123 protein-coding genes and 1 pseudogene (1 of these 124 only partly in view) are annotated in these 111469 nt (G+C 55.1%); 43 read left to right on the forward strand and 81 right to left on the reverse strand.

Annotated elements, in window-relative coordinates; all coding sequences use genetic code 11:
* Positions 1 to 27: 27 nt before the first annotated feature.
* The 28 genes from rplQ to rpsJ form a co-directional block, all read right to left on the reverse strand.
* Positions 28 to 411: a 50S ribosomal protein L17 gene (gene rplQ, locus N2K86_RS20345; RefSeq protein WP_001216368.1), complete on the reverse strand. Its 384-nt coding sequence runs from the start codon at positions 409 to 411 to the stop codon at positions 28 to 30.
* Positions 412 to 451: 40 nt separating this feature from the next.
* Positions 452 to 1441, reverse strand: coding sequence for a DNA-directed RNA polymerase subunit alpha (locus N2K86_RS20350; RefSeq protein WP_002919219.1), 990 nt, complete (start codon positions 1439 to 1441; stop codon positions 452 to 454).
* Positions 1442 to 1466: 25 nt separating this feature from the next.
* On the reverse strand, positions 1467 to 2087 hold the full coding sequence (gene rpsD / locus N2K86_RS20355) for a 30S ribosomal protein S4 (protein WP_042717062.1): 621 nt from the start codon (positions 2085 to 2087) through the stop codon (positions 1467 to 1469).
* A gap of 33 nt (positions 2088 to 2120) precedes the next feature.
* A complete protein-coding gene (gene rpsK, locus N2K86_RS20360; RefSeq protein ID WP_003863312.1) occupies positions 2121 to 2510 on the reverse strand; it encodes a 30S ribosomal protein S11 in 390 nt (129 codons plus the stop codon).
* A gap of 16 nt (positions 2511 to 2526) precedes the next feature.
* Complete coding sequence (gene rpsM / locus N2K86_RS20365; protein WP_003863308.1) at positions 2527 to 2883, reverse strand: 30S ribosomal protein S13; 357 nt, start codon at positions 2881 to 2883, stop codon at positions 2527 to 2529.
* Between the two features lie 146 nt (positions 2884 to 3029).
* Entirely contained in the window at positions 3030 to 3146 is a 117-nt protein-coding gene (rpmJ, locus tag N2K86_RS20370) for a 50S ribosomal protein L36 (RefSeq protein WP_000868187.1), read from the reverse strand.
* A gap of 31 nt (positions 3147 to 3177) precedes the next feature.
* The gene (secY, locus tag N2K86_RS20375) at positions 3178 to 4509 is read right to left on the reverse strand and encodes a preprotein translocase subunit SecY (protein WP_003863305.1); all 1332 of its coding nucleotides are present in this window, start codon (positions 4507 to 4509) and stop codon (positions 3178 to 3180) included.
* A 7-nt stretch (positions 4510 to 4516) separates the two neighbouring features.
* Positions 4517 to 4951, reverse strand: coding sequence for a 50S ribosomal protein L15 (gene rplO, locus N2K86_RS20380; protein WP_003863304.1), 435 nt, complete (start codon positions 4949 to 4951; stop codon positions 4517 to 4519).
* A gap of 3 nt (positions 4952 to 4954) precedes the next feature.
* Positions 4955 to 5134, reverse strand: a complete 180-nt coding sequence (rpmD, locus tag N2K86_RS20385) for a 50S ribosomal protein L30 (RefSeq protein WP_003863301.1) — start codon at positions 5132 to 5134, stop codon at positions 4955 to 4957.
* 6 nt (positions 5135 to 5140) lie between these two features.
* Positions 5141 to 5641, reverse strand: coding sequence for a 30S ribosomal protein S5 (rpsE, locus tag N2K86_RS20390; RefSeq protein ID WP_003863299.1), 501 nt, complete (start codon positions 5639 to 5641; stop codon positions 5141 to 5143).
* Positions 5642 to 5655: 14 nt separating this feature from the next.
* A complete protein-coding gene (rplR, locus tag N2K86_RS20395; protein WP_003863297.1) occupies positions 5656 to 6009 on the reverse strand; it encodes a 50S ribosomal protein L18 in 354 nt (117 codons plus the stop codon).
* A 9-nt stretch (positions 6010 to 6018) separates the two neighbouring features.
* Positions 6019 to 6552: a 50S ribosomal protein L6 gene (gene rplF / locus N2K86_RS20400; RefSeq protein ID WP_003863296.1), complete on the reverse strand. Its 534-nt coding sequence runs from the start codon at positions 6550 to 6552 to the stop codon at positions 6019 to 6021.
* Between the two features lie 12 nt (positions 6553 to 6564).
* Positions 6565 to 6957 carry a 30S ribosomal protein S8 gene (rpsH, locus tag N2K86_RS20405; protein ID WP_006178918.1) on the reverse strand — a complete coding sequence of 131 codons (393 nt, stop codon included), beginning with the start codon at positions 6955 to 6957 and terminating at the stop codon, positions 6565 to 6567.
* Positions 6958 to 6987: 30 nt separating this feature from the next.
* Positions 6988 to 7293, reverse strand: coding sequence for a 30S ribosomal protein S14 (gene rpsN / locus N2K86_RS20410; protein ID WP_003863291.1), 306 nt, complete (start codon positions 7291 to 7293; stop codon positions 6988 to 6990).
* 14 nt (positions 7294 to 7307) lie between these two features.
* Positions 7308 to 7847 carry a 50S ribosomal protein L5 gene (rplE, locus tag N2K86_RS20415; RefSeq protein WP_103780723.1) on the reverse strand — a complete coding sequence of 180 codons (540 nt, stop codon included), beginning with the start codon at positions 7845 to 7847 and terminating at the stop codon, positions 7308 to 7310.
* A 14-nt stretch (positions 7848 to 7861) separates the two neighbouring features.
* Positions 7862 to 8176, reverse strand: a complete 315-nt coding sequence (gene rplX, locus N2K86_RS20420; RefSeq protein WP_003863287.1) for a 50S ribosomal protein L24 — start codon at positions 8174 to 8176, stop codon at positions 7862 to 7864.
* Positions 8177 to 8186: 10 nt separating this feature from the next.
* On the reverse strand, positions 8187 to 8558 hold the full coding sequence (rplN, locus tag N2K86_RS20425; protein WP_004160583.1) for a 50S ribosomal protein L14: 372 nt from the start codon (positions 8556 to 8558) through the stop codon (positions 8187 to 8189).
* Between the two features lie 166 nt (positions 8559 to 8724).
* Positions 8725 to 8979 (reverse strand): 30S ribosomal protein S17, encoded by a 255-nt coding sequence (gene rpsQ, locus N2K86_RS20430; protein WP_008503489.1) that lies wholly within the window; start codon positions 8977 to 8979, stop codon positions 8725 to 8727.
* Complete coding sequence (gene rpmC, locus N2K86_RS20435) at positions 8979 to 9170, reverse strand: 50S ribosomal protein L29 (RefSeq protein ID WP_003863282.1); 192 nt, start codon at positions 9168 to 9170, stop codon at positions 8979 to 8981. The genes rpsQ and rpmC overlap by 1 nt, the downstream gene beginning before the upstream one ends.
* Positions 9170 to 9580 carry a 50S ribosomal protein L16 gene (rplP, locus tag N2K86_RS20440; RefSeq protein ID WP_002919759.1) on the reverse strand — a complete coding sequence of 137 codons (411 nt, stop codon included), beginning with the start codon at positions 9578 to 9580 and terminating at the stop codon, positions 9170 to 9172. Before rplP ends, rpmC begins: the two co-directional genes overlap by 1 nt.
* A 12-nt stretch (positions 9581 to 9592) precedes the next feature.
* The gene (gene rpsC / locus N2K86_RS20445; protein ID WP_000529945.1) at positions 9593 to 10294 is read right to left on the reverse strand and encodes a 30S ribosomal protein S3; all 702 of its coding nucleotides are present in this window, start codon (positions 10292 to 10294) and stop codon (positions 9593 to 9595) included.
* A gap of 17 nt (positions 10295 to 10311) precedes the next feature.
* A complete protein-coding gene (rplV, locus tag N2K86_RS20450; RefSeq protein WP_002919773.1) occupies positions 10312 to 10644 on the reverse strand; it encodes a 50S ribosomal protein L22 in 333 nt (110 codons plus the stop codon).
* A gap of 14 nt (positions 10645 to 10658) precedes the next feature.
* Positions 10659 to 10937, reverse strand: a complete 279-nt coding sequence (rpsS, locus tag N2K86_RS20455; protein ID WP_001138117.1) for a 30S ribosomal protein S19 — start codon at positions 10935 to 10937, stop codon at positions 10659 to 10661.
* Between the two features lie 16 nt (positions 10938 to 10953).
* Entirely contained in the window at positions 10954 to 11775 is an 822-nt protein-coding gene (rplB, locus tag N2K86_RS20460; protein WP_008457150.1) for a 50S ribosomal protein L2, read from the reverse strand.
* A gap of 17 nt (positions 11776 to 11792) precedes the next feature.
* Positions 11793 to 12095, reverse strand: a complete 303-nt coding sequence (gene rplW / locus N2K86_RS20465; RefSeq protein ID WP_000617546.1) for a 50S ribosomal protein L23 — start codon at positions 12093 to 12095, stop codon at positions 11793 to 11795.
* Positions 12092 to 12697, reverse strand: a complete 606-nt coding sequence (gene rplD / locus N2K86_RS20470) for a 50S ribosomal protein L4 (RefSeq protein WP_003031119.1) — start codon at positions 12695 to 12697, stop codon at positions 12092 to 12094. Before rplD ends, rplW begins: the two co-directional genes overlap by 4 nt.
* 10 nt (positions 12698 to 12707) lie before the next feature.
* On the reverse strand, positions 12708 to 13337 hold the full coding sequence (gene rplC / locus N2K86_RS20475) for a 50S ribosomal protein L3 (RefSeq protein ID WP_042714858.1): 630 nt from the start codon (positions 13335 to 13337) through the stop codon (positions 12708 to 12710).
* A gap of 32 nt (positions 13338 to 13369) precedes the next feature.
* Complete coding sequence (rpsJ, locus tag N2K86_RS20480) at positions 13370 to 13681, reverse strand: 30S ribosomal protein S10 (protein ID WP_001181005.1); 312 nt, start codon at positions 13679 to 13681, stop codon at positions 13370 to 13372.
* A 380-nt stretch (positions 13682 to 14061) separates the two neighbouring features.
* Between rpsJ and N2K86_RS20485 the strand changes: the two genes are divergently transcribed.
* A complete protein-coding gene (locus tag N2K86_RS20485) occupies positions 14062 to 14535 on the forward strand; it encodes a prepilin peptidase (RefSeq protein ID WP_260659773.1) in 474 nt (157 codons plus the stop codon).
* Here N2K86_RS20485 and bfr read toward each other — a convergent pair.
* From bfr to fkpA, 11 genes are all read right to left on the reverse strand, one after another.
* Positions 14519 to 14995, reverse strand: a complete 477-nt coding sequence (bfr, locus tag N2K86_RS20490) for a bacterioferritin (RefSeq protein WP_260659774.1) — start codon at positions 14993 to 14995, stop codon at positions 14519 to 14521. The two genes, N2K86_RS20485 and bfr, sit on opposite strands and share 17 nt — an antisense overlap.
* A gap of 72 nt (positions 14996 to 15067) precedes the next feature.
* Positions 15068 to 15262, reverse strand: coding sequence for a bacterioferritin-associated ferredoxin (gene bfd, locus N2K86_RS20495; protein ID WP_003863268.1), 195 nt, complete (start codon positions 15260 to 15262; stop codon positions 15068 to 15070).
* A gap of 178 nt (positions 15263 to 15440) precedes the next feature.
* Entirely contained in the window at positions 15441 to 16625 is a 1185-nt protein-coding gene (tuf, locus tag N2K86_RS20500) for an elongation factor Tu (RefSeq protein ID WP_039274549.1), read from the reverse strand.
* A gap of 69 nt (positions 16626 to 16694) precedes the next feature.
* Entirely contained in the window at positions 16695 to 18809 is a 2115-nt protein-coding gene (gene fusA, locus N2K86_RS20505) for an elongation factor G (protein ID WP_260659775.1), read from the reverse strand.
* Between the two features lie 96 nt (positions 18810 to 18905).
* Entirely contained in the window at positions 18906 to 19376 is a 471-nt protein-coding gene (gene rpsG / locus N2K86_RS20510; protein WP_003861706.1) for a 30S ribosomal protein S7, read from the reverse strand.
* 96 nt (positions 19377 to 19472) lie between these two features.
* A complete protein-coding gene (rpsL, locus tag N2K86_RS20515; RefSeq protein WP_000246815.1) occupies positions 19473 to 19847 on the reverse strand; it encodes a 30S ribosomal protein S12 in 375 nt (124 codons plus the stop codon).
* A 124-nt stretch (positions 19848 to 19971) separates the two neighbouring features.
* Positions 19972 to 20259: a sulfurtransferase complex subunit TusB gene (gene tusB / locus N2K86_RS20520; protein ID WP_260659776.1), complete on the reverse strand. Its 288-nt coding sequence runs from the start codon at positions 20257 to 20259 to the stop codon at positions 19972 to 19974.
* 7 nt (positions 20260 to 20266) lie between these two features.
* Positions 20267 to 20626, reverse strand: coding sequence for a sulfurtransferase complex subunit TusC (gene tusC, locus N2K86_RS20525; protein WP_260659777.1), 360 nt, complete (start codon positions 20624 to 20626; stop codon positions 20267 to 20269).
* Positions 20626 to 21012, reverse strand: coding sequence for a sulfurtransferase complex subunit TusD (tusD, locus tag N2K86_RS20530; RefSeq protein WP_260659778.1), 387 nt, complete (start codon positions 21010 to 21012; stop codon positions 20626 to 20628). The genes tusC and tusD overlap by 1 nt, the downstream gene beginning before the upstream one ends.
* A complete protein-coding gene (locus N2K86_RS20535; protein ID WP_023333674.1) occupies positions 21012 to 21734 on the reverse strand; it encodes a helix-turn-helix transcriptional regulator in 723 nt (240 codons plus the stop codon). Before N2K86_RS20535 ends, tusD begins: the two co-directional genes overlap by 1 nt.
* Positions 21735 to 21901: 167 nt before the next feature.
* Complete coding sequence (fkpA, locus tag N2K86_RS20540) at positions 21902 to 22720, reverse strand: FKBP-type peptidyl-prolyl cis-trans isomerase (protein ID WP_010436293.1); 819 nt, start codon at positions 22718 to 22720, stop codon at positions 21902 to 21904.
* A gap of 238 nt (positions 22721 to 22958) precedes the next feature.
* Here fkpA and N2K86_RS20545 point away from each other — a divergent pair, with 238 nt between their 5' ends.
* Positions 22959 to 23177, forward strand: a complete 219-nt coding sequence (locus tag N2K86_RS20545) for a protein SlyX (protein ID WP_126545816.1) — start codon at positions 22959 to 22961, stop codon at positions 23175 to 23177.
* A gap of 51 nt (positions 23178 to 23228) precedes the next feature.
* Here N2K86_RS20545 and slyD read toward each other — a convergent pair whose 3' ends face one another.
* From slyD to kefG, 4 genes are all read right to left on the reverse strand, one after another.
* On the reverse strand, positions 23229 to 23819 hold the full coding sequence (gene slyD / locus N2K86_RS20550; protein ID WP_089598586.1) for a peptidylprolyl isomerase: 591 nt from the start codon (positions 23817 to 23819) through the stop codon (positions 23229 to 23231).
* 94 nt (positions 23820 to 23913) lie between these two features.
* A complete protein-coding gene (locus N2K86_RS20555; protein ID WP_010436300.1) occupies positions 23914 to 24114 on the reverse strand; it encodes a YheV family putative zinc ribbon protein in 201 nt (66 codons plus the stop codon).
* Between the two features lie 13 nt (positions 24115 to 24127).
* The gene (kefB, locus tag N2K86_RS20560; RefSeq protein WP_100167375.1) at positions 24128 to 25933 is read right to left on the reverse strand and encodes a glutathione-regulated potassium-efflux system protein KefB; all 1806 of its coding nucleotides are present in this window, start codon (positions 25931 to 25933) and stop codon (positions 24128 to 24130) included.
* On the reverse strand, positions 25933 to 26484 hold the full coding sequence (kefG, locus tag N2K86_RS20565) for a glutathione-regulated potassium-efflux system ancillary protein KefG (RefSeq protein WP_010436306.1): 552 nt from the start codon (positions 26482 to 26484) through the stop codon (positions 25933 to 25935). Before kefG ends, kefB begins: the two co-directional genes overlap by 1 nt.
* A 132-nt stretch (positions 26485 to 26616) precedes the next feature.
* On the opposite strand from kefG, the gene N2K86_RS20570 reads away from it, so the two are divergent.
* Together N2K86_RS20570 and N2K86_RS20575 are read left to right on the forward strand one after the other, a co-directional pair.
* Complete coding sequence (locus N2K86_RS20570) at positions 26617 to 28521, forward strand: ABC transporter ATP-binding protein (protein WP_260659779.1); 1905 nt, start codon at positions 26617 to 26619, stop codon at positions 28519 to 28521.
* Between the two features lie 15 nt (positions 28522 to 28536).
* Complete coding sequence (locus N2K86_RS20575) at positions 28537 to 29469, forward strand: LysR family transcriptional regulator (RefSeq protein WP_260659780.1); 933 nt, start codon at positions 28537 to 28539, stop codon at positions 29467 to 29469.
* 93 nt (positions 29470 to 29562) lie between these two features.
* Here the strand turns inward: N2K86_RS20575 and mdcH are convergent, their stop codons facing one another.
* The 8 genes from mdcH to mdcA form a co-directional block, all read right to left on the reverse strand.
* On the reverse strand, positions 29563 to 30459 hold the full coding sequence (gene mdcH, locus N2K86_RS20580) for a malonate decarboxylase subunit epsilon (protein WP_260659781.1): 897 nt from the start codon (positions 30457 to 30459) through the stop codon (positions 29563 to 29565).
* Complete coding sequence (locus N2K86_RS20585; RefSeq protein WP_260659782.1) at positions 30459 to 31076, reverse strand: malonate decarboxylase holo-ACP synthase; 618 nt, start codon at positions 31074 to 31076, stop codon at positions 30459 to 30461. Before N2K86_RS20585 ends, mdcH begins: the two co-directional genes overlap by 1 nt.
* Before the next feature lie 2 nt (positions 31077 to 31078).
* On the reverse strand, positions 31079 to 32038 hold the full coding sequence (locus tag N2K86_RS20590; RefSeq protein WP_260659783.1) for an AEC family transporter: 960 nt from the start codon (positions 32036 to 32038) through the stop codon (positions 31079 to 31081).
* Between the two features lie 127 nt (positions 32039 to 32165).
* A complete protein-coding gene (gene mdcE, locus N2K86_RS20595; RefSeq protein ID WP_260661738.1) occupies positions 32166 to 32966 on the reverse strand; it encodes a biotin-independent malonate decarboxylase subunit gamma in 801 nt (266 codons plus the stop codon).
* Complete coding sequence (locus N2K86_RS20600) at positions 32966 to 33799, reverse strand: biotin-independent malonate decarboxylase subunit beta (protein ID WP_260659784.1); 834 nt, start codon at positions 33797 to 33799, stop codon at positions 32966 to 32968. The genes mdcE and N2K86_RS20600 overlap by 1 nt, the downstream gene beginning before the upstream one ends.
* Positions 33792 to 34091, reverse strand: coding sequence for a malonate decarboxylase acyl carrier protein (gene mdcC, locus N2K86_RS20605; protein WP_260659785.1), 300 nt, complete (start codon positions 34089 to 34091; stop codon positions 33792 to 33794). Before mdcC ends, N2K86_RS20600 begins: the two co-directional genes overlap by 8 nt.
* A 9-nt stretch (positions 34092 to 34100) precedes the next feature.
* Entirely contained in the window at positions 34101 to 34958 is an 858-nt protein-coding gene (locus tag N2K86_RS20610) for a triphosphoribosyl-dephospho-CoA synthase (RefSeq protein ID WP_260659786.1), read from the reverse strand.
* Positions 34958 to 36613, reverse strand: coding sequence for a malonate decarboxylase subunit alpha (gene mdcA, locus N2K86_RS20615; protein ID WP_260659787.1), 1656 nt, complete (start codon positions 36611 to 36613; stop codon positions 34958 to 34960). Before mdcA ends, N2K86_RS20610 begins: the two co-directional genes overlap by 1 nt.
* A 228-nt stretch (positions 36614 to 36841) precedes the next feature.
* On the opposite strand from mdcA, the gene N2K86_RS20620 reads away from it, so the two are divergent.
* The 3 genes from N2K86_RS20620 to N2K86_RS20630 are packed head-to-tail and all read left to right on the forward strand — an operon-like array spanning position 36842 to position 38979.
* Complete coding sequence (locus N2K86_RS20620; protein WP_260659788.1) at positions 36842 to 37864, forward strand: hydrolase; 1023 nt, start codon at positions 36842 to 36844, stop codon at positions 37862 to 37864.
* The gene (locus tag N2K86_RS20625) at positions 37861 to 38079 is read left to right on the forward strand and encodes a YheU family protein (RefSeq protein WP_126545829.1); all 219 of its coding nucleotides are present in this window, start codon (positions 37861 to 37863) and stop codon (positions 38077 to 38079) included. Before N2K86_RS20620 ends, N2K86_RS20625 begins: the two co-directional genes overlap by 4 nt.
* 30 nt (positions 38080 to 38109) lie before the next feature.
* Entirely contained in the window at positions 38110 to 38979 is an 870-nt protein-coding gene (locus N2K86_RS20630) for a phosphoribulokinase (protein ID WP_260659789.1), read from the forward strand.
* Between the two features lie 86 nt (positions 38980 to 39065).
* Here N2K86_RS20630 and N2K86_RS20635 read toward each other — a convergent pair whose 3' ends face one another.
* Positions 39066 to 39470 (reverse strand): OsmC family protein, encoded by a 405-nt coding sequence (locus tag N2K86_RS20635; protein ID WP_010436331.1) that lies wholly within the window; start codon positions 39468 to 39470, stop codon positions 39066 to 39068.
* 311 nt (positions 39471 to 39781) lie between these two features.
* Here N2K86_RS20635 and crp point away from each other — a divergent pair, with 311 nt between their 5' ends.
* Positions 39782 to 40414, forward strand: a complete 633-nt coding sequence (gene crp, locus N2K86_RS20640; protein ID WP_000242758.1) for a cAMP-activated global transcriptional regulator CRP — start codon at positions 39782 to 39784, stop codon at positions 40412 to 40414.
* Positions 40415 to 40471: 57 nt separating this feature from the next.
* A complete protein-coding gene (locus N2K86_RS20645; RefSeq protein WP_260661739.1) occupies positions 40472 to 42559 on the forward strand; it encodes a YccS/YhfK family putative transporter in 2088 nt (695 codons plus the stop codon).
* Positions 42560 to 42637: 78 nt separating this feature from the next.
* Here the strand turns inward: N2K86_RS20645 and argD are convergent, their stop codons facing one another.
* From argD to ppiA, 4 genes are all read right to left on the reverse strand, one after another.
* On the reverse strand, positions 42638 to 43858 hold the full coding sequence (gene argD, locus N2K86_RS20650) for a bifunctional acetylornithine/succinyldiaminopimelate transaminase (protein ID WP_260659790.1): 1221 nt from the start codon (positions 43856 to 43858) through the stop codon (positions 42638 to 42640).
* A gap of 87 nt (positions 43859 to 43945) precedes the next feature.
* A complete protein-coding gene (gene pabA, locus N2K86_RS20655; protein ID WP_260659791.1) occupies positions 43946 to 44509 on the reverse strand; it encodes an aminodeoxychorismate synthase component 2 in 564 nt (187 codons plus the stop codon).
* Between the two features lie 30 nt (positions 44510 to 44539).
* On the reverse strand, positions 44540 to 45124 hold the full coding sequence (locus N2K86_RS20660; protein ID WP_260659792.1) for a putative adenosine monophosphate-protein transferase Fic: 585 nt from the start codon (positions 45122 to 45124) through the stop codon (positions 44540 to 44542).
* 106 nt (positions 45125 to 45230) lie between these two features.
* Complete coding sequence (gene ppiA / locus N2K86_RS20665) at positions 45231 to 45803, reverse strand: peptidylprolyl isomerase A (protein ID WP_023309471.1); 573 nt, start codon at positions 45801 to 45803, stop codon at positions 45231 to 45233.
* A 278-nt stretch (positions 45804 to 46081) separates the two neighbouring features.
* Between ppiA and tsgA the strand changes: the two genes are divergently transcribed.
* Complete coding sequence (tsgA, locus tag N2K86_RS20670) at positions 46082 to 47266, forward strand: MFS transporter TsgA (RefSeq protein WP_260659793.1); 1185 nt, start codon at positions 46082 to 46084, stop codon at positions 47264 to 47266.
* A 3-nt stretch (positions 47267 to 47269) separates the two neighbouring features.
* Here the strand turns inward: tsgA and N2K86_RS20675 are convergent, their stop codons facing one another.
* Complete coding sequence (locus N2K86_RS20675; RefSeq protein ID WP_260659794.1) at positions 47270 to 48586, reverse strand: cytosine deaminase; 1317 nt, start codon at positions 48584 to 48586, stop codon at positions 47270 to 47272.
* A 239-nt stretch (positions 48587 to 48825) separates the two neighbouring features.
* On the opposite strand from N2K86_RS20675, the gene nirB reads away from it, so the two are divergent.
* From nirB to N2K86_RS20695, 4 genes are all read left to right on the forward strand, one after another.
* A complete protein-coding gene (nirB, locus tag N2K86_RS20680) occupies positions 48826 to 51369 on the forward strand; it encodes a nitrite reductase large subunit NirB (RefSeq protein ID WP_260659795.1) in 2544 nt (847 codons plus the stop codon).
* Positions 51366 to 51692 carry a nitrite reductase small subunit NirD gene (gene nirD, locus N2K86_RS20685; RefSeq protein WP_260659796.1) on the forward strand — a complete coding sequence of 109 codons (327 nt, stop codon included), beginning with the start codon at positions 51366 to 51368 and terminating at the stop codon, positions 51690 to 51692. Before nirB ends, nirD begins: the two co-directional genes overlap by 4 nt.
* Before the next feature lie 135 nt (positions 51693 to 51827).
* Entirely contained in the window at positions 51828 to 53201 is a 1374-nt protein-coding gene (gene cysG / locus N2K86_RS20690) for a siroheme synthase CysG (RefSeq protein WP_260659797.1), read from the forward strand.
* Positions 53202 to 53344: 143 nt separating this feature from the next.
* Positions 53345 to 53515 carry a YhfL family protein gene (locus tag N2K86_RS20695; RefSeq protein ID WP_008503029.1) on the forward strand — a complete coding sequence of 57 codons (171 nt, stop codon included), beginning with the start codon at positions 53345 to 53347 and terminating at the stop codon, positions 53513 to 53515.
* A gap of 143 nt (positions 53516 to 53658) precedes the next feature.
* Here N2K86_RS20695 and trpS read toward each other — a convergent pair whose 3' ends face one another.
* The 12 genes from trpS to N2K86_RS20755 all read right to left on the reverse strand — a co-directional run bounded on the left by trpS (position 53659) and on the right by N2K86_RS20755 (position 63608).
* Positions 53659 to 54663 carry a tryptophan--tRNA ligase gene (gene trpS / locus N2K86_RS20700; RefSeq protein ID WP_047345753.1) on the reverse strand — a complete coding sequence of 335 codons (1005 nt, stop codon included), beginning with the start codon at positions 54661 to 54663 and terminating at the stop codon, positions 53659 to 53661.
* A complete protein-coding gene (gene gph, locus N2K86_RS20705; RefSeq protein ID WP_260659798.1) occupies positions 54656 to 55417 on the reverse strand; it encodes a phosphoglycolate phosphatase in 762 nt (253 codons plus the stop codon). Before gph ends, trpS begins: the two co-directional genes overlap by 8 nt.
* Positions 55410 to 56087 (reverse strand): ribulose-phosphate 3-epimerase, encoded by a 678-nt coding sequence (gene rpe, locus N2K86_RS20710; RefSeq protein WP_010436362.1) that lies wholly within the window; start codon positions 56085 to 56087, stop codon positions 55410 to 55412. The genes gph and rpe overlap by 8 nt, the downstream gene beginning before the upstream one ends.
* A 41-nt stretch (positions 56088 to 56128) precedes the next feature.
* Positions 56129 to 56941: an adenine-specific DNA-methyltransferase gene (gene dam / locus N2K86_RS20715; protein WP_260659799.1), complete on the reverse strand. Its 813-nt coding sequence runs from the start codon at positions 56939 to 56941 to the stop codon at positions 56129 to 56131.
* 67 nt (positions 56942 to 57008) lie between these two features.
* On the reverse strand, positions 57009 to 58307 hold the full coding sequence (damX, locus tag N2K86_RS20720) for a cell division protein DamX (RefSeq protein WP_260659800.1): 1299 nt from the start codon (positions 58305 to 58307) through the stop codon (positions 57009 to 57011).
* A gap of 91 nt (positions 58308 to 58398) precedes the next feature.
* Positions 58399 to 59487 carry a 3-dehydroquinate synthase gene (gene aroB, locus N2K86_RS20725; RefSeq protein ID WP_260659801.1) on the reverse strand — a complete coding sequence of 363 codons (1089 nt, stop codon included), beginning with the start codon at positions 59485 to 59487 and terminating at the stop codon, positions 58399 to 58401.
* Between the two features lie 57 nt (positions 59488 to 59544).
* Positions 59545 to 60066 (reverse strand): shikimate kinase AroK, encoded by a 522-nt coding sequence (gene aroK, locus N2K86_RS20730; RefSeq protein ID WP_010436374.1) that lies wholly within the window; start codon positions 60064 to 60066, stop codon positions 59545 to 59547.
* 286 nt (positions 60067 to 60352) lie between these two features.
* Positions 60353 to 61570 carry a DNA uptake porin HofQ gene (hofQ, locus tag N2K86_RS20735; RefSeq protein WP_260659802.1) on the reverse strand — a complete coding sequence of 406 codons (1218 nt, stop codon included), beginning with the start codon at positions 61568 to 61570 and terminating at the stop codon, positions 60353 to 60355.
* On the reverse strand, positions 61482 to 61886 hold the full coding sequence (locus tag N2K86_RS20740; RefSeq protein WP_260659803.1) for a DUF2531 family protein: 405 nt from the start codon (positions 61884 to 61886) through the stop codon (positions 61482 to 61484). The genes hofQ and N2K86_RS20740 overlap by 89 nt, the downstream gene beginning before the upstream one ends.
* Positions 61876 to 62337, reverse strand: coding sequence for a HofO family protein (locus tag N2K86_RS20745; RefSeq protein ID WP_260659804.1), 462 nt, complete (start codon positions 62335 to 62337; stop codon positions 61876 to 61878). The genes N2K86_RS20740 and N2K86_RS20745 overlap by 11 nt, the downstream gene beginning before the upstream one ends.
* A gap of 3 nt (positions 62338 to 62340) precedes the next feature.
* On the reverse strand, positions 62341 to 62835 hold the full coding sequence (locus tag N2K86_RS20750) for a PilN domain-containing protein (protein WP_260659805.1): 495 nt from the start codon (positions 62833 to 62835) through the stop codon (positions 62341 to 62343).
* Positions 62832 to 63608, reverse strand: a complete 777-nt coding sequence (locus N2K86_RS20755; protein ID WP_260659806.1) for a DNA utilization protein HofM — start codon at positions 63606 to 63608, stop codon at positions 62832 to 62834. Before N2K86_RS20755 ends, N2K86_RS20750 begins: the two co-directional genes overlap by 4 nt.
* A gap of 120 nt (positions 63609 to 63728) precedes the next feature.
* Here N2K86_RS20755 and mrcA point away from each other — a divergent pair, with 120 nt between their 5' ends.
* Positions 63729 to 66281 carry a peptidoglycan glycosyltransferase/peptidoglycan DD-transpeptidase MrcA gene (mrcA, locus tag N2K86_RS20760; protein WP_260659807.1) on the forward strand — a complete coding sequence of 851 codons (2553 nt, stop codon included), beginning with the start codon at positions 63729 to 63731 and terminating at the stop codon, positions 66279 to 66281.
* A 78-nt stretch (positions 66282 to 66359) separates the two neighbouring features.
* On the opposite strand, the gene nudE is transcribed toward mrcA, so the two are convergent.
* Positions 66360 to 66920, reverse strand: coding sequence for an ADP compounds hydrolase NudE (gene nudE, locus N2K86_RS20765; RefSeq protein ID WP_010436390.1), 561 nt, complete (start codon positions 66918 to 66920; stop codon positions 66360 to 66362).
* 321 nt (positions 66921 to 67241) lie between these two features.
* Between nudE and N2K86_RS20770 the strand changes: the two genes are divergently transcribed.
* The 5 genes from N2K86_RS20770 to pckA all read left to right on the forward strand — a co-directional run bounded on the left by N2K86_RS20770 (position 67242) and on the right by pckA (position 73436).
* Entirely contained in the window at positions 67242 to 69380 is a 2139-nt protein-coding gene (locus tag N2K86_RS20770) for an intracellular growth attenuator family protein (protein ID WP_260659808.1), read from the forward strand.
* A 64-nt stretch (positions 69381 to 69444) separates the two neighbouring features.
* Entirely contained in the window at positions 69445 to 70128 is a 684-nt protein-coding gene (yrfG, locus tag N2K86_RS20775; protein ID WP_260659809.1) for a GMP/IMP nucleotidase, read from the forward strand.
* Positions 70125 to 70526 (forward strand): ribosome-associated heat shock protein Hsp15, encoded by a 402-nt coding sequence (gene hslR / locus N2K86_RS20780; protein WP_260659810.1) that lies wholly within the window; start codon positions 70125 to 70127, stop codon positions 70524 to 70526. The genes yrfG and hslR overlap by 4 nt, the downstream gene beginning before the upstream one ends.
* 24 nt (positions 70527 to 70550) lie before the next feature.
* Positions 70551 to 71429 carry an Hsp33 family molecular chaperone HslO gene (hslO, locus tag N2K86_RS20785; RefSeq protein ID WP_010436401.1) on the forward strand — a complete coding sequence of 293 codons (879 nt, stop codon included), beginning with the start codon at positions 70551 to 70553 and terminating at the stop codon, positions 71427 to 71429.
* A gap of 390 nt (positions 71430 to 71819) precedes the next feature.
* Positions 71820 to 73436 (forward strand): phosphoenolpyruvate carboxykinase (ATP), encoded by a 1617-nt coding sequence (gene pckA, locus N2K86_RS20790; RefSeq protein WP_260659811.1) that lies wholly within the window; start codon positions 71820 to 71822, stop codon positions 73434 to 73436.
* 161 nt (positions 73437 to 73597) lie between these two features.
* Here pckA and envZ read toward each other — a convergent pair whose 3' ends face one another.
* Both envZ and ompR read right to left on the reverse strand, forming a co-directional pair.
* The gene (envZ, locus tag N2K86_RS20795) at positions 73598 to 74944 is read right to left on the reverse strand and encodes a two-component system sensor histidine kinase EnvZ (protein ID WP_047360493.1); all 1347 of its coding nucleotides are present in this window, start codon (positions 74942 to 74944) and stop codon (positions 73598 to 73600) included.
* Complete coding sequence (gene ompR / locus N2K86_RS20800) at positions 74941 to 75660, reverse strand: osmolarity response regulator transcription factor OmpR (protein WP_001157751.1); 720 nt, start codon at positions 75658 to 75660, stop codon at positions 74941 to 74943. The genes envZ and ompR overlap by 4 nt, the downstream gene beginning before the upstream one ends.
* A gap of 228 nt (positions 75661 to 75888) precedes the next feature.
* On the opposite strand from ompR, the gene greB reads away from it, so the two are divergent.
* The 5 genes from greB to feoC all read left to right on the forward strand — a co-directional run bounded on the left by greB (position 75889) and on the right by feoC (position 81951).
* Entirely contained in the window at positions 75889 to 76362 is a 474-nt protein-coding gene (gene greB / locus N2K86_RS20805) for a transcription elongation factor GreB (RefSeq protein ID WP_010436410.1), read from the forward strand.
* 87 nt (positions 76363 to 76449) lie between these two features.
* Positions 76450 to 78780 (forward strand): Tex family protein, encoded by a 2331-nt coding sequence (locus N2K86_RS20810; protein WP_260659812.1) that lies wholly within the window; start codon positions 76450 to 76452, stop codon positions 78778 to 78780.
* A gap of 344 nt (positions 78781 to 79124) precedes the next feature.
* Positions 79125 to 79352, forward strand: a complete 228-nt coding sequence (gene feoA, locus N2K86_RS20815) for a ferrous iron transporter A (protein ID WP_010436417.1) — start codon at positions 79125 to 79127, stop codon at positions 79350 to 79352.
* Between the two features lie 29 nt (positions 79353 to 79381).
* Positions 79382 to 81700 (forward strand): Fe(2+) transporter permease subunit FeoB, encoded by a 2319-nt coding sequence (feoB, locus tag N2K86_RS20820; protein WP_260659813.1) that lies wholly within the window; start codon positions 79382 to 79384, stop codon positions 81698 to 81700.
* A gap of 11 nt (positions 81701 to 81711) precedes the next feature.
* Positions 81712 to 81951 carry a [Fe-S]-dependent transcriptional repressor FeoC gene (gene feoC / locus N2K86_RS20825; protein ID WP_260659814.1) on the forward strand — a complete coding sequence of 80 codons (240 nt, stop codon included), beginning with the start codon at positions 81712 to 81714 and terminating at the stop codon, positions 81949 to 81951.
* Here feoC and bioH read toward each other — a convergent pair.
* Entirely contained in the window at positions 81923 to 82705 is a 783-nt protein-coding gene (gene bioH, locus N2K86_RS20830; protein WP_260659815.1) for a pimeloyl-ACP methyl ester esterase BioH, read from the reverse strand. The two genes, feoC and bioH, sit on opposite strands and share 29 nt — an antisense overlap.
* Before the next feature lie 36 nt (positions 82706 to 82741).
* On the opposite strand from bioH, the gene gntX reads away from it, so the two are divergent.
* From gntX to gntT, 3 genes are all read left to right on the forward strand, one after another.
* Positions 82742 to 83425, forward strand: coding sequence for a DNA utilization protein GntX (gene gntX / locus N2K86_RS20835; protein ID WP_260659816.1), 684 nt, complete (start codon positions 82742 to 82744; stop codon positions 83423 to 83425).
* Between the two features lie 61 nt (positions 83426 to 83486).
* Positions 83487 to 84062 (forward strand): Fe-S biogenesis protein NfuA, encoded by a 576-nt coding sequence (gene nfuA, locus N2K86_RS20840; protein WP_010436427.1) that lies wholly within the window; start codon positions 83487 to 83489, stop codon positions 84060 to 84062.
* Positions 84063 to 84454: 392 nt separating this feature from the next.
* Positions 84455 to 85771, forward strand: coding sequence for a gluconate transporter (gntT, locus tag N2K86_RS20845; protein ID WP_260659817.1), 1317 nt, complete (start codon positions 84455 to 84457; stop codon positions 85769 to 85771).
* Between the two features lie 86 nt (positions 85772 to 85857).
* Here gntT and malQ read toward each other — a convergent pair whose 3' ends face one another.
* Complete coding sequence (gene malQ / locus N2K86_RS20850; RefSeq protein WP_260659818.1) at positions 85858 to 87939, reverse strand: 4-alpha-glucanotransferase; 2082 nt, start codon at positions 87937 to 87939, stop codon at positions 85858 to 85860.
* Positions 87940 to 87948: 9 nt separating this feature from the next.
* On the reverse strand, positions 87949 to 90342 hold the full coding sequence (gene malP, locus N2K86_RS20855) for a maltodextrin phosphorylase (RefSeq protein ID WP_260659819.1): 2394 nt from the start codon (positions 90340 to 90342) through the stop codon (positions 87949 to 87951).
* Between the two features lie 574 nt (positions 90343 to 90916).
* Between malP and malT the strand changes: the two genes are divergently transcribed.
* From malT to N2K86_RS20890, 7 genes are all read left to right on the forward strand, one after another.
* The gene (gene malT, locus N2K86_RS20860) at positions 90917 to 93622 is read left to right on the forward strand and encodes an HTH-type transcriptional regulator MalT (protein WP_260659820.1); all 2706 of its coding nucleotides are present in this window, start codon (positions 90917 to 90919) and stop codon (positions 93620 to 93622) included.
* A gap of 200 nt (positions 93623 to 93822) precedes the next feature.
* Complete coding sequence (locus N2K86_RS20865) at positions 93823 to 94584, forward strand: DUF4123 domain-containing protein (protein ID WP_260659821.1); 762 nt, start codon at positions 93823 to 93825, stop codon at positions 94582 to 94584.
* A gap of 2 nt (positions 94585 to 94586) precedes the next feature.
* Positions 94587 to 95738 carry a hypothetical protein gene (locus tag N2K86_RS20870; protein WP_260659822.1) on the forward strand — a complete coding sequence of 384 codons (1152 nt, stop codon included), beginning with the start codon at positions 94587 to 94589 and terminating at the stop codon, positions 95736 to 95738.
* 99 nt (positions 95739 to 95837) lie between these two features.
* The gene (locus N2K86_RS20875; RefSeq protein WP_260659823.1) at positions 95838 to 99440 is read left to right on the forward strand and encodes an RHS repeat-associated core domain-containing protein; all 3603 of its coding nucleotides are present in this window, start codon (positions 95838 to 95840) and stop codon (positions 99438 to 99440) included.
* A gap of 91 nt (positions 99441 to 99531) precedes the next feature.
* On the forward strand, positions 99532 to 99939 hold the full coding sequence (locus tag N2K86_RS20880; RefSeq protein ID WP_260659824.1) for a hypothetical protein: 408 nt from the start codon (positions 99532 to 99534) through the stop codon (positions 99937 to 99939).
* 166 nt (positions 99940 to 100105) lie between these two features.
* Positions 100106 to 100570: a hypothetical protein gene (locus N2K86_RS20885; RefSeq protein WP_260661754.1), complete on the forward strand. Its 465-nt coding sequence runs from the start codon at positions 100106 to 100108 to the stop codon at positions 100568 to 100570.
* The gene (locus N2K86_RS20890) at positions 100567 to 100950 is read left to right on the forward strand and encodes a hypothetical protein (protein ID WP_260659825.1); all 384 of its coding nucleotides are present in this window, start codon (positions 100567 to 100569) and stop codon (positions 100948 to 100950) included. The genes N2K86_RS20885 and N2K86_RS20890 overlap by 4 nt, the downstream gene beginning before the upstream one ends.
* Positions 100951 to 100986: 36 nt before the next feature.
* Here the strand turns inward: N2K86_RS20890 and N2K86_RS20895 are convergent, their stop codons facing one another.
* Positions 100987 to 101226, reverse strand: coding sequence for a hypothetical protein (locus N2K86_RS20895; RefSeq protein WP_260659826.1), 240 nt, complete (start codon positions 101224 to 101226; stop codon positions 100987 to 100989).
* A gap of 27 nt (positions 101227 to 101253) precedes the next feature.
* On the opposite strand from N2K86_RS20895, the gene N2K86_RS20900 reads away from it, so the two are divergent.
* From N2K86_RS20900 to N2K86_RS20930, 7 genes and pseudogenes are all read left to right on the forward strand, one after another.
* On the forward strand, positions 101254 to 101463 hold the full coding sequence (locus N2K86_RS20900; protein ID WP_260659827.1) for a hypothetical protein: 210 nt from the start codon (positions 101254 to 101256) through the stop codon (positions 101461 to 101463).
* A gap of 97 nt (positions 101464 to 101560) precedes the next feature.
* The gene (locus tag N2K86_RS22610) at positions 101561 to 101947 is read left to right on the forward strand and encodes an RHS repeat-associated core domain-containing protein (RefSeq protein WP_313771636.1); all 387 of its coding nucleotides are present in this window, start codon (positions 101561 to 101563) and stop codon (positions 101945 to 101947) included.
* Positions 101917 to 102282 (forward strand): hypothetical protein, encoded by a 366-nt coding sequence (locus N2K86_RS20910; RefSeq protein ID WP_260659828.1) that lies wholly within the window; start codon positions 101917 to 101919, stop codon positions 102280 to 102282. The genes N2K86_RS22610 and N2K86_RS20910 overlap by 31 nt, the downstream gene beginning before the upstream one ends.
* Before the next feature lie 2 nt (positions 102283 to 102284).
* Positions 102285 to 102458 (forward strand): hypothetical protein, encoded by a 174-nt coding sequence (locus tag N2K86_RS20915; protein WP_260659829.1) that lies wholly within the window; start codon positions 102285 to 102287, stop codon positions 102456 to 102458.
* A gap of 216 nt (positions 102459 to 102674) precedes the next feature.
* Positions 102675 to 102806 (forward strand): annotated as a pseudogene (locus tag N2K86_RS20920) (RHS repeat-associated core domain-containing protein); the annotation flags it as partial.
* Between the two features lie 9 nt (positions 102807 to 102815).
* Entirely contained in the window at positions 102816 to 103214 is a 399-nt protein-coding gene (locus N2K86_RS20925; protein WP_260659830.1) for a hypothetical protein, read from the forward strand.
* 2 nt (positions 103215 to 103216) lie between these two features.
* Positions 103217 to 103654, forward strand: a complete 438-nt coding sequence (locus tag N2K86_RS20930) for a hypothetical protein (RefSeq protein ID WP_260659831.1) — start codon at positions 103217 to 103219, stop codon at positions 103652 to 103654.
* Positions 103655 to 103990: 336 nt separating this feature from the next.
* Here the strand turns inward: N2K86_RS20930 and N2K86_RS20935 are convergent, their stop codons facing one another.
* Genes N2K86_RS20935 through glpE form a run of 3 tightly spaced genes read right to left on the reverse strand, consistent with a single transcriptional unit; the run spans position 103991 to position 105975 of the window.
* Positions 103991 to 104749: a DeoR/GlpR family transcriptional regulator gene (locus tag N2K86_RS20935; protein ID WP_008503060.1), complete on the reverse strand. Its 759-nt coding sequence runs from the start codon at positions 104747 to 104749 to the stop codon at positions 103991 to 103993.
* A gap of 16 nt (positions 104750 to 104765) precedes the next feature.
* The gene (gene glpG, locus N2K86_RS20940; protein ID WP_260659832.1) at positions 104766 to 105596 is read right to left on the reverse strand and encodes a rhomboid family intramembrane serine protease GlpG; all 831 of its coding nucleotides are present in this window, start codon (positions 105594 to 105596) and stop codon (positions 104766 to 104768) included.
* Between the two features lie 46 nt (positions 105597 to 105642).
* A complete protein-coding gene (glpE, locus tag N2K86_RS20945; protein ID WP_006177908.1) occupies positions 105643 to 105975 on the reverse strand; it encodes a thiosulfate sulfurtransferase GlpE in 333 nt (110 codons plus the stop codon).
* Between the two features lie 239 nt (positions 105976 to 106214).
* On the opposite strand from glpE, the gene glpD reads away from it, so the two are divergent.
* Complete coding sequence (gene glpD / locus N2K86_RS20950) at positions 106215 to 107723, forward strand: glycerol-3-phosphate dehydrogenase (protein WP_260659833.1); 1509 nt, start codon at positions 106215 to 106217, stop codon at positions 107721 to 107723.
* A gap of 86 nt (positions 107724 to 107809) precedes the next feature.
* Here glpD and glgP read toward each other — a convergent pair whose 3' ends face one another.
* Positions 107810 to 110257, reverse strand: coding sequence for a glycogen phosphorylase (gene glgP, locus N2K86_RS20955; protein ID WP_260659834.1), 2448 nt, complete (start codon positions 110255 to 110257; stop codon positions 107810 to 107812).
* 18 nt (positions 110258 to 110275) lie between these two features.
* On the reverse strand, positions 110276 to 111469 hold the 3' portion of the coding sequence (gene glgA, locus N2K86_RS20960) for a glycogen synthase GlgA (RefSeq protein ID WP_260661740.1). It continues 240 nt past the right edge of the window; the window shows 1194 of its 1434 coding nt (coding positions 241–1434); its start codon lies beyond the right edge, outside the window — the gene reads right to left on this strand; its stop codon occupies positions 110276 to 110278.

A 111469-nucleotide genomic window follows, 5' to 3' on the forward strand; every position in this document is an offset into this window, starting at 1 on the left:
GAGCGGGTTTTTTTACGTTACTACAGATTACTCTGCAGCAGCTTCTGCTTTCTCTGAACGATCAACCAGCTCGATGTAAGCCATCGGCGCGTTGTCGCCTGCACGGAAGCCACACTTCAGAATACGAGTGTAACCACCGGCACGGCTCGCGAAACGCGGGCCCAGTTCGTTAAACAGTTTTGCCACGATCTCGTTATCACGAGTACGGGCGAATGCCAGACGACGATTAGCAACGCTGTCAGTCTTGGCAAGAGTAATCAGCGGCTCAACTACGCGACGCAGCTCTTTCGCTTTAGGCAGGGTCGTCTTGATGATCTCATGACGAACCAGTGAACCTGCCATGTTGCGGAACATAGCCTGGCGATGGCTGCTGTTGCGGTTCAGTTGACGACCACTCTTACGATGGCGCATGACCTTATCCTTCTCAGTAAAACCTTAACCTGTGATCCGGTTACTCGTCAGCAATGCTTGCCGGTGGCCAGTTTTCCAGGCGCATGCCCAGAGACAGACCACGTGAAGCCAGCACGTCTTTAATCTCGGTAAGAGATTTTTTACCCAGGTTCGGCGTTTTCAGCAACTCAACCTCGGTACGCTGTACCAGATCACCGATATAGTGGATAGCTTCTGCCTTGAGGCAGTTAGCAGAGCGGACAGTCAATTCCAGATCGTCAACAGGGCGCAGCAGGATCGGATCGAATTCTGGTTTCTCTTCTTTCACTTCCGGCTGACGTACATCACGTAAGTCAACGAAAGCTTCCAGTTGTTCTGCCAGGATGGTTGCCGCACGACGAATCGCCTCTTCAGGATCGATTGTGCCGTTGGTTTCCATTTCGATGACCAGCTTGTCCAGGTCGGTACGCTGTTCTACACGCGCTGCTTCAACATTGTAGGCAATACGCTCTACAGGGCTGTAGCATGCGTCGACCAGCAGACGGCCGATTGGGCGCTCATCTTCTTCCGAATGAATTCGGGCAGAAGCCGGCACATAACCACGACCGCGCTGAACTTTGATACGCATGCTAATAGCTGCGTTCTCATCGGTCAGGTGGCAGATCACGTGCTGCGGCTTGACGATTTCAACATCACCGTCGTGGGTGATGTCGGCTGCAGTCACAGGGCCAATGCCAGATTTATTCAGAGTAAGAATAACTTCATCTTTACCCTGAACTCTCACCGCCAGCCCTTTCAGGTTGAGCAGGATTTCAAGGATATCTTCCTGAACGCCTTCTTTGGTGCTGTACTCATGAAGTACACCATCAATCTCAACCTCGGTCACCGCGCAACCCGGCATCGATGAGAGCAGAATACGGCGCAGTGCGTTACCCAGAGTATGGCCAAAGCCACGCTCTAAAGGCTCAAGGGTCACCTTGGCGTGCGTCGAACTCACTTGCTCGATATCTACCAGGCGCGGTTTTAGAAACTCTGTCACAGAACCCTGCATTGTGTCCTCTCTTTGGTACTAAGCTTTACTTGGAGTAAAGCTCGACGATCAGGTGTTCGTTAATGTCCGCAGACAGATCAGAACGTTCTGGCTGACGCTTGAACGTACCTTCCATCTTGCCAGCATCAACTTCCAGCCAGGTTGGCTTTTCACGCTGCTCAGCCAGCTCCAGAGCGGCCTTCACGCGAGATTGCTTTTTCGCTTTCTCACGAATGCTAACAACGTCATTCGCTTTAACCTGATAAGAAGCGATGTTAACAACACGACCGTTTACCATGATTGCTTTGTGGCTAACCAGCTGACGTGATTCAGCACGAGTAGCGCCGAAGCCCATACGGTATACAACGTTGTCCAGACGACCTTCCAGCAGAGCCAGCAGGTTTTCACCTGTGTTGCCTTTCAGACGTGCTGCTTCTTTATAGTAGTTACGGAACTGACGCTCCAGCACACCGTAGGTACGGCGAACTTTTTGCTTTTCACGCAACTGCACACCATAGTCAGACAGACGCGGTTTACGCGCACCGTGCTGGCCAGGAGCTTGTTCAATTTTACACTTGGTATCGATCGCGCGAACGCCAGACTTAAGGAATAAGTCGGTGCCCTCACGACGGCTCAGCTTGAGCTTAGGACCCAAATATCTTGCCATTTTCTATCTCCAACTAACCTAAAAAACGGAGCGTTATACGCGACGTTTTTTCGGCGGACGACAACCGTTATGAGGGATCGGAGTCACATCAGTAATATTAGTGATGCGGAAACCAGCGGCGTTCAGAGCGCGAACAGTAGATTCACGACCCGGACCCGGACCTTTAACCATAACTTCCAGATTCTTGATGCCGTATTCTTTTACGGCTTCAGCGCAACGCTCTGCTGCAACCTGAGCTGCGAACGGAGTGGATTTGCGAGAACCACGGAAACCGGAACCACCGGCTGTTGCCCAACCCAATGCGTTACCCTGACGATCAGTAATAGTAACGATGGTGTTGTTGAAAGAAGCATGGATATGAGCCACGCCGTCAGAGACTTGTTTTCTTACACGTTTACGTGCACGAACTGGTGCCTTTGCCATTATTCAATCACCCCGATTATTTCTTGATCGGTTTGCGCGGACCCTTACGGGTACGTGCGTTGGTCTTAGTACGCTGACCGCGCACTGGCAGACCACGACGATGACGCAAACCGCGATAGCAACCAAGATCCATCAGGCGCTTGATGCTCATGCTGATTTCACGGCGCAGATCACCTTCAACGACAAATTTGGCAACTTCGTCACGCAGCGTGTCGATTTGTTCTTCAGACAGCTCACTGATCTTAACATCTTCAGCGATACCCGCTGCAGCCAGAATGGCTTTAGAACGGGTCTTGCCGACGCCGTAGATCGAAGTTAATGCGATCACAGCATGTTTCTGATCAGGAATGTTAATGCCTGCTATACGGGCCACTATGCACTCCTACTATTTAATATGTACGCACCATGCTGAAAAGCCCGTTTTCAGGATACTCAAATGGAAACGTACAGACATACAAAAGATTGGCTGGCTAATCTAGCCAGCTCAACCCAACTTTGCAAGAAAAATATGCGAAATAATCAGCCTTGGCGCTGTTTATGCTTCGGCTCGGCACTGCAAATCACACGGATGACACCATCACGCTTAACGATTTTGCAGTTACGGCATAATTTCTTGACGGAAGCACGAACTTTCATTTTTACTCTCCGTAACTTCTCAGGCGACCATTTAGCGGCCGTAGCCTTTCAGGTTCGCCTTCTTCAATGCAGACTCATACTGACTAGACATCATCAGAGTTTGCACTTGAGCCATAAAGTCCATAATCACGACAACAACGATAAGCAGTGAGGTCCCACCGAAGTAGAACGGTACTTTCATTGCATCACGCATGAACTCCGGGATCAGGCAGATAAAAGTAATATAAAGCGCACCAACCAAAGTCAGGCGAGTCATTACTTTATCGATATACTTCGCCGTTTGCTCTCCCGGACGAATTCCTGGTACAAATGCACCGGACTTCTTCAGGTTATCTGCTGTTTCACGCGGGTTGAAGACCAACGCCGTGTAGAAGAAACAGAAGAAGATGATCGCAGACGCATAGAGTAACACATAAAGTGGTTGCCCAGGCTGCAAATACAGCGAAATTGTTGTCAGCCAGTTCCAACCAGTACCGCCCCCGAACCATGACGCGATGGTTGCCGGGAACAGAATAATACTGGAAGCGAAGATAGCCGGGATAACCCCCGCCATATTCACTTTCAGCGGTAAATGTGTGCTCTGTGCAGCATAGACACGACGACCCTGCTGACGTTTAGCGTAGTTCACCACAATGCGGCGTTGACCACGTTCAACGAAGACAACAAAGAACGTCACTGCAAATACTAATACTGCAACCAACAGCAACAGGAGGAAGTGCAGGTCGCCTTGACGCGCTTGCTCGATAGTATGGGCGATGGCTGGCGGGAGACCCGCAACAATACCGGCGAAGATAATGATTGAGATACCGTTACCGATACCACGCTCAGTAATCTGTTCGCCGAGCCACATCAGGAACATCGTCCCTGTGACCAGACTTACAACAGCGGTGAAATAGAATGCAAAGCCCGGGTTTAACACCAGGCCCTGCATACCAGGCATATTCGGAAGACCGGTAGCAATACCGATCGACTGGAATATTGCCAGCACCAGAGTGCCGTAACGGGTGTACTGGCTAATCTTACGACGTCCAGACTCCCCTTCTTTCTTCAGCTCTGCCAGGGCCGGATGAACGACCGTCAGCAGTTGGATAATAATTGATGCCGAAATGTACGGCATAATACCCAGTGCAAAGATAGAAGCACGGCTGAGAGCACCACCAGAGAACATGTTGAACATTTCAATGATGGTGCCTCGCTGTTGCTCAAGCAGTTTGGCAAGTACAGCGGCATCGATACCAGGGATCGGAATAAAAGAGCCAATACGGAACACAATCAGCGCGCCGATAACAAACAGCAGTCTGCGTTTCAGCTCGCCAAATCCACCTTTGGCACTTTGAAAATCTAATCCCGGTTGCTTAGCCATCTGCTACTTATTCCTCAATTTTACCGCCAGCAGCTTCGATAGCAGCACGAGCACCTTTAGTAACACGCAGGCCACGAACAGTTACCGGAGTAGAAACTTCACCAGCCAGGATCACTTTCGCGAACTCGATCTGGATACCGATAATGTTTGCTGCTTTCAGCGTGTTCAGGTCTACAACGCCGCCTTCAACTTTCGCCAGGTCAGACAGACGGATTTCCGCTGTGATCGCTGCTTTGCGAGAGGTGAAGCCGAACTTCGGCAGACGACGGTACAGTGGCATCTGGCCACCCTCGAAACCGCGACGTACGCCACCGCCAGAACGAGAGTTCTGACCTTTGTGACCACGACCACCGGTTTTGCCGAGGCCAGAACCGATACCACGACCCAGGCGTTTACCCGCCTTTTTAGAGCCTTCGGCCGGAGACAGAGTATTTAAACGCATCTCTTACTCCTCAACTTTAACCATGAAGTAAACCGCGTTGACCATACCACGAACAGCAGGAGTATCCTCGCGCTCAACGGTATGACCAATACGACGCAGACCCAGGCCAAGCAGCGTTGCCTTGTGTTTCGGCAGACGACCGATTGCACTGCGGGTTTGAGTGATTTTAATAGTCTTTGCCATGGTCAATTACCCCAGAATTTCTTCAACGGATTTACCACGCTTGGCAGCGACCATTTCTGGAGAATTCATATTTTCCAGGCCATCAATAGTTGCACGAACCACGTTGATCGGGTTGGTGGAACCATATGCTTTAGCCAGAACGTTATGAACTCCAGCAACTTCCAGAACGGCGCGCATTGCACCACCGGCGATGATACCGGTACCTTCTGAAGCTGGCTGCATGAATACACGAGAACCCGTGTGAACACCTTTAACTGGGTGTTGCAGGGTGCCGTTGTTCAGCGCGACGTTAATCATATTGCGACGGGCTTTTTCCATCGCTTTCTGGATCGCTGCTGGAACTTCACGCGCTTTACCGTAACCAAAACCAACGCGACCGTTACCATCACCAACTACAGTCAGAGCTGTGAAGGAGAAAATACGACCACCTTTTACGGTTTTAGATACGCGGTTAACCGCGATCAGCTTTTCCTGCAGTTCGCCAGCCTGTTTTTCGATGTGAGCCATCTTACACCTCTACCTTAGAACTGAAGGCCAGCTTCACGGGCAGCATCTGCCAGTGCCTGGACACGACCATGATATTGGAACCCGGAACGGTCAAAGGAAACATTGCTGATGCCTTTTTCCAGAGCGCGTTCAGCAACAGCTTTACCTACAGCTGCAGCGGCGTCTTTGTTACCGGTGTACTTCAATTGTTCTGAGATAGCTTTTTCTACAGTAGAAGCAGCTACCAGAACTTCAGAACCGTTCGGTGCAATTACCTGTGCGTAAATATGACGCGGGGTACGATGTACCACCAGGCGAGTTGCACCCAGCTCTTTGAGCTTGCGGCGTGCGCGGGTCGCACGACGGATACGAGCAGATTTCTTATCCATAGTGTTACCTTACTTCTTCTTAGCCTCTTTGGTACGCACGACTTCGTCGGCGTAACGAACACCCTTGCCTTTGTAAGGCTCAGGACGACGGTAGGCGCGCAGATCTGCTGCAACCTGACCGATCAGCTGTTTATCAGCGCCTTTCAGCACGATTTCAGTTTGAGTCGGACATTCTGCAGTGATACCGGCCGGCAGCGGATGCTCAACAGGGTGTGAGAAGCCCAGAGACAGGCCTACTGCATTCCCTTTGATAGCTGCACGATAACCTACACCAACCAGCTGAAGCTTTTTAGTGAAGCCTTCGGTAACACCAACAACCATTGAGTTCAGCAGGGCACGCGCGGTACCAGCCTGAGCCCATCCATCCACGAAACCATCACGTGGACCGAAGGTCAGAGCGTTATCTGCATGTTTAACTTCAACAGCTTTGTTGAGGGTACGAGTCAGCTCGCCGTTTTTACCTTTGATCGTAATAACCTGACCGTCGATTTTTACATCAACGCCGGCAGGAATAACGACCGGTGCTTTAGCAACACGAGACATTCTTTCCTCCGATTAGGCTACGTAGCAGATAATTTCGCCACCAAGACCAGCCTGGCGCGCTGCACGATCAGTCATAACACCTTTAGAGGTAGAAACAACTGCGATACCAAGACCAGCCATAACTTTTGGCAGCTCATCTTTTTTCTTATAGATGCGCAGGCCTGGGCGGCTGACACGCTGAATGCTTTCTACAACAGCTTTACCCTGGAAATACTTGAGAGTAAGTTCCAGTTCCGGCTTGGTGTCGCCTTCAACTTTAAAATCTTCGATAAAACCTTCTTCCTTCAGCACGTTGGCAATTGCCACTTTCAGCTTGGCGGAAGGCATGGTGACCGCAACTTTGTTCGCGGCCTGACCGTTACGGATACGGGTCAGCATATCCGCGATCGGATCTTGCATGCTCATCTGTCTTTACTCCCGTGATTCAATTGGTAATTACCAGCTAGCCTTTTTCAAGCCTGGCACTTCACCGCGCATGGCGGCTTCACGCAGTTTGATACGGCTCAACCCAAACTTGCCCACATAACCATGTGGACGACCTGTTTGACGACAGCGGTTACGCTGACGAGACGGGCTGGAATCACGCGGCAGAGACTGCAGCTTGAGAACCGCATTCCAACGATCTTCGTCGGAAGCGTTCACATCAGAAATGATCGCTTTCAGTTCAGCGCGTTTAGCGAAGAATTTATCAGCTAAAGCTACGCGCTTTACTTCGCGTGCTTTCATTGATTGCTTAGCCATTCAGTAACCCTACCTTACTTGCGGAACGGGAAGTCAAAGGCAGCCAGCAGAGCACGGCCTTCTTCGTCAGATTTCGCAGTAGTGGTAATGGTAATATCCAAACCACGCACGCGGTCGACTTTATCGTAGTCGATTTCTGGGAAGATGATCTGCTCACGGACACCCATGCTGTAGTTACCACGACCGTCGAAAGACTTCGCGGACAGGCCACGGAAGTCACGGATACGTGGAACAGCAATAGTGATCAGGCGCTCAAAGAACTCCCACATGCGTTCGCCACGCAGAGTTACTTTACAGCCGATCGGATAGCCCTGACGGATTTTGAAGCCTGCAACAGATTTGCGTGCTTTGGTGATCAGCGGTTTTTGACCGGAGATTGCTGTCAGGTCAGCTGCTGCGTTATCCAGCAGTTTCTTGTCAGCGATCGCTTCACCAACACCCATGTTCAGGGTGATCTTCTCGACCCGAGGGACTTGCATGACAGAATTGTAGTTAAACTCAGTCATGAGTTTGCTAACTACTTCGTCTTTGTAGTAATCATGCAGTTTCGCCATCGTACTACTCCAAATTACTTGATAGTTTCGCTGTTAGACTTGAAGAAACGGACTTTTTTGCCGTCTTCGAATCTAAAGCCTACACGGTCAGCCTTGCCGGTAGCCGCATTGAAGATTGCAACGTTAGAAACCTGAATAGCAGCTTCTTTTTCAACGATGCCGCCTGGTTGGTTCAGGGCCGGAACCGGCTTCTGATGTTTCTTAACCAGGTTGATACCTTCAACGACAAGTTTGCCGGAAGACAGAACATTTTTTACTTTACCGCGTTTACCTTTATCTTTACCGGTTAACACGATAACTTCGTCATCACGACGGATTTTCGCTGCCATGATTCGCTCCTTAGAGTACTTCTGGTGCCAGAGAGATAATTTTCATGAACTTTTCAGTACGAAGTTCACGAGTTACCGGCCCAAAGATACGCGTGCCGATAGGCTGCTCGCTGTTATTGTTTAAAATAACGCATGCATTACCATCGAAGCGAATGACAGAACCGTCAGGGCGACGAACACCCTTCCTGGTGCGCACCACTACCGCTTTCAGCACATCACCTTTTTTGACCTTACCACGTGGAATTGCTTCCTTGATGGTGATCTTGATGATGTCGCCTACGCCTGCGTAGCGACGGTGCGAGCCACCCAGAACCTTGATACACATTACGCGACGTGCACCGGAGTTGTCGGCGACGTTCAGCATAGTCTGTTCTTGGATCATTTCAGTGCTCCGCTAATGTCAACTACTACCTGAGACTCTAAAATCAGAGCCGTTAAAAAGCCCCATATCGAGGGCGCGGCATTATAACACCGCTTCTACAATATGGGTAGAAAAAATAAACGGCTCATCGCTGAGCCGTTTATTCGTATTGAGAATGCGTACTGTATTACAGAACCGCTTTCTCTACAACGCGAACCAGCGTCCAGGACTTAGTCTTGGACAGTGGACGGCATTCACGGATTTCAACCTTGTCGCCGATACCACATTCGTTGTTCTCGTCATGTACGTGCAGTTTGGTCGTACGTTTGATGAATTTACCGTAGATCGGGTGTTTCACAATACGTTCGATAGCTACAACAATGGATTTCTCCATTTTGTCGCTAACAACACGACCTTGCAGAGTACGGATTTTATCGGTCATTACGCACCCGCCTTCTGAGTCAGTAAAGTCTTAACGCGTGCAACATTGCGACGCACTTGCTTCAGCAGGTGAGTCTGTTGCAGCTGGCCACTTGCAGCCTGCATACGCAGGTTGAACTGCTCACGCAGCAGGTTCAGCAGCTCAGCGTTCAGCTCTTCAACGCTTTTTTCACGCAGCTCTTTTGCTTTCATTACATCACCGTCTTAGTTACAAAGGTGGTTTTGATAGGCAGTTTCGCTGCTGCCAGGCCGAAGGCTTCACGGGCCAGCTCTTCCGGAACACCGTCCATTTCATAAAGGACTTTGCCCGGTTGGATCAAGGCAACCCAGTACTCCACGTTACCTTTACCTTTACCCATACGAACTTCCAGTGGCTTCTCGGTGATCGGTTTGTCCGGGAATACACGGATCCAGATCTTACCTTGACGCTTAACTGCACGGGTCATTGCACGACGTGCTGCTTCGATCTGACGTGCAGTCAGACGACCACGGCCAACAGCTTTCAGACCGAAAGTGCCGAAGCTAACATCCGTACCCTGCGCCAGACCACGGTTGCGGCCTTTGTGCACTTTACGGAATTTTGTACGCTTTGGTTGTAACATCAGCGACGCTCCTTATTTACGGCCTTTACGCTGCTGCTTTTTAGGTTGAGCAGCCGGTTTTTCCGGTTGTTCAACAGCAGCCATACCACCCAGGATCTCACCTTTGAAGATCCATACCTTAACGCCGATTACACCGTAAGTGGTGTGCGCTTCAGAGGTGTTGTAGTCAATGTCAGCACGCAGAGTGTGCAGCGGTACGCGACCTTCGCGGTACCATTCGGTACGTGCGATTTCCGCGCCGCCCAGACGGCCGCTAACTTCAACTTTGATACCTTTAGCGCCCAGACGCATTGCGTTCTGTACAGCACGCTTCATAGCACGACGGAACATAACGCGACGTTCCAGCTGTGAAGTGATGCTATCAGCAACCAATTTAGCGTCCAGTTCAGGCTTACGAACTTCAGCGATATTGATCTGTGCAGGAACGCCAGCGATATCCGCTACGACCTTGCGCAGTTTTTCTACGTCTTCGCCTTTCTTACCGATAACGATGCCAGGACGAGCAGTGTGAATAGTCACACGGATGCTCTTAGCTGGACGCTCGATAACGATACGAGATACAGACGCTTTAGCCAGTTCCTTAGTCAGGTACTGACGTACTTTAAAATCGCTGTCCAGGTTGTCAGCGAATTCTTTGGTGTTCGCAAACCAGGTAGAGTTCCATGGTTTTACAATACCCAGGCGAATACCATTAGGATGTACTTTCTGACCCATTGCTAGTCTCCAGAGTCTCAGCGATCGGACACAACCACAGTAATGTGGCTGGTGCGCTTCAGGATGCGATCTGCACGACCTTTCGCACGCGGCATAATGCGCTTCATGCTTGGGCCTTCATCTACGAAAATTTTCGCGACTTTCAGATCGTCGATGTCAGCGCCATCGTTGTGTTCAGCGTTAGCAATGGCAGATTCCAGTACTTTCTTGACCAATACCGCAGCTTTCTTGTTGGTATAGGTCAGGATGTCCAGGGCCTGCGACACTTTCTTACCGCGAATCAGGTCAGCAACAAGGCGAACCTTCTGTGCAGAAGAACGAGCATGGCGATGTTGAGCTAAAGTTTCCATCTCTTCCTCCTACCTTATTTCTTCTTCGCTTTTTTATCAGCAGCGTGGCCGCGATAAGTACGAGTCGGTGCGAATTCACCCAGTTTGTGACCAACCATTTCGTCGGTTACAAAGACTGGAACGTGCTGACGACCATTATGGACAGCGATGGTCAAACCGATCATGTTAGGAAAGATCGTTGAACGACGGGACCAAGTGCGCAGGGGCTTCTTGTCTCCGCTTTCCACCGCTTTCTCTACCTTCTTCAGCAAGTGCAGGTCAATAAAAGGACCTTTCTTGAGAGAACGTGGCATGGCTTATCCTCTAAAATTATTTGCTACGGCGACGTACGATAAATTTATCAGTACGCTTGTTGCTGCGGGTCTTCTTACCTTTGGTCTGAACGCCCCACGGAGATACCGGGTGCTTACCAAAGTTACGACCTTCACCACCACCATGTGGGTGGTCGACTGGGTTCATCGCAGTACCGCGAACGGTAGGACGAACACCACGCCAGCGTGCAGCACCTGCTTTACCCAGAACGCGCAGCATATGCTCAGCATTGCCAACTTCGCCCAGAGTAGCGCGGCAGTCTGCTTCGACTTTACGCATTTCACCAGAACGCAGACGCAGGGTGACATAAGCACCGTCGCGCGCAACGATCTGAACGTAAGTACCCGCGGAACGTGCCAGCTGACCGCCTTTACCTGGTTTCATTTCTACGTTATGAACGGTAGAACCAACCGGGATATTGCGCATCGGCAGGGTGTTACCTGCTTTGATTGCAGCATCAACGCCAGACTGAATCTGGTCGCCAGCTTTCAGGCCTTTAGGGGCCAGGATGTAACGGCGTTCGCCATCTTTGTACAGAACCAGCGCGATGTTCGCGGAACGGTTCGGATCGTACTCAAGACGCTCAACAACTGCTGGGATACCGTCTTTGTTGCGTTTGAAGTCAACAATACGATAAGCCTGCTTGTGGCCACCACCGATGTGACGAGTGGTGATACGGCCATTGTTGTTACGACCACCGGATTTGCTGTTTTTTTCCAGCAACGGAGCAAAAGGTTTGCCCTTGTGCAGCTCAGGGTTAACCACTTTAACTACGTGGCGACGACCCGGAGATGTCGGTTTACATTTAACAACTGCCATTGTATTACTCCTCCGACTTACTCAGCGCCGCCAACGAAGTCCAGATTCTGGCCTTCTTTCAGGGTGACGTAAGCTTTTTTCCAGTCGCTACGACGACCGATACGCTGTCCGTGACGTTTAACTTTCCCTTTAACAACCAGGGTGTTAACGACTTCGACTTCGACTTCAAACAGTTTCTGCACAGCAGCTTTGATTTCTGCTTTGGTCGCGTCTTTAGCAACTTTGAGAACGATGGTGTTTGTTTTTTCCATCGCAGTAGACGCTTTTTCAGAAACGTGCGGTGCGCGAAGCACCTTCAGCAGACGTTCTTCACGAATCATGCCAGCATCTCCTCAACTTGCTTAACAGCATCAGCAGTCATTACGACTTTGTCGAAGGCGATCAGGCTAACCGGGTCGATACCAGTCGCATCGCGTACGTCAACCTTGTGCAGGTTACGTGCGGCCAGGAACAGGTTCTCGTCCAGCTCACCGGTGATGATCAGCACATCTTCCAGAGCCATGTCTTTCAGTTTCTGTGCCAGCAGCTTAGTTTTAGGCGCTTCTACAGAGAATGATTCGACAACGATCAGACGATCCTGACGTACCAGTTCGGACAGGATGCTTTTCAGCGCGCCGCGGTACATCTTTTTGTTAACTTTTTGACTGTGGTCCTGTGGACGCGCAGCGAAGGTCACGCCACCTGAACGCCAGATCGGGCTCTTGATAGAACCTGAACGCGCACGGCCGGTACCTTTCTGGCGCCATGGCTTTTTGCCTGAACCAGTTACTTCAGCACGAGTCTTCTGAGCACGAGTACCCTGACGAGCACCAGCTGCATAAGCAACAACAACCTGGTGAACCAGCGCTTCGTTGAAATCACGACCGAAGGTAGTTTCGGAAACAGTCAGCGCGCTCTGCGCGTCTTTCAATACTAATTCCATTGCTATCCCCTTACGCCTTCACAGCTGGTTTAACGATCAGGTCGCTACCGGTTGCACCCGGAACTGCACCTTTAACCAGCAGCAGGTTGCGCTCAGCGTCAACACGTACTACGTCCAGGCTCTGAACGGTTACACGTTCGTTACCCAGCTGACCTGCCATTTTCTTGCCTTTGAACACTTTGCCCGGAGTCTGGTTCTGACCGATAGAACCCGGAACGCGGTGAGACAAGGAGTTACCGTGAGTAGCGTCCTGGGTACGGAAGTTCCAGCGCTTAACGGTACCAGCAAAACCTTTACCTTTAGAGGTACCGGTTACGTCAACTTTTTTAACGTCAGCAAACAGCTCAACGCTAATGTCTTGACCTACGGTGAACTCTTCGCCTTCAGCAAGACGGAATTCCCACAGACCACGGCCAGCTTCAACGCCAGCTTTAGCGAAGTGACCCGCTTCTGGTTTGGTTACACGGTTAGCTTTTTTAGCACCAGTGGTCACCTGAACAGCGCGGTAGCCATCGTTAGCCAGATCTTTGATCTGAGTAACGCGGTTTGCTTCAACTTCGATTACGGTTACTGGGATAGAAACGCCATCTTCTGTGAAGATGCGGGTCATACCCACTTTTTTACCGACTAAACCAATCATTGTATCAACCTCTCAATCGCTCGATGACCTGATCAACCCAGGCTGATCTGCACGTCTACACCGGCAGCCAGATCCAGACGCATCAGAGCATCAACGGTTTTCTCAGTTGGCTCAACGATGTCAACCAGACGCTTGTGAGTGCGGATTTCGTACTGATCACGCGCGTCTTTGTTGACGTGCGGGGAGATCAGAACGGTGAAGCGCTCTTTGCGGGTCGGCAGCGGGATCGGACCACGGACTTGCGCACCAGTGCGCTTAGCAGTCTCGACGATTTCCGCGGTTGATTGATCGATCAGACGATGATCAAACGCTTTAAGGCGGATACGGATTCTTTGGTTCTGCATGAGACCAGAGCTCCAATTATTTTATAAACGAAAATGATTACTCCTCAAACCCATTACGATTGATGGGAGAGTGTAACCGTTCTTACGTAGCTCCCCAATTGGGAGCATTGTTGAGTAACAAAATGAGTTACTCCGGTTCAGTTCGAACCAGCCGTCAATTACGACAAGCCCGCGCATTATACGTAAATCAGAGAAAGACGCAAGTGCCGTTTAGAAATTAAGCGTTAAAGGCGCGGTATGCGTAAGAACTCGCAACTTTTTACGCAATGTATCCCTTCTCGAATCTTTGTCTGGAGCCCCTACGCAATTGTGGTTTTTGTAGATTGTCGGGCAGGACGATTATAACGAGGATGCACTCAAACCCTGTTGAGGCCTTTTCCATGTTAACCACCCTCCCCTTTCTGCTGTTCTATTTTTCGCTGACTGCCTTTCTTGTATATGCAGATATCCGCTGCGGCCTGCTTCCCAATAAATTTCTCTGTCCGCTGCTCTGGGTGGGCCTGCTCTTTCAGCTCTGTATCCATCCTGATTTTCTGCCGAGTGCGGTGGTGGGTGCGATGGCAGGATATGTTGGCTTTGCCGTTATTTACTGGGGCTATCGGTTTTTCTTTCACCGCGAAGGGATGGGCTACGGCGATGTTAAGTACCTGGCGGCATTGGGCGCCTGGCATGGCTGGTACGTATTGCCGCTGCTGGCGTTGGTCGCCGCGCTGATGTCACTTATGTGCCTTCTCATCCTCTCTTTAGTGCAGCCTGATAAACAGACATTAAAAAACCCACTGCCTTTTGGGCCATTTCTGGCGGCAGCGGGTTTATGCGTTGGCTGGGAAAACCTGATTAGCTTTCCACTTTGATCTGCGACTGAAGGTAGTTCTGTAGGCCAATTTTGGTAATGAGATCCAGTTCAGTCTCCAGCCAGTCAATATGGCCTTCTTCATCGGCGAGGATCTGGATCATCATGTCACGACTAACATAATCATGGACGCTGTCCGCGTAGGCGATGGCTTCTCGAAGATCTTTTGCGCCTTCGAGCTCCAGTCTGAGATCGGAACGCAGCATCTCCTCAACATCTTCACCGATGCCCAGTTTGCCGAGATCCTGCAAGTTTGGAATGCCTTCGAGGAATAAAATACGCTCAATATATTTATCGGCGTGCTTCATCTCATCGATGGATTCATGGTATTCAACATCATTGAGGCGAGTCAGTCCCCAATTTTTGAACATTCTTGCATGGAGAAAATACTGATTGATTGCGACAAGCTCATTTCCCAATAATTTATTGAGATAACTTATGATTTTAACATCACCTTTCATTATATAGTCCCTCCGCTTCCACTCATTGAAGCGTAGATCGGGCTACAGGGATGTCAAAAAAAAGATATGGGCTTACGCGATCTCTTTGAATTCCGGGATCTGCATCAATTCGTCCTGCATAATCTCACGCGCTGCGCGAACGCATTTACCGCATTGATTTCCCACCGGAACAAACTTGCGAAGCTGCTGGAAAGACTGTGGCTGAAACTGGCGAACGGCCTGACGTATTTTTTTGTCACTCACACCATTACATAAACAAACGTACATAAAAACTCCCGTTCAAAATATGCGCAAAGTGTAAGTGAGAATGGTTATGATTACAATAGCACAAACGCCGGGATGCGAAACGGAACCAGGCAAAAAATGCGAAAATTTGTGACAGGTTCAAAACGCCAGAAAACAAAAAAGGACGCCGAAGCGTCCTTTTTTATTCAGGGATAATTAATTAGCCCAGAACTTTAGCAACAACGCCCGCGCCAACGGTACGGCCGCCTTCACGGATTGCGAAACGCAGACCGTCGTCCATCGCGATTGGGTGGATCAGAGTCACAACCATCTTGATGTTGTCGCCTGGCATTACCATCTCAACGCCTTCTGGCAGTTCGATGGTACCGGTCACGTCAGTTGTACGGAAGTAGAACTGTGGACGGTAGCCTTTGAAGAACGGAGTATGACGGCCGCCTTCGTCTTTGGACAGGATGTACACTTCAGATTCGAACTTGGTGTGTGGCTTGATTGAGCCTGGCTTCGCCAGAACCTGACCACGTTCGATTTCTTCACGTTTGATACCACGCAGCAGAACACCAACGTTCTCACCAGCACGGCCTTCGTCCAGCAGTTTGCGGAACATTTCAACGCCAGTACAGGTAGACTTAGCAGTCTCTTTGATACCAACGATTTCAACTTCTTCGCCAACTTTGATGATACCGCGCTCTACACGACCGGTAACAACGGTACCACGACCGGAGATGGAGAATACGTCTTCGATTGGCAGCAGGAATGGCTTGTCAATCGCACGCTCTGGTTCTGGGATGTAAGAATCCAGGAAGCCAGCCAGTTCGATGATTTTCTCTTCCCACTCTGCTTCGCCTTCCAGCGCTTTCAGCGCGGAACCACGAACGATTGGAGTGTCGTCGCCTGGGAAATCGTACTGAGACAGCAGTTCACGAACTTCCATCTCTACCAGTTCCAGCAGCTCTTCGTCATCAACCATGTCGCATTTGTTCAGGAACACGATGATGAAAGGAACGCCTACCTGACGACCCAGCAGGATGTGCTCACGAGTCTGAGGCATAGGGCCGTCAGTCGCAGCAACAACCAGGATCGCGCCGTCCATCTGCGCAGCACCGGTGATCATGTTTTTAACATAGTCGGCGTGGCCTGGGCAGTCTACGTGTGCGTAGTGGCGAGTCGGGGTGTCATATTCAACGTGAGAGGTGTTGATGGTGATACCACGAGCTTTTTCTTCTGGTGCGTTATCGATCTGGTCGAATGCACGAGCAGCACCGCCGTAGGTCTTAGCCAGTACGGTAGTGATTGCAGCAGTCAGGGTAGTTTTACCATGGTCAACGTGGCCGATAGTACCAACGTTAACGTGCGGTTTTGTACGTTCAAATTTTTCTTTAGACACGGCTATATTCCTTACTATAGTGCTCTCCCCTTCGGAGAGAGCACGGGACTTAGGTTTTAATCCTGTGGATTACTTACCACGGGCTTCAATAACGGCCTGAGCAACGTTGTTAGGCGCATCATCATACTTCAGGAATTCCATGGTGTATGATGCACGACCTTTGGTCAGAGAACGCAGCTGAGTTGCATATCCGAACATTTCAGACAGCGGAACTTCAGCGTGGATCTTAACGCCAGTTACTTCAGATTCCTGACCACGCAGCATACCGCGACGACGGCTCAAGTCACCGATAACGTCACCGGTGTTCTCTTCAGGAGTTTCTACTTCAACCTTCATGATCGGCTCAAGCAGAACTGGTTTTGCTTTCTTAAAGCCTTCTTTAAAGGCAATAGACGCAGCCAGTTTAAACGCCAGTTCAGAGGAGTCAACGTCGTGGTAAGAACCGAAGTGCAGACGAACACCCATGTCAACAACTGGATAGCCAGCCAGAGGGCCCGCTTTCAGCTGCTCCTGGATGCCTTTGTCAACGGCAGGGATGTATTCACCAGGAATTACACCACCTTTGATGTCGTTGATGAACTCGTAACCTTTAGGGTTAGAGCCCGGCTCCAGTGGGTACATGTCGATCACAACGTGACCGTACTGACCGCGACCACCAGACTGCTTAGCGTGTTTACCTTCAACATCGGTAACTTTAGAGCGAATCGCTTCGCGGTAAGCTACCTGAGGTTTACCCACGTTCGCTTCAACGTTGAATTCACGCTTCATACGGTCAACGATGATGTCCAGGTGCAGTTCACCCATACCGGCGATGATGGTCTGGTTAGATTCTTCATCAGTCCATACGCGGAATGATGGATCTTCTTTAGCCAGACGGCCCAGAGCCAGACCCATTTTTTCCTGGTCAGCTTTGGTTTTTGGTTCAACGGCGATAGAGATTACCGGCTCTGGGAATTCCATACGCTCCAGAATGATCGGGTGATCTGGGTTACACAGGGTGTCACCAGTAGTCACGTCTTTCAGACCGATAGCTGCAGCGATGTCGCCCGCACGAACTTCTTTGATCTCTTCACGTTTGTTAGCGTGCATCTGTACGATACGGCCAAAACGCTCACGCGCCGCTTTCACGGAGTTCAGGATGGTGTCACCGGAGTTAACCACACCAGAGTAAACGCGGAAGAAGGTCAGGTTACCCACGAATGGGTCGGTAGCAATTTTGAACGCCAGTGCAGAGAACGGCTCGTCATCACTTGCGTGACGCTCAGCCGGAGTATCTTTACCGTCGTCCAGGATGCCGTTGATCGCAGGTACGTCAACTGGGGATGGCAGGTAGTCAATTACCGCATCCAGCATCGCCTGAACACCTTTGTTCTTGAACGCAGAACCACAGGTTACCAGGATGATTTCGTTGTTCAGAACGCGCTGACGCAGAGCTTTCTTGATCTCTTCTTCAGTCAGTTCTTCACCACCCAGGTATTTCTCCATCAGCTCTTCAGAAGCTTCAGCAGCGGACTCGATCAGGTTCTGGTGCCATTCGTCAGCCAGGTCCTGCATGTCTGCTGGGATATCTTCGTAAGTGAAGGTAACGCCTGCGTCTTCTTCGTTCCAGTTGATGGCTTTCATTTTCACCAGGTCGATAACACCGGTGAAACCTTCTTCAGCACCAATTGCCAGCTGCAGCGGAACAGGGTTCGCGCCCAGACGGGTTTTGATCTGACCAACAACTTTCAGGAAGTTAGCACCCATACGGTCCATTTTGTTAACGAACGCGATGCGTGGAACTTTATATTTGTTCGCCTGACGCCATACGGTTTCAGACTGTGGCTGAACACCACCAACTGCGCAATAAACCATTACCGCGCCGTCAAGAACACGCATGGAACGTTCTACTTCGATGGTGAAGTCAACGTGGCCCGGGGTGTCGATGATGTTTACGCGATGCGGTTCGTACTGCTTAGCCATACCTGACCAGAATGCAGTAGTCGCTGCGGAGGTGATGGTAATACCACGCTCCTGCTCCTGTTCCATCCAGTCCATGGTGGCTGCGCCGTCATGAACTTCACCGATTTTGTGGTTTACACCGGTGTAGAACAGAATACGTTCGGTAGTAGTGGTCTTACCGGCGTCGATGTGCGCACTGATACCGATGTTACGGTAGCGTGCGATGGGTGTTGTACGAGCCATTTGATTCCTCGTTTGTTTCTTTAGGCGTTCAGTTAAGTTACCCAGAGCGGGCGGCTTCTCTGAAGCGCCCGCCTGGTGACTAATACTCCGAAGGGATTACCAACGGTAGTGTGCGAACGCCTTGTTGGCTTCTGCCATACGGTGAACGTCTTCACGTTTCTTAACTGCAGTACCTTTGTTTTCTGCAGCATCAGAAAGTTCGTTCGCCAGACGCAGAGCCATGGATTTATCACCGCGTTTACGAGCAGCTTCAACGATCCAACGCATTGCCAGAGCATTACGACGGACCGGACGAACTTCAACTGGAACCTGATAAGTAGAACCACCAACGCGGCGGGACTTAACTTCTACAGTTGGGCGAACGTTGTCGAGAGCGACTTCGAAAGCTTCCAGTTCATTTTTACCAGAACGCTGAGCCAGGGTCTCAAGCGCGCTGTATACGATTGCTTCTGCAGTAGATTTTTTACCATCTACCATCAGGATATTTACAAATTTTGCCAGCAGTTCTGATCCGAATTTCGGATCTGGAAGGATTTTACGCTGACCAATGACGCGACGACGTGGCATGGGAATACTCCGTTGTTAATTCAGGATTGTCCAAAACTCAAAGAGTTTAGTGTGACATTAAGATAAATCAGTTTGGCCTTACTTAACGGAGAACCATTAAGCCTTAGGACGCTTCACGCCGTACTTGGAGCGAGCCTGCTTACGGTCTTTAACACCTGAGCAGTCGAGCGCACCACGAACGGTGTGGTAACGAACACCCGGAAGGTCTTTAACACGACCGCCACGGATCAGGATCACGGAGTGCTCCTGCAGGTTGTGACCTTCACCACCGATGTAGGAAGTCACTTCGAAACCGTTAGTCAAACGCACACGGCATACTTTACGCAGTGCGGAGTTTGGTTTTTTAGGAGTGGTGGTATATACACGAGTACATACGCCACGTTTCTGCGGGCAGGCTTCCAGTGCAGGCACGTTGCTTTTTGCAACTTTGCGTGCACGTGGTTTGCGTACCAGCTGGTTAACTGTTGCCATTAAATAGCTCCTGGTTTTAGCTTTTGCTTCGTAAACACGTAATAAATCGACCTCATACAATATGAGGACGCGAAATTTTAGGGCTACGTCGAAAAGGTGTCAAGAAATATACAGCGATCTCAAATCACCAGTTCATTTGACTGGGGTGTGTCACAGTAAGATTGACGAAATCAGTATAGCCAACCACGTCAATTTTGGCTGAAATTTGACCAGCAAGACCTCGCGCCTCAAGATCGTCTTTCAGCGCAGAGATGGATATGGGGGCACTGCTGAGGATTTCAACGAACTGACTGCCATCAAGCGCCGCAAGCACACCGTCCTGAATCAGCAGCAAATCATCGCCTTCGCGCAACATGCTCAGTAACGCGTCGATATCACATTGCCACGGGGAACGGCTCAGGGTGTGCAGCATGTCAGCCTCAGAAAGTCAGAACAGTATCATATTGAGAGAGTTGTTCGCGCAGCGCACCCGCAGGGAGGAACGTTACATCCAGCACGAAAGGCGTCTTATCATTGAGACCGCGCGCAGCTAAAGAGTCAGCACACACGTAGAAGGTTTCAATGTCGTAAAGCGGTAAGACTTTGAAGGTCGCGATGTAGTCCCGCGCCAGAATTGCCTGCGGTTGCTGGCCAGCCAGCAGCTGGAATACGCCGTCTCCCAGAAAGAATACGCCAATATCTTCGGTTAATGCGGAGGTTGCGAGCAACGCGTCCAGCCCTTCTCTGCCAGACGCACTCCCATGGGGAGCAGACGAAAAAACAAACGCGACACGCTTCATTAAAACTGCACCACTCTGTCGCAGGTTAGCGCGGCCTGAGCCAATGCCCCCAGGCCACTCAACGAAAACCCGGGCTGCAGGTTAGCCCCTGGCAAGCCGAGACGCTCCGCTTCGGCCGCATCCGTCACGCCGCGACGCAATGCCGCAGCTACGCAGATATGCAGATCAACGCCATGCTTTTCGTTTAATGCCTGCCAGGCGCGGACAAGGTCAAATTCATCACTCGCCGGTGACGTAAACTGGTTCGCATTATAGACCCCTTCCCGATAGAAGAAGACGCTCGCCAGTTCGTGTCCAGCCTCAAGTAGCGCATGAGCAAACTGCAGCGCGCTGCTGGCCTGCTGAGTGCCATACGCCGGGCCTGTCACCATTAACGCAAAACGCATTACTTGTCTTGCCCCAGGAAATCGCCGCTTTTGAACTGGCGAATGTAGAGATAAACCGTGTGCTTGGAGATGTTCAGACGATCGGCCACCTGGTTAATGGCGTCCTTGATGTCAAAAATCCCTTTCTCATAGAGGTTGAGTACGATCTGACGGTTCTTGGCGTTGTTCGATACGTTGCGATCGGCATTCACCTCTTCAATGGTGAACTCCAGCGTCTGGGTCACCAGGTCCTCAACAGAGGAGGCAAAATTCACAGAAGAGCCCACATCTGGCGTCTCTGGTGGAATAAAGGTACTCATGATTTGCGAGAACGGTACATCAAGGTTCATGTTGATGCACAGCAAACCGATGACACGGTGGTCACGGTTTCGAATGGCGATAGTTTCGGATTTCATCAGCACACCGCTTTTGGCGCGGGTGAAGTAACATTTGGAGACGCTGCTGTCCGCGCCGGTCATGTCATGCAACATACGCAATGCAAGGTCGGTGATTGGCGAACCAATTTTACGGCCAGTATGTTCACCATTCGCAATGCGGATGGCGGAACACTTCAGATCTTGCAGGGAGTGCAATACGATTTCGCAGTGGGAGCCAATGAGCATCGCTAACCCGTCCACCACCGCCTCGTAGGATTTCAGAATATCGAAGTCGGTCTGGTCAAAAGGACGTTGATCCAGCAAATCAAGTTCACTGGTTTCGTTGGTTAAAAGCGACCTGGACATGAAAAAAACACTCCTTTTCAGGAGCCTGTCGTTAGGTTTTCAGGGCAGGCTCATTATCTACACGGACAACTAAATTAATACAGCGTGTATAGCGCTTTCCAGTGTTAATTATATCTGCCCTACAATAAAAAAACCGCCGCCTCAAAGGCGGCGGTTTTTTTTCAGCATTACTTCTTAGCAGCAGCGGCTTTATCGTCAGCCGGAGCATCTGCCTTGGCATCCGCTTTAGGTGCCGGTTTGATGTCCAGCAGTTCTACGTCAAAGACCAGCGTAGAGTTCGCTGGGATACCCGGAACGCCGGTTTTGCCGTAAGCCAGATCCGGTGGGATGACCATCTTGATCTTGCCGCCTTTCTTGATGTTCTTCAGGCCTTCGGTCCAGCCCGGGATAACGCCGTCCAGACGGAAGGAAAGAGGCTCACCACGGGTGTAAGAGTTGTCAAACTCTTTACCGTCGATCAGCGTACCTTTGTAGTTAACCACAACGGTGTCGCTGTCTTTAGGCGCATCACCGGTACCTTCTTTCTCAACTTTGTACACCAGGCCAGTAGAGGAGGTTTTTACACCTTTTTCTTTAGCAAAGGTATCACGGTAGGCTTTGCCTTTCGCTTCGTTGTCTTTGGCATCTGCTTCCATCTTGGTCTGAGCAGCACCTTTCACACGCGCTTCAAACGCCTGCAGAGTCTGTTCGATTTCCTGGTCAGACAGTTTGCTCTTATCTGCAAACGCATCCTGAACACCCGCGATCAGCTGAGCTTTGTCCAGTTTGATGCCCAGTTTCTCTTGCTCTTTCAGAGAGTTTTCCATGTAACGACCCAGAGATGCGCCAAGTGCGTAGGCGGATTTCTGGTCGTCATTTTTGAACGCCGCTTTGCTGTCTGCAGTTGCAGCAGGCTTCGCTGCAGTATCAGCAGCGAAAGACAGCGGTGCATTCAGTGCGACAGCCATTGTCGTCGCCAGCAGCGTTACTTTGAACAGTGATTTCATCCATATCTCCAGGGCCTGGGGACTCTCACCCCAGCATTAAACGTAAATGAGTGACGTACTATAAATCGTTGCGGAAGAAATCTACAGACAGACTCTCCCGATTCTCGTCTCTTTTCAGACTATTTTTGTTTAAATAAGTTTCTTGCCAAAGGGATGGATACTGCACTTGAGGATAAACTCAGTTAAACTTCGCCGCCGCAGGCCCATTATGGCGAGTGTGAAATTGACGAGGTGAACCATGAAGGACACATTGATTGAAGCGAGACTGGCTGAGCTGGAAAGCCGACTGGCTTTTCAGGACATCACCATCGAAGAGCTTAACCAGACCGTGACCGCCCATGAACTTGAAATGGCAAAACTGCGCGATCTGATGCGCCTGCTCACTGAAAAAGTGAAGGCAACGCAGTCGTCGCACATCGCCTCTCAGGCTGAAGAGACGCCACCACCTCATTATTGAGGCGTAAAAAAAGCGGGACTCTCCCGCTTTTTTATTTTCCGCATGACGGAATTAGTGGCAACCGCAGCCGCCGTTACCGCAACCACCTTTACCGTGGTCGTGACCATGGTCGTGATCGTGGCCGTGACCACCGCAGCAGCCGTCGTGGCCGTGATCGTGGTCATGGTCGTGACCGTGTGCACCGTGAACGTGGCCATGAGCCAGTTCTTCTTCGGTTGCTTCACGGATCGCAACAACTTCTACGTTGAATTTCAGATTCTGGCCAGCCAGCATGTGGTTGCCGTCAACCACAACGTGGTCGTCTTCAACTTCAGTGATTTCAACCGGCACCGGGCCCTGGTCGGTTTCAGCCAGGAAGCGCATGCCAACCTGCAGTTCGTCAACACCCATGAACACGTCTTTAGGAACGCGCTGAACCAGGTTGTCGTCATACTGACCGTAAGCGTCGTTCGCGCCTACAGCAACGTCGAATTTGTCGCCAACGTCATGACCTTCCAGCGCTGTTTCCAGGCCAGAAATCAGGGAGCCGTGACCATGCAGGTAGTCAAGCGGCGCACTCACCGGAGACTCATCAACCAACACACCGTCTTCTGTACGTACCTGATAGGCCAGGCTGACCACCAGGTCTTTTGCTACTTTCATGATATCTCCTGAGCGTGGGAAAATTGCTGGCGCAGATTGTAGCGGAAATCTGCACCCGTGTACCCTTTAGCTTAAAAAAACTCAGGGCATATCGCTAGTCCGGATGAAAAATGCCGATCACTTGCTCTTCTTTGCGAACGTGATCGCGCGCTTCTTTGTCAGCCTCTCGCATCTGGTGGCCGCACTTAACACACTCAACCACATCAATATTATTCTCACGCCACATAGCCAGGGTATCTTGCGCCTGGCAGGTTGGGCATTTTGCTCCCGCGATAAAGCGTTTACGTACAGCCATCTTTCGTTACCCTTTATTCAAATTCGTCCCAGCCGTCCAGTTGGCGTCTTTCCTGTTGCATTTCACGCTGGAAGATCTCTTCCAGTTCACGACGCGCTTCCCGCACGCGAGAGATCTGCGCCGTATCGGTATGGACCGGCATCAGCTCGCGCAGCATCCGCATATCCAGCCGGCGGAAATGCATCTGGGCGCGCTGCGCCTGATGCGGATGCATGCCGAGCGAGATCAGCGCCTTACGACCCAGCTCCAGCGCGCTGGAGAACGTTTCGCGGGAGAAGTGTTTCACACCCGCCTGCAACAATTCGTGAGCTTCAACACGTCCACGCGCACGCGCCAGAATATGCAGATGCGGGAAATGCTGCTGACACAGCTCTACCAGCTTCATCGTGTCTTCCGGATCGTTACAGGTAATCACGATGGACTCTGCCGCTTCCGCCCCCGCCGAGCGCAGCAGCTCGAGCTGGGTGGCATCGCCGTAATAGACCTTATAGCCATATTTACGCATCAGGTTGACCGCGCTGATATCACGCTCCAGTACCGTAATACGCATTTTGTTCGCCATCAGCAAACGCCCAATCACCTGACCGAAACGGCCAAAACCCACGACGATCACCTGAGGCTTATCATCCTCCACCCAGGGCGCTTCGTCTTCATCGTCAGCCGGGTTAAACCGGCGCGACAGGAGTTTATCCACCAGCTTCATCAGCAGCGGCGTGGTCATCATCGACAGCGTGACCGTCACCAGCAGCAGCGCCATCTGGTCATCTTTGAAGAGTTTCTGGGAAGATGCGGTAGAAAACAGCACAAACGCGAACTCTCCTCCCTGGCTTAGCACGCTGGCAAACTGCATGCGTTCCGAGCTGCGCAGCCCGTAAATACGAGCCAGAACATAGAGCACCAGCGTTTTCACCGCCACCAGCACCGCCACACTCACGGCCACCCACAGCAGATGGGTATAAAGCACGCCAAGGTTCAGCGCCATGCCGACCGAAATAAAGAACAGCCCTAACAGCAGCCCCTTAAACGGATCGATGGCAATTTCCAGTTCGTGACGATATTCGCTCTCCGCCAGCAGCACCCCGGCGATGAATGTCCCCAGCGCCATCGACAGCCCCAGCGCATCCATAAACAGCGCAGAGCCAAGCACCAGCAGCAGCGTCGCGGCGGTAAACACTTCACGAACGCCCGAGGCGGCAATAAAGCGGAACACCGGACGCAGTAAGAAACGCCCGCCAATCAGCATCCCCGCGAAGGCCAGCACCTTCATGGAGATTTTTACCCAGTCAAAATGATCGTCACCGGAGCCCGCCAGCAGCGGCACCAGCGCCAGCGCCGGGATCACCGCCAAATCCTGGAACAACAGCACCGAAAAGCCCAGCTGTCCGGCTTCGTTACGGTTCATCCCTTTGTCGCGCATCAACTGCAGCGCCATCGCCGTGGAGGACATCGCGAGACCAATCCCGCCGATCACGGCCGCCTGCCAGGAAAACTGCGTCAACATGAGCAGCCCGCCCAGAATCGCGGCGCTGAACAGCACCTGTGCCGCCCCCACGCCGAAGATGGAGCGTCGAAGCTGCCACAGCTTGGACGGGTTCAGTTCAAGGCCAATGATGAACATCAGGAACACGACGCCCAGCTCAGAGAAGTGGAGGATCTCATCCACATCGCTGATGAATCCCAGTCCCCAGGGGCCGATGGCGATCCCCGCCAACAAATACCCCAGAACCGCACCGATACCGATACGTGCCGCAAGCGGCACCGCAACAACCGCCGCAAATAAAAACAGCACCCCGGCGAGGAGTAAATTCGATCCTTCCATCAACGACCTCCTGCCGGAATCGGTGAGGCCAGCCATTCACCGTAGGCTCTGGCGTGGCTCGCCAGCTCTTGTGGCTGCTGGCGTCGCGCCCAGTAGACAATAATCGGGCTCATCCAGTGCATGCGGCACATGGCCGCCGTGAGCTCGAAAGGCCGCAGGATATCGCTCATCGGATAGCGGTTCAGCCCGTCGTGACGGTAAGCGCTTTCCGGCTCACCGGTGGTAATGACGCTACGCCAGTACTTTCCCGCCAGCTGGTTGCCCCCCACCCCGCTGGAAAAGCCCCGGCTCAGCACGCGGTCCAGCCACTCTTTCAGCAGCGCCGGACAGCTGTAGGTATAAAGCGGATGCTGGAACACAATGACGTCATGCTGACGCAGCAGTTCCTGCTCGTAAGGAATATCGATAAAAAAATCGGGATAGTGCGCGTAGAGATCGTGCACCGTTACGTTACTGAGCTGTGTGGCCGGCTTAAGCAGCACCCGGTTCGCCACCGAGTCCTGAGATTCCGGATGGGCATACAGCAGCAGCACTTTCGCTGTCTGAGACATCACTCCCCTCCCGGTTCTGTTTTTGTGTATTGTTGTCGTTTTGGGCTACCATGGCGGCCCGGTGGGGAAAATGGCCCACACCTTACATTATCATAATGACAAATTAACATAGTCGGAACATACGGCGCTTCTATGATTGTTTTCTCCTCGTTACAAATTCGTCGCGGCGTGCGCGTCCTGCTGGATAACGCCACTGCAACCATCAACCCGGGCCAAAAAGTGGGTCTGGTCGGCAAAAACGGCTGCGGTAAATCCACCCTGCTGGCGCTGCTGAAAAACGAGATTAGCGCGGATGGCGGTAACTTTACCTTCCCGGGGAACTGGCAGCTTGCCTGGGTAAACCAGGAGACGCCTGCGCTGAGTGAACCGGCGCTCGACTATGTTATCGACGGCGACCGTGAATACCGCAAGCTCGAGGCAGAGCTCAATGCCGCCAACGAGCGCAACGACGGTCACGCCATCGCCACCGTGCACGGCAAGCTGGACGCTATCGACGCGTGGACCATTCGCTCCCGCGCCTCCAGCCTGCTGCACGGCCTGGGCTTCAGCAATGAACAGCTGGAACGCCCGGTCAGCGATTTCTCCGGCGGCTGGCGCATGCGCCTCAACCTCGCGCAGGCGCTGATCTGCCGCTCTGACCTGCTGCTGCTCGATGAACCGACCAACCACCTCGATCTTGATGCGGTTATTTGGCTGGAGAAGTGGCTGAAGAGCTATCAGGGCACTCTGATTCTGATCTCCCACGACCGCGACTTCCTCGACCCGGTGGTGGATAAAATCATTCATATCGAACAGCAAACGATGTTCGAGTACACCGGCAACTACAGCTCCTTCGAGCGCCAGCGCGCGACGCGCCTTGCCCAGCAGCAGTCCATGTACGAAAGCCAGCAGCAGCGCGTGGCGCACCTGCAGAGCTTTGTCGATCGCTTCAAGGCCAAGGCCTCAAAAGCCAAGCAGGCCCAGAGCCGCATCAAGATGCTGGAGCGCATGGAGATGATTGCCCCGGCGCACGTGGATAACCCGTTCCACTTCAGCTTCCGCGAGCCGGAAAGCCTGCCGAACCCGCTGCTGAAGATGGAGAAAGTCAGCGCGGGCTATGCCGACCGCATTATTCTCGATTCCATCAAGCTCAACCTGGTGCCGGGTTCGCGCATTGGTCTGCTGGGGCGTAACGGCGCCGGTAAATCGACGCTGATCAAACTGCTGGCGGGCGAGATTAACCCTGTCAGTGGCGAAGTCGGCCTGGCGAAGGGCATTAAGCTGGGTTACTTCGCCCAGCATCAGCTGGAATTTTTACGCGCGGATGAATCGCCGATTCAGCACCTCGCGCGTCTGGCACCGCAGGAAATGGAGCAAAAGCTGCGCGACTATCTCGGCGGCTTTGGCTTCCAGGGCGATAAGGTGACTGAAAACACCGAGCGCTTCTCCGGGGGCGAAAAGGCCCGTCTGGTGCTGGCGCTGATCGTCTGGCAGCGCCCGAACCTGCTGCTGCTCGATGAACCCACCAACCACCTTGATCTCGACATGCGCCAGGCGCTGACCGAGGCGCTGATTGAGTTCGAAGGTGCGCTGGTTGTGGTATCGCACGACCGTCACCTGATCCGCTCCACCACGGACGATCTCTACCTGGTGCACGGCGGCAAAGTCGAACCGTTCGACGGCGATCTGGAAGACTATCAGCAGTGGCTGACGGACGTGCAGAAACAGGAAAACCAGCCGGAAGAGTCAGCGAAAGATAACGCCAACAGCGCGCAGTCGCGTAAAGACCAGAAGCGCCGTGAAGCGGAGCTGCGCACCCAGACGCAGCCGCTGCGTAAAGAGATTGCCCGTCTCGAAAAAGAGATGGAGAAGCTCAACGCCACGCTGGCTACCGTGGAAGAGAAGCTGGGCGACAGCGGGCTTTACGACCAGAGCCGCAAAGCGGAACTGACCGACTGCCTGCAAACCCAGGCGAAAACAAAATCTAGCCTCGAAGAGTGCGAAATGGCGTGGCTGGACGCGCAGGAACAGCTGGAAGCCATGCTTCAGGCCGACTAAACCATCGGGAGGGTTATGCGTTTCGATACCACGAGCGATATTACATTCCGCAAGCTCAGCATCTTCATGACGTTTATGGAGAAAGGGAATATCGCGCGTACCGCCGAAACGCTGGGCCTGAGCGGCGTCAGCGTGCACCGTGCGCTGCACACGCTGGAAGAGAACGTGCGCTGCCCGCTCTTTACCCACAAGGGGCGCAACCTGATTGCCCTCCCCTCCGCGTGGACATTGCTGGAGTATTGCCAGGAGGTGATGCAGGTGATGGAGCGCGGGCTGGAAGAGTCGCGCAAAATTGCCGGGATCGGCCAGGGGCGGCTGCGAGTCGGGACGCTCTACTCGCTCACCCTGGAAACCGTGCCGCGTCTGATCATGGGCATGAAGCTGCGCCGTCCGGATCTGGAGATGGACCTGACGATGGGCTCCAACGACACCCTGCTGCACATGCTGGACGAAGGCTCGCTGGACGCGATTCTTATCTCCATCTCCGAAAGCGACATCGACCGTAACAGCCTCGAAGTACTGCCCCTGTTCCACGACGATATTTTCCTTGCCGCACCGGCGTCCGCCACGCTGAATACACGCGGGCCCGCGGATTTGCGTGATTACAAAGACCAGAAATTTGTCGCCCTGGCGGAAGGGTTCGCCACGTATGCAGGGTTTCAGGAAGCGTTTCATATCGCCGGGTTCGAGCCGGAAATCGTCACCCGCGTGAATGACATCTTCTCGATGCTGAGTCTGGTGCAGGCGGGGGTTGGATTTACGCTGATGCCGGGCAGGATGAAAAAGGTCTACGAGAATTCGGTGCAACTCCTGAAGCTGGCGGAGCCGTACCAGATGCAGCAGTTGATTGCGATTGTCTTTGCCCGCAACCGCGAGCAGGATCCGAGCCTGCGGGCATTAGCCGCCGAAGGGCGGATGTATGCGCGCAGCTTGCAGGATAGTGCGTGATGCTTTGCCGGGTGGCGACGCGTTGCGTCTTACCCGGCCTACGTTCGTGCAGTCGTAGGCCCGGTAAGGCGCAGCCGCCACCGGGCAAAAAATTCATCGCAGAAGCCGACCCGCCAGATGCACCGCCACGTCCACCCCGCTGCGCTCCAGCGAAATGGTCTCTCCTTCCCACGCTGCCTGCCGAGTCAGGCAGGTCAGTACGCCGCCGGGCGGCATCTCAATTGCCAGTCGGGCTTCTCGTTCGTTAGCGGAAATCATCGCCTCCTGCCAGCGCACCGTTCGCGCCATGTTCATCGCCAGATCGTCGGCTATCTTTTCCGGCTGCCAGAGCACGCGGCCTGTGCTGCCGCTCAGGTAGGCGCAGCGTGGACGAGCCAGCGTGACGGACTCAAACGCCGCTATCAGCTTTTGCGCCGGTTCCGCCAACAGCGCGCAGTGCGACGGCACGCTAACCGACAGCCGTTTGGCCTTGCTCGCCCCTTTCGCCAGCGCGCGTGCCGCCACCTGCGCCATCCCGTCATCGGTTCCGGCAATCACGATCTGCGTTTCAGCGTTCAGGTTGGCAATATAGGTTCCGGTGCCTTCAATCAGCGTCTCCACCTGCGGCAGGGTCAAGCCCATGATTGCCGTCAGGCCGTAGCCGTGCGGGTACGCCTGCTCCATCAGGTCGCCGCGCAGCGCCACTAGCCTCAACGCGTCCGCGAAGTCCAGCGCACCCGCAATAACCGCCGCAGGATAAGCACCGATGGACAGCCCGCTGACGATATCCGGCGACACGCCGCGACGCTCAAGCTCGCGCGCCCAGGCCACGCCGGCAATCAGCAGCGAAAGCTGAACCGCACGGGTATGGGTTAACGAGTCTGCACTGTCCAGCGTATCCACTACGGCGCCAAGCACCTCTCGCGCCTGTTCCAGCTCCACTCCCGGCAGGTTTTGCAGCATGCCTTCATGCTGCGTGCCCTGCCCCGGAAAAGTAAACAGTATTTTCATCACGCCTCCCTGTGCCACGGGTCCGCCACCAGGCGAGGTCCGCGGCGGGTTTTCAGCAGCGTTTTGCCGTCGCGCAGCCACTCCGCCAGCGCGAAACCTCCTTCGGAGGTATCGACCTGCGTATCCGCCCGACACAGCGCGCGGCTCAGCTGCGACTGCCATGCGATAAACGCATCGGGGGAAATCGGCTGCGGAGCGCGGATCAGCAGATCAAGATCGCTGTCGGCATGAATAACCGGAATACCGGTTGCCAGCGCGTAGCCGGTGCTGCCGGTAATGCCCCACGTCCACGGCCACGCCTGCTGAGCCAGCTGCAGCGCCACCTGAACCGGCGGCTGGGTTATAAAGGGCGAACGCAGCAGGTCGGCGGCAACGCTCAGATCCTCGGGCGAAACCACGCGCAACACGTTTTCCGGCTTCACCCATCCGGCCGCCCGCTGGTCGCGACGCAATCCGCGTACGCCAACGGGAATACGGCCTTCATTATCAACATCACGCCGCACCACGACCGGCAGGCCGGTATGCCAGGCCGCCTCCACCCAGGATTCGGTGATGCCTTCCAGCGCGTCGCGCGCGGTAAGCCAGATGAGGTCGTGCGGGCGTAATGTTGTGGTCATAATTACATTCCTGAAGTCAGCGAGATAAACAGCGGCAGCGACAGGATACACAGTACGGAACTTAACAGCAGCACGGCTTCAGCATCCGGCGACTGCACGCCAAAACGGTTGCCGAACACCACGCCGAAGAAGCCCGCAGACAGCGCAATCATCAGGATGGCGGTGATCGCCACGGAACCGTGCAGACCGAAGATTAAAACGATACCCCAGGCAATCGCTGGCTGGATCAGCAGCTTGGCGATGGTGGAGGTGATCACCATGGTGTTGATCTGCAGCTTACGGGCAGAGAGGATCACCCCGGTCAGGAACAGCGCGGCAGCGGTCGCGGACAGCCCCAGAGGTTTAATCGCGGCAAGCACCAGTTCCGGCATTTTGATGCCGATGGCGGACAAAATCACCCCCAGCAGCGGACCCATCACGATGGGTTTTTTAATGGAGCGCCACATCAGCACCGGCAGCATGGAAAGCGTTGAACCGGAGCTATTCCCCTCGGCGCGCGCTTTCTCGCGCTCCAGGATCAGCAGGCAGAACGGCGTCATCAGCACTGAACCACAGGCGATAGAGACCGCGACGGACAGTGACGTGGAAGATCCTTCACCCAGCACGCTGCCCAGAATCGGCAGGCCAAGCGCCGCATAGTTTGGCAGGGCGACGGTCAGCGTCAGCACGGCCGCGTCCTGTGGGGATTTTTTAAAGACTTGAGTGGCGAGGAAGTAGATCGCGGCATAGGTGATCCACATCGCCAGAGTGAGCACCAGGATCAGCGGCGACTGGGCCACGATGCCGGTCCACGGCGTTTGCACGGTGGCGCTAAACAGCGCGGCAGGCAGTGCAAAATCCATCACGAAAATATTGAGCAGGGAAACATTTTTGTTATCGACCATCTTTGCCTTACCGGCCCAGAATCCCAGCAGCATGATGACGAAAATCGGTGCAAGAGCATGAACAATTACGTAAGTCATAAATCACCTGTAGTAAAAAAAGTTTTAGCACTGGTGCGATGTTTATTATTTTTCAGGATGCAACCTTCCTCGCGGGCGCAAGGGTCGCGCCCACGGGGTGGTACATCTCTGGCAGGTCTTTTGTTACTTACCAGCTTGCTCGCATACGTTCGCGTACGAGAGCCGAGCTGCGGCGGTTGTCAGCACCCAGGCGGTTTTTCAAGGTGGTGTCCTGACGTGCGTCACTGATGGCCTGTTGCAGCGTGGCTTTCACCTGCGCCAGGTCGTTATCGGACGGGGCATCCGGGTTGCTGATATCCAGCAGGTTAGCGAGCAGCCCCAGCGTGGCGTAGTTGCTGATGTCGTAGGCCATGGGCGGGATGGTCGCCGCCAGTTTTTCCAGCGCCTCGACGGTACGCAGGGTAATACGCGCAGCAGACTCTTTGCCCATCGCGTGGATCAGCACGCCTTTGTCGTTAAAGGCGATCAGGCGGTTGGCCTGATAGCCGTGCGCCAGGAACGCACCGGACATCGCCTTGCCGACGATAAGCCCAATCACCGGGTGACCGGCCAGACGCGCGTTAGCATACGCGGCAGCGGCTCCCGCCAGCGCCTGATGAATACCAAACGCCTCTTCGCGACGGCCATAGGCCTGGCTTGGGACGTCGATTACCGCCACGATCGGGCGCTTCACGGCGTTGTCTGCGTCAGCGGCGACGGTTTCGCTGACCACTTTCGCCAGCGTCCATCCTTCCAGCAGGCCGACTTCACCCTGCGCCGCGCGCGGGAAGTGGTTATGGGCATCCGGCACTACGGTGACAAAACGTACCGCCTCGCCGTTCAGCTCACCGTCTGCCGCCTGCACGGACGGGCAGAGCCCTTCGATATGTTTGGCGTTCGGGGCGAGAGTTTCCAGCCAGAGCTCGCCACGGCTTTTTGAATTACTCATCATTTCACCTCCCGGGCAAAAAGCGCGTTAATCTGTTCGGCATCGGCCTGCTTGCGGGTGTCGAAATGGGTCAGACGGTTCAGGTAATCGTCGTAGTTATCAGTGCGGTGTTTCGCCGGTACGCCTTTAGCAATCGCGTCGTTCATGGCTGCTTTCACCGCGTTTACGCCGTCGCCCACCAGCGCATCCACCAGACCGCTTTGATAACGCACTTCGCCGCCGGTCATGCTCCAGATAAACGGACGGTCGCGGGAGTCGTATTCTTCGATGCCCGCCTCCTGCTCGATAACCTGTGGACCGTTGAGGCCGAGACGCGCTTCGCGGGTCACGATCAGGTAGCTGCACAGCGCCGCGGCGATGGACATCCCGCCGAAGCAACCCACGGTCCCGGCAACAATCCCGACCACCGGGGTATAGCGGCGCAGGTCAACAATCGCAGCGTGGATATCGGCAATCGCCGCCAGGCCGAGGTTAGCTTCCTGCAGACGCACGCCGCCGGTTTCGAGGCAAAGCACCGCCTGAGTCGGGATGCCGTTGCGGTTATCTTCCGCCGCCAGCTCCAGCGCCGCCGCCATTTTGGCGCCGGACACTTCGCCCATGCTGCCGCCCTGGAACGCGCCTTCAATCGCGACGACGACCGCAGGCTGACCGTTGATGGTGCCTTTTGCAACGACCATGCCGTCGTCGGCCTGCGGAACAATCCCCTGCGGCCCAAGCCACGGAGAGATAATGCCTGCAAACGGATCCAGCAGTTCGCGGTAGCTGCCGTCATCCAGCAGAGCCTGCGCGCGCTGGCGCGCTTTTAGTTCGATAAAGCTGCTGTCATTACGCATGGCTCACCCCCTCAAAGACCTGTTCGATACGAATGCGCGCCACGCCCGGCGTCGCGCCGAAGTCGTGGATGGTCAGTTTGCCTGCGGGCAGGCTGCTGACCGTTTGCAGACGGTTAAACAGCGCCTCCCAGCGACCACGGCTGTTGTCTACTGAAGTGGTGATTTCAATGGTTAAGGTCTGGCCCGGTTCGGCGGCGAACAGCACCTCCATATCCCCGGAGCCGACGACGCCTGCCAGCGCTCTGCCGCTTACTTCGCGGCTGGCGGGCACGGTCAATGTAATTTTTTCCATAACATCCTCTTAATGCTTTGAATAAGGCGTTTCGACGTGGTCGAGAAACAGCGTGGCGGCAAGCAGGTCGGCAGCACCGCCCGGCGAGGCGTTGAACGAGAGCATCTGACGGTCTAAGCTCGCCAGCGTCTGCTGGCCTTCAGGCGTTGCGCATCCTCCTGCGTTCAGTACAGCACGAGCACCGTTCTGCATGGCCTCCAGCCCCTCCATTCCGGCGCGCGACAGCACGCAGGTGTCGGTGAGTGACGTCATGATCGCCATCAGCGCGTCGAGCCTCGCATGCGTTTCGCTGCTGCCGTTGAGACGGCTGAGGCGAAGCTGCGGCAGCGCGCGCTGCATAATGTGCGGGAACGCCTGCTGCGCCTCTTCACGCGCGCCCGGCACGCGGTAGCGGTGCGTGGCGCGCAGCCCTTTGCTGAACACTTTCGGCGCCGCATCGTCCGGGAGTTTCGCCAGCTGAGCGGCGGTATTCGCGACGGCTTGCGCAGTCGCCTCCCCGCCCAGCATCGCCACCGCGCTCACCAGCAACCCCAGCGCCCAGATCGCGCCACGATGGGTATTAACCCCGTCGGTGGCCGCCATCATCTGCTGCTCGCCTTCGCGGCCAAGACGGCCAACGGTTTGCCGAAGCGCAATGTCCGCCGGACGCTGCCAGCTCTGCTGTGCCAGCGCCTGAAACGTGGGGGTCAGGCTGTGCGCGGAGCGCTCCATCAGCGCAAGCGATAAATCGTGGTGCGCGCCGTTTCCCCGACTGTCCACCAGACCGGGCTTCGGGCTTAACCGTGCTTCGTCAATCAGACACTGCGTGGCGGTTCGCGCCAGCCATTCGGCACCGCCTTCAACCTGAATCTGGGGCAGAAGTTTCATTACCAGCTCCGGAATTTCGCAGGTGGGTTATACAAACCGCCGGACCATTCCACGAGGTCAGACACGCTGCCCGCTGCCAGCAGAGAGCGCGTAGCGTCGGTGCGGCGAATCCCCATATCTTCCGGATACACAACCTTGCCGCTCTGGCGCAGTTCCGCCACGCGTTTGGCGTCCACGCCCAGGCCGATATCGGTGATCCCCGCGACGGCGGCAACCATGGCACGACGCTCTTCCAGATCTTTTGCCCGGTAGAGGTAAGCAATCCCCTCTTCCGTCAGCACGTGGGTGACGTCATCGCCGTAAATCATGACGGGCGCCAGCGGCATACCGGAGGCTTTGGCCACCTCGACGGCGTCGAGTTTTTCCACGAAGGTTGGCTTCACGCCCGCCTGGAAGGTTTCCACCATCTGCACCACGAGTTTTTTACCGCGCTGCATCGGGTCGGGCTCGGTGATCATGTTCAGCCAGGCAGGGGTGGCGTGGCGACGACCGTGCGGGTCATGGCCCATGTTTGGCGCACCGCCAAAGCCAGAAAGACGACCGCGGGTCACGGTGGAGGAGTTGGCGTAGCCGTCAACCTGCAGCGTGGAGCCGATGAACATATCCACCGCGTACTGGCCTGCCAGCTGGCAGAAGGCGCGGTTGGAACGCATAGAGCCGTCGGCACCGGTAAAGAACACGTCCGGACGGGCGCGGATGTACTCTTCCATCCCCAGCTCGCCGCCGAAGCAGTGCACGCTTTCCACCCAGCCGCTTTCAATGGCGGGTATCAGGGTTGGATGCGGGTTCAAGGTCCAGTGTTTACAGATTTTGCCTTTGAGTCCGAGCTGTTCGCCGTAGGTGGGCAACAGCAGCTCAATCGCCGCGGTGTTAAAGCCGATCCCGTGGTTCAGGGACTGCACCTGGTGTTCCGCGTAGATGCCTTTAATCGCCATCATCGCCATCAGGATATGTTCCTGTTTGATGAGGCGCGGGTCGCGGGTGAACAGCGGTTCGATGAAGAACGGCTTGTCGGCAACCACCACGTAGTCAATCCAGGAGCCTGGAATATCCACGCGCGGCAGATCGCACTCGTCTTCCACCAGCTCGTTTACCTGTGCGATGACGATACCGTCGTGGAACGCGGCGGCTTCCACCAGCGCCGGGGTATCTTCGGTACTCGCCCCGGTGTAGAGGTTGCCTTTACGGTCCGCTTTAAAACCGGCAATCAGCGCCACGTTGGGCGACAGGTCGACGTAGAGACGTGAATACAGTTCGATGTAGGTATGGATCGCACCGATTTCGAGCTGACCGTCTTCCAGCAGCTGCGAGATACGCAGGCTTTGCGTCCCGGAGAAGGAGAAGTCCAGCTTGCGGGCGATGCCTTTTTCAAAGATATCAAGATGCTCACTGCGGCCAACGCTCGGCATGATCATATGCAGGTCGTGAACGATTTGCGGGTTCACTTCAGCGAGTGAGCGGGAAAGGAAATCCGCCTGCTTCTGGTTGTTGCCTTCCAGCACGACTTTGTCGCCCGGGGCGATCAGTTTTTCCAGCATGGCGACAAGATCGCCGGTTGGCAGTACTTTGCCCTGCACCGGTACGGACGCCAGACGGCGCGCTTTCTCGCTGCGTCGTGTGTTCCATTGCCGGGTGGGTGTTTGCCCAGATAACATTATTAACCTCCTGATTCAGCACATCATTCTGATTTGCTTAACGTTGAGTAAAGTCTGCGCTCTGGCGAGAAAGGCATCAATTAAGCGTAGAGCGGAATCATTAGCCTGAGAGTAATAATCAAGGTAAAGATTTGTGATCGGGATCAGTTCATGGTTCGGAAATCCAGGCTAAACGGGGTACAATTCGGAAGGTATAGTAAATTTCTGACAAGAATCAGCATCGCCCTTATGACCCAAATCATTCCATCAGACTTCGACATTGCAGCCGAAGAGAGCGCAGAGTTCGTGCCCATGCGCGGCGTGGCTAACCCCCACCTGCAAACCATGCTGCCGCGCCTGATCCGCCGCAAGGTGCAGTTCACCCCGCACTGGCAGCGCCTGGATTTGCCGGACGGCGACTTTTTAGATCTCGCCTGGAGCGAAGCGCCGGAGCAGGCCCGACACAAACCTCGCCTGGTGGTGTTTCATGGTCTGGAAGGCAGCCTGCACAGCCCCTACGCCCACGGTTTAATCGAGGCGGCGAAAGCCCGCGGCTGGCTGGCGGTGGTGATGCATTTTCGCGGCTGCAGCGGCGAGCCGAATCGCCAGAAGCGTATTTATCACTCCGGGGAAACCGAAGACGGCACCTGGTTTTTGCACTGGCTAAGAGAGAACTTTGGCACGGTGCCAACGGCGGCGGTGGGCTATTCGCTGGGCGGCAATATGCTGGCCTGCCTGCTGGCGAAAGAAGGTAATGCGGTGCCGCTGGATGCCGCTGTTATTGTCTCCGCTCCCTTTATGCTCGAGCAGTGCAGCTACCATATGGAAAAAGGGTTTTCCCGCGTCTATCAGCGCTACCTGCTCAACCTGCTGAAGGCCAACGCCGCGCGCAAGCTGAAGGCCTACCCGGACACGCTGCCGGTTAGCCTGCAGCAGCTCAAGCGCGTGAAGCGTCTGCGCGAGTTTGACGATCTGATCACCTCGAAGATCCACGGTTTTGCCGATGCGATTGACTATTACCGTCAGTGCAGCGCCATGCCGCTGTTGAATCAAATCACCACGCCGACGCTAATCATCCACGCCAAAGACGATCCGTTTATGGATCATCACTCCATTCCGGCACCGGAGCATTTACCGGCCAACGTGCAGTATCAGCTCACCGAGTACGGCGGGCACGTCGGCTTTGTTGGCGGCACGCTGCGCAGGCCGAAAATGTGGCTGGAAACCCGCATCCCTGACTGGCTCACCTCTTTTCTGGACGGTAAAAAATGATTATCCCCTGGCAGGATCTCGCTCCCGAAACGCTCGATAATCTGATTGAAAGCTTTGTATTACGTGAAGGCACCGATTATGGTGAACAAGAACGTTCGCTCGAACAAAAGGTCAGCGATGTTAAGCGCCAGCTGAAAAGCGGCGACGTGGTGCTGGTGTGGTCCGAACTGCATGAGACGGTCAATATCATGCCCCGCAACGCGTTTCACGGCTGATCTGTAAACCTTTCCAGTCAGGGAGTTGCTATGTCTGCCAGACATCCGGTTATTGCCGTTACGGGCTCGAGTGGTGCGGGAACCACCACCACCAGCCTCGCATTTCGCAAGATTTTCGCACAGCTGAATCTCCAGGCGGCAGAAGTGGAGGGCGACAGCTTTCACCGCTATACGCGCCCGGAAATGGACATGGCCATCCGCAAGGCGCGCGATCTGGGCAAACACATCAGCTATTTCGGCCCGGAAGCCAACGATTTCGGCCTGCTGGAGCAAACCTTTCGCGAATACGGGCAAAGCGGTACCGGGCAGTCCCGCAAGTATCTGCACACCTACGACGAAGCCGTTCCCTGGAACCAGGTGCCGGGGACATTCACCCCGTGGCAACCCCTGCCGGAGCCGACGGACGTGCTGTTTTACGAAGGGCTACACGGCGGCGTGGTCACACCTCAACACGACGTCGCGCGTCACGTGGATCTGCTGGTCGGCGTGGTGCCGATTGTTAACCTTGAGTGGATCCAGAAGCTGACGCGTGACATGAGCGAGCGCGGGCATTCTCGCGAAGCGGTGATGGATTCCGTCGTGCGTTCCATGGAGGACTACATCAACTTCCTGACGCCGCAGTTCTCCCGCACCCACATCAACTTCCAGCGCGTGCCGACGGTGGATACCTCCAACCCGTTTGCGGCCAAAACAATCCCGTCGCTGGATGAGAGCTTCGTCGTCATCCATTTCCGCAATCTCGAAGGCATTGATTACCCCTGGCTGCTGGCGATGCTGCAGGGCTCGTTTATTTCGCACATGAATACGTTGGTGGTGCCGGGCGGAAAAATGGGGCTGGCGATGGAGTTAATTATGACGCCGCTGGTCCAGCGACTGATGGAAGGGAAGCAGATTGCGTGAGTTGTTTTGCCCGGTGGCGCTGCGCTTACCGGGCCTACGTTCGTGCTTTTGTAGGGCGGGTCAGCGAAGCGCCACCCGCCAAAAGATTATGCCTCGATCACTTCATACGAATGGGTGATTTTTACCGCTTTTTCCAGCATTAACGCCACTGAGCAGTACTTCTCCGCAGAAAGGTCTACGGCGCGTGATACTGCGGCATCTTTCAGTTCTTTCCCGGTCACGATAAAGTGCAGATTAATGTGGGTGAACAGGCGTGGCGCCTCTTCGCGACGTTCGGAAGTAAGCTTCACTTCGCAATCGGTCACATCATGACGACCTTTTTGCAGAATCGACACCACGTCAATTGCGCTGCATCCACCCGCTGCCATCAGCACCATTTCCATTGGGCTTGGGGCTTTATCGCCGGAGTTACCGTCCATCAAAATCTGGTGTCCTGACGCGGACTCGCCCAGGAACGTTAAACCTTCAACCCACTTCACGCGCGCTTGCATATTCTTAAACTCCAACGTTGCATTTTTGGTGACAGATTACGCGTGCGTTACATTTCTCGCAATGGAAGGCGACCTGCATCATGCTGAAGCGAGACACCAGGAGACACGCGGCGAAAGCTATGCTAAAACACTCTGGATGCTACAGTAATACATTGACGTTACACATGTATGCAGAGGACATCAAACTTTACTGGCTGCGAAACGTTACGGTAGCCGACTTCCCAGGGTATGGGTAAGAATTCGATTGCAACCCCAGAGTCCGGATGCATCTTATGACTCTGGTGACAGCTTATAACAGAGGATAACAGCGCATGGTGCTTGGCAAACCGCAAACAGACCCGACTCTCGAATGGTTCTTGTCTCATTGCCACATTCATAAGTACCCATCAAAGAGCACGCTGATTCACCAGGGTGAAAAAGCGGAAACGTTGTATTACATCGTTAAAGGCTCGGTGGCAGTGCTGATCAAAGATGAAGAAGGGAAAGAGATGATCCTTTCTTATCTGAACCAGGGCGATTTCATCGGTGAACTGGGCCTGTTTGAAGAGGGCCAGGAACGTAGCGCCTGGGTTCGTGCAAAGACAGCATGTGAAGTGGCTGAAATTTCTTACAAGAAATTCCGTCAGTTGATTCAGGTTAACCCTGACATCCTGATGCGTCTTTCTTCACAGATGGCGCGCCGTCTGCAGGTGACGTCTGAGAAAGTGGGTAACCTCGCCTTCCTGGACGTGACCGGTCGTATCGCGCAGACACTGCTGAACCTGGCGAAACAGCCAGACGCCATGACCCACCCTGACGGCATGCAAATTAAAATTACCCGCCAGGAAATTGGTCAAATCGTCGGTTGCTCCCGTGAAACAGTGGGCCGTATCCTGAAAATGCTGGAAGATCAAAACCTGATCTCCGCCCACGGTAAAACCATCGTGGTTTACGGAACGCGTTAATTCCGCTTAAACGGCGTGCCATCGCAAGGTGTCACGCCGTTTTTGTCTCTACTCCCCATGTGGCGCAGGCTGATCTATCACCCGGAAGTTAACTACGCACTGCGACAAACGCTGGTGTTGTGCCTTCCTGTGGCCATAGGGCTGATCCTCGGACACCTCCAGCAAGGTCTGCTGTTTTCCCTCGTTCCCGCCTGCTGCAACATTGCCGGTCTGGACACGCCGCATAAGCGCTTTTTCAAACGTTTGATCATCGGTGGCTGCCTGTTTGCTGGCTGTAGTCTCGCCGTACAGCTCCTGCTTGCCCGTGATATCCCGCTGCCGCTGATCCTGACCGTGCTGGCGATGACGCTTGGCGTGACGGCGGAAATCAGTTCGCTGCATGCGCGCCTGCTGCCCGCCTCGCTGATTGCGGCTATCTTCACCCTGAGCCTCGCCGGGAATATGCCGGTGTGGGAGCCGCTGCTGATCTACGCCCTTGGCACGCTCTGGTACGGGGTGTTTAACTGGTTCTGGTTTTGGCTGTGGCGGGAACAGCCGCTGCGTGAATCCCTGAGCCTGCTCTATGTGCAGCTTGCGGATTACTGCGAAGCCAAATACACCCTGCTCACCCAGCATACCGACCCGGAGAAATCTCTGCCGCCGCTGCTGACGCGCCAGCAAAAGGTTGTCGACCTGATAAGCCAGTGCTACCAGCAGCTGCACATGCTTGCCGCCAACAAGAACCACGAATACAAACGGCTGCTGCGCACCTTCCAGGTAGGGCTGGACCTGCAGGAGCATATCTCCGTCAGCCTTCACCACCCGCAGGAGGTGCAAAAGCTGGTGGAGCGTAGCCATGCCGAAGCGGTGATCCGCTGGAACGCCCAGACCGTCGCAGCGCGGCTGAGGGTACTGGCTGACGATATTCTCTATCACCGCTACCCCACGCGATTTAACATGGACAAACAACTCGGCGCGCTGGAGAAAATTGCCCGTCAGCACGCGGATAACCCGGTCGGCCAGTTTGCCGCCTGGCACTTCAGCCGCATCGCCCGCGTGTTGCGTACTCAGCGTCCGCTTTATCCGCGTGACCTTATGGCGGATAAGCAGAAACGTCTGCCGCTGCTGCCCGCGCTCAAAAGCTATCTGTCACTGAAATCCTCCGCCCTGCGCAACGCGGCGCGGATAAGCGTGATGCTGAGCATTGCCAGCCTGATGGGCATGGCGCTGCACCTGCCGAAACCCTACTGGATTTTAATGACCGTGCTGTTTGTCACACAGAACGGCTACGGGGCCACGCGAGTACGTATCTTCCACCGGGCTGGCGGAACGCTAGCCGGGCTGATTATTGCGGGCGTGACGCTTCACTTCCACGTGCCGGAAGGCTATACGCTGGTCGGGATGCTGGCGATCACCATGGTGAGCTATCTGATCATCCGTAAAAATTACGGCTGGGCGATGGTGGGCTTTACGGTCACGGCGGTGTACACACTGCAGCTGCTCACGCTCAACGGCGAACAATTTATCGTGGCTCGTCTGGTCGATACGCTGATTGGCTGCCTGATTGCCTTCGGCGGCATGGTCTGGCTGTGGCCGCAGTGGCAGAGCGGGTTGCTCAGGCAGAACGCCCATGACGCGCTGGAAGCCGACCAGCAGGCCATTCGCCTGATCCTCAGCGACGACCCGCAGCCCTCCCCGCTGGCGTATCAGCGGATGAAGGTCAACCAGGCGCACAACGCCCTGTTTAACTCGCTCAACCAGGCCATGCAGGAGCCGGGGTTTAACTCGCACTATCTTGCAGACATGAAGCTCTGGGTGACGCACAGCCAGTTTATCGTCGAGCACATTAACGCCATGACCACGCTGGCGCGCGAGCACACGATGCTGACGCCGGATCTGGCCCAGCGCTATTTGCAGTCGTGTGAAATTGCGTTGCAGAGATGCCAGCAGCGTCTGGAGTATGACTCGCCGGGCGAGGCGGGGGATTCGAATATTCTGGAGGCGCCTGAAACGCTGACCCATGGGCCGATGAGCACCCTGGAGCAGCATTTGCAGCGCGTTCTGGGGCATTTGAACACCATGCACACCATTTCGTCGGTGGCATGGCGTCAGCGCCCGCATCACGGGATTTGGTTAACGCGCGTGTTGAAACGAACGCCGTACTAATTTTGCCGGATGACGCTTCGCTTATCCGGCCTACGGTTTTGTAGGCCCGTGCAAGCGCAGCGCCGCCGGGCAATGAGGTTATCCCCGAACGATCTTCCCGACCGCCGAGGCAAAGCGGGTTAACCCGTCTTCAATATCTTTTTCTTCCACCACCAGCGACGGCGCAAAGCGCATCACGTCCGGTCCGGCATTGAGCACCATCACACCTTCGTGGGCGGCGGCGTGCAGAAAATCACGCGCGCGGCCTTTGAACTGCGGCTTCAGCTCGGCGCCAATCAGCAGCCCCATGCCGCGGATCTCGCTGAAAACATCATATTCATCGTTAATCCGCTGGAGATGCTCCACGAACAGCTCACGCTTCGCGCTAACGCCGTTCAGCACCTCAGGCGTATTGATAATATCAAACGCGGCACCCGCCACGGCGCTCGCCAGCGGGTTGCCACCGTAGGTAGAGCCGTGAGAGCCGACGTGGAACGCTGAGGCAATCTCCTGCGTCGTCAGCACCGCACTCACCGGGAAACCGCCGCCAAGCGCTTTGGCGCTGGTCAGGATGTCCGGCGTCACGCCGTAGTGCATGTAGGCAAACAGATCCCCGGTACGCCCCATTCCGCACTGCACTTCATCAAAGACCAGCAGCGCCTGATGTTCGTCGCACAGCGCGCGAAGCCCTTTCATGAATTCCGGCGTCGCTGCCGTCACGCCGCCTTCGCCCTGAATAGGCTCGACCACCACCGCGCAGGTGTGGTCGTCCATTACCGCTTTCACGGCGTGCAGATCGTTAAACGGCACGTGGACGATGTCTGCCGGTTTCGGGCCGAAGCCGTCGGAATACTTCGGCTGGCCGCCAACGGAGACGGTAAAGAAGGAGCGTCCGTGGAAGGCGTTATGGAAGGCAATGATTTTGGTTTTGTACGGGCTGTGGCGCGTAGTGGCGTAGTAGCGCGCCAGCTTAAAGGCGGTTTCGTTGGCCTCGGTGCCGGAGTTCATAAACAGCACGCGTTCCGCGAAGGTGGCATCGATGATCTTACGCCCCAGACGCAGCGCCGGTTCGTTGGTGAACACGTTGCTGGTGTGCCACAGGGTTTCGCCCTGGGTTTTCAGCGCCTCCACCAGTGCAGGATGGCAATGGCCCAGCGCCGTCACCGCAATCCCGCCCGCGAAATCAACATACTCTTTACCCTGCTGATCCCAGACGCGGCTGCCTTTCCCCTTCACCGGGATAAATTCAGCCGGTGCATAAATCGGCAGGATCACTTCATCAAATGTTGCACGGGTAATTGCGGGTTGTTCAGTTGCCATGTCATGACCATCCATTTTTATGTCACAGTGATTGTGAAAATATAATCACAAAATATGCATAAAAAATCACAACAAGGCAACAGATATTCAGCGATGGAGGAAATTTGCCAGCAGCGCGTGCCCCTGCTCGCTGAGGATGCTTTCCGGGTGGAATTGCACGCCTTCGAGATCCCACTCGCGGTGACGGATCCCCATGATCTCCTGAGTATCGCTCCAGGCGGTCACCTCAAAGCAGTCGGGCAGCGTCGGCGGGTCAATGACCAGGGAATGGTAGCGTGTCACGGTTAACGGATTATTGAGCCCCGTGAATACCCCAGTGCCCGTGTGGGTGACTGGAGAGGTTTTACCGTGCATCACTTTGGCGGCGCGCACGATGGCGGCACCAAACGCCTGGGCAATGGCCTGATGGCCCAGGCAGACGCCCAGAATCGGCAGTTTGCCTGCATAGTGGCGGATAACATCCAGAGAAATGCCCGATTCCGAGGGCGTACACGGCCCCGGCGAAATCACGATTTTCTGCGGGGCCAGCGTGTCGATATCGGCCAGAGTGAGGTCATCATTACGGCGGACAACCACCACTGCACCCAGTTCACAAAAATACTGGTAAAGGTTCCAGGTGAAGGAATCGTAGTTATCAATCAGCAGAATCATGGCGGCTCCCGAAAAAAATGCCGCCCTATTCTACTCAGATTCCCACGCTTCGCTCACTACTTTGGCAAAGATAGCGTTCAGCGCGGTCAAATCGCCCATCGCGCCGCTTCGGTTAGCCGCCACCCACTGCTCGGGATCGATATCCCGCCAGTCCAGCGCGTAACCCGCGTGGAGTGCCAGCTGCTCGAAGAAAACGCGTTGGGCAATACCGTTGCCGCGCATAAAGGGATGCAGCATATTGATTTCACAGTAGTAGTGGCTAACCCGGTCAACAAAAGCCGCCTTCTCAAGACCCACAAGATACTTTTCGCTTTCAAGCGCCGCCATCAGTTCGTTGCCCATCTTCTCGATGTACTCGAAATGGCAGAAGGGAATGTCACCCTTAAAAATATCGTCGGTACGGAATTCGCCTGCCCGCTTCATCTCGCTGTGATACAGATGGCGGTGAATCAGGCACAGATGGGGCAACCCGGGCGCGGATGGCCCAAGCTCCAGCATCTCGATGTGGGGCGCGGAAGGACCATGACCTTTTTCAAGGAGACAACTGGCCTGCAAATTGACGCTACGCTGCTGTTCCCAGAGACGGGATTTTTGCTTGTCGGTGAGTTTTTTCACTTAACGCCTCCCTGAATAGTCCGTTTGCCACAAGTATAAGCAGCAAAACGCGCTTTCGCAGGGAGGGCGACATAACGCGGGCAGAAGAAACCCGCGTTCAGAAGAATTACGGCAGAACTTTCGCGGAGAGGATAACGACCGGTTTTGACGGGACATTCTGATACGGGCCGACGTCGTGAGTCGGCACCTGAGAAATCTTGTCGGCCACGTCCATCCCTTTCACGATTTTACCGAAGACCGCATAGCCGAAGTCACGCTGGCCGTGGTCGAGGAAGGCGTTATCCGCCACGTTAAGGAAGAACTGGCTGGTCGCGCTATCTTTGTCTGCGGTACGCGCCATTGAGATAGTGCCGCGCTTGTTCAGCAGGCCGTTGTCCGCTTCGTTTTTAATCGGCGGGTTTGGCTGCTTCTGCTGCATCTGCTCGTTGAAGCCGCCGCCCTGCACCATAAAGCCCGGGATCACGCGGTGGAAAGTGGTGTTGTTGTAAAACCCACTGTTCACGTAGTCGAGGAAGTTTTTCACCGAAACAGGGGCTTTCTGGCTGTTCAGTTCCAGCTCAATATTCCCGGCAGAGGTGGTCAGCAGGACGTGAGGGTCCCCCTTGGCTGCCAGCGCAGCAGGGGAAACGGCAGAAAGAGCAAACACAGCTGCAACAGCCGCCAGTGTTGATTTGAGCATGAGAATTCCTTAACAAAGCGCAGTATAAAAAGCGAATGGCTTGATTCTAAAGAGCAGTATGAACGGAGACCAGCCTTTTACCTAATTTTACGAAATTGAAACAGTTGTAACCACGCAAACGGTTGGCTTCAGCGCCACTTTGTGTGATCGAGATCACACAAAAACATGTAATGAACTTCTAATTTCTCTTAAAAGATATGAATGGATCACTTTAATGTCTAAAATCTGCCCGCTCTCAGCGCCTCCCGGGCGCTTTTCTTTTTCTGAACAGGCCAGACATGACTAACAGCAATCGCATCAAGCTCACATGGATCAGCTTCTTCTCCTACGCCCTGACCGGCGCGTTGGTGATCGTCACCGGGATGGTGATGGGAAATATCGCAGACTACTTCCAGCTGCCCGTTTCCAGCATGAGTAACACCTTTACCTTCCTCAACGCGGGGATCCTGATCTCTATCTTCCTGAATGCCTGGCTGATGGAAATCGTACCGCTAAAAACCCAGCTGCGCTTTGGCTTTGTGCTGATGGTCGCCGCCGTGGCGGGCCTGATGCTGAGCCACAGCATCGCCCTCTTCTCCGCCGCGATGTTTGTGCTCGGTCTGGTCAGCGGGATCACCATGTCGATCGGTACGTTCCTGATTACCCATATGTATGAAGGCCGCCAGCGCGGCGCGCGCCTGCTGTTTACCGACTCCTTCTTCAGCATGGCCGGAATGATTTTCCCGATGGTCGCGGCCGTTCTGCTGGCACGCAGCATCGAGTGGTACTGGGTGTATGCCTGCATCGGCCTGGTCTACGTGGCGATCTTTATTCTGACCTTCGGCTGTGAATTCCCGGTGCTGGGCAAGAAAGCGCAAACCAACGCAGAGCCCGTTGCGAAAGAAAAGTGGGGCATCGGCGTACTGTTCCTCTCCATCGCCGCCCTGTGCTACATCCTGGGCCAGTTGGGCTTTATCTCCTGGGTACCGGAATACGCCAAAGGTCTGGGCATGAGCCTGAACGATGCGGGTAAACTGGTGAGCGATTTCTGGATGTCTTACATGTTCGGCATGTGGGCCTTTAGCTTCATCCTTCGCTTCTTCGACCTGCAGCGCATCCTGACGGTGCTGGCGGGCCTGGCAACCGTGCTGATGTATCTGTTCATCAACGGCTCCCCGGACAATATGCCGTGGTTCATTATGACCCTGGGCTTCTTCTCCAGCGCGATTTATACCTCTATCATCACCCTGGGCTCCCTGCAGACCAAAGTGGCTTCGCCGAAGCTGGTTAACTTCGTGCTGACCTGCGGCACCATCGGCACCATGCTGACCTTCGTGGTCACTGGCCCGATTGTGGCCCACAGCGGCCCGCTGGCGGCGCTGCACACCGCGAACGGCCTGTATGCCGTGGTGTTCATCATGTGCTTCGTTCTGGGCTTCGTGACCCGCCACCGCCAGCACAACGTCGCAGCGGCGTCTCACTAATTTCTACGCCCCTTTGCGCTCGGCAGAGGGGCTGTTTCTGGCAAAGCTCACCTCTTCTCCCCCGATATCCATCTGGATCCAGGTCTGCGCCAGCTGCGTCGTGGCAATCACGCGTCCCTGACGAATCGACCAGCGCACCGGCACCTGGCAGCGCACCGCTTCAAACCCGCTCTCCGCAGGCAGGATAATCAGGTTTGCCGGGTTCCCCGTCGCAATACCGTAATCGCTCAGGCCAAAGGTACGGGCGCTGTTGTGGGTGATCAGATTCAGGCCGCTGTCGATTTGCGGATAGCCCATCATCTGACAGACGTGCAGCCCCATATGCAGCACCTGCAGCATGTTGCCGGTCCCGAGCGGGTACCACGGGTCGAAGACGTCGTCATGACCGAAGCAGACGTTAATGCCCGCTTCCTGCAGCTCTTTCACCCGGGTGATGCCGCGGCGCTTCGGATAGTCATCAAAGCGCCCCTGCAGGTGGATGTTGACCAGCGGGTTAGCAACGAAGTTAATCTCCGACATTTTCAGCAGGCGGAAGAGCCGCGAGGTGTAAGCGCCGTTGTAGGAGTGCATGGCGGTGGTGTGGCTGGCCGTCACGCGCGGGCCGATACCTGCTTCATACGCAAGCGTTGCCACCGTCTCGACAAACCGCGACTGTTCGTCGTCGATTTCATCGCAGTGGATATCCAGCGGTCGGTCATACTTCTTCGCCAGCTCAAAAGCGATGTGCAGCGACTGTACACCATACTCGCGGGTGAACTCGAAGTGCGGGATCGCCCCCACTACGTCGGCCCCCAGTTTTAACGCCTCTTCCAGCAGCGCCGCGCCGTTCGGGTAAGAGAGAATACCTTCCTGCGGGAACGCGACGATCTGCAGCGTCACCCACGGAGCCACCTCCTGCTTCACCTCCAGCATCGCCTTCAGGGCAGTGAGCGTCGGGTCAGAGACATCTACATGGGTGCGGACGAACTGAATGCCGTTGGCAATTTGCCACTTCAGCGTTTTCCAGGCGCGCGCTTTCACATCCTCATGGCTAAGCAGCGCCTTACGCTCGGCCCAACGTTCAATACCTTCAAAGAGGGTGCCGGACTGGTTCCAGTTTGGTTCACCTGCGGTCTGGGTGGTATCGAGGTGGATATGCGGCTCAATAAACGGCGGGATCGCCAGCCCGCCGCGCGCATTCAGGATTTCATAACTTTCGGCATGGGTATCATCCATTGGCGTGATATCACCAAAACGACCGTTCTCGATGGCGATTTGCCACAGCCCTTCCCGACCCGGTAAGCGAACATTCTGGACAAGCCAAAGCGGTGTTGTAGACATACCTTTCTCCCGAAAAACACGGCTGATATTTAGGAGTACGCATTTTCAAAATACGCACTCTATTTTGTACACAAAATCAACGAATACGAAAAGCCAGCAAATTCCATAACTTATAAAAATACTGACAAATCAGTCATATACCACCTTATGGGTAGGTGAAGGCGTATTTGATTTGCATCAATAAGTGCCCCTGCTGAATCGTTAAGGTAGGCAGTAATAGAAAAGAAATCGAGGCAATAATGAGCAAAGTCAGACTCGCTATCATCGGTAACGGCATGGTCGGCCACCGCTTTATTGAGGATCTTCTCGATAAAGCCGATGCTGAGCAGTTCGATATTACCGTGTTCTGTGAAGAACCCCGCAAGGCGTACGACCGCGTGCACCTGTCTTCCTACTTCTCCCATCATACCGCTGAAGAGCTCTCTCTGGTGCGTGAAGGCTTCTACGAGAAGCATGGTGTGAAAGTGCTGGTGGGCGAACGCGCTATCACCATCAACCGTCAGGAAAAAGTGATCCACTCCAGCGCCGGGCGCACGGTTTTTTACGACAAGCTGATCATGGCGACTGGCTCGTATCCGTGGATCCCGCCGATCAAAGGCTCGGAAACGCAAGATTGCTTCGTTTATCGTACCATTGAAGACCTCAACGCCATTGAATCCTGCGCCCGTCGAAGCCGCCGCGGCGCGGTGGTCGGCGGCGGCCTGCTGGGTCTGGAAGCGGCTGGCGCGCTCAAAAACCTCGGCGTTGAAACCCACGTTATCGAATTTGCCCCGATGCTGATGGCTGAACAGCTGGACCACATGGGTGGTGACCAGCTGCGTCGTAAAATCGAAAGCATGGGCGTGAAGGTTCACACCAGCAAAAATACCAAAGAGATCGTTCAGGAAGGCACCGAAGCGCGCAAAACCATGCGCTTCGCCGACGGCAGCGAGCTGGAAGTGGACTTTATCGTCTTCTCCACCGGTATTCGTCCGCGCGACAAGCTGGCGACCCAGTGCGGTCTGGCCGTTGCGCAGCGCGGTGGGATCATGATTAACGATTCCTGCCAAACCTCCGATCCGGATATCTACGCCATCGGCGAGTGCGCCAGCTGGAATAACCGCGTGTACGGCCTGGTGGCGCCGGGTTACAAAATGGCGCAGGTCGCCGTTGACCACATTCTCGGCAGCGAAAACGCGTTTACTGGCGCCGACATGAGCGCCAAGCTGAAGCTGCTGGGTGTGGACGTGGGTGGTATTGGCGATGCGCACGGTCGTACCCCGAACGCCCGCAGCTACGTCTACCTCGACGAAAGCAAAGAAGTCTACAAACGCCTCATCGTCAGCCAGGATAATAAAACCCTGCTCGGTGCGGTGCTGGTGGGCGACACCAGCGACTTTGGTAACCTGCTCCAGCTGGTGCTGAACGCCATTGAGCTGCCGGAAAACCCGGACGCGCTGATCCTCCCGGCGCATGCCTCCAGCGGCAAGCCGTCTATCGGCGTGGATAAACTCCCGGACAGCGCGCAGATTTGCTCCTGCTTCGACGTCACCAAGGGCATGCTGATCTCTGCCATCAACAAAGGCTGCCACACCGTTGCGGCGCTGAAAGCGGAAACCAAAGCCGGTACCGGTTGCGGCGGCTGTATTCCGCTGGTGACTCAGGTGCTGAACGCCGAGCTGGCGAAACAGGGCATCGAAGTGAACAACAACCTGTGCGAGCACTTCTCCTACTCTCGCCAGGAGCTGTACCACCTGATCCGCGTGGAGGGCATCAGGTCCTTCGACGAACTGCTGGCGAAGCACGGCCAGGGCTACGGCTGTGAAGTGTGTAAACCGACCGTCGGCTCCCTGCTGGCCTCCTGCTGGAACGAGTACGTGCTCAAGCCCGAGCATACGCCGCTGCAGGACACCAACGATAACTTCCTGGCCAACATCCAGAAAGACGGCACCTACTCCGTTATTCCACGTTCCGCCGGTGGCGAAATTACGCCGGAAGGGCTGGTGGCCGTGGGCCGTATTGCGCGCGAATTTAACCTGTACACCAAAATCACCGGCTCCCAGCGTATCGGCCTGTTTGGCGCACAGAAAGACGACCTGCCGGAAATCTGGCGTCAGCTGATTGAAGCGGGCTTTGAAACCGGCCACGCGTACGCCAAAGCGCTGCGCATGGCAAAAACCTGCGTGGGCAGCACCTGGTGCCGCTACGGCGTCGGCGACAGCGTAGGCTTCGGCGTGGAGCTGGAGAACCGCTACAAAGGCATCCGCACCCCGCACAAAATGAAGTTTGGCGTCTCCGGCTGTACCCGCGAATGCGCAGAAGCACAGGGTAAAGACGTGGGCATCATCGCCACCGAGAAAGGCTGGAACCTGTATGTGTGCGGCAACGGCGGGATGAAGCCGCGCCACGCGGACCTGCTGGCGGCGGATCTCGATCGCGACACGCTGATTCAGTATCTCGACCGCTTCATGATGTTCTACATCCGTACCGCCGATAAGCTGACCCGTACCGCCTCCTGGCTGGATAACCTGGAAGGCGGCATCGACTACCTGAAGTCCGTCATCATCGACGACAAGCTGGGCCTGAACGAACAGCTGGAAGCCGAAATGGCTCGCCTGCGCGAGGCGGTGATCTGCGAGTGGACTGAAACCGTGAACACGCCTGCGGCGCAGACGCGCTTCAAACACTTTATCAACAGCACCCAGCGCGACCCGAACGTACAGGTAGTGCCAGAGCGTGAACAGCATCGCCCGGCAACGCCGTATGAACGCATCCCAGTGACGCTGGTGGAGGAGAACGCATGAGCCAGTGGATAAATATTTGCGAGATTGACGACATTATCCCCGCCACCGGCGTATGTGCGCTGCTGGGCAACGAGCAGGTCGCCATTTTCCGTCCTCGCCACGATGAACAGGTTTTTGCCATCAGCAATATCGACCCGTTCTTCGAGGCCAGCGTCCTGTCCCGCGGCATCATCGCGGAACATCAGGGCGAACTGTGGGTCGCCAGCCCGTTGAAAAAGCAGCGTTTCAGCTTAACTGACGGACGCTGCATGGAGGATGAACGTGTCTTCGTGAAGCACTACGACGCCCGCGTGAAGGACGGCAAGGTACAATTGAAAGGCTAATCCCCTGCCTTTTCAATACGAAAAGCTTATGACCCCTTATGGGTAACGGCAGGAAAAACCGTATGTTCTGTACGATTCCTGCTGTTATCCTGACGTCAATTATTACCCCCTCCATGAATGCTGCGAGGTAACGTCGTGGATCACCTGCCGATTTTTTGTCAATTACGCAACCGCGACTGCCTGCTCGTGGGCGGCGGCGACGTGGCTGAACGCAAAGCGCGCCTGCTGTTAGAGGCTGGCGCCCGACTCACCGTCAACGCCCTCGACTTCGCCCCACAGTTTGAGGTCTGGGCTCAGGAAGGGATGCTCACGCTGGAACAGGGTGAGTTTAATGAATCCCTGCTGGATACCTGTTGGCTGACCATTGCCGCAACGGATAACGATGAAGTGAACCAGCGCGTCAGCGACGCCTGCGAAGCGCGCCGCATCTTCTGTAACGTGGTGGATGCGCCGAAAGAGGCCAGCTTCATCATGCCGTCAATTATCGACCGTTCACCGCTGATGATCGCAGTGTCGTCCGGTGGACGCTCGCCGGTTCTCGCCCGCCTGTTGCGGGAAAAACTGGAGGCCGTGCTGCCCCAGCACCTTGGTCAGATAGCCCATTACGCCGGGCAGCTTCGCGCCCGCGTGAAGCAAACTTACTTGACCGTGGGCGAGCGTCGCCGCTTCTGGGAGAAATTCTTTGTTAACGACAGGCTGGCACAGTCGCTGGCAAATCAGGACGCGAAAGCCGTTGAAGAAACGACCGAACAGTTGCTGAGCGAACCGCTGGATCATCGCGGTGAAGTGGTGCTGGTGGGCGCCGGACCCGGCGATGCGGGCCTGCTGACGCTGAAAGGGCTGCAGCAGATCCAGCAGGCCGATATCGTGGTTTACGATCGCCTGGTGTCCGATGACATCATGAATCTTGTGCGCCGCGACGCAGACCGCATTTTCGTCGGCAAGCGTGCTGGCTACCACTGCGTGCCCCAGGAGGAGATCAACCAGATCCTGCTGCGTGAAGCGCAAAAAGGTAAGCGCGTGGTGCGCCTTAAGGGTGGCGATCCGTTTATCTTTGGACGCGGCGGCGAAGAGCTGGAAACCTTGTGCAACGCGGGCATTCCCTTCTCCGTGGTGCCGGGTATTACGGCGGCGTCCGGGTGTTCAGCCTACTCTGGCATTCCGCTGACCCACCGCGATTACGCCCAGAGTGTGCGTCTGGTGACGGGCCACCTGAAAACCGGCAGCGAGCTGGACTGGCATAATCTGGCCGCCGAAAAGCAGACGCTGGTGTTCTACATGGGGCTCAATCAGGCCGCGACGATTCAGGCCAAACTGCTGGAACATGGCATGGAGGCTGATATGCCGGTTGCGCTGGTGGAAAACGGTACCGCTATTACGCAGCGCGTGGTCGATGGCGTGCTGACGCAGCTGGGCGAACTGGCGCAACAGGTTGAAAGCCCGGCGCTGATTATTGTCGGTCGCGTGGTTGAGCTACGCGAAAAGCTGAACTGGTTCTCTAATCACTAACGCATACTCTCTCTTCCAGGAGTAGTCTTTAACCGGACTACTCCCTTCTTACGGCTGTCGATAACATACCGCCCCGAAATGGAACTTTTCCATTTATTCCCTCGTGTTACATCCAATTTTCGTTTTTAAGACAAGGAATGCGTATGTTCAAACTGGCAAAAGCCGCCGTTCTGGTTGGCCTGTTATCGACTCTGACCGCCTGCACCGGTCACGTTCAAAACACCAAAAATAACTGCAGCTACGATTACCTGCTGCACCCGGCGATCTCCATTTCGAAGATCATCGGTGGCTGCGGCCCGGCAGCTCAGCAGTAAGCGTTTTACAGGCGTAAAAAAACCGGGATTTCCCGGTTTTTTTGTTGGTGCGGAGCGGTTTTTTGTCGGGTGGCGGCTCCGCCTTACCCGACCTACACGGTCCCGTAGGCCGGGTAAGCGTTAGCGCCACCCGGCAAGCAGACTCAAGGTTTCGCGACAAACCCAATCGCTTCGTACACCGCTTTCAGGGTTTCGGATGCGCGCGCGCTGGCTTTTTCCGCGCCCTCTTTCATGACCTTCTGCAGGAAGGCTTCGTCGTTGCGATAGCGGTTATAGCGCTCCTGAAGCTCGGTCAGCATGCCGGAAACGGCGTCTGCCACTTCACCTTTCAGGTGGCCGTACATCTTGCCTTCGAAGTGCTGCTCCAGCTCAGGAATGCTCTGACCGGTGACACCGGAGAGAATATCCAGCAGGTTGGACACGCCCGCTTTGTTCTGCACGTCGTAGCGCACAACAGGCGGCTCGTCGGAATCGGTGACCGCGCGCTTGAGCTTTTTCACCACGGATTTCGGATCTTCCAGCAGGCCGATAACGTTGTTGCGGTTATCGTCAGACTTGGACATCTTCTTGGTCGGCTCCAGCAGCGACATCACGCGCGCGCCAGATTTTGGAATGAAAGGCTCTGGCACTTTAAAAACGTCGCCGTAGATCGCGTTAAAGCGCTGGGCAATATCGCGGCTCAGTTCCAGGTGCTGCTTCTGGTCTTCACCCACCGGCACCTGGTTGGTTTGATACAGCAGGATGTCAGCCGCCATCAGCACCGGATAGTCAAACAGACCGGCGTTGATATTTTCAGAGTAGCGCGCGGATTTGTCCTTGAACTGGGTCATGCGGCTCAGCTCGCCGAAATAGGTGTAACAGTTCAGCGCCCAGCCCAGCTGTGCGTGCTCTGGCACGTGAGACTGAACGAAGATAGTGCTCTTCTCTGGATCGATACCGCAGGCCAGATATAACGCCAGGGTGTCCAGCGTGGCTTTGCGCAGCTTCTCAGGATCCTGACGCGCGGTAATCGCATGGAGATCCACGATGCAGTAAATGCAATGGTAGTCATCCTGCATGCTGACCCACTGACGTAACGCACCCATGTAGTTACCAATGGTCAATTCACCTGAAGGCTGTGCGCCACTAAAAACGATGGGCTTAGTCATTATTCAATTCCTGATGTTCACTGTGCGAAAGCCCGAGTGCGGGCAACAAATCTTTGAAGTGGTCGAACACGACGTCCGGCTCACTCAGCGTGATGGCTTCACCGTAGTTGTAGCCATAGGTTAATCCCACGGAAGGACAGCCTGCCGCTCTGGCAGCCAGAATATCATTACGGGAATCACCGACAAAGAGCAGCTCCGCAGGCGTTAAGGATAATTTTCCTGCCACCAGCAGAAGCGGTTCCGGGTGCGGCTTTTTGTTCTGCACGTCGTCGCCGCCCACAATCACGGAGAAATACTTCGCGATATCCAGCGCTTCCAGAAGCGGTGCGACAAACGGCGTCGGCTTGTTCGTCACCAGCCCCAGCGGGATGCCTTTGGCGTGAAGTGCACTCAGCGTTTGTTCAACATCCGGGAACAGGAAGCTGCCCTCCTCAACGGTCTCTTCGTAGAAACGATCGAACAGTTTACGCAGAATACGCAGCTGCTCATCTTTAGGAATGTCGGCGTGATCGACGCTCGGTTTACCCTGTGCAGAACGCTGCGATGCACGTTCCTGACGAGCCCAGGTCAGGGCGCGATCCATCAACACATCAGCGCCGTTGCCAATCCACGTCACCACGCGCTCTTCGCCCGCAACGGGTAATTCCAGAGCATACAGCGCCTGATCGACGGCGCTCGTTAAGCCAGGCGCGCTGTCGACCAGCGTGCCGTCGAGGTCAAATGCGATACCCCGGGTTGCCTGCAATTTATCCATGACTTACCTTCGCCAGTTCACGGCGCATTTCATCAATGACTTTTTTGTAATCTGGTTGGTCGAAAATAGCTGAGCCTGCAACGAACATATCCGCGCCCGCAGCCGCAATTTCACCAATGTTATTGACCTTCACACCGCCATCCACTTCCAGACGAATATCGTAACCTGACTCGTCAATACGACGGCGCACTTCACGCAGTTTATCGAGCGTCTGAGGAATGAAGGACTGGCCACCAAAGCCCGGGTTAACGGACATCAGCAGGATCACGTCCAGCTTATCCATCACGTAGTCGAGATAGCTCAGCGGCGTAGCCGGGTTAAAGACCAGGCCCGCTTTACAGCCGTTCTCTTTGATCAGCTGCAGCGTGCGGTCAACGTGTTCGGAGGCTTCCGGGTGGAAAGTGATGATACTGGCTCCCGCAGCGGCGAAATCAGGCACGATGCGATCAACCGGTTTCACCATCAGGTGCACGTCAATCGGTGCGGTAATACCGTAGCTACGCAGCGCCTTGAGCACCATAGGACCGATGGTCAGATTGGGAACGTAGTGGTTATCCATAACGTCAAAATGGACGACATCCGCGCCAGCCGCCAGTGCGTTGGCGGTGTCTTCACCCAGGCGGGCAAAATCGGCCGACAGAATTGAGGGAGCAATCAAAAACTGTTTCATCCGCATCTCCTTGAAATGTATTTACCGGCGGGCAAAACGGCTCAGGGGCGATAAAGAGCCAGGAGTTCGTCCACCTTTTTACGTGTGCCGCCGTTGCTGCTAATGCTACGCCGCACCTTGACCTGAAAATGCTTCGCGGCTTTGTACCATTCGCGCGTATCAGGGGTATCGTGATTCGAAATTAACACCGGAATTCTTTTTCTGACCAGCTTTTCCGCCATCTCCGCCAGACGCGCCTGCTCGGCAGGGCTGAAGCTGTTGGTGTGATAAGCGGTAAAATTCGCCGTAGCAGAGAGCGGGGCGTAAGGCGGATCGCAGTAAACGACCGAGTTTACGCCAGCCAGCTCCATGCACTCCTCATAGGAGAGACAGTGGAATTCTGCATTCTGCGCTTTTTCAGCAAAGTGGTACAACTCATCCTGCGGGAAGTAAGGACGCTTGTAGCGACCAAACGGCACGTTGAATTCACCGCGCAGATTATACCGGCACAGGCCGTTGTAGCCATGGCGGTTGAGGTAGAGGAACAACAGCGCGCGACGGAACGGATCCTGGCTCTGATTAAACTCAGTGCGGAACTGATAGTAGACGTCAGGATGGTTGTTCTCCGGGGTAAACAGCTTCCGCGCCTCTTCCACATACTCATCGGTACGCAGCTTTACAATGTTATAGAGGCTGATAAGGTCGCTGTTGATATCCGCCAGGATATAACGAGAAAAATCGGTATTCAGGAATACCGATCCAGCGCCCACGAAGGGCTCGATAAGACACTCGCCTTTCGGCAGGTGCTTTTTAATATCGTCGAGCAGGGGGTATTTCCCCCCTGCCCATTTCAGAAAAGCGCGATTTTTTTTCATGCTGACTAACTGATTACACCTTCTCCGGCTGTGGAGAAAGCTCCGACAGCATCCTGCGCTTTAAACATTACTTCAGATCGGCCTGCACCTGATGAATCGGCTTCGCCCACGGGTTCTTCGCCTGGACATCAGCGGGCAGTGTTGCAACGGCGCGTTTCGCTTCATCTTTAGAAGCATACACACCGCTCACCAGCACATACCAGGGCTGCCCGTTGCGGGTCGTCTGATAAACAACGTAGTTTTTCAGATTTGATTTCTTCGCCCAACCGTTGAGGTTGTCATAGTTAGACGAACTGCTCAGTTGCAGGGTGTAGTTGCTGGATGGCGCAGACTTCAGAGAGCCTACGTTGCCTGCCGTTTTACCTGCTGCTGCGCTGGAAGTGGTTGCCGTTGCAGCAGGTGCTGCCGTCGCTGCAGGTGCCGTTGTGGTTGCTGTCGCTTTTGGCGCTGCTGTCGCCGCTGGCGCTTTCACCGGCTCGCTCACTGCAGGTTTGGTCTGTGCGGGCGCTTTCACTTCAGGCGCTTTAGCCACAGTCTGCGGCTTGCTTTCACGCTTCGGCTCAATCACGGCCTGTTTGCGTTCATGACGCGGTGCAGTCTGCGTCTGGCGCGGCTTGGTTTCCGTTGTCGGCGCGGTTGCCGTTGCTTGCGATTGTGCATTGCTACCGCGAATCGGCGCGACGGTTGCAGGTTCAGTTGGCAGCGTAGAGTTGACCACCACGTTGTTCATCTGATCCTGGTTCTGAGGCTGCGTCAATGCGTTGTTCAGATCGCCCTGAACCTCTACACGCTGCTGGCCCTCTGGCGTAGCAGGTGCCTGCCCTTCGGTCGGGGTAGAAGAGACTGGCGGCAAAGACACATCCTGCGGAGTCGTTGTATTACCCGCAGTCTGCTCTGCAGACGTGGTACCCGGCGCTGGCTGCGCACCGTTTGCCTGGTCGGTCGCATCGTTACCTGACAGATTGATGCTCTTTTCAGTAGAAGCCGTCTGATCTGCTGAATTCGTTGAGGGTGCTTTCAGCGCGGAACCAATGCCGACAATCAGCAGCAGCAGTACCAGAACGCCCAGCCCCATCATGATGTACTGGCGGGAAGCCGGTTTTGCCGCTACCGCTTTTTTACGTTTACGCGGGCGACGCTCTACAGGCTCTTCGTCCATTGAATCTTCTTCGGACTCATAATCCTCTTCTTCTCGCTCATCACGCGCGTTACGACTGCGTGAAGGGCGACGATCGTCTGCATCCAGATCAACATCGTCAAAGTTGATCTGCGGCTCGTTATCACGTTCTGAAGATTGACGAGAACGACCAGTACGACGATCGCTGGGATCGGGTTTCAGCTCGTCTTCTGGTTTGAATTCATCCATTTAACACCCCACTCAAAGGCTTATGCCAACGACTTTGCATTTACCTGAAGCTAAACGACCACCGGTAACAGTGGCCTGACCTTTCTAGTTGTTACGCCTGCTGACAATCAGCGATAGCGCCAAGAACGACATCGTGCGGCACTCCGCCGCGCACTTCACTCTTCCCTATTGCAAGCGGGAGTACCAGACGCATCTCACCTGCCAATACTTTTTTATCGCGCATCATGTGGGGTAGATACGCCTGCGCAGACATCTCCTGCGGCCCTGTCACTGGCAACCCGGCACGTTCAAGCAGCGCAATAATGCGCGCCGTCTCTTCCGGTTTGAACTGACCCAGGCGCTCAGACGCACGCGCAGCCATGACCATACCGGCCGCGACCGCTTCGCCATGAAGCCAATTGCCGTAGCCCATTTCAGCTTCGATCGCGTGACCAAACGTATGCCCCAGATTCAGTAAAGCACGTAAGCCCGTTTCGCGCTCGTCTGCTGCAACGACTTCTGCTTTCAGCTCACAACAACGACGAATACAGTACGCCAACGCAGGCCCGTCAAGGCGTAGCAGGGCATCCATATTCTCTTCCAGCCAGATGAAGAACTCACCGTCAAGAATAATGCCGTATTTGATCACTTCTGCAAGACCAGACGCCAGCTCACGCTCAGGTAAGGTTTTCAGACAGTCGAGATCCACCACCACCGATGCCGGCTGGTAGAACGCGCCAATCATGTTTTTACCGAGCGGATGGTTGACTGCAGTTTTGCCGCCAACAGAAGAGTCGACCTGCGACAGCAGGGTCGTTGGGATCTGAATAAAGCGCACGCCACGTTGATAGCTGGCGGCCGCAAAGCCAGTGAGATCGCCCACAACACCGCCGCCGAGGGCGAGCAGTGTCGTATCGCGACCGTGCGGTTTTTGCAGAAGTGCGGTAAAGACGGTATCAAGCACCGTCAGGCTTTTATACTGCTCGCCATCGGGCAGAATCACACTGTCGACCTTCACGCCCGCCTGCTCAAGCAGGTGGCGCACGCGGTCGAGATAAAGCGGAGCCAGTGTCTCATTGGTGACCAGCATCGCCTGATCACCCGCTTTCAGTGGTAAGAAGGAAGCTGGGTCGTTAAACAAACCAGCCGCGATGGTGATAGGGTAACTACGTTCCCCGAGAGTAACTGTAATCCTCTCCATGACGCGACATCCACCTTAAATGCTTTTACCCGCAGGCGAGTGTATATAAAGCCAGAATCAGTTGCTTTCCAGCATATGAATAATCTGGTTTGCAACCACTTTAGCGCTCTGATCGTCAGTACGAATGGTCACATCAGCAATCTCTTCGTACAGAGGATTGCGTTCGCCTGCCAGGGCTTCCAGAACTTCACGTGGTGGCGTTTCAACCTGCAGCAGCGGGCGCTTTTTATCACGCTGCGTACGTGCCAGTTGTTTTTCGATAGTTGTCTCAAGATAGACCACTACACCACGGGCGGAGAGACGGTTGCGGGTTTCGCGAGATTTAACAGAGCCGCCGCCAGTTGCCAGCACAATGCCCTGTTTTTCCGTGAGTTCGTTGATCACTTTTTCTTCTCGGTCACGGAAACCTTCTTCGCCTTCTACATCGAAGACCCAGCCCACATCCGCTCCGGTTCGTTTCTCAATCTCTTGATCAGAATCGTAAAATTCCATATTGAGTTGTTGAGCTAACTGACGCCCAATAGTGCTTTTGCCGGCACCCATAGGCCCAACCAGAAAGATATTGCGTTTCTCTGCCATTTTTTCGGTACTACTAAGACTATTCGTTAATGGTAATCCCCGCTTCGCAGACACCCAGCGTAGCAGGACATGAACTGAAACCTCATATGCAATAGAGCGAGAGTCAGACTAAAAATTATCTCAATACTCCGGCTTGTTTGGCAACTGATTAAATCACCACACCAGACGCATAAGGTAATAAGAGGTAAGTCCAACTCAAATCGGTACTCCTTGTATGCTAATTCATGCCCCACGTCAAACATCTGCAACAAACTGAATGCAAAATCATTGCGGGGATCGTTACCTGTTAATGAATACCGACCAGGCGTGGCGTAATAAACACCACCAGCTCGCGCCGCTCGTTATCTTTGCCGTCGTGACGGAACAGTTGCCCAATCCAGGGGATTTGCCCTAGCCCCGGCACGCTATCGCTGCCGGTTTTATTCTTTTGCGAGAAAATGCCGCCCAGCGCCAGCGTTTCTCCGCTTTTTACCTCCACCTGCGTTTCTATCTCTTGCTTATCAATTGCCAGCGTTTCGCCATCGGCCTGCTGAAGCACCTGACCCGGCATGTTTTCGCTGATGTGAAGTTTCAGACGTACGCGCCCTCCTGGCAGCACCACCGGTGTGACCTCCATTCCTAGCACGGCCTCTTTAAATTCCACGGAGGTCGCGCCGCTCTCGCCGCTGGAAACCTGATACGGAATTTCGCTGCCCTGCTTGATGCTGGCCGGTTGCATATGGGACGCCAGCAGCCGTGGACTGGCGATAATATCCACCTGCTGTTTTTGCTCCAGAGCCGACAGTTCCAGATCCAGCAGCCTGCCGTTGATGCGCCCAATATTAAACCCGACGTGCGTGGTCGCATCGGCGACCGACAGATCTGCCCCGAGCGTCGTGACCTGCCCCACCTTACCGGCCTCCGTAGCCTCTGCGAGATTCCATTTCACTCCCAGTTCTCGCAGGCTTTTTTCGTTAATGGTGACGATATGGGCCGAAAGCTCCACCTGCTCAACGGGCAGGTCCATCTGCTCCGCCCAACGCTTTAGCACGTCCACGACGCTCTGATTATCCCGCACCCACAGGCGGTTTGTGCGCTTATCGACGGATAAACTACCCTTCGGGCTCAGGAGCTTTTCGGCGTTTTTTTGCACGTCTCCGGCATCCGCCCAGGTGAACGGAATGCTATGTGAGACGAGCGGAGCCTCAAGCAACCGACGTGCCTGCTGCTCGCGCTGCCAGGCGGCAGTGTGGACATAAAAGATGCCGCCGTCTTCCTGCAGGACCAGCCCGGCACTGGTCACCACCGTCTGCAGCGCCTGTCGCCAGGGCACGCGCGTTAAATTCAACGAAAGCGAGCCCGTCACATCTGGTGATATCACCAGATTACGGTTCTCCTGCGCCACCAGCGCCTGCAGCACCTGTACGACAGGGACATCATCCACCACGAGGGTGACGGGTTTTGGCGCTGCGGCCCACAGGGGCTGGCTGAGCGCCAGCAGTAACAGCAATATCCTTAATGTCACTTTTATTCGTTCCTTCTCGTTGCCATGTCCATTGCGTCGGTTCACACAGGTCACCCACATCCACGGTCAGCTGTTGTTGATCCATCTTGCTCACCCGCCAGCCAGGCGGTAAACGTTCATCCCTTTTCACGCGGTGCCAGCGTTGTTGCCCGTCGCGCAAAATGCCGGTATCCGCGCTGCCACTCACCATTCCCTGATATCGCCACCGGGCGAGCTGTCCAGCCGCACAGCTATCCTCCGGAGGCTGGAAGGGATCGCGCATTCCAGTCAGAAACAGCAGCGAACAGAGAATCAGATAGCGCACCTTACTGCGCATGATCGCTCTCCAGTTGCAGGCTCAGGCGTAGCGTTGAGCCCTCAGGTGCAAGGCTAAACGCCCTCACGCTCACCGCCTGCTGCGCCAGACGGGAAAACAGCGCAGGGACATCTGACCATAGCGCATCCAGCACCAGTTCCCCGCCGTTCTGCTGCGGTTTCCAGTGCACCAGCGCGGTTCTCATCTCCTGAAAATCCAGCGGCGAGAAGGGCTGAACGGGCGGCATCTCGCGCTGGGCTGGCGCCACGGGTTGCCGTCCGGCCCCAGGCCACAACGCGGCGTTCAATTGCCTGGCGCGAATGGATAACGCCTCGAGTTCTTCACACTTCAACCCGACGGGCCGGACCAAAAGCCCCCATACCGCCACGGCAATAACCCCGGACAGCACGCACCAGCAACTCACCCGCACAGAAGAGCGGCTTTCTACCCAGCGTTGCAAACGTTGTTCCACGGCCTACCCCCGGCGCTTAAGCTGAAAAGTGAACACCCAGCGGCCCTGTCTATCCTGCTGCAATTCACCAGCAGACCCGAGGCTGAACCCTGCCACCTGTTTCAGCGCATCCGTCATGGCCGCAAGTGCCGGGAGGGCCGAGGCATAACCGCTCACCGTAAGCACAGGCGGTTGATAACGTAACGCTGAAAGCCAGGCTTGTGCTGGCATCACGGCAGAGAGTGACTCCAGTGCCGGTTGCCATGCGACGGGCCGAGACTCCACCCCAGTCGCTGCTGAGGGTGCAGAGGGGCGCTGACGTGTTTTCAGTATTTGCTGCACCGCGTTGATTCCCGCCAGTTCACTCTGTAGCCCACGCAGCTTCACGTCATGGTTCATCCGCAGGCCAAGCCCGACGGTGAACGTCACCAGCAACGAAGCGATAAACAGCACGCCCCAGAAGCGCAGGCAGCGCATCCGGCGCTGCTGTCGCCACGGTAAAAAATTCGCCGTGCTCATTCAGGCACCTCACTCATGGCCAACGCCAGCGCGACGGTAAAATCAGCACCGCACTCGGGTAAGGGAGGCTGGCAGCTGACCAGCAGTTTCCAGGGGTCACGTGTGGCATCGAACTGCACGATGTCATCAGAAGAGAGCGCAAGCAGGGCCGCCAGCTCGGTGACATCTTTCGCTTCTGTGGCGTAGCGCCGTCCCCACTGGTGGCGCATCGCCCACAGCCACTGGTGCCGATCCCGCCAGGCGACGCACTGAGCAGGGGCAACGGCAGGGAGGAGATTCCCTAACGCGCCTGCATCCGGCGTGATAGCCGCTAACCGCAAGCGCAGCGTTTTTGCCAACAACAAAAGGGCATCGACTTCGTTGTTTTGCGCCGCCGTAACATGAAATGTGTTGCTGAACGTGTCCTCCACATAGTCAAAGCACAGCCCGTCAGTGGACATCTCCAGCTCCCGGGACAGCGTGGAACCCACCCAGGAAACCTGCTCGCTGTCACGAAGGGCCATGGACGGGCGCGGCAGTGACCGTTGCAACGTGCGCGCAGCGGGAAATGAGAGGAATACCCGGTGATAATGGGGCAACGCCCGCCGCCAGTCGCGTAACGCGGCAACCAGGTGTTCTGGCTTGAGAATTTTCCCGTCGCGGATAATGCCGTCTGCCAGAGAAACAGCCCACCAGCGCCGTAAACGCCACCCTGACTTTTCTTTGGTCAGCGCTACGATGCGCACCCTATCTTGTTGAATATGAATGCCCGTTTGCCAGGTTTTGAAAGCCATACTTCACGATCTCCTTATCGCCCGTCAGAGTGACGGCTATATCAATGAATCAGGCTTGCCTTTATACTACCGCGCGATTGTTTAGAAACTGCCCAAGTGAAACCAGATGGGAAATCTCCGGTGAAGTTCGTAAAGTATTTATTGATCCTTGCAGTCTGTTGCATTCTGCTGGGAGCAGGCTCGATTTATGGTTTGTACAAATATATTGAGCCGCAGCTACCTGATGTCGCCACGCTTCGTGATGTGCGGCTCCAGATCCCAATGCAGGTCTATAGCGCCGATGGCGAGCTCATGGCGCAATATGGCGAAAAACGCCGTATCCCGCTGACCTTGAAACAAATTCCTCCCGTGATGGTGAACGCTTTTATCGCCACCGAGGACAGCCGTTTTTACGAGCACCACGGCGTCGATCCGGTGGGGATTTTCCGCGCCGCCAGCATTGCGTTGTTCTCCGGTCATGCCTCTCAGGGGGCCAGTACCATTACGCAGCAGCTGGCGCGTAACTTCTTCCTCAGCCCTGAAAAAACGCTGACGCGTAAGATCAAAGAGGTGTTCCTCGCGATCCGCATCGAGCAGTTGCTGAGCAAAGACGAGATCCTTGAGCTTTACCTCAACAAGATTTATCTCGGTTACCGCGCCTATGGCGTTGGCGCTGCTGCGCAGGTGTACTTCGGTAAGCCGGTAGAACAACTCACGCTGAGCGAAATGGCGACCATCGCCGGTCTGCCAAAAGCGCCCTCCACGTTCAACCCGCTCTACTCCATGGACCGTGCAACTGCGCGTCGTAACGTGGTGCTGTCGCGTATGTTGAGCGAAGGCTACATCAGCCAGGCCGAGTACGACCAGGCACGCAGCGATGTTATCGACGCCAACTACCATGCGCCGGAAATCGCCTTCTCCTCACCGTATCTCACCGAGATGGTTCGTCAGGAGATGGTGAACCGCTATGGCGAGAAGGCCTATGAAGACGGCTATCGCGTATACACCACGGTGACCCGCAAAGTTCAGCAGGCGGCACAGCAGGCAGTGCGTAACAACGTGATGGATTACGACATGCGCCACGGCTACCGCGGCCCGTCGAACGTGTTGTGGAAAGTGGGCGAAAGCGCATGGGACAGCAAGAAAATCACCGACTCGCTGAAAACACTGCCAACCTATGGCCCGCTGCTGCCAGCCGTCGTTACGCAGGCCGATCCGCAGGAAGCCATCGCACTGCTGGCAGACGGCACTTCCGTCTCGCTGCGTATGGATGGGATCCGCTGGGCCCGTCCGTATCGCTCTGACACGCTGCAAGGCCCGACGCCGCGCAAAGTGACGGACGCGGTGCAGACGGGTCAGCAAATCTGGGTTCGCCCGGTGGGCGATGCGTGGTGGCTGGCACAGGTGCCAGACGTTAACTCCGCGCTCGTCTCCATTAATCCGCAAAACGGTGCGGTGATGGCGCTGGTCGGCGGGTTTGATTTCAACCAGAGCAAATTTAACCGTGCCACTCAGGCGCTGCGTCAGGTTGGCTCTAACATCAAGCCGTTCCTCTACACTGCCGCGATGGATAAAGGGCTGACGCTCGCCAGTATTCTCAACGACGTACCGATTTCCCGCTGGGATGCCGGTGCGGGTTCTGACTGGCAGCCGAAGAACTCCCCACCGCAATATGCAGGCCCAATCCGTCTTCGTCAGGGTCTGGGACAGTCGAAAAACGTGGTGATGGTTCGCGCCATGCGCGCCATGGGCGTCGACTATGCGGCAGAGTATCTGCAGCGCTTCGGCTTCCCGGCGCAGAATATCGTCCATACCGAATCGCTGGCGCTCGGCTCCGCGTCCTTTACGCCGCTTCAGGTTGCGCGCGGTTATGCGGTAATGACAAACGGTGGATTCCTGATTGATCCGTATTTCATCAGTAAAATTGAGAATGATCAGGGCGGCGTGCTGTTCGAGGCGAAACCGAAAATCGCCTGTGCAGAGTGCGATATTCCGGTCATTTACGGCGATACGCAGAAGTCCAACGTACTTGAAAACAAAGACATGGAAGATGTCGCCATTTCTCAGGAACAGCAGAATTCAGCGGTACCACAGCCTCAGCTGGAGCAGGCTAACCAGGCGCTGGTTGCCCAGACCGGTGCGCAGGAGTATGCCCCACACGTGATCAACACGCCGCTGTCGTTCCTGATTAAGAGCGCGCTGAATACCAATATCTTTGGTGAACCGGGCTGGCAAGGCACCGGCTGGCGTGCCGGACGTGATTTGCAGCGCCGCGACATCGGCGGAAAAACGGGGACCACTAACAGCTCGAAAGATGCATGGTTCTCCGGTTACGGACCGGGTGTGGTCACCTCTGTCTGGATCGGCTTTGACGATCACCGTCGCGATTTGGGTCGTACCACGGCCTCCGGCGCGATCAAAGATCAGATCTCCGGTTACGAAGGCGGCGCGAAGAGTGCGCAACCGGCGTGGGATGCCTACATGAAATCCGTTCTGGAAGGCGTGCCGGAGCAGCCGCTAACGCCTCCGCCGGGCATTGTGACGGTCAACATTGACCGCAACACCGGGCAGCTCGCCAATGGCGGTAACAGTCGTGAAGAGTATTTCATCGAAGGCACGCAGCCAACCAGGCAGGCAGTGCATGAGGTGGGAACAGAAATTATCGATAACGGCGAAACGCACGAGCTGTTTTAAGCATAAAAATGCCCGGTAAAACCGGGCAAAGAAATGTAGGCCGGGTAAGGCGAAGCTGCCACCCGGCTTTTTTATGGCCTACAGTCGCCCCTGCCCCTTCAGCCATTCGCGGACCAGGAACAGCGCGCTCACGTTGCGAGCCTCATTAAAGTCAGGGTCTTCCAGCAGATCCATCAGGTGCGCTAACGGCCAGCGAACCTGCGGCAGCGGCTCTGGCTCATCCCCTTCCAGCGATTCTGGATAGAGATCTTCCGCCACCACGATATTCATTTTGCTGGAAAAATAGGACGGTGCCATGCTCAGTTTTTTCAGGAACGACAGCTCATTCGCGCCAAAACCGACTTCTTCTTTCAGTTCACGGTTCGCGGCTTCGAAAACGGTCTCGCCCGGATCGATCAGTCCCTTGGAGAATCCAAGCTCGTAAGATTCAGTTCCTACAGCGTATTCACGGATCAAGATCAGATGATCGTCAACGATGGGGACAATCATCACCGCTTCACGCGAAGAGGGGCGCATACGTTCGTAAACGCGACGCACACCGTTGCTGAACTCCAGGTCCACACTTTCCACATTAAACAGGCGCGATTTAGCGACGGTTTCAACGCTCAGAATGGTGGGTTTTTGTAGTGGTTTGCTCATCTTGACGGGTCTTTGCTGTGTGAACTGGCGTTATTGTGCGATATGCCGCACGGTTTGGGCAATGTCAATTGTACTTTATTTACATTTATGCAACGTAACTGGAATCAATCCTTAATTCAAAACAAATGTCAAGAGGTTGAAATGTTTCCAGGAATTTGCTGATATCGCGCCATCACAGGCTTTGCTATTATCATCGGTCACTGGGATGCGCTTCAGAATGCTCAAGTTCGACTCCATACTTGCCGATAGCCAACCACAGACTCTCATTCATGTTAAAGGTGCTACTGACTACACCTGTAAGATAAGTAAGATGGGGAAAGCATGAGCACCATTTTGATTGTTCTCGCTGCTATGCTGGCCGCCGCGCTGGTTGCAGGGTGGGCGTACAGGCGTCGCGTACAGCGTCGATATCGACTGCCCTTTTTAAACGCTTTTGCGGGTGCGACGACACGTAAGCTCGCGCCTGAAGAACGCAGCGCCGTTGAACACTACCTCGATAATCTGAACCGCGCCCAGCAGTCGCCGGGGCCAACGGGTGCCAGTACTGCGCCGGTCTCCCTCAATCTTAACGCACAAAGCGACACCGTGCTCTGCGTGACGCGCTCGATCACCCGTTACGGCATTACCACTGACGATCCCAACAAATGGCGTTATTACCTGGATTCTGTCGAGGTCCATCTGCCGCCATTCTGGGAACAGTACATTAATGATGAAAACAGCGTAGAGCTGATTCATACCGACTCCCTGCCGCTGGTTATCTCGCTAAACGGCCATCACCTCAATGAGTACGTGCACGAAGCGCCGCGCTTCGCGCTGGAACGCGCCAGTTCAAAGCAGGCCAGTATTCGCGGTGAAGAGACAGAGCAGATTGAACTGTTGAACATTCGTCAGGAGACGCATGAAGAGTACGCCTTAAGCCGTCCGGATGGTATTCGTGAAGCGGTGCTGATCGTTGCGGCATTCCTGCTCTTTTTCTTCTGCCTGCTCACGCCAGATGTTTTTGTTCCCTGGCTGGCTGGCGGCGCAATCCTGCTCCTGGCGGCCGGATTGTGGGGGCTGTTTGCCCCTCCGACGAAAACGTCGCTGCGTGAAATTCACTGCCTGCGTGGAACGCCAAAGCGCTGGGGTCTCTTCGGCGAAAGCGATCAGGAACACCTCAATAATATCTCGCTCGGTATTATCGACCTTATCTATCCGCGCCACTGGCAGCCGTGGATCGCCCAGGATTTAGGGCATAAAACCGATATCGATATCTACCTCGACCGCCATGTGGTGCGTCAGGGTCGTTATCTGTCCCTGCACGATGAAGTGAAAAACTTCCCGCTTCAGCACTGGCTTCGCAGCACGGTCATTGCTGGCGGCGCAGCGCTGGTCTTTGCGATGCTGCTACTTTTCGTGCCGCTGGATATGCCCATTAAGTTCACCCTGTCATGGATTAAAGGGGCGCAAACGGTTGAAGCCACCAGCGTGAAGCAACTGGAAGACGCCGGCATACGCGTGGGGGATACGCTGCGTCTGCAAGGGACCGGAATGTGTAACATCCATGCGCCCGGCGCATGGAGCACACGTCAAAGCTCGCCGTTTATGCCGTTTGATTGTTCGCAAATTATCTGGAACGATGCGCCTCCGCTGCCGCTGCCTGAATCCGACGTCGTGAATAAAGCCACGGCGCTCACCGAGACGGTCAGCCGCCAGCTGCATCCAAAACCGGATGACGATTCGCGCGTTAGCCCTGCCCTGCGCTCGGCAATTCAGAAATCTGGCATGGTACTGCTGGACGACTTTGGTGAAATCGTCCTGAAAACAGAGGACCTGTGTTCTGCCCAGGACGAGTGCGTGCGGCTTAAAAATGCACTGGTGAATCTCGGGAACAGCAAGGACTGGGATGCACTGGTGAAACGCGCCGAAGCAGGACGCCTGGACGGTGTCAACGTGCTGCTGCGTCCGGTCAGCGCCGAATCTCTGGATAACCTCGTCGCCACCTCCACCGCGCCGTTTGTGATGCGCGAAACCACCCGAGCAGCCCAGGCGTTAAACAGCCCGGCACCGGGCGGCTTTGTGATTGTCAGCGATGAAGGGAGCGATCTGGTTGATCAGCCTTATCCGCAAGTTGCGTTATATGACTACCCGGCTCAGGAGCAGTGGGGAGAGTTCCAGCGCCTTGCTCAGATGCTGATGCAAACGCCGTTCAGTGCGGAAGGGATCGTCACACGTATCTTCACAGACGCCAATGGCACACGCCATGTCGACCTACACCGGATGCCGGATAGCGCAGGATTGTGGCGTTATATCGGTACATCCCTGCTGATGATGGCGATGCTGGCATGCATTTTCTGGAACGGCTTTATGGCCTTGCGCCGCTATCAACGTTCGCGCACCCGGCTTGCTGAGATTCAGCAGTATTACGATAATTGCCTCAATCCTAAGCTCATCTCATCCTCTGAGAGCCTGATCGGATAACGTCACTGCGCGGCAAGTTGTGCTACCCTGTCGCGCACGTTTCTTCTGGCTGGAGTTCCCCTAAATGCATCTTGATATTGCCTGGCAGGAGGTCGATACCGTCCTGCTGGATATGGACGGCACGCTGCTCGATCTCGCCTTTGATAACTTTTTCTGGCAAAAGCTGGTGCCGGAAACCTATGGCGAGCAGCAGGGTATCTCTCCGGCAGAAGCGCAGGAATTCATTCGTTCGCAATATAGCGCCGTGCAGCATACGCTAAACTGGTACTGTCTGGACTACTGGAGCGAGCGCCTCGGTTTGGATATTTGTGCCATGACCACCGCCCAGGGACCACGCGCCGTGCTGCGCGACGATACGGTGCCGTTCCTGGATGCCCTGAAAGCCAGCGGCAAGCGCCGTATTTTGCTGACTAACGCGCATCCTCATAATCTGGCCGTGAAGCTGGAGCATACGGGTCTGGCGTCACACCTTGATTTATTACTTTCCACCCACACATTTGGTTATCCGAAAGAGGATCAGCGGTTGTGGCATGCGGTGGCGGAAGAGACCGGTTTGCAGCCGGAACGTACGCTGTTTATTGATGACAGCGAGCCGATTCTGGATGCCGCCGCGACGTTTGGCATTCGCTATTGTCTGGGCGTGACCAATCCTGATTCCGGACTGGCTGAAAAAAGCTACCTGCGGCATCCGGGGCTGAACGACTATCGCCGGATGATCCCCTCACTCACCGTGAAGGAGACGCCATGAAAGAAAAACCCTCTGATGGGGTAAGACTGGATAAATGGCTATGGGCGGCCCGGTTTTATAAAACGCGTGCCCTTGCCCGTGAAATGGTTGACGGCGGCAAAGTGCATTACAACGGTCAGCGCAGCAAGCCGAGCAAGCTGGTTGAGCTGAATGCCACCTTAACGCTGCGCCAGGGTAATGATGAAAAAACGGTAGTGATTAAAGCCATTACCGAACAGCGACGTCCCGCAACCGAAGCCACACTGCTTTATGAAGAGACGGCTGAAAGCATTGAAAAGCGTGAGAAAACCGCGCTGGCGCGCAAAATGAACGCGCTGACGATGCCTCACCCGGACCGGCGACCGGATAAAAAAGAGCGCCGCGATCTGATGAAATTTAAACACGGTGAGACCGAGTAACCCTCACCCGCACGAGAGATGAAAATGGCCCAACACGACCAATTACACCGCTATCTGTTTGAACAATTCGCCGTGCGCGGCGAGCTGGTCACCGTATCCGAAACCTGGAAACAGATTCTGGAAAACCACAACTACCCGCTGCCGGTGAAAACCCTGTTGGGCGAACTGCTGGTTGCCACCAGCCTGCTGACCGCCACGCTGAAATTCGCTGGCGATATCACCGTGCAGCTGCAGGGTGATGGCCCGATGACGCTGGCGGTGATCAACGGCAACAACCAGCAGCAGATGCGCGGCGTGGCGCGCGTTCAGGGCGAAGTCCCTGAAAATGCTGATCTCAAAACGCTGGTGGGCAATGGCTACCTGGTGATCACCATCTCCCCGGAGGAAGGTGAGCGCTATCAGGGCGTGGTCGGTCTGGAAGGCGACACCCTGGCAGCCTGCCTGGAAGACTACTTCATGCGTTCTGAACAGCTGCCAACGCGTCTGTTCATCCGCACCGGTGAAGTGGACGGCCAGCCTGCTGCGGGCGGTATGCTGCTGCAGGTTCTGCCTGCGCAGGATGCACAGACCAATGATTTCGAACACCTGGCGACCCTGACCGAAACCGTCAAAGCGGAAGAGCTCTTCAACCTGTCGGCGACAGACGTGCTGTGGCGTCTGTACCACGAAGAAGAAGTCACGGTTTACGACCCGCAGGCGGTGGAGTTTAAGTGCACCTGCTCACGCGAACGCTGCGCTGGGGCACTGAAAACCCTGCCGGATGAAGAGATCGACAGCATCATGGCAGAAGACGGTGAAATCGATATGCACTGTGACTACTGCGGTACGCACTACGTGTTCAATTCGATGGATATCGCCGAAATCCGCAATAACGCCTCCCCGGCGGACCCGCAGGTTCACTAAACCTCTTTCACCCCTCACCCTACCCTCTCCCCACAGGGGAGAGGGTGTATGAGTTCCCTCTCCCCTGTGGGGAGAGGGTTAGGGTGAGGGGGAAAACCTCCCCAAGCTGAATCGTTTTCATAATGTAACTCTTACGTAATTTTCCTACATGTATGCGATTACATTCACATTCTTCCGGTTAAATTCACCAGCAATTAACCTTTTAAGAACATTTTCCCCAACCAAAAAGCGATTCCTGCGATAATCTGCCCGCCCTGTGACTGGAGTCGCAGCGTTTTCCGTTAGTAAGGGTTTTGTCCAGATACGTAAATCTATGAGCCCCGTCGCGGTTAACAACCCCAGAAAAACCCTACAATTTCAGGCAGTACATATTGGCTAAGGAGCAGTGATATGCGTGTTAATGGTTTAACCCCGCAAGATCTCAAGGCTTATGGTATTCACGACGTCCAGGAAGTGGTCTACAACCCCGATTACGATACGCTGTATCAGGAAGAGCTCAATCCAGCACTGGAAGGATACGAGCGAGGTGTGTTGACAAACCTTGGTGCTATCGCCGTCGATACCGGTATTTTTACCGGTCGTTCGCCGAAAGATAAGTATATCGTCCGAGACGAAACCACCCGCGATACGCTGTGGTGGGCTGATAAGGGCAAAGGGAAGAACGACAACAAACCGCTCTCCCCGGAGACCTGGCAGCATCTGAAAGGGCTCGTCACTCACCAACTCTCCGGCAAGCGCCTGTTCATTGTCGACGCTTTTTGCGGCGCTAACGCCGACACCCGACTTTCCGTGCGTTTCATTACCGAAGTGGCCTGGCAGGCGCATTTCGTGAAAAACATGTTTATTCGTCCGACCGACGAAGAGCTGCAGGACTTCACCCCGGATTTCATCGTGATGAACGGTGCGAAATGCACGAATCCACAGTGGAAAGAGCAGGGCCTGAACTCCGAAAACTTTGTTGCCTTCAACCTGACCGAGCGTATCCAGCTGATTGGCGGTACCTGGTACGGCGGCGAGATGAAGAAAGGCATGTTCTCGGTCATGAACTACCTGCTTCCGCTGCGCGGTATCGCCTCCATGCACTGCTCGGCTAACGTCGGTGAAAAAGGCGACGTGGCGGTATTCTTCGGTCTTTCCGGCACCGGGAAAACCACCCTGTCCACCGATCCAAAACGTCGTCTGATTGGTGATGACGAACACGGCTGGGATGACGACGGCGTATTCAACTTTGAAGGCGGCTGCTACGCGAAGACCATTCGCCTGTCTGAAGAGGCCGAGCCGGATATCTTCCACGCGATCCGTCGCGACGCGCTGCTGGAAAACGTCACCGTACGTGCCGACGGCTCCATCGACTTCGACGATGCGTCGAAAACGGAAAACACCCGCGTCTCTTACCCGATCTACCACATCGACAATATCGTGAAGCCGGTGTCGAAAGCGGGTCATGCCACGAAGGTGATTTTCCTGACGGCGGATGCGTTCGGCGTGCTGCCGCCGGTTTCCCGCCTGACCGCCAGCCAGACGCAGTACCACTTCCTCTCGGGCTTTACCGCCAAGCTGGCGGGTACCGAACGCGGCGTGACGGAGCCAACCCCAACCTTCTCCGCCTGCTTCGGCGCAGCCTTCCTGTCGCTGCACCCGACGCAGTACGCTGAAGTGCTGGTAAAACGCATGCAGGCATCCGGCGCGCAGGCGTACCTGGTGAACACCGGCTGGAACGGTACCGGCAAACGTATCTCTATCAAAGATACCCGTGCGATTATCGACGCCATTCTGGATGGTTCTCTGGACGACGCCGAAACCTTCACGCTGCCGATGTTTGACCTGGCGATCCCAACGTCGCTGCCGGGTGTGGATACGCATATCCTCGACCCACGCAACACGTACGGTTCGCCGGAGCAGTGGCGCGAGAAGGCGGAATCGCTGGCGAAGCTGTTTATCGAGAACTTCGAGAAGTATACCGATACCCCGGCGGGTGCTGCGCTGGTGAGCGCGGGACCAAGGTAAAAGCAAAAAGGCAACGCAAGTTGCCTTTTTTAATGTTTTCTCCCTCTCCCCGTGGGAGAGGGCCCGGGGTGAGGGCATCAGACCGCAGAGACCGCATTTTGCCGGGTGGCGGCTTCGCCTTACCCGACCTACAAAAAAGGGTGGCTAGTGCCACCCTTTTTTCAACTCTCTTTCACCTGCCCCCGCGTGACCGGAACCGGCAACCAGGCGCGAATGCTCAACCCTCCCCGCTCGCTGGTACCAATCTCCAGCAACCCGTTATGGTTATCCACAATTCGCTGCACGATCGCCAGGCCTAAGCCCGTTCCGCTGGTGCTGCGCGCGCTGTCGCCACGCACAAACGGCTGGAACAGATGCTTACGCTGCTCGGGCTTGATGCCCGGACCGTCGTCTTCCACCTGGAACCAGGCGCGGTTGAGCTCAGAGCCGCTGCTGACCTTAATCCAGCCGTTGCCGTAGCGGGCCGCGTTGACCACCATGTTCGCCACTGCACGTTTGATGGAGAGCGGGTGCATACGCACCTGAATTTCCCCGGCCTGAAGGTCAGTTTCAATCTCACGCTCGTAGCCGCTTTCCGCCGCCACCACTTCGCCCAGCACCGCGTTCAGGTCAGCCATCTCCATCGGCATCTCCTGCCCGGTACGCAGGTAATCGATGAACTGCTCAATGATGGCATTACACTCTTCGATGTCCTTGTTAATGGACTCGGCAAGGTAACCGTCCTCTTCCCCCATCATCTCCGTCGCCAGACGAATACGCGTCAGCGGCGTGCGCAGGTCATGGCTGACGCCCGCCATCAGCAGCGTACGGTCATCCGCCAGCTGCTTCACGCCTGCCGCCATATGGTTAAAGGCGCGCGTTACCGAGCGCACTTCTGAGGCGCCATACTCGCGCAGCGGAGGGGGAATAATCCCTTTACCGACCTGCAGCGCCGCGTGCTCCAGGTCGACCAGCGGTCGGTTCTGGATACGGATAAACAGCCACGCGCCGCCTATCGCCAGCAGCATGATAGCCAGGGTGTAGCGGAACAGCGGCGAGAAGTCGCCCTGATGGATTTCGGTCAGCGGGACGCGCACCCAGATGTTGGGTGAGAGCCAGGTTTTCAGCCAGACAACCGGTGAGCTCTTATTGACCTCAACGCGCACTTCCGTCGGGCCGCCAAGCTGCTGCGCCATCTGCTGGCTGAGGAATTCGTAGTGCTGCGCCCAGCGCAGGCCAGCGTCTTCTGCCGCTTCGTTGGAGTAGAGCGAAATGCCCAGCTCACGGTAGATTTCACGACGAAACGCCGGGGGAACAACCAGCTGCGTGCCGTCCTCCAGCTGCAGCTTATCGGTCATCAGCATACGGACTTCGTAGGCAAGGACCTTATTAAACTGCTGGAGGCTCGGCAGGATCGCAAAGTTCAGCACCACCAGATAGGTCGTCACCAGGCTGACGAACAGCAGGGTGACGATCAGTAACAGGGTGCGGGCAAACGAGCTGCGCGGCGAGAAGCGCATTCGCCTCATGCTTTAGAGCCGTCCGGCACGAACACGTAGCCCAGACCCCATACGGTCTGAATATAGCGAGGATGCGCCGGATCTTCTTCCACCATGCGGCGCAGGCGGGAGATCTGCACGTCAATGGAGCGTTCCATTGCGGAGTATTCGCGACCGCGCGCCAGGTTCATCAGCTTGTCGCGGGAGAGCGGCTCACGCGGGTGGCTGACCAGCGCTTTCAGGACGGCAAACTCACCGCTGGTCAGCGGCATAGGCTCGTCTTCACGGAACATCTCACGGGTGCCGAGGTTCAGCTTGAACTTGCCGAAGGCGATGACGGCTTCTTCCTGTGACGGTGCGCCAGGCAGTTCGTTCGCCTGACGGCGCAGCACAGCGCGAATACGCGCCAGCAGCTCGCGCGGGTTAAACGGTTTTGGAATGTAGTCGTCCGCGCCGATTTCGAGGCCCACGATACGGTCAACCTCTTCGCCCTTCGCCGTCACCATAATGATCGGCATCGGGTTGCTCTGGCTGCGCAGACGGCGGCAAATGGAAAGCCCGTCTTCGCCAGGCAGCATCAGGTCGAGCACCATCAGGTGAAAAGATTCACGGGTCAGCAGACGGTCCATCTGCTCAGCGTTCGCGACGCTACGAACCTGGAAGCCCTGCTCGGTCAGATAACGCTCAAGCAGCGCGCGCAGGCGCATGTCGTCATCCACGACCAGAATTTTGTAGTTCTCTTGCATTGTGTGTACTCCCAAAGGTTCGGATAGTCTTTGTAACAGCGTATTCTAAAAAAGTGCACGTATTCGACCAGCTAATTCTGGTATAAATTCTAGTCGAAATTGTTACAAAGCATATTTAACAGCAGCTTATCTGCTCATTTCATCACATAAATCATTATTAATCCTGTCTGTTACACTGTGAGCTACGTATTGTGCGCAAGACAGTAAACCGGCAGCAAAGGCTTCACCATGAAAACGCCCCTGATCACCCGCGAAGGGTACGAGAAACTCAAAAAAGAGATGGATTACCTGTGGCGCGAAGAGCGTCCTGAAGTGACCAAAAAGGTGACCTGGGCCGCAAGCCTGGGCGATCGCAGCGAAAATGCGGACTACCAGTACAATAAAAAGCGACTGCGTGAGATCGACCGCCGGGTTCGCTACCTGACAAAGTGCCTTGAGAACCTGAAAATTGTCGATTACTCCCCGCAACAGGAGGGCAAAGTATTCTTCGGCGCGTGGGTTGAAATCGAAAACGATGACGGCAACACCCTGCGGTTTCGTATTGTTGGCTACGATGAAATTTTTGGTCGTAAGGATTACATCTCCATCGACTCCCCGATGGCCCGCGCGCTGCTGAAAAAGGAAGTGGGCGATCTGGCCGTCGTTCAGACCCCTTCCGGCGAAGCCAGCTGGTACGTGAACGAAATCGAGTACGTTAAATAGTCCGAGAGCGCCCTCCCCGGCTGGCATTTTGCCGTGTCAGCCCGTATAACTATCCCCTGATTTTTCGACTCAACAGATGATAAAGCCATGATGAAAGATTCGCTCTGCCGCATTATTGCGGGTGATATTCAGGCCAGAGCCGAACAGGTAGAAGCTGCCGTTCGCCTGCTTGATGAAGGGAACACCGTGCCGTTTATTGCACGCTATCGTAAGGAAGTCACCGGTGGTCTGGATGACACACAGCTGCGTAACCTGGAGACACGTCTGGGTTATCTGCGCGAGCTGGAAGAACGTCGTCAGGCGATCCTGAAATCCATCGGCGAACAGGGCAAGCTGACCAGCGAGCTGGAAAACGCCATCAATGGCACCCTGAGCAAAACAGAATTAGAAGATCTCTATCTGCCGTATAAACCGAAGCGTCGCACGCGCGGGCAGATTGCGATTGAAGCGGGCCTTGAGCCGCTGGCCGACCTGCTGTGGAACGAGCCTTCTCACGACCCGGAAACCGAAGCGGCCAAATTTATCGACGCTGATAAAGGCGTAGCGGACACCAAGGCCGCCCTCGACGGCGCACGCTACATTCTGATGGAGCGGTTCTCTGAAGACGCCGCCCTGCTCGCCAAAGTGCGTGATTACCTGTGGAAAAACGCCCACATCGTCTCTACCGTGGTGGCGGGCAAAGAGGAAGAAGGCGCGAAATTCCGCGACTACTTCGATCATCACGAACCGATTTCTACCGCGCCGTCGCACCGCGCGCTGGCGATGTTCCGCGGCCGCAACGAAGGCGTGCTCCAGCTCTCCCTGAATGCAGACCCGCAGTTTGACGAGCCGCCGAAAGAGAGCCACTGCGAGCAGATCATTATCGGTCACCTCGGCCTGCGCCTGAACAACGCCCCGGCGGACAGCTGGCGTAAAGGCGTGGTGAGCTGGACCTGGCGGATCAAGGTGCTGATGCACCTCGAAACCGAGCTGATGGGCACCGTGCGCGAGCGCGCCGAAGACGAAGCGATCAACGTCTTCGCCCGTAACCTGCACGACCTGCTGATGGCCGCCCCGGCCGGCCTGCGCGCGACCATGGGCCTCGACCCGGGCCTGCGTACCGGCGTGAAGGTTGCCGTCGTTGACGGCACCGGCAAGCTTGTCGCTACCGACACCATTTACCCGCACACCGGTCAGGCAGCAAAAGCCGCCGTCGTGGTGGCGGCGCTGTGCGAGAAGTACAACGTGGAACTGGTCGCCATCGGCAACGGTACGGCCTCACGCGAAACCGAACGTTTCTATCTCGACGTGCAGAAACAGTTCCCGAAAGTGACGGCGCAGAAAGTGATCGTCAGCGAAGCGGGCGCATCCGTCTATTCCGCGTCCGAGCTGGCGGCGCTGGAGTTCCCGGACCTGGACGTTTCCCTGCGCGGCGCGGTTTCTATCGCACGCCGCCTGCAGGATCCGCTGGCCGAACTCGTGAAGATCGACCCGAAATCCATCGGCGTAGGCCAGTATCAGCACGATGTGAGTCAGACGCAGCTGGCGCGCAAGCTGGATGCGGTGGTGGAAGACTGCGTAAACGCCGTCGGCGTGGACCTGAACACCGCCTCCGTTCCTCTGCTGACCCGCGTGGCGGGCTTAACACGCATGATGGCGCAGAACATCGTCTCCTGGCGCGATGAGAACGGTCAGTTCCAGAACCGTCAGCAGCTGCTGAAGGTGAGCCGTCTGGGACCAAAAGCCTTTGAACAGTGCGCAGGCTTCCTGCGCATCAACCACGGCGATAACCCGCTCGATGCCTCTACCGTTCACCCGGAAGCCTACCCGGTTGTGGAGCGCATTCTGGCCGCAACCCAACAGGCGCTGAAAGACCTGATGGGCGACAGCAGCGCGCTGCGTAACCTGAAAGCATCGGATTTCACCGACGAACAGTTCGGCGTACCGACGGTCACCGACATCATCAAAGAGCTGGAAAAACCGGGCCGCGATCCGCGTCCTGAGTTCAAAACGGCGACCTTTGCTGACGGCGTGGAGACCATGAACGACCTGCTGCCCGGCATGGTACTGGAAGGTGCGGTCACCAACGTCACCAACTTTGGCGCGTTTGTGGATATCGGCGTGCACCAGGATGGCCTTGTCCACATTTCTTCCCTCGCCGACAAGTTCGTTGAAGACCCGCACACCGTGGTCAAAGCGGGCGACATCGTGAAGGTGAAAGTGCTGGAAGTGGATCTGCAGCGCAAGCGTATCGCCCTGACCATGCGCCTGGACGAGCAGCCGGGCGAAACCAACGCGCGCCGCGGCGGCAACGGCGGTGGCCGCGAGCAGCAGCGTCCAGCGGCCAAAGCGGCAAAACCGCGCGGACGTGACGCACAGCCTGCGGGCAACAGCGCGATGATGGATGCGCTGGCGGCGGCAATGGGGAAGAAACGCTAAGGTAATAAATATCCCCCCTCACCCTAACCCTCTCCCCAGAGGGGAGAGGGTACCCATCGAGCCCCTCGCCCCTCTGGGGAGAGGGGTTGGGGTGAGGGGAATAAAATCATATCGAAATATATGAAACCGATTGCATATCCATATTTAAACCACGAATTATCACCTCATTAACAAATACTCTTCTTTTTATTTCCACCTCAATTTTATAAATATTGAGCAAGGTCAATCTGACCGCAAATTAATACGATTAACAACATTCCGTCACAGTTTTAATATTGCTGATAAAAACTATTCTCATTATCATCATTGTGTAGATTATTTAACCTCTCGTGGGATCAGGCGCTATGCAATTCACTCCAGACAGTGCATGGAAAATTACCGGTTTTACTCGTGAAATTAGCCCTGCCTATCGGCAAAAGCTCTTGTCATTAGGCATGCTACCCGGCTCGTCATTCCAGGTGGTACGCGTGGCCCCGCTGGGCGACCCTGTCCATATCGAAACCCGACGCGTCAATCTGGTACTACGTAAGAAAGACCTCGCCTTAATTGAAGTCGAAGCGTTATCTCAATAACAAGCCAGCGGTTCAGTGAGTCTATTACAATGAAAAAATTAACTATTGGCTTAATTGGCAATCCTAATTCCGGCAAGACAACCTTATTTAATCAGTTAACCGGTGCGCGCCAGCGCGTTGGCAACTGGGCAGGCGTGACGGTTGAACGCAAAGAAGGCCAGTTCACGACGACAGACAATCAGGTCACGCTGGTCGATCTGCCTGGCACCTATTCGCTCACCACGATTTCATCCCAGACCTCGCTCGATGAGCAGATCGCCTGCCACTATATTCTGAGCGGCGACGCGGATATGCTCATCAACGTGGTGGATGCGTCCAACCTTGAGCGCAATCTCTATCTGACGCTGCAGCTGCTTGAGCTGGGTATTCCCTGCATCGTGGCGCTTAACATGCTTGATATCGCAGAGAAGCAGAAATTGCGCATCGACGTCGATGCCCTCTCCGCCCGACTGGGCTGCCCGGTGGTTCCGCTGGTCTCTACCCGCGGGCGCGGCATTGACGCCCTGAAGCTGTCCGTTGACCGCCATGCAGGCAACGCCGACGTTGAACTGGTGCACTACGCGCAGCCGCTGCTTCGCGAAGCCAGCCAACTGGCGGAAGAGATGGACACCGCCATGCCTGTCAGACAGCGTCAATGGCTCGGCCTGCAGATGCTGGAAGGTGATATCTACAGCCGCGCCTATGCCGGTGACGCGGCAGATAAACTCGACGTCGCGCTCGCACGCCTTAGCGATGAACTGGACGACCCCGCCCTGCACATCGCGGATGCCCGTTATCAGGCCATCGCCGCGATTTGCGACGTGGTCAGTAACGCCCTGACGGCAGAGCCCAGCCGCTTTACCGCCGCCGTTGATAAGATTGTGCTCAACCGCTTCCTCGGTTTGCCGATCTTCCTGCTGGTGATGTACCTGATGTTCCTGCTCGCCATTAACATCGGCGGCGCGCTCCAGCCTGTCTTTGATGCCGGTTCCGTGGCGATCTTCGTGCACGGTATCCAGTGGCTGGGCTACACCCTGCACTTCCCGGAATGGCTGACCATCTTCCTCGCCCAGGGGATTGGCGGCGGTATCAACACCGTGCTGCCGCTGGTACCGCAGATCGGTATGATGTACCTGTTCCTCTCCTTCCTCGAAGACTCCGGCTATATGGCTCGCGCGGCGTTCGTGATGGATCGCCTGATGCAGGCGCTGGGGCTGCCGGGTAAATCCTTCGTGCCGCTGATTGTTGGCTTCGGTTGTAACGTGCCGTCGGTGATGGGTGCACGTACGCTGGATGCACCGCGTGAACGGCTGATGACCATTATGATGGCGCCATTTATGTCCTGCGGGGCGCGTCTGGCCATCTTTGCGGTCTTTGCCGCCGCTTTCTTTGGTCAGCAGGGCGCGCTGGCGGTCTTCTCGCTGTACGTGCTCGGCATCGTGATGGCGATCCTGACCGGTCTGATGCTGAAGCACACCATTATGCGCGGTGAAGCGTCACCGTTTGTGATGGAGCTGCCGGTCTACCACATACCGCATCTGAAAAGCCTGGCAATTCAGACCTGGCAGCGCCTGAAAGGCTTCGTGCTGCGCGCCGGTAAGGTGATTGTCATCGTCAGTATCTTCCTGAGCGCGCTGAACAGCTTCACGTTGAGCGGGCAAGCGGCAGATAACATCAACGACTCCGCGCTGGCCTCCGTCAGCCGTGTCATCACGCCGGTGTTCAAACCGATTGGCGTGCATGAGGATAACTGGCAGGCGACCGTGGGCCTGTTCACCGGCGCGATGGCGAAAGAGGTGGTTGTCGGCACGCTGAACACCCTTTACACCGCCGAGAATATCCAGGAAGCGGAATTTAACCCGGCGGAGTTTCACCTCGGCGACGAGCTGCTCGGCGCGGTGGAAGAGACCTGGCAGAGCCTGAAAGACACCTTCAGCCTGAGCGTGCTGGCGAACCCGATTGAGGCCAGCAAAGGCGACGGCGAAATGGCGACCGGCGCCATGGGCGTGATGAGCGAGAAATTCGGCAGTGCGTCAGCGGCCTACAGCTACCTCATCTTCGTGTTGCTGTACATTCCGTGCATCTCGGTGATGGGGGCGATTGCCCGTGAGTCCAGCCGCGGCTGGATGGGCTTCTCCATTCTGTGGGGGTTGAATATCGCTTACTCCCTGGCGACGGTGTTCTATCAGACCGTAAACTTCAGCCAGCACCCGCGTTACAGCCTGGTCTGCATCCTGGCGGTGATCCTGTTTAACGTGATAGTGATTGGCCTGCTGCGTCGGGCGCGGAGCCGCGTTGATATCAACCTGCTGGCGACGCGTAAAACCCCGACCTCCTGCTGCAACAGCCCGGCTGGCGACTGTCACTAAGGGGCAAACAGATGGCGTCGTTGATTCAGGTTCGTGATTTACTGGCGTTACAGGGGCGCATGGAGGCAAAGCAGCTGAGCCTCAGCCTGCATACGCCCCAGCCGATGATCGATGCCATGCTGGAAAGACTCGAAGCGATGGGAAAGGCCGAGCGTATTCAGGAAGAGCCGGACGGTTGTTTGTCCGGCAGCTGTAAACGTTGCCCGGAAGGGAAAGCCTGCCTCAGGGAGTGGTGGACACTGCGCGAATAAAGCCGGACAGCGCCGAACAAAACTCGCCGGGGTGCGAGATAAACGGCGCGTGTGCCGCTTTGGCAACCACCAGCGATTGGCTCTCCGGCCACAGGTCATCCAGCAGCGGAACCACCTTGCGCGGCACCAGCCCGTCCAGATAACCATAAATACGCAGATGCGGGACCGCCAGCGACGCCAGTGGTTCACGCAGATCGACCGTTTTCAGGATCTCAAGCCCCCCGTTAAGCACCTCAACGTCAGGCATCGGCAGCGAAAGCACGGTCTGTTTCAGCGTGCGCGCGTCCTGACGCGCGGTGTCTGTTCCCATCGTCTGCAGCGCGAGAAAACGTTCCACCGTCCGCTGAAAGTCTTCGCTTAGCTGCTGCTGGAATCCGGCCAGCACTTCAGGCTTGATCCCCGGCCACGCGTCCTGCGCGCTAAAGCACGGTGACGAGGCCACGGTAACCAGCGCGCTCACGCGCCCGGGGTTATCCAGCGCAATTTTGCTTGCCACCAGCCCACCCAGGCTCCAGCCCAGCCAGACGGCGCTTTGCGGCGCGGCATCCAAAACCTGCTGCGCCATCTCATCAAGCGACATCGCGCCAAAGCCGCGGCTGCGGCCATAGCCCGGCAAATCCACCAAATGAAGTGTAAATTGCGAGGCGAGTTCCTCACTTACGCAACGCCACACTTCAGCATTCAGTCCCCATCCGTGCAGCAGCACAAGATGACAATTTCCCGTCCCGACGGTCTGCCACCACAGCGTCTTCATCAGCTATCGTTCTCTTTTTTTACATGGAGGTTGCCTATGCTAACAGTGCCCGGCTTGTGCTGGCTATGCCGAATGCCGCTTGCGCTCAGCGCGTGGGGGATTTGTTCCGTCTGTACCCGCTCGCTGGAAGGACGCATCGTGGGGTGTCCGCAATGTGGGTTACCGGCGGTCAGCCTGGCGATCCCCTGTGGCCGCTGCCTGAAAAAAGCGCCGCCGTGGCAAGCGCTTGTGGCGGTGGATAATTATGTTCCGCCGCTCAGCCTGCTTATCCACGCGCTGAAGTTTTCCCACCAAAGCATACTGGCGACGCCCCTTGCCCGCCTGCTGCTTCTCGCCGTTTTGCAGGCGCGACGAACGCGCGCGCTGCCACGGGTCGACATGCTGATGAATGTCCCCCTGCACCACCGTCGTCACTGGCGGCGCGGCTATAACCAAAGCGACCTGCTCTGTCGTCCGCTCGCCCGCTGGCTTGGATGCCGTTACGCTGCCTCCGCGCTCAGGCGCGTGCAGGCAACCGCAATACAACATCAGCTCAGCGCGCGGCTTCGCAAAAGGAACCTGAAAAATGCCTTCCGCCTTGAATTGCCGGTTCACGGCCTCCATATCGCGCTTGTGGATGACGTCGTCACCACGGGCAGTACCGTTGCTGAACTTTCCCGACTGCTTTTGCAAAGCGGCGCCGCGTCGGTTCAGGTATGGTGTCTGTGCCGTACCTTGTAGCCCTTCTTCAATGGGCGTATGATTATACCCAGGTAATTTAGTCAACTATTAGGCCAAAGCTATGATCCGTATTTCCGATTCTGCACAAGCGCACTTTGCCAAATTGCTGGCAAATCAGGAAGAAGGGACGCAGATCCGCGTGTTTGTGATCAATCCAGGCACCCCGAATGCAGAATGTGGTGTCTCGTATTGTCCTCCGGACGCTGTGGAAGCAACTGACACTGCCCTTAAATTTGAACAGCTCACCGCGTACGTCGATGAACTGAGCGCGCCGTATCTTGACGATGCGGAAATCGACTTTGTTACAGACCAACTGGGTTCTCAACTGACCCTGAAAGCACCGAACGCGAAAATGCGTAAAGTGTCTGACGATGCCCCGCTGATGGAGCGCGTTGAGTATCTGCTGCAATCGCAGATCAACCCACAGCTGGCAGGACACGGTGGCCGTGTAACCCTGATGGAAATCACGGAAGACGGTCTGGCGATCCTGCAGTTCGGCGGCGGCTGTAATGGCTGTTCTATGGTCGACGTGACCCTGAAGGAAGGGATCGAGAAGCAGCTGCTGAACGAATTCCCGGAACTGAAGGGCGTGCGCGATCTGACCGAGCACCAGCGCGGCGAGCACTCTTACTACTAATTCAGTCCCCGTCTGTACCGCCCGGTGACGCTGCGCTTACCGGGCCTACAAAGACAGCGCGGTTTGATGCCCTCACCCTTGCCCTCTCCCACAGGGAGAGGGAACAAACACTAAAACCGGCAACATGCGTTGCCGTTTTGCCTTTACCTCCCCTCCATATGTTGACCTGCATCTCATAATTTAAATTTTACCTGCCTGGGTGATTCTCAATCACATAATGTTACCCGTATCATTCTCGTGGGCACTCAACACCCTTATAACAGCCGACTAAACTTAATGGTTTCGCAGGCATCAGTATGAGTGCCGTTAACGCTCTGTTCCCAGTTGGGACAATCGGAATTTGTCGTTGAAACAATGACGTTACCCATAACAATTCAAAGGCCAGGTAAATCATGCCATTAGTCATCGTCGCTATCGGTGTTGTGTTATTACTGCTCTTGATGATCCGTTTCAAAATGAACGGATTTATCGCTTTGGTTCTGGTGGCACTTGCAGTCGGTCTGATGCAAGGGATGCCGCTGGTGAAAGTCATCAGCTCGATTAAAGCCGGTGTCGGCGGCACGCTCGGCAGCCTGGCGTTGATCATGGGCTTCGGCGCCATGCTCGGCAAAATGCTGGCGGACTGCGGGGGTGCGCAGCGTATTGCCACCACCCTGATTGCCAAATTCGGTAAACAGCACATTCAGTGGGCCGTGGTGTTAACCGGTTTTACCGTCGGTTTCGCGCTGTTCTATGAAGTGGGCTTCGTGCTGATGCTGCCGCTGGTGTTCACCATCGCCGCTGCGGCAAACATCCCGCTGCTGTATGTCGGTGTGCCAATGGCTGCAGCGCTGTCCGTGACCCACGGCTTCCTGCCGCCGCACCCGGGTCCAACCGCTATCGCCACCATCTTCCACGCGGATATGGGTAAAACACTGCTGTTCGGTACGATTCTGGCGATCCCAACCGTGATTCTGGCAGGCCCGGTTTATGCCCGCTTCCTGAAAGGCATTGATAAGCCGATTCCGGAAGGTTTGTACAGCGCCAAAACCTTCACCGAAGAAGAGATGCCTGGCTTTGGCGTCAGCGTCTGGACCTCTCTGGTGCCGGTGATACTGATGGCGATGCGTGCTGTCGCTGAGATGGTTCTGCCAAAAGGTCACGCGTTTCTGCCCGTTGCGGAGTTCCTGGGTGACCCGGTGATGGCCACGCTGATTGCGGTGCTGATCGCGATGTTCACCTTCGGTCTGAACCGTGGCCGCTCGATGGATCAGATCAACGACACGCTGACCTCTTCCATCAAAATCATTGCCATGATGCTCCTGATCATCGGCGGTGGCGGTGCGTTCAAGCAGGTTCTGGTCGACAGCGGCGTGGACAAATACATCGCGTCCATGATGCATGCCACCAACCTTTCCCCACTGTTTATGGCATGGTTTATCGCCGCCGTTCTGCGTATCGCGCTGGGTTCTGCAACCGTTGCGGCCATCACGGCAGGCGGTATCGTTGCCCCGCTGATTGCGACCACGGGCGTAAGCCCTGAGCTGATGGTTATCGCGGTCGGTTCCGGTAGCGTGATTTTCTCTCACGTTAACGACCCTGGTTTCTGGCTGTTCAAGGAGTACTTCAACCTGACTATCGGTGAAACCATCAAGTCCTGGTCCGCGCTGGAAACCATTATTTCGGTGTGTGGTCTGGTCGGGGTGCTGCTGCTGAATATGGTGGTCTGATAAAAAAAAGCCGGGTGGCGCTGACGCTTACCCGGCCTACATTCTATTCCCTCTCCCTCTGGGAGAGGGTTAGGGTGAGGGTGAAACTACCGCTTCTTACCCACCGCCCTTCTGCGCTTGTCCAAATCCTTAATCAGCCTGTTCACCCCATCATCGGCAAACATCTTCTCAAGCGTTGTGGACAGCTTGCGACGCCAGTTCTTGTACTGATAGCTGGTGCCCGGGATGTTCACCGGCTCCGCCATATCAATCCAGTCTTCCGGTTGCAGGCCCAGCAGGGCGCTGTTGCTGTCAGCAATATAACGCTGCAAACCACGGTTAAGCGTGGAGGTCATCGACATCAACGATGCCTTATGTCCGGCGCGTTTCGGCAGACAGCCCTGCTTGTGCAGCGCATCCAGCAGCCCCTGTTTGGAGAGTTCGCGATCCTGGTACAGGCCGCGCAGAACCTCTTCATCAGGATACAGTCCCAGCGTTTTACCGAGCGTCAGGTCGCCGCTTTCCCAATAGCCACGAAGCGTAGGAAGGTCATGCGTCGTCGCGACTGCCATTGACTGTTCAGGGTACGCTTTCGGCGCGCGGAAGGTTTTCTCATGGTCGTTTTCAAAATAGAGCACTTTATAGGAGTAGACGCCGCTGTCGCGGAGCTTGCTGACAATTTCCACCGGCACGGTACCGAGATCTTCACCGATCACCATGCACTGATGACGCTTGCTTTCCAGCGCCAGGATCGACAGCAGATCGTCAACCGGGTACTGCACGTACGCTCCGTGATCGGCCGTTTCACCGTAAGGGATCCACCACAGACGCAGCACGGACATCACGTGGTCGATACGCAGCGCCCCGCAGTTCTGCATGTTCGCGCGCAGCAGGTCGATAAACGGCTCGTAGGCGCGCGCCGCCATGACGTGCGGATCCATCGGCGGCAATCCCCAGTTCTGACCGAGCGGGCCAAGGATATCCGGAGGCGCGCCGACGGAGGCTTTCAGACAGTAAAGCTCGCGATCGCACCAGGTTTCCGCACCGCCTTCCGCCACGCCCACGGCCAGGTCACGATACAGACCGATCGGCATTTTATAGCCCTGGCTCACCTGCCAGCAGGCGGCAAACTGGCTGTACGCCAGCCACTGCAGCCACAGGTAGAAGTCCACTTCATCGGCATATTTTTTACAGAAGGCTTTCACTTCAGGCGTGTCGACGGACTGATACGCTTCCGGCCAGACCGGCCAGCCCCAGCGCATTTCGTCCTCTTTCACCTGATACGCGTGCAGCGCATCAAACGCCGCCTGCCAGTACAGGCTCTCGCCCTCCTGGGTGACAAACTGACGGAAGGCCGTCATCTGCTCGTCATCGCGCTTCGCAAAACCTTTCCATGCCAGACGCAGTGCCGCCATTTTCAACGCGGTGACGGTGGCGTAGTCCACCCAGTCGGCGTCACGCGCCTGCTTCAGCGCATGCTGCGTGGTACTGAGGTTCCACCACGCCTGCGCCTCTTTGCTGTTTTTGAAGTCATCTAACGCGTTAACGTCGATGTAAATCACGTTCAGCCAGCGACGGGACGACGGGCTATACGGGCTGGCACTTTCCGGGTTCGCCGGATAAAGCGCGTGGATCGGGTTGAGGCCGATGAACGCGCCGCCGCGCTCGCCCACATCCACCAGCATCTTTTTCAGGTCGCCAAAATCCCCGATGCCCCAGTTGTTGTCCGAACGCAGCGTATAGAGCTGCACGCAGGCGCCCCACAGCTTTTTACCTTCGAGCAACGCCTGCGGCTCGTAGCAGCGTTTTGGTGCGACGATCACCCGACAGTGGAAACGCAGGTCATCCTGGGTGAGCGTTAAGGTGTGATAGCCCTCCGGCAGCTTCGCCGGAAGGTTAAGCGTTTTGCCACCGGTAGCGTGGCCTTTGTGCTGATGCCCCTCTTCGGTGGTGAGCAGCCAGCTAAACTCGCCGCGCCCCTCCACCGCCAGCGGCATCTTTTTGCCTGCGGTGAATACCTTCACGTTCGGCACTGGTGCAACCGACGCTTTCGCGTCGGCTTTGTGCATGGCATCCAGCAAACGTCTTTTGGTGTCGGCGCCAATAGACTGCGGTTTGCCGTGCGCATTGATGTAACTGAGGCTGATCCCCGCCGCCTGCGCGGCACTGTCCAGACGTTTACTCTCCATCGCGCTTCCTTAGCGTTTTGCCTGCCAGATACGGGCCTGATAATCACGGATTGAGCGGTCAGAGCTGAACATGCCGCAGCGGGCGGTGTTCAGGATGCACGCGCGGGTCCACGCTTCCTGGTCGCGATACAGCACGTCGACCTGTTTTTGCGCTTCAACGTAGGCAGTAAAGTCAGCCATTACCAGATACGGATCGCCGCCGTGTTTGTCCATGCTGTGCAGCATCTGGTCAAACGCGTGCTTGTCACCGCCGCTGTATTTGCCGCTTTCCAGCTCTTTCAGCACAGCATCCAGCACTTTGTCTTTCTTACGCCATTTCACCGGATCGTAGCCTTTGGCCTTGATGGCTTTCACCTCTTCCACGGTATGGCCAAAGATAAAGATGTTCTCTTCACCGACCTTCTCGGCGATTTCGACGTTTGCCCCGTCGAGCGTACCGACGGTCAGCGCGCCGTTCAACGCCAGCTTCATGTTGCCGGTGCCGGAGGCTTCTTTTCCTGCGGTTGAGATCTGCTCGGAGATATCCGCCGCCGGGATCAGCATTTCAGCCGCCGAGACGCAGTAGTCCGGCAGGAACACCACCTTCAGCTTGTCGCCCACTTTCGGATCGCTGTTGACAGCCTCCGCCACTTTGTTAATGGCGAGGATGATGTTTTTCGCCAGGTAGTAGCCCGGCGCCGCTTTCGCACCGAACAGGAACACGCGCGGCACGCGGTCGGCCTGCGGGTTCTCGCGGATCTCTTTATACAGCGCCAGAATGTGCAGCAGGTTCAGGTGCTGGCGTTTGTACTCGTGCAGACGTTTGATCTGGATATCGAAAATGGCATTCGGGTTGATCTCAATCCCGGTACGCACTTTCACGAACTCTGCCAGGCGAACCTTGTTCTCCAGCTTGATCGCACGGTACTGCTCGCGGAATTTCGCGTCGTCAGCCTGTTTTTCCAGATTGATGAGCTGGTCCAGATCGTTGGCCCACTCTTTCTTCAGGGTCTTGTCCAGCAGGCCAGCCAGCAGCGGGTTGCACTGCTTGATCCAGCGACGCGGCGTGATGCCGTTGGTCACGTTGTGGAATTTGGTCGGCCACAGCTGGTGGTATTCCGGGAACAGATCTTTCACTACCAGATCCGAGTGCAGCGCCGCCACGCCGTTAACGGCAAAGCCGCTGACTACGCACATGTTCGCCATGCGCACCTGTTTGTCGTGAACCACCGCCAGCTTCGCCCAGACCGCTTTGTTGCCCGGCCAGGTTTTATCCACCAGGGTTTTAAACTGGTCGTTAATCTTGTTGATGATCTGCATATGACGCGGCAGCAGCGTTTTCACCAGCTTCTCATCCCAGCACTCGAGCGCTTCCGGCATCAGGGTGTGGTTGGTGTAGGCAAAGGTACGGCTGGTGATGGCCCAGGCGTCGTCCCAGCTCAGCTGATGCTCGTCGATCAGCACGCGCAGCAGTTCCGGGATGGCAATGGTCGGGTGCGTGTCGTTGAGCTGAATCACTTCGAAGTCCGCCAGCTGCGCCAGCTTGCGGCCCGCCAGGTGATGGCGACGCAGAATGTCCGCCACGGAGCAGGCGCACTGGAAGTACTGCTGCATCAGGCGCAGCTTTTTACCCGCCAGGTGGTTGTCGTTCGGGTAGAGCACTTTCGTCAGCTTCTCGGCGTCGATACCCTGCTGCTCGGCGCGCAGGAAATCGCCGTCGTTGAATTTGGTCAGGTTAAACGGATGCGCATGCTTCGCCTGCCACAGGCGCAGCGGTTGCGCCACGCCGTTACGGTAGCCGAGCACCGGCAGATCCCAGGCTTCACCGGTAATGGTGAACGCCGGTTCCCAGAGCCCCTGCTTAGTGACTTTCCCGCCAATGCCGACCTGCACATCGAGCTGCGCGTTGTGGCGGAACCACGGGTAGGTGTTGCGATGCCAGTCATCCGGTGCTTCCATCTGATGCCCGTCGGCGAACGACTGACGGAACAGGCCATACTGATAGTTCAGGCCATAGCCAATCGCGGACTGACCAACGGTTGCCATAGAGTCAAGGAAGCAGGCCGCCAGACGACCCAGACCACCATTCCCCAGCGCCGGGTCAGTCTCTTCTTCCAGCAGGTCGGTCAGGTTTATGTCGTGTTCTTTCAGCACATCGCCGACGTCCTGATACCAGCCGAGGTTCAGCAGGTTGTTGCCGGTCAGGCGGCCAATCAGGAATTCCATCGAGATGTAGTTCACGTGACGCTGGCCCTTAACAGGCTTCGCCACCGGTTGAGCATCCAGCTGCTCTGCGAGCGCACCGCTCACCGCCTGCCACCACTGGTGAGGCGTCATCTCGTTTGCAGCACGAAGGCCAAAACGCTGCCACTGACGCGTCAGGGCAGCCTGGAATTGAGCTTTGTTGAAAGTAGGCTGTGACATAGGGAATTGGCATCCTGTAGAAAGAAAACACATGTTGGCGCTAGTGTGCCTGGCTCATTCCGCCTCTTCCTCCTCCTGTGGGGGATTAGGCAGGGAGGAGTAGCGGGGATGAGCATAAAAGTGTGATCGAGGCCACTCTGTAAGTGTGAACGGCAGGTGAAAAGATATCCTGGAAGAGTGTCAAAAAAATGAAATGCAGTTCCGCAAGAAATTATTCCACGCAGAAATAATTGCTTACGTACAATAATATTTCTGCAATCGGGTAATAACTGTGGAGATTATTAATCGCCCTTAACTTTACCAGGAGTATATTACATTTAACGTTACTATCCCTTTCTGAAACCAGTTTCAGCGCAGCCGCAACACAGCCATACAAGCCAGCATTGACGGGGCGTCAAAGACCTTTCCAGAAAGTTCCATCATCTGCCTGAATGTTTTGTGACAGAGTGCAAATTCACAGCCACCAAATCCAGACATAACTTGCAATAGTTAACTTATTGGCCGACCTTATATCCATTAATTACGAAGCGCAAAAAAAATAAAATCTCTCGTTCCCCACAGTGAAGTGAAACCTATGTTGATTCCGTCTAAATTAAGTCGCCCGGTTCGTCTTGACCATACAGTGGTCCGCGAGCGTCTGCTGGCTAAACTTTCCGGCGCGCATAATTTCCGACTGGCGCTGGTTACGAGCCCTGCAGGTTATGGAAAAACAACGCTCATTTCACAATGGGCCGCAGGTAAAAGCGATCTCGGCTGGTACTCCCTCGACGAGGGTGATAACCAGCAAGAGCGTTTTGCCAGCTATCTGATTGCCGCCATCCAACAGGCCACCAATGGGCATTGTGTCGCCAGTGAGGTGATGGTGCAAAAGCGCCAGTACGCCAGCCTGTCTTCCCTTTTCTCACAGCTGTTTATCGAACTGGCCGAATGGCATCGCCCGCTATATGTGGTGATTGATGATTATCATCTGATCACAAACCCGGTGATCCACGAGTCGATGCGCTTCTTCCTGCGCCATCAGCCAGAAAACCTGACCTTAGTTGTCTTGTCACGTAACCTGCCGCAGTTGGGTATTGCCAACCTGCGCGTGCGCGATCAGCTTCTCGAAGTGGGCAGCCAACAGCTGGCCTTCACCCACCAGGAAGCGAAACAGTTCTTTGACTGCCGCCTGACCTCGCCGATTGAGGCCGCCGAAAGCAGCCGCCTGTGTGATGATGTCGCGGGCTGGGCCACGGCGCTGCAGCTTATCGCGCTCTCTGCCCGGCAAAACAACAGTCCGGCGCATCAGTCTGCGCGGCGTCTGGCGGGTATCAACGCCAGCCACCTTTCTGATTATCTGGTGGATGAGGTGCTGGACAGCGTCGATCCCTCTACCCGTAATTTCCTGCTGAAGAGCTCCCTGCTGCGTTCCATGAACGATGCGCTGATTGTGCGCGTCACCGGCTGTGAGAACGGCCAGCTACAGCTTGAAGAGATTGAACGTCAGGGGCTGTTTCTGACACGTATGGACGACCCCGGCGAGTGGTTTAGCTATCACCCGCTGTTTGGCAGCTTCCTGCGCCAGCGATGTCAGTGGGAACTGGCGGTTGACCTTCCGGAGATCCACCGCGCCGCTGCGGAAAGCTGGATGGCACAAGGCTTCCCGAGCGAGGCCATCCACCACGCGCTGGCCGCCGGTGATGCCAGCATGCTGCGCGATATCCTTCTCAACCATGCATGGGGCCTGTTCAACCACAGCGAGCTGACGCTGCTTGAAGAGTCGTTAAAAGCGCTGCCGTGGGAAAGCCTGCTGGAGAACCCGCGTCTGGTGCTGCTGCAGGCCTGGCTGATGCAGAGCCAGCATCGCTACAGCGAAGTTAACACCCTGCTGGCGCGTGCCGAGCAGGAGATGGAAAGTGAAATGGATGCCACCCTGCACGGCGAGTTTAACGCCCTGCGTGCTCAGGTGGCGATCAACGACGGCGATCCGGAAGAGGCAGAACGCCTGGCGATGGTCGCGCTGGATGAACTGCCGCTGGCAAACTTCTACAGCCGCATTGTGGCGACTTCGGTGCATGGCGAAGTGTTGCACTGTAAGGGCGACCTCACCCGCTCGCTTTCACTGATGCAGCAAACCGAACAGATGGCGCGTCGTCATGATGTCTGGCACTACGCGCTGTGGAGCCTGATCCAACAGAGCGAGATTTTATTTGCGCAGGGGTTCCTGCAGGCCGCCTGGGAAAATCAGGAAAAAGCGTTCCAGCTGATTCGTGAACAGCACCTGGAACAGCTGCCGATGCACGAGTTCCTGTTGCGTATTCGCGCTCAGCTGCTGTGGGCGTGGTCGCGTCTGGACGAGGCCGAAAGCTGCGCCCGTCAGGGTGTAGACGTACTCTCCAGCTTCCAGCCGCAGCAGCAGTTGCAGTGTCTGGCGCTGCTGGTCCAGTGTTCGCTGGCGCGTGGGGATCTGGATAATGCCCGCAACCACCTTAACCGCCTGGAGAACCTGCTCGGCAACGGTCAGTATCACAGCGACTGGGTGTCAAACGCCGATAAGGTTCGGGTGATTTACTGGCAGATGATCGGCGATAAAAAGTCCGCCGCCAACTGGCTGCGTCAAACGCCGAAACCGGAATTTGCCAACAACCACTTCCTGCAGAGCCAGTGGCGGAACATTGCCCGCGCGCAGATCCTGCTGGGTGAGTTTGAACCGGCCGAGATCGTGCTGGAAGAGTTAAACGAAAACGCACGCAGCCTGCGGCTGATGAGCGACCTGAACCGCAACCTGCTGCTGCTGAACCAGCTCTACTGGCAGGCTGGGCGTAAAAATGACGCTCAGCGCGTGCTGCTGGAAGCCCTACAGCTGGCTAACCGCACCGGGTTTGTCAGCCACTTTGTCATTGAAGGTGAAGTCATGGCGCAGCAGTTGCGCCAGCTTATTCAGCTCAATACGCTGCCGGAACTGGATCAGCATCGCGCTCAGCGTATTCTGCGCGAGATTAACCAGCACCATCGCCATAAGTTCGCCCATTTCGATGAGAACTTTGTAGAACGTCTGCTGAACCACCCGGAAGTCCCTGAACTTATCCGCACCAGCCCGCTCACCCAGCGTGAATGGCAGGTTCTCGGGCTGATCTATTCCGGCTACAGCAATGAGCAGATTGCCGGTGAGCTGGCGGTCGCGGCGACCACCATCAAAACGCATATCCGTAATCTGTATCAGAAGCTGGGTGTGGCGCATCGACAGGATGCGGTACAGCATGCGCAGCAGCTGTTGAAGATGATGGGGTACGGTGTTTAATTTTTTTCTCAAATAAAAAGTGCGATAGCCTCGCACTTTTTATTTTTAATGAAAAAAACCATTCCCAGCAATTATAAATTAATCACAACGATCAATATTTAATATATTAAAATTCCGAAAACATTTCCTCGCCGTTGACTTTACCCCTCCGCAGAAACACTATCCCCTCATAAATACCCAGTGCGGTAGCCATATTTATTATGAATATAAATAAGCCTTCTATTAATACTGAGATTACGTCATGGATTTCAGTAGATAAATGGATTCAGTCCCTCTCTTCTGGTTCTCTTTTTGCCATTCTGGCCAATACAAACGGCGCTCATGGCGTAAAAGCCTGGTATAAATATGATGGTTCGGCGACGCCTTTTGGCCTCTACAGCAATACTCGTTATGCCGAATGGCGTGCTGTTATGCCTGTGCTGGTTCCCGTGGCACGGTACAGCCGCTTCCTCCTCTGGGTCGAAAAAGAGTCTGCAAATCATCGTGGCTGGGGCTGGCTGGGCAACTCATCGTTATCGACGGAGAAGATCGCTGCCCAGCTCCGAAACCTTATGCAGGTTAACATGCCTGAAGGCAATACCGTTTTCTTTCGCTACTGGGATGCCGGTTTTTTTTCGCATCATGTCAATTTTTATGGTGAAGAATGGGGAAAAATACTGCCCGCATTTTCTGATTACTGGCTGAATGGTAAGACACATCATCTCACAACGTCTCCAGAGAGCGTGCCGCAACACCGCTTCCCATTGTCAATCCCTCAAAATTTAATTGATACAATGAATCATTCAAACAATATGCCATTCGTTTTAAATGCCCTGAAAGTAATAAGTGAGGTTTATCCTGAACGCATTTTAAACTGGCCAGAAAAACAACTTACGAGACGTTTAGGTCAATTGCTGACGCCAGAAGTGTGCAGCAAGAATGACTGGCTGAGTATTGTGATGTCAGAACTGGACAGGACATAAAAATGGCATACGGTTACACTTACCCTGGCTATTCCCCCTCGGGAAAGCTGATTTACATTACCGTTCCCTATTCACCCGAACATATTTTATCTGAAGCCAATGAGAAATTTCAAAGTGCGATTACTGATATCAAAAATTCGATAACTAACTACCGCTCAGATAATAAAAATCAATTTTGGGGTAGTCTGCTGGATATGGAGCAGCAGATAAAATCAGGTGATATGGTATTAACCACAGAAAATACAGAAAAGAAAAAAATCGGTTCCTGGATGGAATGCAGTAAAAATACGGGAAAAACGGTCACATTGACACATGCCTTTGAAGCCGCGAAATTTATTCCAATCCCAGACATGCAGTTTCAGATTTTAAAGTTTTCCGCAGAACAAAAAAAGAATGCAAATCCGGTACGCTATCGGGGAGCGTTTTTTCAGGATGTCAACGCTCTTGGTTTTCAGGAATGGCGGAGCATAAATATTAATGGAGGAACACCTGTAGGGTCTGTGCAGAAATTTGACGCACGGGGTCAAGCCATCCTGAACATTCCTGCCTGTGAAGCAGGTTATGAATTTGCGCTTGTGATTAACTCAGACATCAGCGATGAGATGATTAACCAGCTCGTGGAGTCTTATCGCAGCGTGGCCGATGCATGTGCAAGCTGGTTACAAACAACGTGGGACAATGAGCTAAATCCGGCCTGGGAGGAATGGGCAAAAAATCCTAATCTGGATGGGGTTCAGGCCGTGTCTCATATTGTCACAGGGATGCTCAGCCAGATAATGGCACTGTACGATACGGTAAAACTGATTTGGGACTGGATAACAAACTGTAATCTGGATGCGCTCAGTAAATATATTTCAGCAGAAGGTTTACAGGAACTTCAGAAGCAAATCGAAAATGGCACAAAACAAATATCGGATACGCTTATGATGCTAAGCGATGAAATTCTTATCTACATCGTCGGTAAGACCTTACTGCACTTTATAAGCCTTCTCACTCCGCAACTGATTGTTGATACGATTGGAGAAGCATTTGGACAGATACTTATTATGGTGATCCTTAATTTAATTCTACCCGCAGGAATAATGACATATCTGGTTGACGGCCTGGACAACCTGAGCGGGTTTGCCACGACTTCTGATATTCCCAAAATATAATCCTCAAGGACAACAAAAATGGCAAAAGGATTTCCATTTAAAATAAATTCCCTGCTCGATGATATACGTACAGCCCTCAAATCATCCCATCACCTGGAGATGACCGCCAGCATTCCGAACGCGGGTCATCTCAATACAAAAAAAAGTTACAGCGCTGAACTAAGCAGGGATCCGGCACGCCCCGAAAACATCTCCTTTAACGCAGACTATCAGCACACCCACCAGACGGCACTCGGTATCGAAATAAAGCCGCACAACCAGTCCGGCAGGGGGCCGGATGGTAAAAACACGCCTCCTCATAAAGATACCCCCACCGATGGTGACCCGGTTTCGCTCCTGAACGGCGAAGAGCTGCTCGCCATTGAAGACGGCACACTCCCGGGCCTCCCCGCCTTTACCTGGCGACGCTTTTACCGCTCCACAGCCGCCGGCATTAACGGTCCGCTCGGGCACGGCTGGACCCACAGCCTCGCGCATACGCTCACGTTTCATGGCGATACCGTGGAGTGGCGCGACGATGAGCACCGTACCACCGTCTTTCCCCTGCCGGATGAGAGCGCCCCCCACATTCTGAACCTCACCGGTCGCGCCACGCTCGGCCCTGCCCGGGTAAACGGATTGCCCCTCCGGGACGGCTATGCCCTGAGCAGAGGTAACGGCCTGGAGTATATTTTTATTCGCGACGGCGACACGGCCAGGCTGAGCGTGATTCAGGACCGGTACGGCAACCAGTTGCACGTGGGCTGTGACCCTTCCGGGCGGCTGGCCTCGCTCAGTAACAGCGCGGGCTGGCGGCTCGCCTTCGTGTACACCTCCGCGACCGCTCCGCTGATATCGGAAGTCAGACGTCAGTTCAATCGCAATAACGGCGAGGGCTGGCAGACGGAACATATCCTCGCCCGCTACGGCTACAGCGACAGCGGCCAGTTAATTTCCGTGCGCAATGTTTCTGACGAGACGGAGCATTACCGCTATCGTCCGGATAACGTGATTATCTCGCGCCGACTCGCCGGCGGCGCGGAGTTTCACTGGGAGTGGGAGGACGTCGACGGTCAGGCCCGCTGCACCCGGCAGTACGGCAACTTTGCGCAGCTGGATACGCGCTACGCTTACGACACCGCCGCCCGCCGCGTCACCCTGACCCGCGCCGACGGCTCGCAGCAAACCCATGAGCACAATGAAACCGGCCTGCAGACCCTTGAGGTCAGCGCCTCCGGGGCGCAAAAACAGTGGCGATATAATGAGGCCGGCCTGTGTACTGCCTTTATCAACGGTGAAGGCGACACCTCGCGCTATTTTTACAGCGAAACGGGTGAGCTGAACCTGGTCACGCTGCCGGACGGTCAGAGTGTGCGTTACGCCTGGCTGAACGGCGCGGTCGTCAGAAAACAGCAGGGGCACGGTCGTGACGCCCTGGTCTGGCAGTATCGGCGCAACGCCTGCGGGGACATCACGGAGGCCATCACCCCGGATGGCCTGAGCACCCGCTGGCAGTACTCCCCGCAGGGATGCATCACGCAGGTTATTCTTCCCGATGGCGACGTTCGCCGCTTTCGCTACGACGCGCTGGGCCGCTGCGAGTCTGAAACGCGCCGCAGCGGAACGCGTCAGTATACCTACCGCGGAAGCTGCGTTCATCCCGCCACCGTTCAGGACGAGTACGGCAGCCTCACCCGTTATGAATATAACGCCGCCGGCCATCTGCTCAGCCTGACGCACCCCGACGGCACGGCCGCGCACTGGCGTTACAACGCCTGGGGAAAAGTCACCCGTCATGAGGATGAAGCGGGCCGGGTCACGCACTATGACTACGATGCCCCGCTGCATCTGTTAACCCGCAAGCGCCTGCCGGACGGCACCTCACTACAGTACCGCTACGATAATGTGCACCTGCAGGTTAGCGAAATCATTAACCAGAAGGGGGAGTCCCACCGCCTGCGCTACCAGGAAGACGGCCTGCTGTGTGAGGAAATCCGCTTCGACGGGGTGAAAACGCAGTGGTCATACGACCGGGCCGGGCGGCTGAAAGAGAAGCGGGAATACGGCAGCGACCACAGCGCCACGCCGTGGGTGACCACGTATGACTATGCCCCCGGCGGGCATCTGGTCTGCACCACCCTTCCGGACGGGGAGACCCTGCGCCGCCGCTATGACGCCGCGGGACGACTGACTGAAGCTGAAGACGCCTCCTCCTCCCTGGCCTGGCAGTATGACCGCTTCGGGCGCCTGACGGCGGAGTACCAGGAGCGGGCCACCACCCGCTACCGTTACGATGAACTGGGCCGCCTGAGCGGCGTGATGCAGCCCGACGGACAGTGGCAGCAGTTCAGCTATGACGCCGGACGCCTGACGCAGTTGCATCTCGGCGACACCCTCCTCGCCCGCTGGCAGTACGACGGCAAAACGCGACTCAGTGCCTGGCAGCAGGGCAACGGCCTGCTGCACCAGTACCGGTACGACAGCCGGGGGCGCCGCACCCTGCACCGGCAGACCCTCCATGACGCCGTCCGCCACGCGCAGGCGTTTCAGTATTCCCCTGACGGCCGGCTGACGGACATTACCGGCGATGACCCGCGACGCTATCACTACGATGACGCTGGCCGCCTGCTGCAGGCTGAGCTGCCGCACCAGCGTCCGGAGGACCAGCCGGAAGAGGGATTCACCTGGGACACCACGGGTAACCGCGTCTGGCATCCCGGCCAGGCGCAGCAGGATGTGACCGGCAACCGCCTGCTGAAATACGGCGGCACACGGATGTCGTATGACCGCTTCGGCCGCCTGACTGAGCAGCACGGCTTCCGGGGCGTCACCCGCCATCACTATGATTGCCGTCACCGTCTGGTACGCAGCGAGCTGCCCGACGGGCAGCAGGTCACGTATACTTATGATGTTCTTAACCGGCGCACATCAAAGACCGGTCACGGGGAAACGCGGTACTTTTTCTGGCACGGCTCCCGCCTCTCCGGTGAAATGCTCTCCGGCAGACGGGACTACCGGGGCTATATTTATCACCCCGGCAGCTGGACCCCGCTGGCGCAGACGCACCACCATGCTCTGGTGCAGACTCCGCAGGTGTGGTGGTACGGCACGGACACCACCGGCGCGCCCGTTGAGCTGACGGACGCAGCAGGGAAAACGGTCTGGCGGGCACAGCGGCTCGCCTGGGGTACCCTCAGGGAGGAAACCTGGCTGGCTGAGGGGACAGATAACTGCCTGCGCCTGCCGGGCCAGTATGAAGACCGCGAGACCGGGCTCTTTTACAATCTGCACCGTTACTACGACCCGCGCCACGGGCGGTATATCACGCCGGACCCGATAGGGTTGAAGGGTGGGCTTAACCAGTACACATACGTACCAAATCCGCTGAAATGGATAGATCCGCTTGGGTTATGTAAGGGTGATATAATTACTTATCGTGGAGATAATAGAAGATCTCCCGATGAGATATTCAGAGATGGATTTAAACCTAAAGGTGACAGTGATGATTTATTTTTACATGCCCTTGACAGCGATAATCCACCAAGTAATTTTATCAGTACCACGCCAGATAGAAATATAGCTACAGAATTTGCTACTAGCTACGGAAGTAAAGATGGATACGTATATTATACTCGAGCTAGTAATGGCATTGATATTAATAAGGCATTAGGTGCGGACTCACCTTTCACTAGAGAAGCGGAAATAGCTGTACCAGGGGGATAAAACCAGAAGATGTTCTTGGTGCTACACCAGTCAATGCGGATGGTAGTTGGGGAAACTATACTATATTGAATCCAAACAGGTATTGAGTGTTATGAAAGAAGATATTAAGATAATTGATATAATAAACAACGGCATTAATGAAAGAGCCGAAATTCGACTAAAAGAAGTAGATTCAATATGCAGATTAGAGTTCTTTTATAATAACGGAGAAAATTGTATCATATCTGAAGGGAATGATTATTTTTCTTGTCTTGTTGAACTCAGAAGAAAAGCACCTTATATTAAGTTCTTATGTAAGGGAGCAAAGATAAATGTCTATCCGTCGAGTATGGCCAGGCAGATGTCTCAAGGGATGGTTGCATATGAGCTTGTTATAGGGAAACAAGCGGCCAGAGACAATATAGTGCACACTTTTGATTTTGATGACAAGAATATTGCTGAAACTCCAGATGAGCAAATTGATTTTTATAAAAAATGGGTCGGTTCATTAAGAAAATAAAAACAATGTCGGGAAAATCCTTTTCATTTCTCCAGTTTTTTTATTGTATTATAACCAGTTCTGATACTATGATTGCGAAACGGGACTGTACATTTGTGCAGACCCGGTGGGGCTGGCTGGGGGGCTGAATGCGTACGCGTACGTTGATGGCAATCCGGTCGGATATGTGGATCCGCTGGGGCTACTGCCGGATTTGCCAAAATCAGATGGACAAAAATCTTTTTATTCAGTCCAAAGTAAAGGGCGCATTGAACAACTTTTAGGCGGAGATGAACCGTGGCCTAATAAACCAACTGAAGTCCATTTTGGTGAAGGATTATATACATGGAGCAGCCTCGATGATGCAGAAAATTATTTAACATGGTTAAAAAAAAGACCTTGGGTAGATGATACAGAATTAAATATAATCGAAGTTAATATATCTAGAACCAATTATAATGATTTCCATACCATGGACTTAAGAAAACTATTTGATGACGCTCAGGATGACTGGTTATCTAAATATTCTGCATTAGGTAATGCTCTGCCGGAACTTGATGGGTATGATCATATCATTAGAGGCGCAGGTATTGGTGATGAATTCTTTTTTTCAAAAAGTATTTTCTTTATTTTATCGATGAAAAAAGCATGAAACATTCATCTAAATTTTTAAAACATAAAAATGGGCGATGTTCATATGCTTGCATAGAAATTGAAGCTATTGAATATAACGATGAATCTATAACATGGGCAAATATTCCATATGTAGGATTTTATAAAAAAGAATATGGTAATTATATTAACAGTGGAATATTGTATGCTTACAGTAAGCATGTTGAGGCTGGAGGAAAAACAGCATCTTTTATAATTTCAAACTTAATTGAATCTGTTTCAGATACTGATTTTTTTGCAATGAAATGTGCTGCAATTAGTGCAACCTGGCAAGCGTTAGGACATAGTGAAAAACAAATTGAATTTATTTACAATAAGTCTTGGGACGCTATAATAAAGACTGAATCATTAATGGATTAGTATCTCTAGACTCATCAAAATAAGGACCGGAGATAATTAAATATTCCCGGTCTTTATTTTGATCCCCCACATCCTTTCAGTCCAATAAACCAGCGCGTTCTTAACCACCTGTTCCGCCCAGTAAAGTACGACGGCAAAACGCGACTCAGTACCTGGCAGCAGGGCAACGACCTGCTGCACCAGTACCGGTACGACAGCCGGGGGCGGCGCACCCTGCACCGGCAGACCCTCATGACGCCGTCCGCCACGCGCAGGCGTTGTAGACAGTATTCCCAAGGGCTCATACACAGAAAGGAAATATTGATGCCAATAATTATTTCAGAACCATATAACTACGAAATTATCGAAGATAATGTGGGCAGACACATTAATGTAATGTGTGGTAGCTCCGCACTGTTTGAAGTAAAGATACCCTTAAGTTTGAGTAAAAGCATGGAGCTTATTCACGACAAAAATAAATTAAATTATTTTTTGAAACAAGTAAGAGACAATCCCCAAAAATATATAAAATAATATTTATGTCGTCGAAGTGAATGTTTTAATACCGAATATGCTGCCATTGTGGACAAGTATAAATGCCAGCACAGACTAAACCGTTGATGGCCAGTTGATGGACACGGCGGGGAAAACGCTCTGGCTGGCACAGCGGCTCGCCTGGGCTAACCTCAGGGATGAAACCTTGCTTGCTCACCTGCCGGGCCAGTACGAAGACCGCGAGACCGGGCTCTTTTACAATCTGCACCGTTACTACGACCCGCGCCACGGACGGTATATCACGCCTAATCCGGTGGGGCTGGCGGGAGGGCTGAACGAGTATGCGTATGCGGGCGGGGATCCGGTTGGGTGTGTTGATCCGCTGGGGTTATCGCCATTTGATAAAAATGGTTTTGAAAATACAGATCGACCTGATTTTTATGTAGGACCTGACGGGCCGGAAGCGACCCTCCTTCGACTGGGTATAGATATATGCGATATCTGGATGATGAAGGAAGTGTAAACAATCGTGTAGAGGAAACTTTCAGCGGCATGTCTGCGGCATCAACATATATAGGGTTTGAAAAATATGTTTCAGGAAGAGCTGCACGGGATGCTTATCAAGTCTCTCCTGCATGGAGTGACGCAAGATTAGTTGGAGTCTTTGATACATTACAACTCTATGAAAAAGGAATTCCCAGGGTTCGAATACCTTTTTGGGGAGGAGACGATCCGGCGTCTGGGAAATTAGAACCTTTTGCAATGGCATATCCTGAATTTGGGTCGGGAATGGCAGTGCAACTTCATGCAGATCGACGCGAAATAAAATTTCACTCACTTTATATCATTCCGGAGTAGATATGAATCTTGAAAAAAGAGAGGAAGCAGAGATTGTCATTTTAAAATTGCTTAAGAAATACCTTTCAGAAGCAAGTGATATTGAAAGAATCATGAAATCAATTCAAGAAAATAAGTATTGTATACCTATGAGGCATGTTCATTATGAGATCTGTCATTTATCTAAAAAAATCTGATCGAAGATGACATAAAATTAATCAGTGAACTTATGAATATCTACGGATAACTTCATAGCTCCAGTTTGTACAACTAACAAACTATTCTGCGCTCGGATGGACTATCAGAATACTGAGTCACCGAGAATACTGGAGTAACTTCGCGAAAGAGGCCTGACCGGCGGGCATGGCGACAATAACTTGCGCCTGCCGGACCAGTAAGAAGACCGCGAGACTGGGCTCTTTTACAATCTGCATCGTTACTACGACCCGCATCACGGGCGGTATATCACGCCTGACCCGGAGGGGCTGGCTGGCTGGCTGAACGGGTATGCGTATGCGGACGGGGATCCGGTTGGGTGGGTTGTTCCGCTGGGGTTGTTTAAGATAGATGCAACTGGATTTGAAAATAGCTCTGTTAAGGATCCTGCACCGCCTGTACCTGACTTCAATAACTCCAATCCGAATAGGGATAAACAGATCGAAAAATTGAGAAAGGGTGAGGACATTACAGTCAATAGTGTCGAGGAAGCAAGAGATATCCTTGATCATATGCCCGAATTAAAGCCGGGAGGAGGAGGTGATTATATCCCCGGAACTTTCGATCCTTCAGAAGCATACCGTGGAAATTTGATCAATAAAGCTGATCCCAACAATACAATTGAAGTCCACTCTAGTGGCCCAACTAAACATAGATACAATGCACACTATAATTTAACATTGCGGGATAGTATTAGTATAAGATTGAAACCTGCCATTCTTATAAAGGGTGAATAGTTATGTCAAAAGCAATTAAAAAATATATAGGGAAATGCATCTATCGGGAGATATTGAATGAAGAATTTAATAAAATAGTTGTTTCATTTAGTTTTCATAATTCACAGCAAAATTTAGAGACTTATTTTATTAACATTGAATTTGAGCCATTAGGAATGGTTGGACAAGGTGAAGGATGGATTTGGTGGTCAACAGATATTCATAAGATCGATTTATTAATATTCATAGAAATCTTTATTGGATGTAGTCTGGATGAAATAAAGTGTCTACCTGATTATGAAAAATATTATTATGGCTATGATGAATTCGATGACAAAGATGGTAAGCAATCATCCCTGTTTGAACACAAATATTTAGGAGGTTTTTTATTTTTGCCTCAACTTCCCAACGGTACTGTATGGCGTATCGCACCTGAAGCATATAAAGAAACTATCTTATGATATGCGAAATTTTTATTTATAAGATTTGGATGATGCTTTCTCAAGTGTCCATTTTATCTCCTGAACCATTAACACCTGCCGGGCCTGGCAATACGACCGCATTGACCGGCTGATAACCGAGCACCAGAAGCAGATCGCTGCTCGCTACTGTTATGATGACACAGATCAACTGCTACATGCTGAGTTGCCCCACCACCATCCTGACGCCCAGCCGGAAGACGGTTTCCCCTAGGATGCCACGGGCAACCGCCTACTGAAATACGGCGGTACCCGCATGACCTGTGACCGCTTCGGCCGCCTGACAGAGCAGCCCCTCCCCCTATAGGCAGCAAACAATCAACACAATTCCAGCTGCAAATTATTATCTTTAATCACCTGCATCACGCCCGCTGGCGGCATCACGTCGGTATAGACCGCATCCACCATGCTGATGCTGCCCATGTTCACCATCGCATTACGGCCAAACTTGGAATGGTCCACCACCAGCATCACGTGGCGGGAGTTCTCGATAATCGCGCGCTTGGTGCGCACCTCGTGATAATCAAACTCCAGCAGCGAGCCGTCGCTGTCGATGCCGCTGATCCCCAAAATGCCGAAGTCGAGGCGGAACTGAGAGATAAAATCGAGCGTCGCTTCGCCAATAATCCCGCCGTCGCGGCTGCGCAGTTCACCGCCTGCGAGGATGATGCGGAAATCGTCTTTCTGCATCAGGGTATTGGCGACGTTCAGGTTGTTGGTCACCACGCGCAGGTTCTCGTGATCCAGCAGCGCATGGGCCACCGCTTCCGGCGTGGTGCCGATATCAATAAACAGCGTCGCCCCGTTCGGGATCTGGCTGGCAACTTTGCGGGCAATGCGCTCTTTCTCTGCCGTCTGCGTGGCTTTACGGTCATGCCAGGAGGTGTTGACCGAGCTGGACGGCAGCGCCGCGCCGCCGTGGTGGCGCAGAATGCGGTTTTGATCGGCCAGGTCGTTCAGGTCACGACGGATGGTTTGCGGGCTAACGGCAAACTGCTCAACCAGCTCTTCAGTGCTGACGTATCCCTGTTTTTTTACCAGTTCGATAATGGCGTCATGACGTTGTGTTTGTTTCATCAATTATCCCTGAGAATTATGTTCGTTTTCGCGCATGAAGCGTGTCGGTCAGCGCCATCACCAGCCCCACGGCCAGCCCGGTGACGTGCGCACCGTTGGCGATAGACATACCAAACAGATCAAACCATCCGGCAATTAGCCATATTAACGCAAAGGTTATCAAACCGCGTTGCAGATAGATGCCGCTTTCAGGGTCGCGTTCACCTCTGAGCCAGACATAGCCCATCAGGGCGTACACCACGCCCGACAATCCGCCGAACCACGGGCCGCTGAATTTGTGCTGCACATAGCCGCTCAGCAGGGCGCTAATAATGGTGATAACGATCAGTTTGCCGCTGCCGAGCCGCTTCTCCACGATACCACCGAGATACCACCACCACAGCAGGTTAAAGAGGATGTGCATTAGCGAGAAGTGCATCAGCGCGTGGGTAAAGTAGCGCCAGACGTCAAACTGCAGCGACGGATCGTACGGCCACGCCAGGGCAATCATCACGCTCTGGTCGCCCACCACGTTCATCATAATGAAGACGATGATGCAGGCCGCCATCAGCAGCAGCGTGAACGGCCCTGCGCGTTCGCGGATGGTGGCAAGGAAGGGAAAACGACGGTAGTGCAACCCGCTGCCGGTGTGGCCGGATTGCCAGCTTGCTGCCAGATAGCGTGGATCGCCAGGGTTCTCAAGAAAACGCGCCAGCTCCTCGTTTACTCGCCCGGCCTGGCTCTCGTCGGCCAGCCAAACGTCAGTCTGGGTATGTTGTTGAATAGTCAGGATAACGCCCTGCGTCGCCATATAGTCGACAAACGCCTGGGCGACGCGCGGGTTGGTAAAGGAGGTAATCATCAACATGGCGGTCGTCGCTTATTTCCACACAAAAGGGGACAGTATAGCGGGATCAGCGCTCAAAAGCGTATTCCACTTCTGCCGGGAAATGACGATGCCAGGCATCGAAGCCGCCGTCGACGCTGTACACCGCATCGTAACCCTGCTGAAGCAGATACTGCGCTGCGCCTTTGCTGCTGTTGCCGTGGTAGCACATGACCATTACCGGCGTCTCGAAGTCGTTATCGCGCATAAACGCGCCCAGCGTATCGTTGGTGAGATGGAACGCGCCCGGCGTGTGGCCCATAGCAAAGCTTTGCGGATCGCGGATGTCCACCAGCACCGCTTTTCCCTGGTGCATCTTCTGGTGGGCTTCTTCAACGTTAATACATTCAAACTGATCCATGGTGTTCTCTTTACAGTGTTCAGATTAGGTGCGGTCTGGTGCCCTCACCCCGGCCCTCTCCCACGGGAGAGGGAGAATGCGATTTTACCCCGTAGTGTACGTCCTGGCGGCGGGTAAACGCCATTATGTTATCCATATCACTCTAAATTGTTTTTTTGATGTTACCAAAAGCGCGTTCCTTTGCTATTATGAGCGATATCGAACATTTCTGAGCTTTAACGAAAGTGCGTGAGGGTGTTATGGAAACCAAAGATCTGATTGTGATAGGCGGTGGCATCAACGGTGCCGGTATTGCGGTCGATGCCGCAGGACGCGGTTTATCCGTACTGATGCTGGAAGCTAACGATCTCGCCTGCGCGACCTCGTCCGCCAGCTCCAAACTGATTCACGGTGGCCTGCGCTACCTGGAACACTACGAATTCCGCCTGGTCAGCGAAGCACTGGCCGAACGCGAAGTGCTGCTGAAAATGGCCCCGCATCTGGCTATTCCGATGCGCTTCCGCCTGCCCCATCGCCCGCACCTGCGTCCGGCGTGGATGATCCGAATCGGTCTGTTTATGTACGATCATCTGGGTAAGCGCACCAGCCTGCCGGGTTCGAACGGTTTGCGTTTTGGCTCAGAATCGGTCCTTAAGCCTGAAATCGTGCGCGGTTTCGAATATTCCGACTGCTGGGTGGACGATGCGCGTCTGGTGCTGGCGAATGCGCAGATGGTGGAGAAAAAAGGCGGTGAGGTGAAAACCCGTACCCGCGCCACCGCCGCGCGTCGTGAAAACGGTCTGTGGATTGTGGAAGCGGAAGACGTGGATACCGGCGAGAAGTTCAGCTGGAAAGCACGCGGTCTGGTGAACGCCACCGGCCCGTGGGTGAAGCAGTTCTTCGATGACGGCATGCACCTGCCGTCCCCGTACGGCATTCGCCTGATCAAGGGCAGCCACATTGTGGTGCCGCGCGTGCATACCCAAAAGCAGGCCTACATTCTGCAGAACGAAGATAAACGCATCGTGTTTGTCATCCCGTGGATGGACGAGTTCTCGATCATCGGTACCACCGACGTGGAGTACAAAGGCGATCCGAAAAACGTCGAAATCGACGAGAGCGAAGTGAACTACCTGCTGAAAGTGTATAACGCGCACTTTAAGAAGCAGCTGGCGCGTGATGACGTGGTCTGGACCTACTCCGGCGTGCGTCCGCTGTGCGATGACGAATCTGACTCGCCGCAGGCCATCACCCGCGACTACACGCTTGATATTCACGACGTAGACGGCCAGACGCCGCTGCTGTCGGTGTTTGGCGGCAAGCTGACCACCTATCGCAAGCTGGCCGAGCACGCGCTGGAAAAACTGGCCCCGTACTACAAAGGCATTGGCCCGTCGTGGACCAAAGGCGCGGTCCTGCCTGGCGGTGATATCGGCGATAATCGCGATGATTACGCCGCGAAGCTGCGCCGTCGTTTCCCGTTCATCACCGAAGGCATGGCGCGCCACTATGCCCGCACATACGGCAGCAATACCGAGCTGTTCCTGGGTGACGCGAAAGCGCTAGCCGATCTGGGCGAGCATTTCGGTCACGAGCTGTACGAAGCCGAGCTGCGTTATCTGGTCGAGCATGAGTGGGTTCGCTGCCTGGATGACGCCATCTGGCGTCGTACCAAAGAAGGGATGTGGCTCAACGCCGAGCAGCAGTCTCGCGTGGCGCAGTGGTTGCAGCAGCATGCGGGAAAGCGTGAGCTGTCGCTAGCGTCTTAATTGAAAAAAGCCGGGTGGCGGCTCCGCCTTACCCGGCCTACTCGATCCCGTAGGCCCGGTAAGCGCAGCGCCACCGGGCTTTGTTTTTACAACCGCACCGGATCAATATGCCAGATCGTCTCGGCATACTCCTTGATGGTCCGGTCAGACGAGAAATACCCCATATTGGCGATGTTATGCATCGCGGTGATGGTCCACTTCTCCTGCTGACGGTACAGCTCGTCCACCCTGTCCTGACAATCCACGTAGCTGCGATAATCCGCCAGCACCTGGTAGTGGTCGCCAAAGTTAATCAGCGAATCCACCAGGTCCCGGTAGCGTCCCGGCTCTTCAGGATTAAACAACCCGGTCGCGATTTGGGTCAGCACCTGTCGCAGCTCTTCATCCTCTTCATAATACTCACGCGGTTTGTAGCCCTGCCTGCGCAGTTCCTCCACCTCTTCCGTGGTATTACCGAAAATAAAGATATTCTCCGCCCCCACATGCTCCAGCATCTCGACGTTCGCGCCGTCCAGCGTGCCGATGGTCAGCGCGCCGTTCAGGGCAAACTTCATGTTACTGGTGCCGGACGCTTCCGTCCCCGCCGTGGAAATCTGCTCTGAGAGATCCGCCGCCGGGATGATCAGCTGCGCCAGGCTCACGCTGTAGTTAGGGATGAATACCACCTTCAGCTTGTCGCCGATGTCCGGATCGGTGTTCACCACCTTCGCCACGTCGTTAATCAGGTGAATGATGTGCTTCGCCATGTAATAAGCGGAGGCCGCCTTACCGGCAAAGATTTTCACGCGCGGCACCCAGTCAGCCGTAGGGTCGGCCTTGATACGGTTGTAGTGCGTGATCACATGCAGCACGTTCATCAGCTGGCGTTTGTACTCGTGAATACGTTTGATCTGCACGTCGAACAGCGCTTTCGGGTTCGCCACCACGTTCAGATGCATCGCCAGCCAGACCGCCAGACGCTTCTTGTTGAGGAGCTTGGCTTCACGCACGGCTTTATTCACCGTCGGGAAATCAATGTGCTGTTCCAGCTCGCTCAGCTGGCTCAAATCGGTGCGCCAGGTGCGGCCGATATTCTCATCCAGCACGTCAGACAGCGGCTGGTTCGCCAGCGCCAGCCAGCGGCGCGGCGTGACGCCATTGGTCACGTTACAGAAACGCGTTGGGAAGATCTTCGCGAAGTCCGCAAACAGCGACTGCACCATCAGGTTCGAGTGCAGCTCGGACACCCCGTTGACCTTGTGGCTGATCACCACCGCCAGCCAGGCCATGCGCACGCGGCGACCATTGGATTCATCGATGATCGACGCACGGCTCAGCAGGCCGGTATCGTTCGGATACTGTTCCTGCAGGGTCTTGAGAAAGTAGTCGTTGATCTCAAAGATAATCTGCAGATGGCGCGGCAGAATTTTGCCGAGCATATCCACCGGCCAGGTTTCCAGCGCTTCGCTCATCAGCGTGTGGTTGGTGTACGAGAACACCTGACAGGTCACTTCAAAGGCGTCATCCCAGCTGAACTTATGTTCGTCGATCAGCAGGCGCATCAGTTCCGGAATGGAGAGCACAGGATGCGTATCGTTGAGGTGAATCGCCGTTTTCTCCGCCAGATTGGCGTAGGTTTTGTGCAGCTGGTGATGACGGCTGAGGATGTCCTGAATCGTCGAGGAGACGAGGAAATACTCCTGACGCAGGCGCAGCTCGCGGCCCGAGTAGGTCGAGTCGTCCGGATACAGTACGCGGGACACGTTCTCGGAGTGGTTTTTATCTTCCACTGCCGCAAAGTAGTCGCCCTGGTTAAATTTACCGAGGTTGATCTCGCTACTGGCCTGGGCATTCCACAGGCGCAGCGTGTTGGTGGCGTCGGTGTCGTAGCCGGGGATGATCTGGTCATAGGCCACGGCGAGGATCTCTTCGGTTTCGACCCAGCGGGATTTTTTCCCTTCCTGCTGAATACGCCCGCCAAAGCGCACTTTATAGCGCGTGTTGTGACGCTTGAACTCCCACGGGTTGCCGTATTCCAGCCAGTAATCCGGGGACTCTTTCTGGCGGCCATCAACGATGTTCTGCTTGAACATACCGTAATCGTAGCGAATGCCGTACCCGCGGCCCGGCAGCGCCAGCGTCGCCAGCGAGTCGAGGAAGCAGGCGGCAAGACGTCCCAGACCGCCGTTTCCGAGGCCGGGGTCGTTCTCTTCGTCGATCAGCTCTTCTAAATCCAGCCCCATCTCTTCCAGTGCGGTTTTTACGTCGTCATAAATACCGAGCGACAGCAGCGCGTTGGAGAGGGTGCGGCCAATCAAAAATTCCATCGACAGGTAGTAAACCTGACGCGTTTCCTGTGAGAGCTGGGCGCGGTTGGAGCGCAACCAGCGTTCGACTAAACGGTCACGCACCGCAAACAGGGTGGCGTTCAGCCACTCGTGTTTGTTGGCGATAACCGGATCTTTCCCGATGGTGAACATCAGCTTGTAGGCGATGGAGTGCTTTAACGCCTCAACGCTGAGCGTGGGTGAAGAGTAGCTAAATGGAGCATTCATATCAGTAACTTCGCCTCGTTACATCAAGCGTTGATAAAGGTCGCGGTAGGACTGCGCCGCGACATGCCAGCTAAAGTCCATGGACATCGCCTGACGTTGTACGTAACGCCACAGCGATGGACGGGACCACAAGACGAACGCACGCCGAATCGCGCGAAGCAGCGACCAGGCATTACTGTCCTCAAAAACAAAGCCGCTGGCGATACCGTCCGCCAGATTTTCCAGAGAGCTGTCGGACACCGTATCCGCCAGCCCGCCCGTACGGCGTACCAGCGGCAGCGTGCCGTATTTCAGGCCGTAGAGCTGCGTCAGGCCGCAGGGTTCAAAGCGGCTCGGCACCAGAATGACGTCAGCCCCACCCATGATGCGGTGCGAGAACGCTTCGTGATAACCAATCTGCACGCCCACCTGCCCCGGATGTTCCGCAGCGGCGGCAAGAAAACCTTCCTGCAACACCGGGTCTCCCGCGCCGAGCAGCGCCAGTTGACCGCCCTGCTCCAGTAATCCTGGTAGCGCTTCGAGCACCAAATCCAGCCCTTTCTGGCTGGTCAGGCGGCTGACCACGGCGAACAGTGGCACTTTGTCGTTCACCTTCAGCCCCATCGCAATTTGCAGCTGGCGTTTGTTTTCGGCTTTGTCTTCCACCGAATCGCGGCCATAGCGTGCAGCCAAAAGGAGATCGGTATCCGGACTCCAGATCTTTTCATCCACGCCGTTCAGAATGCCCGACAGACGGCCTTCACGGTGGCGCTGTTGTAACAGCCCTTCCAGACCGTAGCCAAACTCTGGCTGGGTGATTTCACGCGCGTAGGTTGGACTCACCGCCGTGATGTGATCGGCGTAGTACAGCCCCGCCTTCAGGAACGAGATCTGCCCGTTAAACTCCAGACCGTGCATGTTATAGAACGACCATGGCAGATCGATGTCATTCATATGATGGGCATAGTACATGCCCTGGTACGCCAGATTGTGTACGGTAAAGACCGATTTCGCCGGGTGACCACGTGCCGCCAGATAGGCCGGAGCAAGCCCGGCGTGCCAGTCATGCGCGTGTACCACATCCGGTCGCCAGAATGGGTCCAGCCCGACGGCCATCTCCGCCCCCACCCAGCCGAGCAGCGCAAAGCGCAGCACGTTATCGGTATAGGCGAACAGGTTCGTATCGTGATACGGACTGCCCGGTCGGTCGTATAGGTGCGGCGCGTCGATCAG

It is taken from the genome of Enterobacter mori (genome assembly GCF_025244905.1).
Classification (GTDB): domain Bacteria; phylum Pseudomonadota; class Gammaproteobacteria; order Enterobacterales; family Enterobacteriaceae; genus Enterobacter; species Enterobacter mori_A.

Excerpts from the sequence above, each read along its gene's own strand:
- rplQ (WP_001216368.1), bottom strand. The coding sequence starts at position 411 with ATGCGCCATCGTAAGAGTGGTCGTCAACTGAACCGCAACAGCAGCCAT.
- N2K86_RS20350 (WP_002919219.1), bottom strand. The coding sequence starts at position 1,441 with ATGCAGGGTTCTGTGACAGAGTTTCTAAAACCGCGCCTGGTAGATATC.
- rpsD (WP_042717062.1), bottom strand. The coding sequence starts at position 2,087 with ATGGCAAGATATTTGGGTCCTAAGCTCAAGCTGAGCCGTCGTGAGGGC.
- rpsK (WP_003863312.1), bottom strand. The coding sequence starts at position 2,510 with ATGGCAAAGGCACCAGTTCGTGCACGTAAACGTGTAAGAAAACAAGTC.
- rpmJ (WP_000868187.1), bottom strand. The coding sequence starts at position 3,146 with ATGAAAGTTCGTGCTTCCGTCAAGAAATTATGCCGTAACTGCAAAATC.
- secY (WP_003863305.1), bottom strand. The coding sequence starts at position 4,509 with ATGGCTAAGCAACCGGGATTAGATTTTCAAAGTGCCAAAGGTGGATTT.
- rplO (WP_003863304.1), bottom strand. The coding sequence starts at position 4,951 with ATGCGTTTAAATACTCTGTCTCCGGCCGAAGGCTCTAAAAAGGCGGGT.
- rpmD (WP_003863301.1), bottom strand. The coding sequence starts at position 5,134 with ATGGCAAAGACTATTAAAATCACTCAAACCCGCAGTGCAATCGGTCGT.
- rpsE (WP_003863299.1), bottom strand. The coding sequence starts at position 5,641 with ATGGCTCACATCGAAAAACAGGCTGGCGAACTGCAGGAAAAGCTGATC.
- rplR (WP_003863297.1), bottom strand. The coding sequence starts at position 6,009 with ATGGATAAGAAATCTGCTCGTATCCGTCGTGCGACCCGCGCACGCCGC.
- rplF (WP_003863296.1), bottom strand. The coding sequence starts at position 6,552 with ATGTCTCGTGTTGCTAAAGCACCGGTCGTTATTCCTGCCGGCGTTGAT.
- rpsH (WP_006178918.1), bottom strand. The coding sequence starts at position 6,957 with ATGAGCATGCAAGATCCGATCGCGGATATGCTGACCCGTATCCGTAAC.
- rpsN (WP_003863291.1), bottom strand. The coding sequence starts at position 7,293 with ATGGCTAAGCAATCAATGAAAGCACGCGAAGTAAAGCGCGTAGCTTTA.
- rplE (WP_103780723.1), bottom strand. The coding sequence starts at position 7,847 with ATGGCGAAACTGCATGATTACTACAAAGACGAAGTAGTTAGCAAACTC.
- rplX (WP_003863287.1), bottom strand. The coding sequence starts at position 8,176 with ATGGCAGCGAAAATCCGTCGTGATGACGAAGTTATCGTGTTAACCGGT.
- rplN (WP_004160583.1), bottom strand. The coding sequence starts at position 8,558 with ATGATCCAAGAACAGACTATGCTGAACGTCGCCGACAACTCCGGTGCA.
- rpsQ (WP_008503489.1), bottom strand. The coding sequence starts at position 8,979 with ATGACCGATAAAATCCGTACTCTGCAAGGTCGTGTTGTTAGCGACAAA.
- rpmC (WP_003863282.1), bottom strand. The coding sequence starts at position 9,170 with ATGAAAGCAAAAGAGCTGCGTGAAAAAAGCGTTGAAGAGCTGAACGCT.
- rplP (WP_002919759.1), bottom strand. The coding sequence starts at position 9,580 with ATGTTACAACCAAAGCGTACAAAATTCCGTAAAGTGCACAAAGGCCGC.
- rpsC (WP_000529945.1), bottom strand. The coding sequence starts at position 10,294 with ATGGGTCAGAAAGTACATCCTAATGGTATTCGCCTGGGTATTGTAAAA.
- rplV (WP_002919773.1), bottom strand. The coding sequence starts at position 10,644 with ATGGAAACTTTAGCTCAACATCGCCATGCTCGTTCTTCTGCACAGAAG.
- rpsS (WP_001138117.1), bottom strand. The coding sequence starts at position 10,937 with ATGCCACGTTCTCTCAAGAAAGGTCCTTTTATTGACCTGCACTTGCTG.
- rplB (WP_008457150.1), bottom strand. The coding sequence starts at position 11,775 with ATGGCAGTTGTTAAATGTAAACCGACATCTCCGGGTCGTCGCCACGTA.
- rplW (WP_000617546.1), bottom strand. The coding sequence starts at position 12,095 with ATGATTCGTGAAGAACGTCTGCTGAAGGTGCTTCGCGCACCGCACGTT.
- rplD (WP_003031119.1), bottom strand. The coding sequence starts at position 12,697 with ATGGAATTAGTATTGAAAGACGCGCAGAGCGCGCTGACTGTTTCCGAA.
- rplC (WP_042714858.1), bottom strand. The coding sequence starts at position 13,337 with ATGATTGGTTTAGTCGGTAAAAAAGTGGGTATGACCCGCATCTTCACA.
- rpsJ (WP_001181005.1), bottom strand. The coding sequence starts at position 13,681 with ATGCAGAACCAAAGAATCCGTATCCGCCTTAAAGCGTTTGATCATCGT.
- N2K86_RS20485 (WP_260659773.1), top strand. The coding sequence starts at position 14,062 with ATGTTAACCACCCTCCCCTTTCTGCTGTTCTATTTTTCGCTGACTGCC.
- bfr (WP_260659774.1), bottom strand. The coding sequence starts at position 14,995 with ATGAAAGGTGATGTTAAAATCATAAGTTATCTCAATAAATTATTGGGA.
- bfd (WP_003863268.1), bottom strand. The coding sequence starts at position 15,262 with ATGTACGTTTGTTTATGTAATGGTGTGAGTGACAAAAAAATACGTCAG.
- fusA (WP_260659775.1), bottom strand. The coding sequence starts at position 18,809 with ATGGCTCGTACAACACCCATCGCACGCTACCGTAACATCGGTATCAGT.
- rpsG (WP_003861706.1), bottom strand. The coding sequence starts at position 19,376 with ATGCCACGTCGTCGCGTCATTGGTCAGCGTAAAATCCTTCCAGATCCG.
- rpsL (WP_000246815.1), bottom strand. The coding sequence starts at position 19,847 with ATGGCAACAGTTAACCAGCTGGTACGCAAACCACGTGCACGCAAAGTT.
- tusB (WP_260659776.1), bottom strand. The coding sequence starts at position 20,259 with ATGCTGCACACCCTGAGCCGTTCCCCGTGGCAATGTGATATCGACGCG.
- tusC (WP_260659777.1), bottom strand. The coding sequence starts at position 20,626 with ATGAAGCGTGTCGCGTTTGTTTTTTCGTCTGCTCCCCATGGGAGTGCG.
- tusD (WP_260659778.1), bottom strand. The coding sequence starts at position 21,012 with ATGCGTTTTGCGTTAATGGTGACAGGCCCGGCGTATGGCACTCAGCAG.
- N2K86_RS20535 (WP_023333674.1), bottom strand. The coding sequence starts at position 21,734 with ATGTCCAGGTCGCTTTTAACCAACGAAACCAGTGAACTTGATTTGCTG.
- fkpA (WP_010436293.1), bottom strand. The coding sequence starts at position 22,720 with ATGAAATCACTGTTCAAAGTAACGCTGCTGGCGACGACAATGGCTGTC.
- N2K86_RS20545 (WP_126545816.1), top strand. The coding sequence starts at position 22,959 with ATGAAGGACACATTGATTGAAGCGAGACTGGCTGAGCTGGAAAGCCGA.
- slyD (WP_089598586.1), bottom strand. The coding sequence starts at position 23,819 with ATGAAAGTAGCAAAAGACCTGGTGGTCAGCCTGGCCTATCAGGTACGT.
- N2K86_RS20555 (WP_010436300.1), bottom strand. The coding sequence starts at position 24,114 with ATGGCTGTACGTAAACGCTTTATCGCGGGAGCAAAATGCCCAACCTGC.
- kefB (WP_100167375.1), bottom strand. The coding sequence starts at position 25,933 with ATGGAAGGATCGAATTTACTCCTCGCCGGGGTGCTGTTTTTATTTGCG.
- kefG (WP_010436306.1), bottom strand. The coding sequence starts at position 26,484 with ATGTCTCAGACAGCGAAAGTGCTGCTGCTGTATGCCCATCCGGAATCT.
- N2K86_RS20570 (WP_260659779.1), top strand. The coding sequence starts at position 26,617 with ATGATTGTTTTCTCCTCGTTACAAATTCGTCGCGGCGTGCGCGTCCTG.
- N2K86_RS20575 (WP_260659780.1), top strand. The coding sequence starts at position 28,537 with ATGCGTTTCGATACCACGAGCGATATTACATTCCGCAAGCTCAGCATC.
- mdcH (WP_260659781.1), bottom strand. The coding sequence starts at position 30,459 with ATGAAAATACTGTTTACTTTTCCGGGGCAGGGCACGCAGCATGAAGGC.
- N2K86_RS20585 (WP_260659782.1), bottom strand. The coding sequence starts at position 31,076 with ATGACCACAACATTACGCCCGCACGACCTCATCTGGCTTACCGCGCGC.
- N2K86_RS20590 (WP_260659783.1), bottom strand. The coding sequence starts at position 32,038 with ATGACTTACGTAATTGTTCATGCTCTTGCACCGATTTTCGTCATCATG.
- mdcE (WP_260661738.1), bottom strand. The coding sequence starts at position 32,966 with ATGAGTAATTCAAAAAGCCGTGGCGAGCTCTGGCTGGAAACTCTCGCC.
- N2K86_RS20600 (WP_260659784.1), bottom strand. The coding sequence starts at position 33,799 with ATGCGTAATGACAGCAGCTTTATCGAACTAAAAGCGCGCCAGCGCGCG.
- mdcC (WP_260659785.1), bottom strand. The coding sequence starts at position 34,091 with ATGGAAAAAATTACATTGACCGTGCCCGCCAGCCGCGAAGTAAGCGGC.
- N2K86_RS20610 (WP_260659786.1), bottom strand. The coding sequence starts at position 34,958 with ATGAAACTTCTGCCCCAGATTCAGGTTGAAGGCGGTGCCGAATGGCTG.
- mdcA (WP_260659787.1), bottom strand. The coding sequence starts at position 36,613 with ATGTTATCTGGGCAAACACCCACCCGGCAATGGAACACACGACGCAGC.
- N2K86_RS20620 (WP_260659788.1), top strand. The coding sequence starts at position 36,842 with ATGACCCAAATCATTCCATCAGACTTCGACATTGCAGCCGAAGAGAGC.
- N2K86_RS20625 (WP_126545829.1), top strand. The coding sequence starts at position 37,861 with ATGATTATCCCCTGGCAGGATCTCGCTCCCGAAACGCTCGATAATCTG.
- N2K86_RS20630 (WP_260659789.1), top strand. The coding sequence starts at position 38,110 with ATGTCTGCCAGACATCCGGTTATTGCCGTTACGGGCTCGAGTGGTGCG.
- N2K86_RS20635 (WP_010436331.1), bottom strand. The coding sequence starts at position 39,470 with ATGCAAGCGCGCGTGAAGTGGGTTGAAGGTTTAACGTTCCTGGGCGAG.
- crp (WP_000242758.1), top strand. The coding sequence starts at position 39,782 with ATGGTGCTTGGCAAACCGCAAACAGACCCGACTCTCGAATGGTTCTTG.
- N2K86_RS20645 (WP_260661739.1), top strand. The coding sequence starts at position 40,472 with ATGTGGCGCAGGCTGATCTATCACCCGGAAGTTAACTACGCACTGCGA.
- argD (WP_260659790.1), bottom strand. The coding sequence starts at position 43,858 with ATGGCAACTGAACAACCCGCAATTACCCGTGCAACATTTGATGAAGTG.
- pabA (WP_260659791.1), bottom strand. The coding sequence starts at position 44,509 with ATGATTCTGCTGATTGATAACTACGATTCCTTCACCTGGAACCTTTAC.
- ppiA (WP_023309471.1), bottom strand. The coding sequence starts at position 45,803 with ATGCTCAAATCAACACTGGCGGCTGTTGCAGCTGTGTTTGCTCTTTCT.
- tsgA (WP_260659793.1), top strand. The coding sequence starts at position 46,082 with ATGACTAACAGCAATCGCATCAAGCTCACATGGATCAGCTTCTTCTCC.
- N2K86_RS20675 (WP_260659794.1), bottom strand. The coding sequence starts at position 48,586 with ATGTCTACAACACCGCTTTGGCTTGTCCAGAATGTTCGCTTACCGGGT.
- nirB (WP_260659795.1), top strand. The coding sequence starts at position 48,826 with ATGAGCAAAGTCAGACTCGCTATCATCGGTAACGGCATGGTCGGCCAC.
- nirD (WP_260659796.1), top strand. The coding sequence starts at position 51,366 with ATGAGCCAGTGGATAAATATTTGCGAGATTGACGACATTATCCCCGCC.
- N2K86_RS20695 (WP_008503029.1), top strand. The coding sequence starts at position 53,345 with ATGTTCAAACTGGCAAAAGCCGCCGTTCTGGTTGGCCTGTTATCGACT.
- trpS (WP_047345753.1), bottom strand. The coding sequence starts at position 54,663 with ATGACTAAGCCCATCGTTTTTAGTGGCGCACAGCCTTCAGGTGAATTG.
- gph (WP_260659798.1), bottom strand. The coding sequence starts at position 55,417 with ATGGATAAATTGCAGGCAACCCGGGGTATCGCATTTGACCTCGACGGC.
- rpe (WP_010436362.1), bottom strand. The coding sequence starts at position 56,087 with ATGAAACAGTTTTTGATTGCTCCCTCAATTCTGTCGGCCGATTTTGCC.
- dam (WP_260659799.1), bottom strand. The coding sequence starts at position 56,941 with ATGAAAAAAAATCGCGCTTTTCTGAAATGGGCAGGGGGGAAATACCCC.
- damX (WP_260659800.1), bottom strand. The coding sequence starts at position 58,307 with ATGGATGAATTCAAACCAGAAGACGAGCTGAAACCCGATCCCAGCGAT.
- aroB (WP_260659801.1), bottom strand. The coding sequence starts at position 59,487 with ATGGAGAGGATTACAGTTACTCTCGGGGAACGTAGTTACCCTATCACC.
- aroK (WP_010436374.1), bottom strand. The coding sequence starts at position 60,066 with ATGGCAGAGAAACGCAATATCTTTCTGGTTGGGCCTATGGGTGCCGGC.
- N2K86_RS20740 (WP_260659803.1), bottom strand. The coding sequence starts at position 61,886 with ATGCGCAGTAAGGTGCGCTATCTGATTCTCTGTTCGCTGCTGTTTCTG.
- N2K86_RS20750 (WP_260659805.1), bottom strand. The coding sequence starts at position 62,835 with ATGAGCACGGCGAATTTTTTACCGTGGCGACAGCAGCGCCGGATGCGC.
- N2K86_RS20755 (WP_260659806.1), bottom strand. The coding sequence starts at position 63,608 with ATGGCTTTCAAAACCTGGCAAACGGGCATTCATATTCAACAAGATAGG.
- nudE (WP_010436390.1), bottom strand. The coding sequence starts at position 66,920 with ATGAGCAAACCACTACAAAAACCCACCATTCTGAGCGTTGAAACCGTC.
- N2K86_RS20770 (WP_260659808.1), top strand. The coding sequence starts at position 67,242 with ATGAGCACCATTTTGATTGTTCTCGCTGCTATGCTGGCCGCCGCGCTG.
- yrfG (WP_260659809.1), top strand. The coding sequence starts at position 69,445 with ATGCATCTTGATATTGCCTGGCAGGAGGTCGATACCGTCCTGCTGGAT.
- hslR (WP_260659810.1), top strand. The coding sequence starts at position 70,125 with ATGAAAGAAAAACCCTCTGATGGGGTAAGACTGGATAAATGGCTATGG.
- hslO (WP_010436401.1), top strand. The coding sequence starts at position 70,551 with ATGGCCCAACACGACCAATTACACCGCTATCTGTTTGAACAATTCGCC.
- pckA (WP_260659811.1), top strand. The coding sequence starts at position 71,820 with ATGCGTGTTAATGGTTTAACCCCGCAAGATCTCAAGGCTTATGGTATT.
- envZ (WP_047360493.1), bottom strand. The coding sequence starts at position 74,944 with ATGAGGCGAATGCGCTTCTCGCCGCGCAGCTCGTTTGCCCGCACCCTG.
- ompR (WP_001157751.1), bottom strand. The coding sequence starts at position 75,660 with ATGCAAGAGAACTACAAAATTCTGGTCGTGGATGACGACATGCGCCTG.
- greB (WP_010436410.1), top strand. The coding sequence starts at position 75,889 with ATGAAAACGCCCCTGATCACCCGCGAAGGGTACGAGAAACTCAAAAAA.
- N2K86_RS20810 (WP_260659812.1), top strand. The coding sequence starts at position 76,450 with ATGATGAAAGATTCGCTCTGCCGCATTATTGCGGGTGATATTCAGGCC.
- feoA (WP_010436417.1), top strand. The coding sequence starts at position 79,125 with ATGCAATTCACTCCAGACAGTGCATGGAAAATTACCGGTTTTACTCGT.
- feoB (WP_260659813.1), top strand. The coding sequence starts at position 79,382 with ATGAAAAAATTAACTATTGGCTTAATTGGCAATCCTAATTCCGGCAAG.
- feoC (WP_260659814.1), top strand. The coding sequence starts at position 81,712 with ATGGCGTCGTTGATTCAGGTTCGTGATTTACTGGCGTTACAGGGGCGC.
- bioH (WP_260659815.1), bottom strand. The coding sequence starts at position 82,705 with ATGAAGACGCTGTGGTGGCAGACCGTCGGGACGGGAAATTGTCATCTT.
- gntX (WP_260659816.1), top strand. The coding sequence starts at position 82,742 with ATGCTAACAGTGCCCGGCTTGTGCTGGCTATGCCGAATGCCGCTTGCG.
- nfuA (WP_010436427.1), top strand. The coding sequence starts at position 83,487 with ATGATCCGTATTTCCGATTCTGCACAAGCGCACTTTGCCAAATTGCTG.
- gntT (WP_260659817.1), top strand. The coding sequence starts at position 84,455 with ATGCCATTAGTCATCGTCGCTATCGGTGTTGTGTTATTACTGCTCTTG.
- malQ (WP_260659818.1), bottom strand. The coding sequence starts at position 87,939 with ATGGAGAGTAAACGTCTGGACAGTGCCGCGCAGGCGGCGGGGATCAGC.
- malP (WP_260659819.1), bottom strand. The coding sequence starts at position 90,342 with ATGTCACAGCCTACTTTCAACAAAGCTCAATTCCAGGCTGCCCTGACG.
- malT (WP_260659820.1), top strand. The coding sequence starts at position 90,917 with ATGTTGATTCCGTCTAAATTAAGTCGCCCGGTTCGTCTTGACCATACA.
- N2K86_RS20865 (WP_260659821.1), top strand. The coding sequence starts at position 93,823 with ATGAATATAAATAAGCCTTCTATTAATACTGAGATTACGTCATGGATT.
- N2K86_RS20870 (WP_260659822.1), top strand. The coding sequence starts at position 94,587 with ATGGCATACGGTTACACTTACCCTGGCTATTCCCCCTCGGGAAAGCTG.
- N2K86_RS20875 (WP_260659823.1), top strand. The coding sequence starts at position 95,838 with ATGACCGCCAGCATTCCGAACGCGGGTCATCTCAATACAAAAAAAAGT.
- N2K86_RS20880 (WP_260659824.1), top strand. The coding sequence starts at position 99,532 with ATGAAAGAAGATATTAAGATAATTGATATAATAAACAACGGCATTAAT.
- N2K86_RS20890 (WP_260659825.1), top strand. The coding sequence starts at position 100,567 with ATGAAACATTCATCTAAATTTTTAAAACATAAAAATGGGCGATGTTCA.
- N2K86_RS20900 (WP_260659827.1), top strand. The coding sequence starts at position 101,254 with ATGCCAATAATTATTTCAGAACCATATAACTACGAAATTATCGAAGAT.
- N2K86_RS22610 (WP_313771636.1), top strand. The coding sequence starts at position 101,561 with ATGGACACGGCGGGGAAAACGCTCTGGCTGGCACAGCGGCTCGCCTGG.
- N2K86_RS20910 (WP_260659828.1), top strand. The coding sequence starts at position 101,917 with ATGCGATATCTGGATGATGAAGGAAGTGTAAACAATCGTGTAGAGGAA.
- N2K86_RS20915 (WP_260659829.1), top strand. The coding sequence starts at position 102,285 with ATGAATCTTGAAAAAAGAGAGGAAGCAGAGATTGTCATTTTAAAATTG.
- N2K86_RS20930 (WP_260659831.1), top strand. The coding sequence starts at position 103,217 with ATGTCAAAAGCAATTAAAAAATATATAGGGAAATGCATCTATCGGGAG.
- N2K86_RS20935 (WP_008503060.1), bottom strand. The coding sequence starts at position 104,749 with ATGAAACAAACACAACGTCATGACGCCATTATCGAACTGGTAAAAAAA.
- glpG (WP_260659832.1), bottom strand. The coding sequence starts at position 105,596 with ATGTTGATGATTACCTCCTTTACCAACCCGCGCGTCGCCCAGGCGTTT.
- glpE (WP_006177908.1), bottom strand. The coding sequence starts at position 105,975 with ATGGATCAGTTTGAATGTATTAACGTTGAAGAAGCCCACCAGAAGATG.
- glpD (WP_260659833.1), top strand. The coding sequence starts at position 106,215 with ATGGAAACCAAAGATCTGATTGTGATAGGCGGTGGCATCAACGGTGCC.
- glgP (WP_260659834.1), bottom strand. The coding sequence starts at position 110,257 with ATGAATGCTCCATTTAGCTACTCTTCACCCACGCTCAGCGTTGAGGCG.